71 protein-coding genes, 1 tRNA gene and 5 pseudogenes are annotated in these 84,957 nt (G+C 62.4%); 39 read left to right on the top strand and 38 right to left on the bottom strand.

What is annotated here, in order from left to right:
• Window positions 1-33 precede the first annotated feature (33 nt).
• The 8 genes from recX to AC1DWA_RS23110 all read right to left on the bottom strand — a co-directional run bounded on the left by recX (window position 34) and on the right by AC1DWA_RS23110 (window position 6,571).
• A complete protein-coding gene (gene recX, locus AC1DWA_RS23145; protein WP_020907522.1) occupies window positions 34-612 on the bottom strand; it encodes a recombination regulator RecX in 579 nt (192 codons plus the stop codon).
• Window positions 613-620: 8 nt separating this feature from the next.
• Entirely contained in the window at window positions 621-1,658 is a 1,038-nt protein-coding gene (recA, locus tag AC1DWA_RS23140) for a recombinase RecA (RefSeq protein ID WP_007735170.1), read from the bottom strand.
• Between the two features lie 305 nt (window positions 1,659-1,963).
• The gene (locus AC1DWA_RS23135) at window positions 1,964-2,158 is read right to left on the bottom strand and encodes a DUF3046 domain-containing protein (protein ID WP_003942185.1); all 195 of its coding nucleotides are present in this window, start codon (window positions 2,156-2,158) and stop codon (window positions 1,964-1,966) included.
• A gap of 52 nt (window positions 2,159-2,210) precedes the next feature.
• Window positions 2,211-3,374: a glycosyltransferase gene (locus tag AC1DWA_RS23130; protein WP_020969470.1), complete on the bottom strand. Its 1,164-nt coding sequence runs from the start codon at window positions 3,372-3,374 to the stop codon at window positions 2,211-2,213.
• Between the two features lie 12 nt (window positions 3,375-3,386).
• On the bottom strand, window positions 3,387-4,937 hold the full coding sequence (locus AC1DWA_RS23125) for a glycerol-3-phosphate dehydrogenase/oxidase (RefSeq protein ID WP_020969469.1): 1,551 nt from the start codon (window positions 4,935-4,937) through the stop codon (window positions 3,387-3,389).
• Between the two features lie 2 nt (window positions 4,938-4,939).
• Window positions 4,940-5,578, bottom strand: coding sequence for a TetR/AcrR family transcriptional regulator (locus AC1DWA_RS23120; protein ID WP_019748192.1), 639 nt, complete (start codon window positions 5,576-5,578; stop codon window positions 4,940-4,942).
• A gap of 73 nt (window positions 5,579-5,651) precedes the next feature.
• Window positions 5,652-6,365, bottom strand: a complete 714-nt coding sequence (locus tag AC1DWA_RS23115; protein WP_019748191.1) for a PIG-L deacetylase family protein — start codon at window positions 6,363-6,365, stop codon at window positions 5,652-5,654.
• Window positions 6,366-6,382: 17 nt separating this feature from the next.
• Window positions 6,383-6,571 carry a hypothetical protein gene (locus AC1DWA_RS23110; protein WP_019748190.1) on the bottom strand — a complete coding sequence of 63 codons (189 nt, stop codon included), beginning with the start codon at window positions 6,569-6,571 and terminating at the stop codon, window positions 6,383-6,385.
• A gap of 225 nt (window positions 6,572-6,796) precedes the next feature.
• Here AC1DWA_RS23110 and AC1DWA_RS23105 point away from each other — a divergent pair, with 225 nt between their 5' ends.
• From AC1DWA_RS23105 to AC1DWA_RS23095, 3 genes are read left to right on the top strand one after another with little or no spacing between them, the layout of a single operon-like run.
• Window positions 6,797-7,393, top strand: a complete 597-nt coding sequence (locus AC1DWA_RS23105; protein ID WP_019748189.1) for a biotin transporter BioY — start codon at window positions 6,797-6,799, stop codon at window positions 7,391-7,393.
• A gap of 6 nt (window positions 7,394-7,399) precedes the next feature.
• Window positions 7,400-8,080 carry an energy-coupling factor ABC transporter ATP-binding protein gene (locus AC1DWA_RS23100; RefSeq protein WP_070797201.1) on the top strand — a complete coding sequence of 227 codons (681 nt, stop codon included), beginning with the start codon at window positions 7,400-7,402 and terminating at the stop codon, window positions 8,078-8,080.
• Window positions 8,077-8,682 carry an energy-coupling factor transporter transmembrane component T family protein gene (locus AC1DWA_RS23095; protein WP_019748187.1) on the top strand — a complete coding sequence of 202 codons (606 nt, stop codon included), beginning with the start codon at window positions 8,077-8,079 and terminating at the stop codon, window positions 8,680-8,682. The genes AC1DWA_RS23100 and AC1DWA_RS23095 overlap by 4 nt, the downstream gene beginning before the upstream one ends.
• 39 nt (window positions 8,683-8,721) lie before the next feature.
• On the opposite strand, the gene pspM is transcribed toward AC1DWA_RS23095, so the two are convergent.
• The 5 genes from pspM to pgsA form a co-directional block, all read right to left on the bottom strand.
• A complete protein-coding gene (gene pspM, locus AC1DWA_RS23090) occupies window positions 8,722-9,567 on the bottom strand; it encodes a phage shock envelope stress response protein PspM (protein ID WP_020907518.1) in 846 nt (281 codons plus the stop codon).
• 31 nt (window positions 9,568-9,598) lie between these two features.
• On the bottom strand, window positions 9,599-10,411 hold the full coding sequence (gene pspA / locus AC1DWA_RS23085; RefSeq protein ID WP_003942098.1) for a phage shock protein PspA: 813 nt from the start codon (window positions 10,409-10,411) through the stop codon (window positions 9,599-9,601).
• A 156-nt stretch (window positions 10,412-10,567) separates the two neighbouring features.
• A complete protein-coding gene (locus AC1DWA_RS23080; protein WP_003942191.1) occupies window positions 10,568-10,948 on the bottom strand; it encodes a helix-turn-helix domain-containing protein in 381 nt (126 codons plus the stop codon).
• A 90-nt stretch (window positions 10,949-11,038) separates the two neighbouring features.
• Window positions 11,039-11,536 carry a CinA family protein gene (locus AC1DWA_RS23075; RefSeq protein ID WP_019748185.1) on the bottom strand — a complete coding sequence of 166 codons (498 nt, stop codon included), beginning with the start codon at window positions 11,534-11,536 and terminating at the stop codon, window positions 11,039-11,041.
• Window positions 11,533-12,174, bottom strand: a complete 642-nt coding sequence (gene pgsA, locus AC1DWA_RS23070; RefSeq protein ID WP_477917083.1) for a CDP-diacylglycerol--glycerol-3-phosphate 3-phosphatidyltransferase — start codon at window positions 12,172-12,174, stop codon at window positions 11,533-11,535. Before pgsA ends, AC1DWA_RS23075 begins: the two co-directional genes overlap by 4 nt.
• Window positions 12,175-12,294: 120 nt before the next feature.
• On the opposite strand from pgsA, the gene AC1DWA_RS23065 reads away from it, so the two are divergent.
• Both AC1DWA_RS23065 and AC1DWA_RS23060 read left to right on the top strand, forming a co-directional pair.
• Entirely contained in the window at window positions 12,295-12,819 is a 525-nt protein-coding gene (locus tag AC1DWA_RS23065; RefSeq protein WP_019748183.1) for an amino-acid N-acetyltransferase, read from the top strand.
• A gap of 59 nt (window positions 12,820-12,878) precedes the next feature.
• Window positions 12,879-13,163 carry a YciI family protein gene (locus tag AC1DWA_RS23060; protein WP_019748182.1) on the top strand — a complete coding sequence of 95 codons (285 nt, stop codon included), beginning with the start codon at window positions 12,879-12,881 and terminating at the stop codon, window positions 13,161-13,163.
• 10 nt (window positions 13,164-13,173) lie between these two features.
• Here AC1DWA_RS23060 and AC1DWA_RS23055 read toward each other — a convergent pair whose 3' ends face one another.
• From AC1DWA_RS23055 to thyX, 6 genes are all read right to left on the bottom strand, one after another.
• The gene (locus AC1DWA_RS23055) at window positions 13,174-14,154 is read right to left on the bottom strand and encodes a TerC family protein (protein ID WP_020907516.1); all 981 of its coding nucleotides are present in this window, start codon (window positions 14,152-14,154) and stop codon (window positions 13,174-13,176) included.
• A 45-nt stretch (window positions 14,155-14,199) separates the two neighbouring features.
• Window positions 14,200-16,971, bottom strand: coding sequence for a DNA translocase FtsK (locus AC1DWA_RS23050; protein ID WP_477917081.1), 2,772 nt, complete (start codon window positions 16,969-16,971; stop codon window positions 14,200-14,202).
• 124 nt (window positions 16,972-17,095) lie between these two features.
• Window positions 17,096-17,719 (bottom strand): TIGR03085 family metal-binding protein, encoded by a 624-nt coding sequence (locus AC1DWA_RS23045; protein WP_003942175.1) that lies wholly within the window; start codon window positions 17,717-17,719, stop codon window positions 17,096-17,098.
• A 59-nt stretch (window positions 17,720-17,778) separates the two neighbouring features.
• A complete protein-coding gene (locus AC1DWA_RS23040; RefSeq protein WP_019748179.1) occupies window positions 17,779-19,788 on the bottom strand; it encodes a ribonuclease J in 2,010 nt (669 codons plus the stop codon).
• Complete coding sequence (gene dapA, locus AC1DWA_RS23035; RefSeq protein WP_003942142.1) at window positions 19,789-20,694, bottom strand: 4-hydroxy-tetrahydrodipicolinate synthase; 906 nt, start codon at window positions 20,692-20,694, stop codon at window positions 19,789-19,791. It lies immediately after the preceding gene.
• A gap of 43 nt (window positions 20,695-20,737) precedes the next feature.
• Window positions 20,738-21,490: an FAD-dependent thymidylate synthase gene (thyX, locus tag AC1DWA_RS23030; RefSeq protein WP_477845973.1), complete on the bottom strand. Its 753-nt coding sequence runs from the start codon at window positions 21,488-21,490 to the stop codon at window positions 20,738-20,740.
• Window positions 21,491-21,644: 154 nt separating this feature from the next.
• On the opposite strand from thyX, the gene AC1DWA_RS23025 reads away from it, so the two are divergent.
• The 25 genes from AC1DWA_RS23025 (at window position 21,645) to AC1DWA_RS22905 (ending at window position 46,933) form a co-directional block, all read left to right on the top strand.
• Complete coding sequence (locus AC1DWA_RS23025) at window positions 21,645-22,124, top strand: toxin-antitoxin system HicB family antitoxin (RefSeq protein ID WP_477845972.1); 480 nt, start codon at window positions 21,645-21,647, stop codon at window positions 22,122-22,124.
• Between the two features lie 86 nt (window positions 22,125-22,210).
• Window positions 22,211-22,645, top strand: a complete 435-nt coding sequence (locus AC1DWA_RS23020) for an SRPBCC family protein (RefSeq protein ID WP_046378469.1) — start codon at window positions 22,211-22,213, stop codon at window positions 22,643-22,645.
• Between the two features lie 180 nt (window positions 22,646-22,825).
• Entirely contained in the window at window positions 22,826-23,218 is a 393-nt protein-coding gene (locus AC1DWA_RS23015) for an Rv3143 family two-component system response regulator (protein WP_044480360.1), read from the top strand.
• 228 nt (window positions 23,219-23,446) lie between these two features.
• Window positions 23,447-23,806 carry an NADH-quinone oxidoreductase subunit A gene (locus tag AC1DWA_RS23010; RefSeq protein WP_003942165.1) on the top strand — a complete coding sequence of 120 codons (360 nt, stop codon included), beginning with the start codon at window positions 23,447-23,449 and terminating at the stop codon, window positions 23,804-23,806.
• 80 nt (window positions 23,807-23,886) lie between these two features.
• Entirely contained in the window at window positions 23,887-24,441 is a 555-nt protein-coding gene (locus tag AC1DWA_RS23005; RefSeq protein ID WP_003942234.1) for a NuoB/complex I 20 kDa subunit family protein, read from the top strand.
• A complete protein-coding gene (locus AC1DWA_RS23000; protein ID WP_020907509.1) occupies window positions 24,438-25,100 on the top strand; it encodes an NADH-quinone oxidoreductase subunit C in 663 nt (220 codons plus the stop codon). Before AC1DWA_RS23005 ends, AC1DWA_RS23000 begins: the two co-directional genes overlap by 4 nt.
• Window positions 25,100-26,431 (top strand): NADH dehydrogenase (quinone) subunit D, encoded by a 1,332-nt coding sequence (nuoD, locus tag AC1DWA_RS22995; RefSeq protein WP_019748173.1) that lies wholly within the window; start codon window positions 25,100-25,102, stop codon window positions 26,429-26,431. Before AC1DWA_RS23000 ends, nuoD begins: the two co-directional genes overlap by 1 nt.
• Window positions 26,428-27,252: an NADH-quinone oxidoreductase subunit NuoE gene (nuoE, locus tag AC1DWA_RS22990; protein ID WP_477845971.1), complete on the top strand. Its 825-nt coding sequence runs from the start codon at window positions 26,428-26,430 to the stop codon at window positions 27,250-27,252. The genes nuoD and nuoE overlap by 4 nt, the downstream gene beginning before the upstream one ends.
• Before the next feature lies 1 nt (window position 27,253).
• Window positions 27,254-28,573, top strand: coding sequence for an NADH-quinone oxidoreductase subunit NuoF (gene nuoF, locus AC1DWA_RS22985; RefSeq protein WP_019748171.1), 1,320 nt, complete (start codon window positions 27,254-27,256; stop codon window positions 28,571-28,573).
• Window positions 28,570-30,987 carry an NADH-quinone oxidoreductase subunit G gene (locus AC1DWA_RS22980; protein WP_477917079.1) on the top strand — a complete coding sequence of 806 codons (2,418 nt, stop codon included), beginning with the start codon at window positions 28,570-28,572 and terminating at the stop codon, window positions 30,985-30,987. Before nuoF ends, AC1DWA_RS22980 begins: the two co-directional genes overlap by 4 nt.
• Window positions 30,984-32,324, top strand: a complete 1,341-nt coding sequence (gene nuoH, locus AC1DWA_RS22975) for an NADH-quinone oxidoreductase subunit NuoH (RefSeq protein ID WP_477845969.1) — start codon at window positions 30,984-30,986, stop codon at window positions 32,322-32,324. Before AC1DWA_RS22980 ends, nuoH begins: the two co-directional genes overlap by 4 nt.
• Entirely contained in the window at window positions 32,317-32,919 is a 603-nt protein-coding gene (gene nuoI, locus AC1DWA_RS22970) for an NADH-quinone oxidoreductase subunit NuoI (protein ID WP_477845968.1), read from the top strand. The genes nuoH and nuoI overlap by 8 nt, the downstream gene beginning before the upstream one ends.
• Complete coding sequence (locus AC1DWA_RS22965; protein ID WP_019748167.1) at window positions 32,916-33,713, top strand: NADH-quinone oxidoreductase subunit J; 798 nt, start codon at window positions 32,916-32,918, stop codon at window positions 33,711-33,713. The genes nuoI and AC1DWA_RS22965 overlap by 4 nt, the downstream gene beginning before the upstream one ends.
• Entirely contained in the window at window positions 33,710-34,009 is a 300-nt protein-coding gene (gene nuoK, locus AC1DWA_RS22960) for an NADH-quinone oxidoreductase subunit NuoK (protein WP_003942238.1), read from the top strand. Before AC1DWA_RS22965 ends, nuoK begins: the two co-directional genes overlap by 4 nt.
• A gap of 1 nt (window position 34,010) precedes the next feature.
• Window positions 34,011-35,903, top strand: coding sequence for an NADH-quinone oxidoreductase subunit L (gene nuoL / locus AC1DWA_RS22955; protein ID WP_477845967.1), 1,893 nt, complete (start codon window positions 34,011-34,013; stop codon window positions 35,901-35,903).
• Window positions 35,897-37,501: an NADH-quinone oxidoreductase subunit M gene (locus AC1DWA_RS22950; RefSeq protein WP_477917077.1), complete on the top strand. Its 1,605-nt coding sequence runs from the start codon at window positions 35,897-35,899 to the stop codon at window positions 37,499-37,501. Before nuoL ends, AC1DWA_RS22950 begins: the two co-directional genes overlap by 7 nt.
• Window positions 37,498-39,093 carry an NADH-quinone oxidoreductase subunit NuoN gene (gene nuoN / locus AC1DWA_RS22945; protein WP_020969452.1) on the top strand — a complete coding sequence of 532 codons (1,596 nt, stop codon included), beginning with the start codon at window positions 37,498-37,500 and terminating at the stop codon, window positions 39,091-39,093. The genes AC1DWA_RS22950 and nuoN overlap by 4 nt, the downstream gene beginning before the upstream one ends.
• 4 nt (window positions 39,094-39,097) lie before the next feature.
• A complete protein-coding gene (locus AC1DWA_RS22940; protein ID WP_020969451.1) occupies window positions 39,098-39,781 on the top strand; it encodes a lysoplasmalogenase family protein in 684 nt (227 codons plus the stop codon).
• A gap of 30 nt (window positions 39,782-39,811) precedes the next feature.
• A complete protein-coding gene (locus AC1DWA_RS22935) occupies window positions 39,812-40,396 on the top strand; it encodes an RNA polymerase sigma factor (RefSeq protein WP_020969450.1) in 585 nt (194 codons plus the stop codon).
• Window positions 40,393-41,112 carry a hypothetical protein gene (locus tag AC1DWA_RS22930; protein ID WP_099697714.1) on the top strand — a complete coding sequence of 240 codons (720 nt, stop codon included), beginning with the start codon at window positions 40,393-40,395 and terminating at the stop codon, window positions 41,110-41,112. The genes AC1DWA_RS22935 and AC1DWA_RS22930 overlap by 4 nt, the downstream gene beginning before the upstream one ends.
• A 20-nt stretch (window positions 41,113-41,132) precedes the next feature.
• The gene (locus AC1DWA_RS22925) at window positions 41,133-41,759 is read left to right on the top strand and encodes a class I SAM-dependent methyltransferase (protein WP_020969448.1); all 627 of its coding nucleotides are present in this window, start codon (window positions 41,133-41,135) and stop codon (window positions 41,757-41,759) included.
• A 103-nt stretch (window positions 41,760-41,862) separates the two neighbouring features.
• Window positions 41,863-41,933, top strand: a tRNA-Cys gene (locus tag AC1DWA_RS22920).
• A gap of 121 nt (window positions 41,934-42,054) precedes the next feature.
• Window positions 42,055-42,846, top strand: a complete 792-nt coding sequence (locus tag AC1DWA_RS22915; RefSeq protein ID WP_019748159.1) for an ABC transporter ATP-binding protein — start codon at window positions 42,055-42,057, stop codon at window positions 42,844-42,846.
• Complete coding sequence (locus AC1DWA_RS22910; RefSeq protein WP_477845965.1) at window positions 42,843-44,465, top strand: ABC transporter permease; 1,623 nt, start codon at window positions 42,843-42,845, stop codon at window positions 44,463-44,465. Before AC1DWA_RS22915 ends, AC1DWA_RS22910 begins: the two co-directional genes overlap by 4 nt.
• A gap of 1,022 nt (window positions 44,466-45,487) precedes the next feature.
• Complete coding sequence (locus AC1DWA_RS22905) at window positions 45,488-46,933, top strand: MFS transporter (RefSeq protein WP_477845964.1); 1,446 nt, start codon at window positions 45,488-45,490, stop codon at window positions 46,931-46,933.
• Here AC1DWA_RS22905 and AC1DWA_RS22900 read toward each other — a convergent pair.
• From AC1DWA_RS22900 to AC1DWA_RS22880, 5 genes are read right to left on the bottom strand one after another with little or no spacing between them, the layout of a single operon-like run.
• Window positions 46,885-47,727: a siderophore-interacting protein gene (locus AC1DWA_RS22900; protein ID WP_477845963.1), complete on the bottom strand. Its 843-nt coding sequence runs from the start codon at window positions 47,725-47,727 to the stop codon at window positions 46,885-46,887. The genes AC1DWA_RS22905 and AC1DWA_RS22900 overlap by 49 nt on opposite strands.
• Window positions 47,724-49,025 carry an enterobactin transporter EntS gene (gene entS, locus AC1DWA_RS22895; RefSeq protein WP_477917075.1) on the bottom strand — a complete coding sequence of 434 codons (1,302 nt, stop codon included), beginning with the start codon at window positions 49,023-49,025 and terminating at the stop codon, window positions 47,724-47,726. Before entS ends, AC1DWA_RS22900 begins: the two co-directional genes overlap by 4 nt.
• The gene (locus tag AC1DWA_RS22890) at window positions 49,022-50,035 is read right to left on the bottom strand and encodes a Fe2+-enterobactin ABC transporter substrate-binding protein (RefSeq protein ID WP_029538034.1); all 1,014 of its coding nucleotides are present in this window, start codon (window positions 50,033-50,035) and stop codon (window positions 49,022-49,024) included. The genes entS and AC1DWA_RS22890 overlap by 4 nt, the downstream gene beginning before the upstream one ends.
• Before the next feature lie 40 nt (window positions 50,036-50,075).
• A complete protein-coding gene (locus AC1DWA_RS22885) occupies window positions 50,076-60,197 on the bottom strand; it encodes an amino acid adenylation domain-containing protein (protein WP_477917073.1) in 10,122 nt (3,373 codons plus the stop codon).
• Window positions 60,088-62,322, bottom strand: coding sequence for an AMP-binding protein (locus AC1DWA_RS22880; protein ID WP_477917071.1), 2,235 nt, complete (start codon window positions 62,320-62,322; stop codon window positions 60,088-60,090). The genes AC1DWA_RS22885 and AC1DWA_RS22880 overlap by 110 nt, the downstream gene beginning before the upstream one ends.
• Window positions 62,323-62,485: 163 nt before the next feature.
• Here AC1DWA_RS22880 and AC1DWA_RS22875 point away from each other — a divergent pair, with 163 nt between their 5' ends.
• Entirely contained in the window at window positions 62,486-63,097 is a 612-nt protein-coding gene (locus tag AC1DWA_RS22875; protein ID WP_477845960.1) for a DUF6642 family protein, read from the top strand.
• Between the two features lie 221 nt (window positions 63,098-63,318).
• Here AC1DWA_RS22875 and AC1DWA_RS22870 read toward each other — a convergent pair whose 3' ends face one another.
• The 5 genes from AC1DWA_RS22870 to AC1DWA_RS22850 are packed head-to-tail and all read right to left on the bottom strand — an operon-like array spanning window position 63,319 to window position 67,226.
• Window positions 63,319-63,771: a flavodoxin family protein gene (locus tag AC1DWA_RS22870; RefSeq protein WP_019748153.1), complete on the bottom strand. Its 453-nt coding sequence runs from the start codon at window positions 63,769-63,771 to the stop codon at window positions 63,319-63,321.
• A 47-nt stretch (window positions 63,772-63,818) separates the two neighbouring features.
• Window positions 63,819-64,466 (bottom strand): isochorismatase family protein, encoded by a 648-nt coding sequence (locus AC1DWA_RS22865; RefSeq protein WP_029255214.1) that lies wholly within the window; start codon window positions 64,464-64,466, stop codon window positions 63,819-63,821.
• A gap of 35 nt (window positions 64,467-64,501) precedes the next feature.
• Window positions 64,502-66,166 (bottom strand): (2,3-dihydroxybenzoyl)adenylate synthase, encoded by a 1,665-nt coding sequence (locus AC1DWA_RS22860; protein WP_477845959.1) that lies wholly within the window; start codon window positions 66,164-66,166, stop codon window positions 64,502-64,504.
• A 41-nt stretch (window positions 66,167-66,207) separates the two neighbouring features.
• Window positions 66,208-67,008 (bottom strand): 2,3-dihydro-2,3-dihydroxybenzoate dehydrogenase, encoded by an 801-nt coding sequence (locus AC1DWA_RS22855; protein WP_378666341.1) that lies wholly within the window; start codon window positions 67,006-67,008, stop codon window positions 66,208-66,210.
• The gene (locus AC1DWA_RS22850) at window positions 66,996-67,226 is read right to left on the bottom strand and encodes a phosphopantetheine-binding protein (RefSeq protein WP_003942230.1); all 231 of its coding nucleotides are present in this window, start codon (window positions 67,224-67,226) and stop codon (window positions 66,996-66,998) included. The genes AC1DWA_RS22855 and AC1DWA_RS22850 overlap by 13 nt, the downstream gene beginning before the upstream one ends.
• A gap of 200 nt (window positions 67,227-67,426) precedes the next feature.
• Here AC1DWA_RS22850 and AC1DWA_RS22845 point away from each other — a divergent pair, with 200 nt between their 5' ends.
• Window positions 67,427-68,584 (top strand): isochorismate synthase, encoded by a 1,158-nt coding sequence (locus tag AC1DWA_RS22845; protein WP_477845958.1) that lies wholly within the window; start codon window positions 67,427-67,429, stop codon window positions 68,582-68,584.
• A gap of 10 nt (window positions 68,585-68,594) precedes the next feature.
• On the opposite strand, the gene AC1DWA_RS22840 is transcribed toward AC1DWA_RS22845, so the two are convergent.
• Both AC1DWA_RS22840 and AC1DWA_RS22835 read right to left on the bottom strand, forming a co-directional pair.
• On the bottom strand, window positions 68,595-68,990 hold the full coding sequence (locus tag AC1DWA_RS22840; protein WP_211916861.1) for a DUF1801 domain-containing protein: 396 nt from the start codon (window positions 68,988-68,990) through the stop codon (window positions 68,595-68,597).
• Between the two features lie 636 nt (window positions 68,991-69,626).
• Window positions 69,627-69,974: pseudogene (locus tag AC1DWA_RS22835) on the bottom strand (integrase core domain-containing protein); the annotation flags it as partial.
• A gap of 312 nt (window positions 69,975-70,286) precedes the next feature.
• Between AC1DWA_RS22835 and AC1DWA_RS22830 the strand changes: the two are divergent.
• The 4 genes and pseudogenes from AC1DWA_RS22830 (at window position 70,287) to AC1DWA_RS22815 (ending at window position 73,520) form a co-directional block, all read left to right on the top strand.
• On the top strand, window positions 70,287-70,919 hold the full coding sequence (locus AC1DWA_RS22830; RefSeq protein WP_477845957.1) for a TerD family protein: 633 nt from the start codon (window positions 70,287-70,289) through the stop codon (window positions 70,917-70,919).
• A gap of 9 nt (window positions 70,920-70,928) precedes the next feature.
• A complete protein-coding gene (locus tag AC1DWA_RS22825; RefSeq protein WP_477917069.1) occupies window positions 70,929-71,990 on the top strand; it encodes a DUF4236 domain-containing protein in 1,062 nt (353 codons plus the stop codon).
• A gap of 69 nt (window positions 71,991-72,059) precedes the next feature.
• Window positions 72,060-72,203: a hypothetical protein gene (locus tag AC1DWA_RS22820; RefSeq protein WP_477845955.1), complete on the top strand. Its 144-nt coding sequence runs from the start codon at window positions 72,060-72,062 to the stop codon at window positions 72,201-72,203.
• A 53-nt stretch (window positions 72,204-72,256) separates the two neighbouring features.
• Window positions 72,257-73,520: pseudogene (locus AC1DWA_RS22815) on the top strand (IS256 family transposase).
• A 103-nt stretch (window positions 73,521-73,623) separates the two neighbouring features.
• Here the strand turns inward: AC1DWA_RS22815 and AC1DWA_RS22810 are convergent.
• The gene (locus tag AC1DWA_RS22810) at window positions 73,624-74,613 is read right to left on the bottom strand and encodes a hypothetical protein (RefSeq protein WP_477917067.1); all 990 of its coding nucleotides are present in this window, start codon (window positions 74,611-74,613) and stop codon (window positions 73,624-73,626) included.
• 357 nt (window positions 74,614-74,970) lie between these two features.
• Between AC1DWA_RS22810 and AC1DWA_RS22805 the strand changes: the two are divergent.
• Window positions 74,971-75,668 (top strand): annotated as a pseudogene (locus AC1DWA_RS22805) (IS6 family transposase).
• A 67-nt stretch (window positions 75,669-75,735) separates the two neighbouring features.
• Here the strand turns inward: AC1DWA_RS22805 and AC1DWA_RS22800 are convergent.
• Complete coding sequence (locus AC1DWA_RS22800) at window positions 75,736-76,179, bottom strand: CocE/NonD family hydrolase C-terminal non-catalytic domain-containing protein (RefSeq protein WP_477917065.1); 444 nt, start codon at window positions 76,177-76,179, stop codon at window positions 75,736-75,738.
• 566 nt (window positions 76,180-76,745) lie between these two features.
• Between AC1DWA_RS22800 and AC1DWA_RS22795 the strand changes: the two genes are divergently transcribed.
• On the top strand, window positions 76,746-79,046 hold the full coding sequence (locus AC1DWA_RS22795) for a pentapeptide repeat-containing protein (RefSeq protein ID WP_477845952.1): 2,301 nt from the start codon (window positions 76,746-76,748) through the stop codon (window positions 79,044-79,046).
• A 117-nt stretch (window positions 79,047-79,163) separates the two neighbouring features.
• Here AC1DWA_RS22795 and AC1DWA_RS22790 read toward each other — a convergent pair.
• Window positions 79,164-79,296, bottom strand: a pseudogene (locus tag AC1DWA_RS22790) (transposase); the annotation flags it as partial.
• A gap of 214 nt (window positions 79,297-79,510) precedes the next feature.
• Window positions 79,511-80,377 (bottom strand): annotated as a pseudogene (locus AC1DWA_RS22785) (IS256 family transposase); the annotation flags it as partial.
• On the opposite strand from AC1DWA_RS22785, the gene AC1DWA_RS22780 reads away from it, so the two are divergent.
• Window positions 80,355-80,528 carry a helix-turn-helix domain-containing protein gene (locus AC1DWA_RS22780; protein ID WP_477845988.1) on the top strand — a complete coding sequence of 58 codons (174 nt, stop codon included), beginning with the start codon at window positions 80,355-80,357 and terminating at the stop codon, window positions 80,526-80,528. The pseudogene AC1DWA_RS22785 and the gene AC1DWA_RS22780 overlap by 23 nt on opposite strands.
• A gap of 70 nt (window positions 80,529-80,598) precedes the next feature.
• Here AC1DWA_RS22780 and AC1DWA_RS22775 read toward each other — a convergent pair whose 3' ends face one another.
• The 3 genes from AC1DWA_RS22775 to AC1DWA_RS22765 form a co-directional block, all read right to left on the bottom strand.
• Window positions 80,599-81,564 carry an FUSC family protein gene (locus AC1DWA_RS22775; RefSeq protein ID WP_477845951.1) on the bottom strand — a complete coding sequence of 322 codons (966 nt, stop codon included), beginning with the start codon at window positions 81,562-81,564 and terminating at the stop codon, window positions 80,599-80,601.
• 239 nt (window positions 81,565-81,803) lie between these two features.
• Window positions 81,804-82,793: a linear amide C-N hydrolase gene (locus AC1DWA_RS22770; protein WP_477845950.1), complete on the bottom strand. Its 990-nt coding sequence runs from the start codon at window positions 82,791-82,793 to the stop codon at window positions 81,804-81,806.
• 159 nt (window positions 82,794-82,952) lie between these two features.
• On the bottom strand, window positions 82,953-84,719 hold the full coding sequence (locus AC1DWA_RS22765) for an oleate hydratase (RefSeq protein WP_477845949.1): 1,767 nt from the start codon (window positions 84,717-84,719) through the stop codon (window positions 82,953-82,955).
• Window positions 84,720-84,957 lie beyond the last annotated feature (238 nt).

Raw genomic sequence — 84,957 nt, 5'->3', positions numbered from 1 at the left:
CCCCCGCCCTGTTGTTCTGAATGCTGCACTTCGCTACGAGTCGGTGACCGCCGCCATCTCGGCTTTGACCACCTCGTACGACATCCCAGCTGAATATCCCTTGCGTGCCAGCATCGAGACCAGTCGACGCGTGACCTTGTCACGATCATCGACGGGCTTGTTCTTCAGCTTCCGCCGAACCAGCTCCGCTGCTCGCTCGCGCTCATCTTCCGGATCGATCTGCGACAACGCTTCGGAAGCGACGTCCTGGTCGATTCCTTTGAGCCGCAACTCGACTGCAAGCGCACGCTTTCCCTTGCCCGAGTACGTATGCCGCGAATGAACCCATTGGTTCGCGAAGTCCGCGTCGTCGATCAACCCGATTTCCTGGAGTCGATCGAGGACCTTGGTAATGATCTCGGGTTCGAAGCCGCGTCCGCTCAGCTTGGTTTCCAGTTCGGAGCGGCTGCGCGCCCGGTCGGTCAGGAGGCGCAGGCAAGCATCTTTGGCCTGCGCCTCTGTCCCACCTTCTGCGCGTTGCGACGGCTTCTCGGATCGTTGACGGGATCGACGCCGAGGAGCGCCGTACTCTTCACGAGCATTCTCGCCGTTGTCACCGTCGTCGAAGCTCATGACTGAACTCAGAAGTCGGCGGGAGCTTCGTCGGTTGCAGTGACGTCAGCACCGATACCGAGCTTTTCCTTGATCTTCTTCTCGATCTCGTCACGGATATCGGTGTTCTCCAGCAAGAACTTACGAGCATTTTCCTTGCCCTGACCCAACTGGTCACCTTCGTAGGTGTACCAGGAGCCGGATTTGCGGATGAACCCGTGCTCGACACCCATATCGATGAGCGAGCCTTCCTTGCTGATGCCCTGGCCGTAGAGAATATCGAACTCGGCCTGCTTGAACGGCGGCGCGACCTTGTTCTTGACGACCTTGACTCGGGTTCGGTTACCGACTGCGTCGGTACCGTCCTTGAGAGTTTCGATACGACGGATGTCGAGGCGGACCGAAGCGTAGAACTTCAGTGCCTTACCACCGGTGGTGGTTTCGGGAGAACCGAACATCACGCCGATCTTCTCGCGAAGCTGGTTGATGAAGATGACGGTGGTGCCCGAGTTGTTCATGGCACCGGTGATCTTGCGCAGTGCCTGGCTCATCAGTCGAGCCTGCAAACCGACGTGGCTGTCACCCATCTCGCCTTCGATCTCGGCGCGAGGAACAAGAGCGGCCACGGAGTCGATCACGACGATGTCGAGGGCGCCCGAACGGATCAGCATGTCGGTGATTTCGAGGGCCTGCTCACCCGTATCGGGCTGCGAGACCAGGAGTGCATCGGTGTCGACGCCCAGCTTGGCTGCATAGTCGGGATCGAGTGCGTGCTCCGCGTCGATGAACGCCGCGATGCCGCCGTTGGCCTGAGCATTGGCAACTGCGTGCAGTGCCACGGTGGTCTTACCCGAAGATTCCGGGCCGTAGATCTCGATGACGCGGCCACGCGGCAGTCCGCCGATACCCAGCGCGACGTCGAGCGCGATGGAACCGGTGGGAATGACGGCGATGGGCTGGCGAACACCCTCACCCAGGCGCATCACCGAACCCTTGCCGAAGTTCTTGTCGATCTGCGCCAACGCGAGGTCGAGTGCCTTGTCCCGATCAGGTGCCTGTGGTGCCATCGTGATCCCCATCCTTGTTTCAGTCTTCAGTGCCTGCCTGAGCAGACTCCGTCTCTTCAGCGCCTGCCTGAGCCGACCCTGTTGGTGTGTTGCGATCAGAGTAGATCCGGCCACCGACAGACTTTTCGATCTTGCTTTCGCGCTTGTCGATCACTGTGCTTGTCGATAACCGTGCTTGTCGATAACCGTGCTTGTCGATAACCGAAAGTTCGCAGTTACGAAAGGAGCGTCACCACCGAACAGCTTCAGCATAGACGAACACGTGTTCGAACAGAAGATGGGAGACGTTCGACACGCCGAAAAAATCAGCGGCGGGCGGGTGGTACGTCGAACTCCACACAGAGCGCACGCCACACTTCGCGAGGCTCCCAACCTGCTTCGACGGCCTCCGCAGCAGTCATTCCGTCGAGACTCTGGAGTACATGGTCGATCAGCATCGAGTCGCCTCGTACCTGCCCGAACTCTTCGCGCACCATTTCATGAAATTCGGTCAACCGCACAGCCGCCACCGTAGTCCACAGAACGGTGCACCTGCATTCAGGCGCAACATGCTCACGCCGTCACACCGCCGTTGACCACCTGTCGGCACACCGCCACCGGATCGGTGACCTGCGACGCAGTCGCGGCAGCGGACATCGCAGCTTCCGCGAATCGTTTGTCGGAGAGCACCTGCAGTACGGCATCGCGAATCGAGCGGGCATCTGCGGGCCGCACGATCACCGACGTCCCTGCCCGCGCAGCGCGATTGGCCAACTCCCACTGGTCCCCACCCCCGGGAACGACGACCGTCGGCACGCCGGCCAGCAAGGCCTTCGCCAACATGCCGTGCCCGCCGCCGCACACCAACACCGACGCGTCACGCAGCATCGCGTCCTGGCGTCCGAGACCTGCACGAACCCAATCGGGATGCTCGCCTTCGGCTCCGTCGAGCATCGACGCGATCAGTCGCACACCGGCGCCGCCGAGTCCTTCGACCGTGCCCTCGAACATTCCCACTGCGCCGGTGTGCGCCGTGGACGGCGCCACCATGACCAGCGGTTCGTCACCTGGCGGTGGGTCCAGAATCACCTCGGTCGGCTCCCAGAGAAGCGGGCCGACGACGTGAGCGTGCTCCGGCCAGTCGGGACGTGGCACTTCCAGTGCCGGAAGTGTTGCGATCAGGCGAGCATGCGGGCCTGGATCCAGGGCGGGTAGCCCGATGCCGACACGGGCCTGCGAGCGCTGCGCCAACCCTTGCTTGATCGAACGTCCTGTTGCGGCGCGCATCAGGGTGTCGCGAAGTCGACCACGAATTCCGATGCCGGGCGCGAGCCCACTACCGATCGGCGGTAACCCCCGCGACGGTGAGTACAGCGGGTGAGGCGAAAGTTCCACCCAGGGGATGCCGAGTCGTTCGGCGGCCAATCCGCCTCCGGCAGTGAGGATGTCGGAGACGACGAGATCCGGGGAGACGGATTTCAGGTCGGGAAGCAGTTCGGTGGAAATATAGGCGGCGCGCGAATGAATCCGAGCGCCTGCATCAAGATCGTCGTCTCCCGGCCGCGGGGCCAAGCCCTTGAGAGGCTCGGCTTCCACGCCGGCCGCTCGCGCTGCCTCGACCCACCGGGTCCCCGTGTACAGAATCGGGTCGTCGCCGGCCTGGATCAACGCCAGCGACAACGCTATTGCGGGAAAAGCATGACCCGGGTCCGGCCCGGCAACAACGGCTACACGCACCGGATCAGAGTGTCACACCGAGTGAAAGGCCTGTTCCGCCGCACCCAGTGCGCGTTCGCGATCCGAAGCCACCAATCCGATTCTCGTCCTGCGATCAAGGACGTCGTCGACGTCGAGTGCGCCTTCATGCGATACCGCGAAATCGAACTCGGCGCCGCAGATCTCCAAGTCCGCAACCGATCGGAGTCGATCGCTGCTCGCCGCGGCCACGACCTCGGCCTCTGTGCCGTATCGCGCCACCAACGACGCCGGTGCCTTGATCTTTTTCAATTCCACCGGCGATGCAGCGCCTACCAGCGGCAACGCGCGTGTCCGACACGCCCCGGCGCTCAGCGATCCGACCTCGACCGCGGCGTCGACGGCGTCTTCGGCCATCTTGCGGTACGTCGTGAGTTTTCCGCCCACCACCGTGACCAAGCCCGAGTCCGAACGGACTACAGCGTGATTGCGCGAGAGGTCGGCCGTCGAGCCTTCACCGGTGTCCAGCAGCGGACGCAGACCCGCGAAGGTCCCCAAGACGTCCTCACGGGTCAGCGGAACTTCCAACGCCGTGTTCACGGTGTCGAGCAGGAAGTCGATCTCGTCCTCGGACGCCGTCGGTACGTCGGGCACCGGTCCCGGCGCTGCTTCGTCGGTCAACCCGAGGTAGATCCGGCCGAGCTGCGCGGGCAGCGCGAAGACGAAACGGTTGGTCTCGCCGGGAATCGGCACGGTCAGTGCTGCCGTGGGGTTCCCCAATCGCGCTGCATCGAGCACCAGGTGCGTCCCGCGGCTGGGGCGCAGGGTGATGCTGGAGTCGACCTGATCAGCCCAGACACCGGTCGCATTGACCACGACGCGGGCACGCATCAAGAACTCGGACCCGGTCAACTCGTCGCGCAAGGTGGCCGACGTTCCGGATACGTCGTATGCACCGACGCGGGTCAGGATTCGCGCGCCGTAGGACGCTGCGGTTCGGGCGATGCCGACGACGAGGCGGGCGTCGTCGATGAGCTGCCCGTCGAACGCGGTCAAGGCGCCTCGTAGGTTCTCCTGCTTGACCGCGGGAGCCAATTCGCGCGCCCGCGCAGCGCTGACCGTCCGTGATCTGGGTAAAACCGAAGCCGGGGTTCGCGCCGACATGCGCAGAGCGTCACCGGCCAGGAAACCGGTACGCACCAGGGCCTTCCCGAAGAACGACGTTTCGGGCAACAGCGGTACGAGTTGAGGCATGGCGCGAACGAGGTGCGGCGCGGTGCGCGTCATGAGAATGCCGCGCTCGACCGCACTTTCACGCGCTATACCGACATTGCCGGAAGCCAGGTACCGAAGGCCGCCGTGTGCCAGTTTCGAACTCCAGCGGCTGGTGCCGAACGCGAGGTCGTGCTTTTCGACCAGCGCAACACTGAGCCCACGAGTCACGGCGTCGAGAGCGACACCGACACCGGTGATTCCGCCGCCGATGACCAGGACGTCAACCGAATCGCCGTTCGCCAACTGCTCGAGCTCACGAGTACGCCGGTGTGCATTGAGAGCTGAATCGCCGCCTGCTGAATCACTGCCTGCTGAATCTCGAGGGTCCACAGCTATTCTCCCGAATTCTTTGCAGGTGCCAGATACGCAGCGACCGCATGTCTGAGTTGCTCGACCGACGCGTCGGCGGAAAGTTCCGGCTCGAGAGTCGGTGCGGAGATGACGACGGACTGAGCCATCAGTAGAACCATCGCCGCAATCTCGTTGACGCTTCCCTCGCGAATCGAACCGTCTTGTTGACCGGCAGCGACGACGGAAGTGATCAGTTCGAGAATCGACTTCTGGCTCGCGCCGAGTCGGTCCACGATGTAGGTGGTGAGCAACTCTTGATCAGCGTGCCGAATCTTCACGAAGAGCGGATGGTCGCGAATCTGGCCGACGACGTCCCCGATCGCTTCCACGAGCAATGTGGCCGCAGACCCGGTGAAGGTCACCTCGGGCAGCACCGATCGAATCTCCCGAGTGAGCAGATCCGCGACGACGGCTCGCGTGTCCGGCCATCGCCGGTAGACGGTCGGCCGGCTCACGCCGGCGCGACGCGAGATCTCCGCCAGTGTGGTTCGCTGCATTCCGAAATCGAGGACACACGACCTTGCTGCGTCGAGAATCACGTCGTCGATCTCGCGGCTGGGGATGCGCTGACCGTCTGCCTTGCGAGGGACAATTGGGCCATCTGCGTTACGGATTACCATCGTGTGTAACACAATACCGGACAAGTCACCGGTAATCCCGTCGGGACTTGCGAGTTCTCTCGCTCAGAGATCATCAGAAATAGTACAACTCGAAACCAACTGCGCGCTCGGCGTCGAATCCAGGCTTCGGTCCGCTGACCATGTCGATCTGTGCGCGCGCCTGTTCCCGGATCGGCGTGGAACTCAACGCCGCCAGATATCGCGCATGTTCCGCGAGTGAATCCACGGCGCGATCGACCGTCGACGTCACGTCGACGCAGTGGGTAGGAGTCATCGTGTTGACCGCAACCCACCGAACGCCGGACCACGGCGCCAGTCCCTGCGCCGTCAATGACGGAAAGATCCATTCGTTCGCCGCATCAGCGGTCGCGTCCAGGACGCTGATCCCGAGCGCTCGGTGATCCGCGCTGTTGAGGTAGCCAGGTCCCCAGGTATGGGAGAAGTTCATCGTCACCACCAATTCCGGGCGGTGACGACGAATTGCTGCGGCGAGAGTCGAGCGCAACTCCAAGCCTTCCACGAGACGACCGTCGGGCAGGCCGAGGAACTCCACCTCACTGACACCGACGATCGCGGCCGAGCGACGCTCTTCTTCCTCGCGGACCGGGCCGGACTCCTCGGGCGACAGACCGGCGATTCCGGCCTCGCCGCGCGTGGCCAGGACATATCGCACGTCTTTGCCGCGATCGGTCCACTGCGCCACTGCTGCGGCTGCGCCGTATTCGATGTCATCGGGATGCGCCACGATGACAATCGCGCGCTGCCAGTCCTCGGGGAAGTTTTCCATAGGGCAGATCTTGCCCGTCAGAACCGCGAAGCGGGCGAATTGTCGTCACTTCCCGACATCGCCTTCACCAGGAAATAGATTCCGAAGCCGACAGCGCCGACCACCAGAACCCAGAAAAGCCCCTTGATCAGCGCACCGACCACCGCGAGTGCGACCCACACCAGTACGACGGCCAAAACGATCTTCCAAAACATGCTTGCCTCCAACGTGCCGTTGAATATTCAGTCGAATCGGACAGGTGCTGCGTCGTCCGTAGAACCAGCCTGACAGGTCTGGCGTGACAAAGCAGCAGCTCAGCGGCAAGTTCAGGTAAAGATCAGGGTTCACCCCGAGACCGGCCCTCACGCAGGTCAGGTGTCCAACCCATCGGAGCTTGCTCCTGGCGTAAACTCGCGAAGTTCGATCCCGTATGCCGAAGGAGCACGTCCGCAGTGTCTACGACCCGTTTCCCCGCTCGCGATCTCGCGCATGTAGCCGTCTTCGCCGCACTCATCATCGCGCTGGGCCTCCCCGGGTCGATCAACATCGGCATCTCCGGTGTACCGATCACACTTCAGTCCATGGGCGTCATGATGGCCGGCGCTCTACTCGGACCGCGCAAGGGTGTTCTCGCCGTCCTGACGGTCATTGCCCTGGGATTGGTCGGGCTACCGGTCCTTGCCGGCGGTCGCACCGCACTCGTGTCCCTCTCCAGCCCGACGGCCGGATTCCTCATCGGTTGGATCCCGACGGCGTTTGTCATCGGATGGCTGACTGCCAAGATGCTGCCCAAGTACCGGATCATCGCGGGCATCGGCATCAACCTTCTCGGCGGCGTCGTCATTCTCTACGCGTTCGGCATCGTCGGAATGATGGTCCGCGGACACATGAGCTTCGTTGCCGCATGGTCGGCCAACGCCGCCTTCATTCCTCTCGACGCCGCAAAAGCGGTCGTCACCGCGTTGGTCGCGTCCCAGGTCCATCGGGCATACCCGGCACTACTGCGCGACTCGGTGATCTCGTCGAACAAGACCGTGGTGGCGAATTAATCTCCGATGAGTGAGATCGTCTTCGAGAACGTCGGACACAGCTTCGGTGAACGAACGGTCCTGCAGCAGATAAATCTGCGACTGAGCGAGCAGCGAATCGGAATCGTGGGTGCGAACGGAAGCGGCAAGTCGACCCTCGCTCGCATGATCAACGGACTGGTCGTTCCAACGGAAGGACGCGTCCACGTCAACGGCTTGGACACGGCGAAGAAGGGCCGCGACGTACGCAAGCAGGTCGGATTCGTCTTCACCGATCCCAACCACCAGATCGTGATGCCGACGGTTGCCGAGGACATCGAATTCTCGCTCCGCCGTAGCGGATTGGGCAAAGCCGAGCGCGCCGCAAAGGTGGCCTCGGTGCTCGAACGCTACGGCCTCGCCGGGCACGCCGACCATCCCACACACCAGCTTTCCGGCGGGCAGAAACAGCTCCTCGCGCTCGCGGCCATCATGGTGACGGAACCGAACGTACTCGTCGCCGACGAACCCACCACGCTCCTCGACCTTCGCAACTCTCGGCTGATCAGTTCGGTATTCGAGTCACTCGATCAGCAACTTATCGTCGTGACCCACCAACTCGATCTCCTCGAATCCTTCGAACGGGTGTTGGTCGTCGACCAAGGCCGCGTCGTCGCTGACGGCTCCCCCGCCGACTCCATCGATCACTACCGGTCGTTGGTCTCGTGACCACTCTCGGCGTCTACAGACCGGGCTGCTCACTCCTGCACCGGATGCCGACGGGGATCAAGCTCTTCGCCTTGGTCGTGGCCATCCTCGCCGTCTCGATCTTCGTGCGTGAGCCGTGGCAACTGGCAGCTCCCACGATCGTCGTTGTGGCCCTGTACGCGATTGCGCGCATTCCTCCGATGACTGCAATCCGGCAGCTGCGTCCAGCGCTGTGGATGTTGCTCTTCATCGGGGCGTTCCAGCTGGTAGTCGCGGGATGGCAGCGAGCGGCCGTCGTTTGCGGGGTTCTGATCATTTCGATCGCCTTCGCGGCGATCATGGGTCTGACCACACGGATCTCCGAGATGCTCGACGCGATCACCAGATTCCTGACACCCTTGCGACGCTTCGGCGTCAATCCCGAACGGATCGCCTTGCTCCTCGCAATGACGATCCGGTGTATCCCGCTGATGTTCGAGGTCATCACACAGGTGTCCGAGGCACGCAAGGCGCGAGGGCTCGGATTCTCGCTGCGATCCTTCGCAGTGCCGGTCATCGTCGGCACCCTGATGACCGCGGACGCAATGGGTGAAGCATTGGCGGCCCGCGGCGCCGACGACTGAGACGTCGAACAGGGAGCATTGACCCGGCGCGAGGGCCGATCAGTTGTACTTGCGGGTGATGTCGTCCACCTCGCCGATGGCGTCGGCAAGCGCCGAGAGCCGCTCGGCGGCCGCGTGCAGCGCCGAAAGCTCGCGGTTGAATCCCACGAGCGCCGACGGGCTGTGAGGCGCTGTCAGAGCAGCTGCCGAAGTCACCAGATCCTCGTACTGATCCAACCCCGACTGCAACTCACGGACTGCGCCGTCGATGGTGGGATCAAGAGGTTCGGTTACCTTCGGCGTCGCGGCCACGGCGCGTTCCATCGCGACGACATCCGAAGACACCGCGAACATCGCTCTCAGTGCCGAATCGGCGGTAACAGTGATTTCGTCCAACTCACCGGGGTCGATGGTGTCGGCGCGTCTGAGCACACTCAAGATCTCGAACAGCGAAGTCTCGGCGCCGATGAGGCGCGACATCGGGATGAACGCGCGAGACGACGACGGTGGCAATCGCCGGCGAATCGGCGCGGACGGCGGTGGGCCGGAACTCATCGAACGGTAGCGGCCGACCGCGATCACGGCGGGAACCGCGAACAGTGCCGCTCCCCCGCCTGCCACGACCACCGACCACTCGGGAGCCGACGCGACGGCGAGGCCGGCCGTGCCGACCACGGATCCCCCGGACATGAAACCCCAACGCTGAGCGCGTCGGCGCGCGCGGGCACGCTTGCGCTCGAACTTGGCCCGCGGGTCCTGCCACCGCCGAGCGGCATCCGCCGCCGAAAGCCCGACCTCGCGCAATGTATCCGCGGTGCGTCCCAAGGCTCCGAAAGCGCCGGATACGGAAACGGGAACGGCCGACCGGGGCTCACGCCCAGATCGACCGTCTCGTGAAGAAAACATCAGAGCATCACTGCCGACATCGAGGATTCGGCTACTGCCCGGTCTGACCGGCAGCCGGGGGCTGCTTCTCGACGGACGGAGTCGCGGGAGTGGCTGCTGCGCCGCCGGACGGCAGCGCCTCGCCCTTCATGGATGCCCGAATCTGCTCGAGGCGACTGTGCCCTGCCATCTGGACCGAGGCCTGCTGGACCTCCATCATGCGGCCCTGAACGGAGTTCTGGGCGAGCTCGGCAGAGCCGAGTGCGTCAGCGTAGCGACGTTCGATCTTGTCGCGCACAGCATCGAGGCTGGGTGTGTTGCCTGGAGCCGACAGCGTGCTGTCCATGGAACGAAGGGACTCGCTCACGCGCTCCTGCATCTTGGCCTGCTCGAGCTGGCTGAGCAGCTTGGTGCGCTCGGCAACCTTTGCCTGCAGAGTCATCGCGTTCTGCTCGACGGCCTTCTTGGCCTGAGCAGCTGCCTGCAAGGACTGGTCGTGCAGTGCCTTCAGATCCTCGACGCCCTGCTCGGCCGTCACCAACTGGGCCGCAAAAGCTTCTGCAGCGTTGGTGTACTGAATCGCCTTGTCGTTGTCGCCGGCAGCAGCGGCCTGATCGGCGAGGTTGACTGCCTGGCGCGCGTTGGCGTTGAGCTTTTCGACCTCGTCGAGTTGACGGCTGAGCTTCATCTCGAGTTGACGCTGATTACCGATCACCGACGCAGCCTGCTGGGACAACGCCTGATGCTGGCGCTGTGCGTCCTCGATCGCCTGCTGAATCTGAACCTTTGGATCTGCCTTCTCATCGATCTTCGAATTGAAGAGCGCCATCAGGTACTTCCAGCCCTTGACGAAAGGATTAGCCATTGGTTTGATCCTGCCTCCATCTGATGCGCCGCGCCGAACGCGACCCGGAGCGCGACCGTCGCGCACCGAAACAAGGGCTGCGCCCTATCTGCTCTGACCCCACCTGCTGGAAACCGGCGGTTACGTACAAAATCTATCGGTTACGGCCGGTAGTGGCTACGCCGCCGCCAACCTTCGAGCGTTCGGTGCCGGAATCACGACGCGGGTATCGCGTGCGATAGTCGGCGAACCGGAAGCCGAGACAGAGCCGGAAGCCGACACGGCAGGTTCGGCAACCTGCCGACCAGCTACCGGAGCGCTCTTCTTCGTGGCCAGGGTCTCGCTCACGTCGACCAGCACGTCGGACAGTGGGACTGCGAGCGCATCACAGATCGCCGCCAACAATTCGCTCGATGCTTCCTTACGTCCACGTTCCACTTCGGACAGATAGCCCAAGCTCACACGCGCGCTGTTCGACACCTCACGTAGCGTGCGGCTCTGCGAAACGCGCGTACGCCGGAGACTGTCACCGATTGCCTCACGCAATAGCAGCGCCATCTCGCTCCTCCTTCATCCGTGACCTCATCGTGCATGGTCGTACGTCTTCACAATCGTCAACGTCCGAACACATCCGATTGGTTCCCGAGCCTATCGTGCCGCACGCTCTACGACACGATCACGCAACCGCGACACGGCAGTCGCGACCGCGGTTGTCCGAATCTCCCACCGTTCGCCGCCGAGCGCGAGCGGTTCGCATTCGGTTCCGTCAGGGCCGGCGATACCGAGAAACACTGTTCCGACCGGGTGTCCGTCCTGCTCACTCGGACCGGCGACTCCGGTCAGACCGATACCCCAGTCCGCACCGCACTTCGTCCGGGCACCGAGCGCCAATGCCACCGCCGTGCTCTCGGACACGGGGCCGTCCGTTGCCAGGCGGCCTGGATCCACACCAGCCAGTGTTGCTTTCAGGTCGGTCGCGTACACGACCAGGCCCCCGCGCAACACCGCGCTCGACCCCGGCACCGACGCGACTGCAGCCGTGAACAACCCTGCTGTCAGAGATTCGGCGGCGGCGACAGTCTGCTTCGCGGCGCCGAGGGCCTCGACAAGTTCGACAACTCCGAGTCCGAGCAGCGGATCGGTCATGACTCGACTGCGCGAACTCCGGCGCGAAGCCTGATCGCCTGCACGATGTATTCGATTCCCGTCGCCACCGTCAGCACGACGGCAGCAGCCATCAGCAGCCCGCTGACGATGTCCCAACTGCTCGGCAGCGGGCAGAGGTAGAACCCGATCGCAACGGCCTGCACGAGGGTCTTGAGCTTGCCGCCCTTGCCCGCCGGGATGACCGCGTGCCGCAGAACCGCGAACCGCAGCAGCGTGATTCCGAGTTCCCTGGCGATGATCRCTCCGGTCACCCACCACGACAGATCGCCGAGAACCGAGAGCCCGATCAGCGCGGCTCCGATCAGCGCCTTGTCCGCGATCGGGTCCATGAGTTTGCCGAAATCGGTGACCAGACCGTACTTCCGAGCCAATTGGCCGTCGATCCGATCCGTGATCGCGGCGACGATGAACACGCCCATCGCCCCGAGACGCCACCACGTCGAGTGTCCGCCGTCGACGAACAGAACAACGATAAACACCGGAACGAGAACCATCCGGACCATCGTGAGAATGTTCGCGATGTTCAGCAACGGAACCGGGTTGTCCGCGACAGGTGTGCCGTCGGACGGGCCGACGGCGGCGCGATGGGCGTCGGTCTGATCGCGCGGGGTACTCATCGGATCACCGCACAGGCGGTGAGCCGAACCCGGGATACAGCCGAGCGGCGCGGGAATTGCGTGGGGCGGACAGGCACGCGACTTAGAATATCGGTAGGGCCATTGACTAATGTGCACCACATGACTTCGACCGCGCCGACCTATACCGAGAGCCAGTTGATCGTGCGTCGCGCGCGAACGTCGGACATCCCCGAAATCAAGCGTCTGATCGACATCTACGCCGGCAAGATCCTCCTCGAGAAGAATCTCGTGACGCTGTACGAGGCAGTCCAGGAGTTCTGGGTCGCCGAGCGGGGCGACCAGGTAATCGCTTGCGGCGCACTGCATGTGCTGTGGGCGGACCTGGGTGAGATCCGCACCGTCGCAGTCGATCCGACTGCGAAAGGGCAGGGCGCAGGTTTCCACGTGGTCGACAAACTCATCGAGGTCGCCAAGGAATTGGAGTTGGAACGGTTGTTCGTTTTGACGTTCGAGACCGAGTTCTTCCACCGTCACGGATTCGCGGAGATCGACGGCACTCCCGTCACCGCCGAGGTCTATGCGGAAATGTGTCGGTCCTACGACGCCGGCGTCGCCGAGTTCCTCGATCTGAGCTATGTGAAACCCAACACACTCGGCAATACTCGCATGCTCCTGACTCTCTGAACCGTTCAGACTCTTCAAAGACACCTGTCTCGATCACCAGCCTCCGAAAGCGGTTCACGATGTCGTTGTTCCTCGTCGAATACACCTACGCACCCGAGAAGACCCCTCAGCGCGACGAAGTCCGCAGCGATCACCGCGCCTGGCTCGCGGATCTGGTTTCCCGCTCGATCGTTCTGTCATCTGGCCCGTTTGCAGATGGAAACGGCGCGCTGATCATCGTCGACGCCGCTGACGCCGACACCGTTTCACTCCTCTTCACCCACGATCCGTTCGCGATCGCCGATTTGATCGAGAAGGTCCGGATCACCGAGTGGGTTCCGGTGTTGGGTCAGTTCAGCGCCTGAGAGCGTCGGCCTACTCCCCGGCCCGGTCGCGAGTCTTCAACAGGCTCGCGACCGTCGTCACCGCCAATACTCCGATGATCACTCCGAGTGAGAGTGCCGTGGAGATCTCCGGCACGGAGACGTGTTCACCTCCGTTGACGAACGAGAGGGTGTTCTCGTGCAACGCGTGAAGTACCAGTTTCACACCGATGAACGCCAAGATTATCGAGAGCCCGTACGAGAGATAGACCAGCCGTTCGAGCAACCCGCCGATCAGGAAGTACAGCTGCCGTAGGCCCATCAGCGCGAAGGCGTTGGCGGTGAACACCAGATACGGTTCCTGAGTCAGACCGTAGATCGCCGGAATCGAATCGAGCGCGAAGAGCACGTCGGCAAAGCCGATTGCGATGAGCGCCAACAACAACGGAGTCACGACGCGCCTGCCGTCGATCCGGGTGATCAACTTGTCGCCGTCGTATTCCTCGGTAGTCGGCAGCACCCGTTTCACGAGCGAGATGATGCGACTGTCGCGCTTCTCCTCGGCTTCCTTCTCATGCCCGTGATCGCGGATCAGGGTGTACGCGGTGTAGATCAAGAACGCACCGAAGAGGTAGAACACCCAGCTGTATGCGTTGATGGCGGCGGCACCGACACCGATGAAGATTCCGCGCATCACCAACGCGAGGACGATGCCGATCAGCAAAACCTTCTGCTGGAACTCTCGTGGCACCGCGAAGGTCGACATGATGATCACGAAGACGAACAGATTGTCGACCGAGAGCGCCTTTTCCGTGACATAGCCGGCGAAGTACTCACCGCCGTACGTGGTGCCCCAGATCCACATCACGACGAGGCCGAAGACGATGGCGATCGAAATGTAGACCGTCGACCAGAATGCGGACTCCCGGAAGGTCGGCGCATGCGGAGTGCGGACGTGGGCGAAGAAGTCGAAGACGAACAGGCCGAGGATCACCACGATCGTGATTCCCCAAGCCAACGGCGTCACATGCACGGGTTCCTCCGGTCGTCTGTCGACGGCTTGTCCGCCGAGGTGTCCCTACTCGTCTGCGGGTGCCTCATCCGGGTCCCCGCCGCGAATCGACCACAGCAGACCGTCGAGTTCCTCAGGCTTCATGAGTACCTCGCGGGCCTTCGAGCCCTCGCTGGGTCCGACGACGCCACGATTTTCCATGAGGTCCATCAGTCGGCCGGCCTTGGCGAACCCGACTCGCAGCTTGCGCTGAAGCATCGACGTCGAACCGAACTGGCTGGTGATCACCAATTCCACGGCCTGCAAGAGGACATCCATGTCGTCGCCGATGTCGGGGTCGACGTCTTTCTTCTCCCCGGCCTTCTGCGCGGTGACACCTTCGGTGTACTCGGGCTCCGCCTGGTTCTTTGCGAAGTCGACGACCGCCGAGATTTCTTCGTCGGTGATGAACGCGCCCTGCATACGGGTCGGCTTACCCGCACCCATGGGCAGGAAGAGGCCGTCACCCATACCGATGAGCTTCTCGGCGCCTGGCTGATCGAGGATGACTCGCGAGTCCGTCAGTGAAGACGTCGCGAACGCCAGACGAGACGGCACGTTGGTCTTGATCAGGCCGGTGACGACGTCGACGGACGGGCGCTGCGTTGCCAGCACCAGGTGGATACCGGCAGCACGGGCTTTCTGCGTGATGCGGACGATCGCTTCTTCGACGTCGCGGGGAGCGGTCATCATGAGGTCGGCCAGCTCGTCCACGATTGCCAGGATGTACGGGTACGGACGGTAGACGCGCTCGCTGCCCAGCGGGGCGGTGATTTCGCCGGACTTGACCTTGGAGTTGAAGTCGTCGATATGACGCACCCGGTTGGCCTGCATGTCCTGGTAACGCTGTTCCATCTCCTCGACCAACCAGGCCAGCGCTGCCGCGGCCTTCTTCGGCTGAGTGATGATCGGCGTGATCAGGTGCGGGATACCTTCGTACGGCGTGAGCTCGACCATCTTCGGGTCGATGAGGATCATCCGTACTTCTTCCGGCGTTGCTCGGGTGAGCAACGAGACGAGCATCGAGTTCACGAAGCTCGACTTACCCGAGCCGGTCGAACCTGCCACCAGAAGGTGGGGCATCTTCGCGAGGTTGGCACTGACGAAGTCACCTTCGATGTCCTTGCCCAGACCGATCACCAGTGGATGGTGATCGCGTCGGGTGCTCGGCGCGTTCAGCACGTCGGCGAGGCGAACCATTTCGCGGTCGGAGTTCGGTACCTCGATGCCCACGGCGGACTTACCCGGAATGGGGGCCAGGAGACGGACGTTGTCGGTAGCCACTGCATAGGCGATGTTGCGGGCGAGCGCGGTGATCTTCTCGACCTTGACGCCCGGGCCGAGTTCGACCTCGTACCGCGTCACTGTCGGGCCTCGGGTGAATCCGGTAACGGCGGCGTCGATCTTGAACTGTTCGAGGACCTCGCTGATCGCTTCGATCATCGCGTCGTTCGCAGAACTGCGGAGCTTGGGCGGGTCCCCTTCGATCAGCAACGTCGTCGGAGGGAGGTTGTAGTCGCCGTCGGTGACCCGATCGGTGACGAAGTGTTCCTTCTCCTCCGGCTCCGGTTCGGGTTTCGGCACAGGCTTGGCGATAGGGACGGAACGGGCCGGCACCTTGGGGCGCGGCGCCGGAGTCTCCACGACGGGCGCGGCAGCAGCCACGACGGGCTCGTCGGGTACTGCGGTGTCGTCGGCGTTCCACAGACCGAGTACTTCGGTCTTCTTGTCGCCGGATTCGAACTCGTCCGTCGGGTAGTTGTCGATCGGTGCGCGTCGGCTGGTCCGCTTGGCGGGCTTGAGCGGTGGCTCGGCGTAGGTGTCGACCGGGTAGCCGTCGGCGTCGAACAGTGAAGGATCGTAAGCAGATTCGCCGTAGTGGTGCTCGCCGTCCTCGTCGAATTCGGATCCGTAGTCGCCGTATTCGTCCGAGCGATACGAGGCACCGAAGAAGGACTGGAACTTGCTCGGCACCTCACGCAATGTGGTTCCGGTCAGAAGGAGGATTCCGAATCCGGCGGCGATGACCAGCAGCGGCGCAGACAGCCAGACGGTGAGCCCGTTGGTGAGCGGGCCGCCCACGACGTACCCGACGAACCCTGCTCCGTTGRAGCGACCGGTGGAGTCTGTCGGTGAACCCGAGATGATGTGCCAGAGGCCGAGCGCCGGCAGACCGACCAGCAACGATCCCATGATCAGTCGGGGGCGGATCTCAGGTTTCGGTTCTGTGCGCATCAACAGGATCGCGAGGCCGACGCCGACGATGGGGAGCACGGCCGAGGCCGCGCCGAAGATAGCGCGCACAAGGGTGTCGATGCCGCCGCCGATCGGACCACCGGCCTTGAACCAGACGCCGCCGGCGATGACGACGCTGAATGCGATCAGGCCGAGCGCTATTCCGTCGCGGCGGTGGCCGGCTTCGATCTCGCCGACCTTACTGACGGTGCGTGTGGTGGCGCCGACGCCGCGGGCAGCCAGGGACCACCCGGCTCCGATTCCCTTGCCGACGGCCGCCAACGGACTGGCCCGCTGAGACGTTTTCGATACCGGGCGGCGCGCGGATGACGACGTACCGGAGGCCTTCTTGGGCGCTGGCTTGGAGCCTTTGCCCGAGGCCGGGCGCCCACCAGCCCTGGCCGAAGTCGTGACGTTCCGAGGAGTCGACACGGTCCGTGTGGTGCGGGAGGTGCGAGGTTTTGCGGTCGTGCGCGCACTCGGAGTGGAGGCTGACGACCTGGTCGATGCCCTGGACGTGGACGTGCTTGTACTGGATCCCCGGGCGCTCGACTTACCTGCCATGGAGTTCAGGCTAGTCTGTGCGACCCCATCTGGACCATCCGCAACACCAGCAACACTGGTCGCGAGTGCGAAACGTGATCTTCGCAACCCGTCGGTCGAGCGCCACTCAGGTTGAAAAAGGCAATCAGAAACTGCGATCGAGCGCCATCACGGATTGGACGTCGGCCAGTTCACCTTTGGCTTCGATCTTCACTTCGTTGCGACCGAAAGCGTGCAGCAGCAACTCGGCGGGTTCGCCCTGCAAGACAACACTGCGAGAGCCGGATTTATGGACGACCGCACTCTCGCCGGAGGGAAGTTCGAAAATTACCTCGACAGCGGCCTTGCGGTAGCCCATCTTGCCGATCTGGCGTGCGTACTTCCACAGCTGAGCCTGCCGACCCTCCGACAACGGACGCGGCGCCCAGTTCAGATGTGCGCGGCGTACGTCTTCGTGGTGAACGAACATCTCGGTGGTGTTGACCTGCGCGTCGAGCCAGTACATCGGCGACCATCGCGGCGGCCCGCTCCGAACGTCGTCGAGGATCTCCTCCCACGGACGCGCCGCTGCGGCCTTTCGCACGCTCTCGGTGTGACCGGCAAGAGGGCTCAACATGATTCCGGGAGCGGCGTCGAGACGCCGCTCCCGGACAATCAGATGTGCTGCCAGGTCACGATTGGTCCACTCCCCACACAGTGTCGGAGCATCGGGGCCGAACTCGACCATGCTGTCCACCAGGGCGAGTCGTTCGTCATGAGCGAAGGTCACCTTCGCCAAAGTACTCGAACCGGACCGGGTTCGAGCGGAAGCGACCTGCTGTGCCGAATCTACGGAACCGCGATGACCGTCGGAATGATCATCGGACGGCGGCGGTACTTGTCCGCGACCCAGCGTCCGACGACGCGGCGCACGGACTGCGCGATGCGATGAGCGTCGATGACGCCTTCGCTCGCCAACCGGGCCAGGTCCGATTCCACGAGATCCGCGGCGGCCTTGAGTGCCGTCGGATCGTCGGAGAAGCCGCGACCGGACACCTCGGGAGTGCTGACTGCGCGTCCTGTCGACTCGTTGATGACGATGGTGATGGCGATGAAGCCACCTTCGCCGAGTACGAGGCGATCGGAGAGCGTCGGCTCGCCGACGTCGCCGACGGACAGACCGTCGACGTAGACGTGTCCGACCGGTACGCGTCCCACGATCTCGGCGAGGCCGTCGACCATGTCGACCACGACGCCGTCCTCGGCCAGCACGATGCGCTCTTCCGGAACGCCGGTGGCCTTGGCCAGGGCGGCGTTGGCACGCAAGTGGCGCCATTCACCGTGGACGGGCATGGCGTTGGTGGGCCGAACCGCGTTGTACAGGTAGAGCAGCTCACCGGCGGACGCGTGGCCCGAGACGTGAACCTTGGCGCTCTGCTGGGTCACGACGGTGGCACCGCGCTTGGCCAAGCCGTTGACCACGGCAAAAACGGAGTTCTCGTTACCCGGAATCAGCGAGGATGCGAGAACGACCAGGTCGTTGGCACGGATGTTGATCTGGCGGTGTTCGCCGCGCGCCATCCTCGAGAGCGCTGCCAACGGCTCACCCTGCGAACCCGTGGAGATGAGAACGAGGCGATCGTCGGGAAGGGTGGCGGCGGTGTCGATGTCGACGACCAGGCCGTCTGGCACCGTGAGGTAGCCGAGATCCTGGGCGATCTGCATGTTGCGGACCATCGAGCGGCCGACGAAGACGATGCGACGGTTGTACCGAGCGGCAACGTCGACGACCTGCTGGATGCGGTGCACGTGGCTGGCGAACGATGCCACGATGACGCGCTGCTTCGCCTTGCCGATGACGTTGTCGAGCACTCCCCCGATTTCACGCTCGGGCGTGACGAATCCCGGGACCTCGGCGTTGGTCGAGTCCACGAGGAACAGGTCGACACCCTCGTCGCCCAGGCGGGAGAAACCGGCGAGGTCGGTCAGGCGGCCGTCGAGAGGCAGCTGATCGAGCTTGATGTCACCGGTGTGCAGTACAACTCCGGCGTCGGTGCGAATCGCGATTGCGAGCGCGTCGGGAATCGAGTGGTTGACGGCGAAGTACTCGCAGTCGAACGGGCCGTGAGTGGTGGTGTTTCCTTCGACGACCTCGACGAGGTTCGGTCGCAGGCGATGCTCGCGGCACTTGGCGGCAACGAGGGCGAGAGTGAACTTCGCGCCGATGACCGGTATGTCCGCGCGCAAGCGCAGCAAGAACGGCAGAGCACCGATGTGGTCCTCGTGGCCGTGAGTCAAGATGACGGCTTCGACGTCGTCCATACGGTCTTCGATGTAGCGGAAGTCCGGGAGGATCAGGTCGACGCCGGGCTGCTGGTCCTCGGGGAACAGCACACCGCAGTCGACGATCAGCAACTTGCCGCGGTGCTCGAACACCGTCATGTTGCGACCGATTTCGCCGATGCCACCGAGAGCGACGATGCGCAGACCTGATGCCGGCGCCTTCGGGGGTGTTCCGAGGCGACCGGTGGGATCGACGGCCGGACGGTTCTCGGGGCGCTTGTTTCCGCGCCCGTTGCCCGCCTTCGACGCTGCCGGACGGTTGCCGCCGGCAGATTTGCGCGGCGACCTGTCTTCGGTCGATTTCTTGGGTGCAGCAGATTTGGTGGCGGCGGACTTGGTCGCTGCAGATTTGGCTGCTGCGGCCTTCTTGGGCGGGGCGGCAGCGGCGGGGGCCGCTTCTGCCGCCGGCGCAGCTGGTGCCTCTACCGGTGCGGCCTTCGCGGCCGTCTCGGGAGCCGGAGGCGAAGGCGGACCGGCTTGACGACTGGCACTACGACGTCGGGGGGGACGGGTCATTTACAAAACTCCTGCCGCATGCAGATCGGCGGCAAGACCGTCGATCTGCTCTTTAGTGGGTGCAACCTGCGGAAGGCGTGGTTCTCCGACATCGATTCCGATGAGTCGCAGACCCGCCTTCGAAGCGCTGACACCGCCGAGGCGGGCAACGGAACGAATCACAGGGATCAAACTGAGGTTTATTTCGCGTGCGCGGGCGATGTCGCCGGACACGAACGCGGTGTGGAGGTCGCGGAGGCGACCCGGAACGAGATGGCCGATGACGCTGACGAAGCCGGTAGCACCGACAGCGAGCCACGGCAGGTTCAGCGGGTCGTCACCGGAGAAGAACTGAAGCTCGGTGGTGCCGATCAACTCTGCGCCGGCGTTGAGGTCACCCTTGGCATCCTTGACGGCCTTGATCCGCGGGTGCTCGGCGAGTCGGCGGATCGTTTCGGTCTCGATGGGGACGACGGAGCGGGGCGGAATGTCGTACAACATGACGGGCAGGTCGGTCGCGTTGGCGACGGCGGTGAAGTGTGCAAAGAGTCCGGCCTGGGGCGGACGCGAGTAGTACGGGGTGACGACGAGCAGACCGTGCGCTCCGGCGCGAGCCGCGTCACGGGCGAGTTCGACACTGTGGGCGGTGTCGTTGCTCCCGGCGCCTGCAACGATCTTCGCGCGGTTGCCGACGGCGTCGATCACTGCGCGGAGCAGGTCGAGCTTCTCGGACTCGGTGGTGGTGGGAGACTCACCGGTCGTGCCGGCAAGAACGAGGCCGTCGCAGCCGTTGTCGACGAGATGGGCTGCGAGGCGCACTCCCGCGTCGACGTCCAACTTCCCGTCGGCAGTGAACGGGGTCACCATCGCAACGGAAATGGTGCCGAACGGACGCTCGACAAGAGAAGCGGAATCACCGTAGGTCATGGTCAGAAGGTTACCCGGTTCAGCTCTTACTTCTGCACACGAGTCACGACTCGGCCGCAAATGCACTGACGGCGATTTCCGATCCGTCGCTTCCGCGGAGAATCTCGTAGTCCCCGAACACATTTGGCGCGACGTCGCGAAGCTGACGTAGGCACTCGATCGCGACTCGCCGGATCTCGACGTCGGCATGTTCGGTGGCGCGCATCTCGACGAAGTGCCGCCAGGCCCGATAGTTCCCGGTCACGACCAAGCGCGTCTCGGTTGCGTTGGGCAGCACGGAGCGCGCAGCTTGCCTGGCTTGCTTCCCACGCATCGGGGCACCGGGCACTGATTGCAATTTCCCCTCGAGGGCGGTCAGCAGTTCGCCGTAAGCGCGACGGCTCTCGTCGGTGGCAGACAGAAACAGTGCTTCGAGCTCGGGATCACCTTCGACCGCGGGAGGCACGACAACGTTCGCATCATTCTCGCGAACGAATCGCTGCGAGAGTTGCGAGTACGAGAAGTGCCGGTGACGAATCAATTCGTGAGTGCACGAGCGCGAGATACCAGTGATGTAGAAGCTCACCGTCGCGTGCTCTAGCACCGAAACGTGTCCGACCTCGAGCAGATGCCTCAGATAGCCGGCGTTGGTTGCGGTTCGCGGATTCGGCTTGGACCAACTCTGGTAGCAGGCTCGGCCGGAGAACTCGACGAGCGCTTCGCCGCCGTCCGCGTCCGTCTCCCACGAAATGTCCTCGGGCGGGAAGAACTCGGACTTCGCCACCAACTGCACTTTCAGCGACACCGTGTTCGGCACAACCCACTCCTCGACAAGCACGAAACGACCAGCACGAAACCCGGGCGCCGTTCGCCTCAGGTGCTGGGCAACTCTATAGCGGCTGCGCTCCCCCGAGATCGAGTGACGTCACCACACCCTTGACTGACGTCACTTTTGACGCCACTCTGGTGTCATGGACATTTCGGAGTACACCGCGAAGCTGCAGAATGACCTCGTCACCGCAGCCGAACTCGGCGACGATCACACGCGCCGGATTGCGGCGTCGTTGTCCGCCGCCATCGAACCCTCGGTCCGCCTGGTCTTGTTGGCCGCGGCGACGGAGTTGGCCAAGGAGATCGGGACCAAACTCGACGGCCGCGAGGTCAGGGTCAATCTCGACGGCAACGAGATCGTGACCGACGTCGTCCGCCCGACGAATTCGACCGGCGGCGAGGGCGGAAACGAGAAGGCAGACGACGAGAAGAAGGACTCCACTTACTCGTTCGACGACGTCAGCGGCGATATCAGCCGAGTGACGTTGAGGATGATGGAGCAGATCAAAGCCCGCGCCGAGGAGGCAGCCAATCAGAACGGAGTCTCCCTCAACTCGTGGGTTTCACAAGCCGTTCAGGGCGCATTGCGGGACCATATGCGCAAGAACGGCATGGACTAGTTCGACGCCACCCTGATCGCCGATGATCTAATTGCGCAACTGCAGTAATCACGAACCGTTGCCGCAAGGCGAGAAGGAGCACGTTCATGGCCGTTTCGGGCGTCAAGGAATTCGAGATCAAGGCTGATCCGGCGACGGTGATGAAGGCCGTAGCTGCAGTCGATCGGCTGCCGGAGTGGTCGTCTGCGCACAAGAAGATCACCATCGAGAGCACCCACGACGACGGTCGCCCCCATCGCGTTCGCATGGCCGTGTCCATTCTGGGAATCAACGACGAGCAGGTAGTCGACTACACCTTCGAGGGCGACGAGAAGGTGACCTGGACCCTCGTCGAGAGCGGCCAGCAGAACCAGCAGGACGGCTCGTACGTCTTGACTCCCACCGACGGTGGAACCAAAGTCACCTTCGAACTGACCATCGATCCCAAGATCCCGCTGCCGGGCTTCCTGGTGAAGAAGGCGCAGAAGACGGCCCTGGAAACAGCGAGCAAGGGCCTGACGAAGTTCGTCGAAAACTTCTGAGCGCACACGCAATTCAGGCGGCCCTTACTTCGGCGTTCATCGCCGGGTAGGGGCCGTTTGCCGTGAAGCCCAGCTGCGATTTCTCGGAAGTTCTTGCCGATGTTGAACATTCGCCGGTAGCCGTGGACCGCCCGGAGTAACGTCGGCCGCGTGTCCGCCGAGACCGCAGAGCCCAACTCCATGGCACCCGTGCGCATCCTCGTCTACAGCGACGACGCACACACCCGCGAGCAAGTTCGGCTCGCTCTCGGAGAGCGCCCACATCCTTCGATGCCCACCATCGACTACGTCGAGGTCGCGACGGCGCCGATCGTCGTCGACAAGCTCGATGCCGGCGGAATCGATCTCGCCATCCTCGACGGCGAGGCGAGTCCGGCGGGCGGCATGGGCGTCGCGAAACAACTCAAGGACGAGATCGTCGACTGTCCGCCGATCCTCGTACTGACCGGTCGACCCGACGATGCGTGGCTGGCGTCGTGGTCGCGAGCGGAAGCCTCAGTGCCGCAGCCGATAGATCCGATGGAACTCTCTTCCACCGTCATCGCGCTTCTGCGTCGGCAACTGAGCCGGTGAGCACCCGTTGCAGCGGTGATTCGTTGCGGCGCCGACTACTTCGGACTTTCGAGAGCGAAACTCGGCACCTCGAAAATCAACCCAATGTCGGAGGCCTCCCCTAGTGTGGGTGTCGCAGGTCACATAAGTGTCGAATTGCTGGCAGTATCGAAATCGAACGGCACCTTCGGGTTAACGGCACCTTCGGGCTAGGCGGACATCCGCACAGCGGAGAGGAGTTCGGGTGAGATGAACGCTTACATCCCCATTCTCGTTCTCGGGGTCATCGCGATGGCCTTCGCTGTGGTGTCGGTTGTTCTCGCGTCCGTGGTCGGCCCGAAGCGGTACAACAGGGCGAAACTCGAAGCCTACGAATGCGGAATCGAACCGGCACCCCGTACCGCTGGTGGCGGACGGTTTCCCGTCAAGTTCTATCTGACGGCAATGCTGTTCATCATCTTCGACATCGAGATCGTTTTCCTCTATCCGTGGGCGGTGCATTTCGATTCGCTCGGCTTGTTCGGCCTCGCGGCGATGGGCCTTTTCATAGTCAACGTCTCGGTGGCATACGCATACGAATGGCGACGAGGCGGTCTCGGTTGGGACTAGCTCAGCGAACACAGGAACAGCACACACGAGTCAGACAAAACCGGTCACACCGCAGCTGTTACGACTGAAAAGAGTCGGATATGGGTCTCGAAGAAAAGCTCCCCAGCGGATTTCTACTGACCACGGTCGAGGGCCTGGCAGGTTATGCCCGCAAAGGATCACTGTGGCCTGCCACCTTCGGGCTCGCGTGCTGCGCCATCGAGATGATGGCAACCACGTCGGGTCGCTTCGACCTGGCGCGGTTCGGCATGGAGGCATTCCGCGCGTCGCCGCGACAGGCAGACCTTCTGATCGTGGCCGGGCGGGTCAGTCAAAAGATGGGCCCGGTACTTCGTCAGGTCTACGACCAGATGGCCGAGCCGAAATGGGTTCTGGCCATGGGTGTATGCGCGTCGTCCGGCGGAATGTTCAACAACTACGCAGTGGTTCAGGGCGTCGACCACATCGTGCCGGTCGACATCTACTTGCCCGGCTGTCCACCGCGGCCGGAGATGCTCCTGAACGCGATCATCGAACTGCACCGAAAGATCCAGGAAATGCCCCTCGGCGTGAACCGCGAAGAGGCACGCGCGGCAGCCGAGCGCGCCGCACTGGCATCCACCCCCACCATCGACATGAAGGGGCTGCTGCGATGACCTCGGGTAACACCGGCGCGAGAGGGATGTTCGGGGTCCGCGGCACTGGCGACACCTCGGGCTACAGCAGGCTTGCCCCTCCGATCTCTCTAGAGGACAAGGCTTCTCGACCCTTCGGCGGTTATTTCGATGCAGTCGCGGATTCGTTGGACGCGGCATTGAGCAGCGCGGGTGGCACTTTCGCCGCTGCAGTCGAGCGTGTGGTGATCTTTCGAGACGAGATGACGCTGCACGTCGAACGCTCCCACTTGCCGCAGGTTGCGCGAAGACTGCGCGACGAACCGGACCTTCGCTTCGAGCTCTGCCTGGGTGTCGACGGAGTGCACTACCCGCAGGACACCGGTCGTGAACTGCACGCCGTGTATCCACTTGCCTCGATTACGCACAACCGCCGAATCAGGCTGGAAGTATCTGTGCCGGATTCCGATCCGCATATTCCGTCGATCGTCGGGATCTACCCGACCAATGACTGGCATGAACGCGAGACGTACGACTTCTTCGGGATCGTCTTCGACGGTCATCCGGCCCTGACCCGCATCGAGATGCCCGACGACTGGAAAGGCCACCCCCAGCGGAAGGACTATCCGCTCGGCGGTATCCCGGTCGAGTACAAGGGCGCCCAGACTCCGCCTCCCGACGAGCGTAGGTCGTACAACTGATGAACGAGACGACAGGAAGCAACTCCGGTGCCACGACGGAAACCGTCGTCACGGCATCGGGTCAGGACTGGGACGACATCGTCACCGCGGCCGCCCGCCAGCGAACCGGCGAGGCGGAACGGATCGTGGTCAACATGGGCCCACAGCATCCGTCCACTCACGGGGTCTTGCGCCTCATTCTCGAGATCGAGGGTGAGACGGTCGTGGAAGCTCGATGTGGAATCGGGTACCTGCACACCGGAATCGAGAAGAATCTCGAATTCCGGAACTGGACGCAGGGTGTCACTTTCGTTACTCGAATGGACTACCTGTCACCGTTCTTCAACGAAACCGCGTACTGCCTCGGAGTCGAGAAACTTCTCGACATCACCGACGACATTCCCGAGCGAGCCACCGTCATTCGCGTGATGATGATGGAACTCAATCGGATCTCCTCACATCTCGTGGCCCTGGCGACCGGCGGAATGGAACTCGGCGCCGTAACGGCGATGCTGTTCGGATTCCGCGAACGCGAATTGATTCTGGACGTGTTCGAGACGATCACCGGACTGCGGATGAATCACGCCTACATCAGGCCTGGTGGTCTCGCTCAGGATCTACCCGACGGGTCGGTCGCGAAGGTTCGGGAATTGTTGAAGGTCCTACCGAAACGGTTACGTGACGTCGAACTGATGCTCAGCGACAACTCCATCTGGAAAGCACGTACCCAGGGAATCGGATATCTCGATCTCACCGGCTGTATGGCGCTCGGGGTGACGGGGCCGGTCCTTCGCGCCACAGGTCTCCCCCACGATCAGCGTCGAGCGCAGCCGTACTGCGGCTACGAGAACTACGAGTTCGACGTAGTGACACACGACGGATCCGATTGCTACGGAAGGTACGTCATCCGCGTCGAGGAGATGAAGGAGTCCCTCAAGATCGTGGAGCAGTGCCTCGACAAGCTGCAACCGGGCCCGGTCATGGTGGACGACAAGAAGATCGCCTGGCCTGCCGATCTCGCTGTGGGACCGGATGGCCTCGGCAACTCGCAGAAGCACATCGCCAAGATCATGGAGTCCTCCATGGAAGGTCTGATTCACCATTTCAAACTGGTCACCGAGGGTATCCGCGTGCCGCCAGGTCAGGTGTACGTCGCCGTCGAGTCTCCGCGTGGCGAACTGGGGGTGCACATGGTCAGCGACGGGGGAACCCGGCCGTACCGCGTCCATTTCCGGGACCCGTCGTTCACCAACCTTCAAGCGGTCGCCGCGATGTGTGAGGGAGGCATGGTGTCCGACGTGATCGCTTCGGTTGCCAGTATCGATCCCGTCATGGGCGGAGTGGACCGATGACCGGCCCGAACGGCTCGTCACGCGTGTTCATCGAACTCGGGCCGCGCCCGGAGGAGCCCACGCAATTGGTACGCCCTGGCGCACGATCGAGCTATCCACCCGACGTACTCGCCCGACTCGACGCCGACGCCGAAACCGTCATCGCTCGCTACCGTGAGCCTGACGCCGCCGCGACCACCAGTCGATCCGCCCTCTTGCCGCTCCTTCATCTCGTGCAATCCGAGGACGGGTACATCACCCCGGCCGGGATCGATTTCTGCAGTGCCAAGCTGGGTTTGACGGGCGCCGAGGTCGCCGCAGTTTCCACCTTCTATTCCATGTATCGCCGGGGGCCGACGGGTGAGTATCTGGTCGGAGTCTGCACCAACACGCTGTGCGCGATCATGGGCGGCGACGACATCCTCGCGGCACTCGAAGAGCATCTGGGCTCGACAGGCTCCAGAGATGAAGGTGGACACTCCATCTCGACGTCCGACGGTAAGATCACCCTCGAACACATCGAGTGCAATGCGGCGTGCGACTACGCCCCCGTCATGATGATCAACTGGGAGTTCTTCGACAATCAGACCCCGGAATCGGCGCGCTCACTCGTCGATGCGCTCCGCGCCGGAGAGCGCGTGACACCCGATCGCGGTGCCACGCTGTGCTCGTTCCGGCAGACTGCGCGCACTCTGGCTGGTTTTCCGGATACGCGAATCGAGGCAGCCGAAGCGCAGACCGTCGGCGATGCAACTCTTGCCGGACTACGTATCAGCCGATCTCTCGACGACAACCCATCCGGCTCGGCTTCCGCGGCCGACGCTCCCGGCGAAGGGAAGTGACATGACACTCGCCCCCGTCCTGAGTCGATACTGGGATCAACCGAATTCATGGACCCTCGACAGCTACCTTCGCCGCGACGGCTACCAGGCGCTGCGCAAAGCGCTGGCCACGCCCCCCGACGCCGTGATCGAAACCGTCAAGGACGCGGGCCTGCGCGGACGTGGCGGCGCGGGCTTCCCGACAGGCCTCAAGTGGAGCTTCATCCCCCAGGTCTCCGAAGACAAGCCAGGAGACGGCAAGCCTCACTACCTCGTCGTCAATGCCGACGAGTCCGAACCGGGCACATGCAAGGACATGCCGTTGATGATGGCGACCCCACACACGTTGGTGGAGGGAGTGATCATCGCGGCGTACGCAATTCGAGCAGCGAAGGCGTTCATCTACGTCAGAGGTGAGGTTGTCCCGGTTCTGCGACGCCTGCAGACCGCTGTCGCCGAGGCTTACGCGGCCGGATATCTGGGCCGCAACGTCCTCGGTTCGGGTTTCGATCTGGATCTCGTCGTCCATGCCGGAGCCGGCGCCTATATCTGTGGGGAAGAGACGGCCCTCCTCGATTCGTTGGAGGGACGACGCGGTCAGCCTCGACTGCGGCCGCCGTTCCCCGCTGTCGCCGGTCTCTATGCCTGCCCGACCGTCGTCAACAACGTCGAGTCCATCGCGAGTGTTCCGTCGATCGTCCTGGGCGGCCCGGAGTGGTTCCGATCGATGGGAAGTGAGAAGTCACCGGGATTCACGCTGTATTCGCTCTCGGGTCATGTCACCACCCCCGGCCAGTACGAGGCTGAACTCGGGATCACCTTGCGCGAGCTGCTCGAATACGCAGGTGGGGTCCGCGCTGGACACACCCTCAAATTCTGGACTCCCGGCGGATCCTCGACACCGATCTTCACCGACGAACATCTCGATGTCCCACTCGACTACGAGGGCGTCGGCGCCGCGGGATCCATGCTCGGTACCAAGGCCTTGCAGATATTCGACGAGACAACCTGCATCGTGCGTGCGGTGTTGCGATGGACCGAGTTCTACGCTCACGAATCCTGCGGTAAATGCACGCCGTGCCGCGAGGGCACGTACTGGCTGGTGCAGATCCTGCGTCGGCTCGAAGGCGGAACAGGAACCGAGGCCGATCTCACCAAACTTCTCGATATCTCGGACACGATCCTCGGAAAGTCCTTCTGCGCGTTGGGTGATGGAGCGACCAGCCCGATCATGTCTTCCTTGAAGTACTTCCGCGAGGAATACGTAGCGCATTTCGACGGGAACGGATGCCCGTTCGATCCTCACCGGTCCGTTCTCGCGACAGGAGCGTTCGTCTCATGACTGCAGCCGACGCCACCACTGGAACCGATGCGGCACCGCCGACCGAACTCGTCACCCTCACCATCGACGGCCGGGAACTCCAGGTCCCCCAGGGCACGTTGATCATTCGCGCTGCGGAGATGATCGGCACCCAGATTCCGCGGTTCTGCGATCATCCTCTTCTGGACCCGGTCGGTGCTTGCCGCCAGTGCATCGTGGAAGTCGAAGGTCAACGCAAGCCGGTGGCGTCCTGCACGACACCGGTTGCGGACGGAATGGTCGTCACCACACAGCTCACGTCGCCTGTGGCCGAGAAGGCGCAACGCGGGGTGATGGAACTCCTGCTCATCAACCACCCTCTGGACTGCCCCGTGTGCGACAAGGGCGGCGAGTGTCCGCTCCAGAACCAGGCGATGTCGACCGGTCGCACCGAATCCCGGTTCGGTGAGGAGAAAAGGACCTACCCCAAGCCCATCCCCCTCTCGTCCGAGATCCTCCTCGACCGCGAGCGTTGTGTCCTCTGCGCCAGGTGCACGCGATTCTCGAGTCAGATCGCCGGCGACCCGTTCATCGATCTCCTCGAGCGCGGCGCGCTTCAACAGGTCGGGATCTACGCCAACGAGCCCTTCGAGTCCTACTTCTCGGGCAACACCATCCAGGTTTGCCCGGTCGGCGCGCTCACCAGTACGGCATACCGATTCCGGGCGCGACCGTTCGATCTGGTGTCCAGCCCCAGCGTGTGTGAACACTGCGCCGACGGATGTGCTCAGCGCACCGACCACCGTCGCGGAAAGGTTCTCCGTCGTCTCGCCGGGGACGACCCCGACGTCAACGAGGAATGGAACTGCGACAAGGGGCGCTTCGCTTTCACGTACACGACCCAAGGTGATCGGATCACCACTCCCCTGATCCGCAACGCTGACGGCGAATTGATTCCGGCGTCGTGGCCCATGGCACTCGACCTCGTTGCGCGATCCTTCGCGCAGACCCGCGGTGACGCAGGCGTACTCGTCGGCGGACGCTCTACCTTGGAGGACGCCTACGCCTACGGTAAGTTCGCGCGAGTTGCTCTCGCTACCAACAACATCGATTTCCGAATCCGCGCTCACTCAGCCGAAGAGGAAGATTTCCTCTCAGCTCACGTCGCGGGCCGCACACTTGAAGGGTCGGTGACGTACCAGGACCTCGAATCTGCCCCGACCGCGTTGCTGGTAGCTCTCGAGCCCGAGGAGGAGTCACCGATCATCTTCCTGCGACTGCGCAAGGCCGCACGTTTCGGCAAGACGACGGTGCTCTCCAGCGCGCCATTCGCTACGCGCGGCCTGCAGAAGATGGGCGGTGGTCTACTTCGGACCGTACCCGGAAGTGAAGCAGCTCTGATGAATTCGTTGTCCCACCCCAGCAGTGAGGAGGGTCAGCTCCTCCGGCAGCCCGGTGCTGTGATCCTGCTGGGTGAGCGACTGAGTGCGGTAGCAGGCGGCTTCGCCGCGGCGCTGCGACTCGCCGAATCGACGGGAGCTTCTTTGGCTTGGGTACCACGCCGCGCTGGTGATCGCGGCGCCGTCGAGGCCGGCGCGCTACCGGGATTGCTTCCCGGCGGACGCCCCGTTGCGGACCCGGCAGCACGTCAGGAGGTGGAATCGGTGTGGGGGGCCTCCATCCCGGCATCCGACGGTCGCGACGCCGCGAGTCTGCTGGATCCGGGGCAGACGACTGCTGCGCTTCTTGTCGGCGGCGTCGAGTTGAGTGATCTCCCGAACCCGGCGAAGGCAAGGGCCGCGRTCGAAGCCGCAGGGTTCGTTGTGAGTTTGGAGATCCGTCACAGCGGAGTCACCGAACTCGCCGACGTCGTCTTCCCGGTGGCACCGGTCGCCGAGAAGCCCGGAACCTTCCTCGACTGGGAAGGCCGCGAGCGCGTGTTCGACACCGCGTTGAGAACGACAGGAGTAATGCCGGATCAGCGCGTTCTCCACGCGATCGCAGCCGAGATGGGCATCGATCTGGGCCTACCCGACGCAGATTCCGCACGCTCGGAGATACACCGCCTCGGCGCGTGGTCCGGATCGCGCCCCAACTCGCCTCAGGTCCCGTCAGGCACCATGCCCACACCGGCACTGGGCGAGGCAGTGTTGTCGAGTTGGCGAATGTTGCTCGACAACGGGCGATTGCAAGACGGCGAGCCCAACCTGGCGGGTACGGCACGGCCGTCGCTCGTGCGTTTGTCGGCCGAGACCGCTGCCGAGATCGGCGCCGACAACGGCGATCACGTTGCGGTGTCGACTGAATCCGGTTCCATCACATTACCGTTGGAGATCACCGACCTCCCGCCTCGAACAGTCTGGCTCCCGCTCAATTCACCGGGTAGCACGATCTACGAAACGCTCTGCGTCACCGCGGGGTCCGTGGTGAAGATTGCGAAGGCGGGAGCGCAATGAACACCCACGAGTACGGGACGGTCGCAGCTCCGGTCGACCTGTCGGCGTTCGGGCACGACCCGTGGTGGTTGGTGATCGGCAAGGCTCTCGCAATCTTCGTGTTCCTCGTACTCACCCCGCTGGTGGCGATCTACGCGGAACGAAAGGTCATGGCACGCATGCAGATGCGTGTCGGACCGAACCGCGTCGGCCCCCGTGGAATGCTCCAGAGCCTCGCTGACGGAATCAAGCTCGCCCTCAAGGAGGGCATCACACCGACCGGCGCCGACAAACCGATTTACCTCCTCGCGCCCGTCATCGCGGTCGTGCCCGCCTTCATGGCGTTTGCTGTCATCCCGTTCGGTCCACAGGTGTCGATTTTCGGAACCCGGTCACCCCTGCAACTGACCGATCTACCGGTCGGCGTTCTGTACATCCTGGCCGTCACTTCTATCGGTGTGTACGGGATCGTCCTTGCCGGCTGGTCTTCGGGATCGACGTATCCCCTACTGGGCGCACTTCGATCGACCGCTCAGGTCATCTCGTACGAGGTAGCGATGGGCCTGTCTTTCGCTGCCGTTTTCCTCTACGCCGGCACGATGTCCACGTCCGGCATCGTCGACGCCCAACAGGGAGCCTGGTACGTCTTTCTCCTCCTGCCGTCCTTCCTGATCTACGTGACAGCCATGGTCGGCGAAACCAACAGGGCTCCCTTCGACCTTCCCGAGGCCGAGGGTGAGCTGGTAGGTGGGTTCCACACCGAGTACTCCTCCCTCAAGTTCGCGATGTTCATGCTGGCCGAGTACGTGAACATGGTGACGGTGTCCGCTCTGGCCACCACGCTGTTTCTGGGCGGGTGGCACGCACCGTTCCCGTTCAATCTTTGGGACGGCGCCAATTCCGGTTGGTGGCCGGTGCTGTGGTTTGTCGCGAAAGTGTGGGGCTTCCTCTTCGTCTTCATCTGGTTGCGCAGCACGCTTCCTCGATTGCGCTACGACCAGTTCATGAATCTCGGCTGGAAGGTATTGATCCCAGCAGCTTTGGTATGGGTGATGGTGATCGCGACCGTTCGTGCGTTCCGCAACGAGGGCTACAACACCTGGGTCGTACTTCTCTGCGTCGCACTGGTTCTCGGAGCTGCGCTCCTGATCGTGTTGGCCGGGACTTACCGCGGCCGACGCCGAACTGCCGCGTTGGTCACCGCTTCGGGGACCTTGCCTTTCGATCCAATGTCGGGCGGCTTCCCGGTTCCACCGCTGCCTGGTCAAAAACTGCCTGGTCAAAAACTGCCTGGTCAGAACGTGCCACCGCCGCGACGCACAGATGTTTCCGACACATCGGAGGACTCCCATGCCTGAATTCCTCGGACCTATCGCGGGTTTCGGAGTGACGCTCTCGACCATGTTCAAGAAACCCGAGACCGAGTTCTATCCGGAGGAGAAGCGCCCCACCGCGCCCGGATACCACGGTCGCCATCAACTCAACCGGTATGCGGACGGACTCGAGAAGTGCATCGGTTGCGAACTGTGTGCCTGGGCCTGCCCCGCCGACGCGATCTATGTCGAGGGTGCTGACAACACCGAAGAAGAACGGTTCTCCCCCGGTGAGCGCTACGGGCAGGTGTATCAGATCAACTACCTGCGGTGCATCGGCTGCGGCCTCTGCGTCGAGGCCTGCCCCACTCGGGCCCTCACGATGACCAACGAGTACGAGATGGTCGACGACAATCGAGCTGGATTGATCTACGAGAAGGACCGACTGCTCGCGCCCCTGAAACCCGACATGACAGCGCCACCACACGCGCTGCGTCCCGGCACAACTCAGGACGACTACTACCGCGGCGACATCACAGCAGTACCCGAACAAGCAGCACCCGAACAAGCAGCACCCGAACAAGCAGCACCCGAACAAGCAGTATCCGAGCGAGAGCCGAACCCGGAGACCGAGAAATGATCGCGGCGGTCACGACCACGATCCTGGCGGAGGGAACGATGACATCGACCTCCACCGGCGAGGCGGTGCAGTTCTGGATCCTCGGAACCCTTGCGGTGATCAGCGCTTTGGGTGTCGTCGCCGCGCCCAAGGCCGTCTACTCTGCACTCTTCCTTGCGATGACGATGATCATCCTGGCCGTGTTCTACATCGTCCAGGGCGCGCTGTTCCTGGGTGTCGTCCAGATCGTCGTCTATACCGGCGCGGTGATGATGTTGTTCTTGTTCGTCCTGATGCTGGTGGGCGTGGATTCTTCGGACTCCCTGGTCGAAACGCTACGCGGACAACGAGTCAGCGCGATCGTGATCGGCGTCGGATTCGGGCTACTCCTTATCGGCGGCCTCGGAAATGCGTCGATCTCGGGCTTCACCGGATTCACCGGACTCGACCAGGGCAACATCGACGCACTCGCCGATCTCATCTTCATCCGCTACGTCTGGGCCTTCGAACTGACCGGCGCGCTGCTGATCACGGCGACACTCGGCGCAATGATGCTCGCACACCGGGAGAAGATCGGAGCCACACTCAGCCAACGCGAACTCTCCAAGCAACGATTCGCGTACCTGGGCAGCGATGAAGACAATCCCGAAAAGGGCTCGGCCACTCCACTCCCCAGTCCCGGCGTGTACGCACGTCACAACGCAGTGGACATGCCGGCCTTGTTGCCGGACGGAACGTTCTCGACGCTCTCGGTCAGCAGCGCGCTCACTCCACGTTCCCCGGATCCGAGCACCGGTGAGGAGACTCAGCGATGAATCCCGAGAACTATCTGTATCTGTCCGTCCTGTTGTTCACGATCGGAGCTGCAGGAGTCCTCCTGCGCCGCAACGCCATCGTGGTGTTCATGTGTATCGAATTGATGCTCAACGCCGCCAACTTGGCGTTCGTAACCTTCGCGCGCATGCACGGCAATCTGGACGGCCAGATCTTCGCCTTCTTCACGATGGTGGTCGCTGCGGCCGAAGTAGTCGTCGGCCTGGCAATCATCATGATCATCTTCCGATCTCGGCGTTCTGTATCCGTCGACGACGCAGACCTGCTGAAGTACTGATATGTCAGGAGGAATCACGTCCGCCATCTGGTTGCTCCCCGCCCTGCCGCTGTGCGGCGCGGCTGTTCTTATGCTGGCCGGTCGTCGCACGAACGCGTGGGGTCACCTGCTTGCCTGCGTCATGGCTATCGCGTCGTTTGTCGTCGCAGTGGTGTTTTTCATCGCCATGCTCGGCCGCGACACCGCCGACCGCACCGTCACCGAGCACCTGTTCAGTTGGGTCCCGGTCGACAGTCTTCAGGTCGAGTTCGGACTGCAACTGGACCAACTGTCGATGTGTTTCGTTCTGCTCATCACCGGTGTAGGTTCGCTGATTCACATCTACTCGGTCGGATACATGGCGCACGACCCCGAGCGTCGTAAGTTCTTCGCGTACCTCAATCTTTTCCTCGCTGCAATGCTGCTTCTGGTGCTCGCCGACAACTTCCTCGGACTCTACGTCGGCTGGGAAGGTGTCGGTTTGGCGTCATACCTGCTGATCGGCTTCTGGCAGCACAAGCCGTCGGCGGCGACTGCTGCCAAGAAGGCTTTTGTCGTCAATCGGGTGGGCGACATCGGGTTGATGATCGCAATGATGTTGATGTTCAGCACATTCGGCTCGCTCTCGTTCAGCAATGTCTTCGGCGACGCGTCCGGCGCAAGCGAAGGTGTCCTGACGGCGATCGGTCTGATGCTCCTCCTCGCTGCGTGCGCGAAGTCGGCGCAAGTGCCGCTGCAGTCGTGGCTCGGCGACGCGATGGAGGGCCCTACCCCCGTTTCGGCTCTGATTCACGCGGCCACGATGGTCACCGCCGGCGTCTACCTGATCGTGCGCTCCAATCCGATCTTCGATCTCGCGCCCGACGCTCAACTCGTGGTTGTCATCGTCGGTGCCGTGACGCTCCTGTTCGGTGCGATCATCGGCTGCGCGAAGGACGACATCAAGAAAGCGCTCGCCGCATCGACCATGAGTCAGATCGGATACATGGTCCTGGCCGCGGGTCTCGGACCAGCCGGATACGCCTTCGCAATCCTTCATCTGATCACCCACGGATTCTTCAAGGCGGGCCTGTTCCTCGGCGCCGGCTCCGTGATGCACGCGATGAACGACGAAACCGACATGCGGCGCTACGGCGGACTCCGGGCGTTCATGCCACTGACTTTTGTCACGTTCGGGCTCGGATATCTTGCCATCATCGGTGTTCCGCCATTTGCCGGGTTCTTCTCCAAGGACAAGATCATCGAGGTTGCAATCGGCGAGGGCGGCGTCAAGGGTGTTGTGCTTGGCATCGTCACGCTCTTGGGTGCGGCGCTCACTGCCTTCTACATGAGCCGCGTGATGCTGATGACCTTCTTCGGGAAGGCCCGCTGGGAGAACCAGAAACCTCACGAATCTCCGGCGGTGATGACGTCTCCGATGATCATTCTGGCGGTGGGATCCGTCGGGGCCGGCATGCTCCTGACCATCGGGTCCAGCTTGCAGAACTGGCTGGAACCGGTTGTCGGCGCCCATCACGTCGAACCGCCGATACCCGCATGGTCGATCACCGCGCTGGCGCTGCTCGCAGTTGCCGCCGGCGTCGCGATTGCTTATCGCGAGTACGCCACACGGGAGATTCCCGTGGTGGCACCGACTCCGGTTTCTCCGTTGACCGTTGCGGCTCGCCGTGATCTGTACGGTGACGCCTTCAACGAGGCGGTGTTCATGAAGCCGGGACAACAACTTACCAAGTCGCTGGAAGTGGTCGACACCAAGGGAATAGGCGGCGTCGTGGGTAGCTTTGCGGTGGTCGTCACCGGGTTGTCCACGCTCACGCGGAAGCTGCAGACCGGGTTCGTTCGTTCGTACGCGCTGGTGATGTTTGTCGGAGCAACACTCGTGGTCGCGACAATGATGGCGGTGACACTGTGGTGATCGAAGCGGCGGTGAGCGACTCTGTGACCAATGCCGGCTTCCCTGCGCTGACGGCGCTCTGGCTGCTTCCGCTCATCGGAGCGGGTGTTGTCCTCGCTCTGCCTGCACGGTCGTACCAATTTGCCAAATCTCTCGCGCTGGCAGTGTCCGTGGCAGTCCTGGTGATCGCCGCCGGTCTCGGAGTTGCGTTCGACCGCGGCGGCGAGCAGTTTCAGTTCGTCGAAAGCCACAGCTGGATACCGGCTTTCGGTACCAGCTACACACTCGGACTTGACGGCATCGCACTCGTTCTGGTTCTTCTCACCGCAGTGCTGGTGCCATTGCTACTGATCGCGGGCTGGAACGACGTCCCCGCGGACCCGGCATCACCCAAGCGGATGCCGCACACCTATTTCGCGCTGATCCTTGTTGTCGAGTCCATGGTGATGATTTCGTTCAGCGCCTTGGATATTCTCCTGTTCTATATTTTCTTCGAGGCAATGCTGATACCGATGTATTTCCTCATCGGCGGGTTCGGTGGAGTTGGCCGATCGCGGGCCGCCGTGAAGTTTCTGCTCTACAACCTCCTCGGCGGCCTGGTTATGCTCGCTGCGGTCATCGGCCTGTACGTGGTCACCACGCGCGACGAGAGTCCCTTCACCAGCGGCACTTTCGACTTCCGAGCGATCGCGTCCGCGGCGAGCAGCGGTGAACTCGGCGTCGGACCCGGGGTGCTCAACGCCTTGTTCCTCGGATTCATGTTCGCGTTCGCGGTCAAGGCACCGCTCTGGCCGCTGCACAGTTGGTTGCCGGACTCCGCGGTGGAATCGACTCCGTCGACAGCAGTGTTGATGATGGCGGTCGTGGACAAGGTAGGCACCTTCGCGATGATTCGCTACTGCCTGCAACTGTTCCCGGAGTCGTCGTCGACTTTTGCACCGTGGATCATCACGCTCGCCGTGATCGGGATCGTCTACGGCGCAATACTGGCGATCGCGCAGACAGACGTCATGCGACTGATCGCCTACACGTCGATTTCACACTTCGGCTTCATCATTCTCGGAATCTTCGCGATGACCAGCCAGAGCCAGGCAGGTTCCGCGCTGTACATGGTCAATCACGGAATCTCCACCGCCGCGCTGTTCTTGATTGCGGGCTTCCTGGTCTCGCAGCGAGGTACACGATCTATCTCGGCGTACGGCGGCGTCCAGAAAGTCGCACCCGTCCTGGCCGGCACATTCCTCGTTGCAGGGTTGGCAACACTGTYGCTGCCGGGTCTCGCGCCGTTCGTCAGTGAGTTCCTGGTGCTGATCGGAACGTACTCGCGCTACCACGTGGCCGCTATCGCGGCGACTGTCGCGCTTGTACTGTCCGCGATCTACATACTCTGGCTCTATCAGCGCATGATGGGCGGACCGGTGAAGGAAGGGCAGGGAACGATCCGCGACCTCGCGCGACGCGAACTCGTGGTGGTCGCCCCTCTGATCGCACTCCTCCTGCTCCTCGGCATCTACCCCAAGCCTGCCTTGGACGTCATCACTCCCGCAGTGAGCCACACGGTCGTCTACGAGGCACCGACGCCGCTCGTCGCCGACCACGAAGGAGGTGTCCACAAATGAGTTCCTTCAACGACGTGACCATCCTCGGCTCGGCCGACGCGGCATCACCCAGTATCGAATACAGCCTGCTCGCGCCGATGTTGATCGTGTTCGGTGTTGCGGTGGTCGGGGTACTCATCGAAGCCTTTGCACCCCGGCGTATTCGGTACCCAGTGCAACTCGTTCTCGGTGTCGGAGGTTTGGCGGCTGCGTTCGTGGCAGTGCTTCTGCTCGCCGGCACGCGGTCGACGGCGATGATGGGTTCTGTTGCGGTCGACGGACCGACGCTGTTCTTGCAGGCCACGATCCTTCTTGTGTCGATCCCCGCGGTACTGCTGATTGCCGAGCGAGGCTCGGGCAACACTGCCGAAGTGATTGCGCAACATGACGCGCTCGGCAGTTTCACCCCTCAAGCGTCGAGCGTCCCGGGAAGTGTTGCGGAGCAAGAAGCAGTGAAGGTCGGTATCGCCCAGACCGAAGTCTTTCCGCTCACGCTCTTTGCGGTCGGCGGTATGTTGTTGTTTCCGGCTTCGAACGATCTACTGACGATGTTCGTTGCGCTCGAAGTGTTCTCACTGCCTCTGTATCTCCTGTGCGGTCTGGCACGCAGACGTCGCCTGCTCTCCCAGGAAGCTGCGCTCAAGTACTTTCTGCTCGGGGCATTTTCGTCGGCGTTCTTCGTTTTCGGAATTGCGTTGCTGTACGGCTATGCCGGGACGGTCACGCTCTCCGGTATCGCCGACGCAGCACGCATCGGGTCGGGCACCGACGCCTTCCTCTGGCTCGGAACGGCCCTGGTGGCAGTGGGGTTGCTGTTCAAAGTCGGTGCAGTGCCGTTTCATTCGTGGATTCCCGACGTCTATCAAGGGGCGCCGACGCCGATCACCAGTTTCATGGCGACTGCGACCAAGATTGCCGCGTTCGGCGCCATCCTTCGCGTCTTCTACGTGGCCCTGCCCAATGAATACGTGAACTGGCGCCCTCTGATGTGGGCGGTCGCGATTCTCACGATGGTTGTCGGATCGATCGTTGCCGTGACGCAGACGGATATGAAGCGAATGCTGGCCTATTCGGCTATCGCGCACACCGGATTCATTCTGACCGCCGTGGTGGCCGACTCGGATGCCGGCCTCGCCTCGTCGATGTTCTATCTTCTGGCTTACGGATTCAGCACCGTGGGTGCGTTCGCCGTCGTCAGTGTGGTCCGGGACGCTGACGGTGAGGTCGCCGCACTGTCGCGCTGGGCCGGATTGGGCAGACGCTCACCATTGGTCGGCGTTGTGTTTGCACTGTTCCTGTTGGCTTTCGCCGGGATTCCGTTGACCAGTGGGTTCATCGGAAAGTTCGCGGTGTTCAGCGCGGCCGCCGAGGGTGGGGCCGCGCCTCTCGTGATCGTCGGCGTCCTGTGCAGCGCGATCGCCGCCTACTTCTACGTGCGAGTGATCGTGTTGATGTTCTTCACCGAATCGGCGGAAGACGCACCGACCGTCGTGGTGCCAAGTGCACTGACCAGCAGTGTGATCGGCCTCGGCGCCGGTGTAACGCTCATCCTCGGCATACTCCCCCAGCCGGCGCTCGATCTCGCCGAGCGTGCAGCGGACTTCGTGCACTGAGCCGATGCGTGAATCTGTTGGCGACGCCGGACTGCCGAGTACCTTCCGGTCGCCATGGTTTGTCGGGTTTTCCGCGGTAGCGATTCTTCATCTGATCCTGAATGCCGCTGATGCTGCGCCCTGGGACGGGATCACCAAGGTCATGCTCGCGCCGATTCTGGCTGCCTGGGTTGTCGACCAAGGCGGACCGAGGATTGTTGCTGCTGCGCTGATTGCCTGCGCTTTCGGAGACCTGTTCCTGATCTGGGACTCCACGTTTGTCATCGGGATGGCCGCCTTCGCGATCGGTCACGTCTGTTTCATCCGATTCTTTCTCTCGCACGGCGCTCTTCGGGAGATACGAAGGCGGCCATGGTTTTTGTGCGCGTACGCCGTTGCCGGAATTGCCCTTGTGTCGTACGCCTGGACCGGTCTCGAACCGGCACTTCGGATTGCCGTCCCTGTGTACGCCGCAATCCTGGTGGGAACCGCGTCCACCGCACTGGCCTACAACACGACCACCGGTATCGGCGGCGCACTGTTCCTCACCTCTGACGCCCTGATCCTGCTCGGTCAGGCGAACAAGTGGCAGCCTGCCGCTGCCGGCATCTGGATCATGACGCTGTACATCCTTGCGTTGTTGCTCCTGACCGTCGGAATCCTCGGCCGGAGTAACACGGCATACCGTCCATTGGCGCCCACGCTGTAAGGATCAGCAACCAGCCGGACATCTCTTCTTATGACGCCGAAATCCGAGGACGGGCCACCACCGAGCGACGAAGAGCGTTTCACCGTCCTGTGGGACGCCTACGCCGGTCGGGTGTTCGCGTACACCTGCCGCCACGTTGATCATCACAGCGCACAGGAAGTTGTCTCCGAGACGTTCCTCGTTGCCTGGCGACGCTTGGACGAAGTGCCCGAACAGGCACTTCCGTGGCTGTTGGTGGTGGCTCGAAACACCGTGAGCAACAACCGTCGGAGCGTTCGGCGCCATGATGCGTTGACCGAGAAGATGCGACGCATCGAACAGATTGCGGCATCGACGCCGGGCGCCGACGTTACTGTCACCGACCGCACAGAACTGCTCGAAGCACTGACAACACTCACCGTCACCGAGCGTGAAGCCCTACTCCTGACTGCCTGGGACGGATTGACCGCCACCGAAGCAGCGCGGGTCGCCGGGTGTTCGGTTCCAGCCATGCATGTTCGACTCTTTCGCGCTCGGCGTCGATTGAGCACCGGGCTGGCTTCAGAACCTGACACCGCGATCCCGATGAACACCGCCCGACCTTGCGCTGCCGCCGAACACGGGAGTACTCCATGAGCAAAGATTTGCTGACCACCCTCGAGAAGCTGCGGCCGACCGATTCTCTTTCCGCCGAACTCTGGCCCGAGAACGTCCAGGTTGCCGCTCGCATCCGAATCATCGCTGACGAAAACAACATTGGAACACCCAGAGTTCCACGCCGCCGGGTAGGCGCCGTAGCTCTCGTCGCGATGCTCTGTGCAGCGGGAATGGTGGGCTGCGCCGCTGCCACGGCGATGATGCCTAAACCGTTTACGGATATGTACACGGGTTGGCAGACCATGCCGGGAACCAACGGCGGAATAGATCCGTCCACCGCCGAGCGGGTCGGGTCCATCCCCGGACCTGACGGAACCGTGTTCAGCGTCTTCGTTGCCCACGGCGCTGATGGCTGGAGGTGCGTCGCCCCGGTTTTCGAGACGTCATCCGAGACCGACAAGGTTGGTCCGTCGAAATTCATCAGCCTCGGACACGGCTGCAGATCGAACGACGACTTGTACGGCGCAGATTCATTCGGGGGCGGCGCCGGGTACGAGGCCGGTTCGCACGAGGCGACCTACGACGCAGGGGCGGGAGGTGCCGTTCGGGCCGAACTTCACACCGCAGACGGCCAAATCTATCCGACAATTCTTGCCGAAGACCGCTTCTACGGATGGATTCCCCTCTCGCTCACCTTCCCGCGTCCAACTCTCGTCGGATATGCCGCAGACGGGACGGTCGTCGGCACCCGGTGAGCTGTCGGTACCCTCGAAAGATGACTGCACAGGCCCCGAACGAGCGCATCCCCAGCCAGTGGGAAGAGATCACTGCAGCCGACTCGACGCATTCCACACGATATGTCGAGCGTTTCCGTTCCATGAGAGCGGACGGCAAGGACATTGTCGGGGAAGCACGTTTGATCGACGCGATGCTCGGACGCGGTGGCCGGGTTCTCGATGCAGGGTGCGGGCCGGGCCGACTCGGCGGTTATCTGCACGACGTCGGGCATGTGGTTGTCGGAGTCGACGTTGACCCGGTTCTCATCGCTGCCGCGGAGGAGGACCACCCCGGCCCGACGTGGCTTGTCGGCGATCTCGCCGAGCTCGATCTACCGGCCCGCGGTGTCGAGGCGAATTTCGACGTCATCGTGTCGGCAGGCAACGTGATGGCGTTTCTCGCTCCGCCAACCAGGCACGCAGTATTGTCAGGATTTGCTCGTCATCTCGCTCCGAGCGGCCGAGTGGTCATCGGATTCGGTGCCGGCCGCGGCTACGAGTTCCCCGAGTTTCTCGCCGACGCGGCCGCGAGTGGCCTCGAGGCTGATCTGCTGCTGTCTACGTGGGACCTGCGCCCGTTCAAGGACAATTCCGAATTCCTGGTCGCGGTGTTCTCCCGCGCCTAGCCCGCCAGTTCACCGCCTTCCCCACAACCCGTCACATGGCGATCAATTCACCCTGATCACAATCCTGGCGACTGTTGTTCACTACGAACATAATTGGATCAATGCGGGTGTGGCCGAGCGGCAAGGCAGCGGTCTGCAAAACCGTCCACGCAGGTTCGACTCCTGCCATCCGCTCAGCTTGCGAACCAGCGACTCATGCCGCGACCAACCACCTACCAATGACATTCGGTGCACGCAGCCTGCATCGCTCCGATCCGTCTCCGCGCACAGGGCTCCGGACAGTTACCCTCGATCGATGCACCCTCTCCCCGAGACAGGCCAGTTGCCTCCCGGACCAATGGCCTTACAGGTGGAACACCTCTGCATGGCGTTCGGCGCGAAAGTTGCTGTGAACGACCTTTCCCTCGCGGTGCCCTCAGGTTCGTTGTTCGGCCTGGTGGGCCCTAACGGTGCGGGAAAAACGACCACACTGTCGATGGCTGTCGGATTGCTTCGCCCGCACTACGGTCGCAGCCTGGTGTACGGCTACGACGTGTGGAACGACCCTGTCGCAGCGAAGAGTCTGCTCGGCGTTCTACCCGACGGTCTGGCGCTACCCGCCCAGTTCACCGGCCATGAACTACTCACCTATTTCGGACGCCTGCGCGGCATGCCAGAGGACGTCATCGCGTCACGACGCGACGAACTGTTGGCCGCGCTCGATCTCGCCGATGCAGGTGGAACGGTCATCGCCGATTATTCAGCGGGCATGACGAAGAAAATCGGGTTGGCCTCGGCCTTGTTGCACGGCCCTCGCTTACTGGTACTGGATGAGCCGTTCGAAGCTGTCGACCCCATTTCTTCGGCCGGAATTCGGAGCATTCTGCTCTCGTTCGTCCACTCAGGTGGCTCGGTCATTCTTTCCAGTCACGTGATGGCCCTTGTCGAACAACTGTGTACTCACATCGGAGTCATCGCAGACGGTCGCGTCGTGGCTTCAGGAACGGTCGACGAGGTGCGCGCAGGGAACACACTCGACGAGGCATTCGTTCGCCTTGTCGGCAGCCGCAGTCCCAATCCCGACGGACTGTCATGGATGCGCGCATGAGCATTACGAGCTTGCCGACGACGCGCAGCGCCCCAACCTCACTGTGGCGCACTGTTCTCCGCATGCGCGTGACCCTCTACAAACGTCAATTCACCGGCGGCAGAGCCGTCATCAAAGTCGTGGCAGCACTCTTCGGCGTTCTGGGGGCAGCTCTGCTGTGCCTGCAAGCCTCGGGGACGAGCGCGAGCTCTTCCGAACTCGTCAGCGGCACAACCAGTCTCGCACTGTCGGCTATCGGCGTGATGTGGATCTTGATGCCGATCATGTCTGGTCTGTCAGATGACAATCTTCACCCCAGACAGTTCCAACCACTCCCCCTGGAACCCGTCCGACTCGCCAGAGCACTGTTCTCGACGTCGCTGGTCGGTATGACCGTGCCGATTACCGCGTTGGCTGCAGCAGCGATTCCAATTTATGCCGCTACACACCACCCTGCCGCACTGCCATTGGCCATTATCGCTTGGCCCGCAACGGTCCTGCTCATTGTAGGCACCTCACGGGTCGCGATGCTGGCGATGTCGCAGCTCCTGCGGAGTCGTCGCAGCCGCGAACTGGGACTGTTGGTATTCGGCACGTTCTTCGGCGGACTGTATCTGCTGCAATTTCCGCTGCAGAGTCGCCTCGGCACGGTCGTGGACGGCGACGTCACGTGGCCGCTCACGGTCGCGCATTCGATACCGTTCGCGTGGGGAATCACCAGTGTCGACGCAGCAGCAGGAGGCGCCTGGCTCCTCGCCGCCGGAGCAGTCCTCGCCCTGGTGCTGGTCGATCTCGCACTGCTGTGGTCATGGCAACGCCTGGTCGTTCGCTACTTCAACGGGAAGGTCGCAGAATCAGCGGGCGCCACTTCCGTGCAATTGAAGAACCAGGGCCGCGACATTCGAACCGGTTGGCGCGCATCCCGACTGGGCACCGTCATCTCTCGCGAGCTTTCGCTCTGGCACGGAGACATGCGCCGACGAACACAACTGCTCTCCGTTGCCATCATGACCTTGGTCTCCGGCTTCGGACCGCTGATCTCGTCATCGATCCCCTTCTCCGCCGCATGGGGTGCCTGGTTCCTGATCTACCTGGCAATGGCAGCCGGATCGAATCTGTACGGATTCGACGGCGCATCGATCTGGCATCTGGTGATGATCCCCGAAGCCGCTGCCGCTGACGTCCGGGGCCGACAAATCGCGTGGGCAATCGTGATGACACCCTTCGTGGTCGTCGCAACAGCTGCTGTACGGATCTTCGGGGACCTCGGGACCGACCGACTGGCCGTGCCGATCGCCGTCGGCATTTCGATGATGGGAGTCGGTGCAGGATTGGTAGTGGCGATATCCGCCAAAGCGCCCTACCCGGTTCCGGAGATGAAGAAGACGTTCTCCTTCAACACCCGCGGGTCCTTCAACGGCTCGTCCTTCGGACTGATCATCCTCGCCATCGTCATCTTCGCCGCGACAACGGCGCCCGGCGTTCTACTCGGGGCGCTGCTACCAAACCCGGTGAACTATTTCGCCATCCCTGTCGCTGTTGCGATTGGTGCACTTGGTGCTTGGATCGGGGGCCGCGTCGCGATCACCCGTATGCAACGCGAGCCGGATCGGATTCTGTTCGCGGTTACAACCACATGATCGTTGCCCAGATAGTCCGAGAATTTCTGGGCGTCAGCGCAGTAGCCGCAGCTTGCACCAAAAAACTCAGTCTGGACAATCGGATCTATCAGGTAGCTAGGTAGGGCAGCCTCATCGGGTTCGGTCCTCGCATATCGCCGTCGCGCTTTCGTGACATAGCTTCCGCTCGAGCCGAACCATTGCCCTGGAAACATCGCACCACCAAGATGTTTGGCATGCCCCCGGAGCACCACGGTTCCGTACGTGTCGCCGAACGTCCCGGCCGATGCGGGAACTGCGCGCACCCGGCCCCTTCGCTCGAGCGCGGCTGGATCGAGCGCTGCCTCAGGTTCGCACCGCAGCCCGCTCGGTGCGCAGAAATCCTGGTGATGGACCACTACACCGGAGCGATGGAATTCTGCCGGTGCCGACATCCGTTCCACGGGTCCTGATCGCGCCGGATCCTCGAGATCCGCTGCCGAGCCGAGTCCCTCGGCGCCCCGGCTCGACAGCGAAATCACACCTGAATCAGCTCAGCGAACTCAGCAGCGGCTCGAGCAGCTTGTAGAGCTCGAAGATGCCGATGATCGTTGAAATAGAACCCATGATGATCCTCCGTGATTCGTGAACTTTCCGTGACGTCGCGTCACAGGCAGAAAGCTAACAAACCCGGCATGCAAACGGGGACCTTGGATGTGTCCGGCAGATGAACTCCCCGCTGGCAGAGCCCTTTTGGTGACCAGCGTCATGTTCGACGAGAAATACGCCTCATCGTCACATCACCTGACCCTGACCGACCACAACAGCGAAAGTCTGCCGGTTGTGGTCTCGCGATACTTCGCGCCAATTCCGCCCCATCCGGCTCTTGCTTTGTGCGCTGAATCCGATTACATTTCTCCACAATAACGGTACGCGTAACGAAATAACAAGACGCTCTACCGCACTGACCTATATACCCAGTGCCACAACCCTTCCGGACTCTTGCTGGGGCGGCGCTTCGTCGTGTCCAGAAGCCCCTCACTCCCCGATCGAAAGAGAGCACGATGACCACAGAGAGCATCTCCGGAAATCAGCCGCGACCGGTAGCAACTATCGCAAGCCTGACCCTGCTGATCGCTGCCGTCGCCGCGCTCGAAAGCATCATCGTCCCCGCACTCCCCCTGATACAGAGAGACTTCGGAGTGACGGCCGACGTCGGAGCGCTCGCATCCGTCGCTCTGACGTTGAGCACTGTTCTCGTCACGCCGATGGCCGGGCGAATAGCCGACGTGTACGGCGCCCGCCCCACCTTGCTCGCGATCACGACAATCGTCGTCCTGGGCGGCAGCGTGTCCGCTCTTGCAACGATCTTCCCGCTGTTCGTCCTCGGCCAGTTTCTCCAGGGATTCGGGCTCGGGTTGTTGCCCGTGAGCTTCGTGGTCCTACGACGCACTTTGTCCTCGGACCGACTCAAGACGGCCACGGGTTTGCTCGGGGCTGTCGTCGTGGCCGGCGGCGCTCTGGGAGTCGTGCTGGCGGGACCCGTCGCGGAAAACGTCTCACGCACCGCGATGTATGCAGTTCCGACCGCGTTCGTTTTGCTCGGCGCAATTGCTTTTGCCGTGAGCACACCACGAGATCATATGTCGAACGTCGGCGGCCGACTCGATTGGCCGGGAGCTGCCGGATTGGCTCTGGGCTTGTTGACGCTGACGGCGTGGCTGGCGAGCGCATCGAGCAACGGGTGGGGCGCACCGACGTCGATGCTGCTGCTTCTCGCTTCCGCTGCCGTGTTCACGATCTGGGCCAGGTATCAGAGCCGGACAACCGAGCCGATGGTCGACCTGACGATGATGCGGCATCGTTCGATGTGGAGCGCCGTGGTCGTCGGCGTGGTTTTCGGGTTCACCTACGGCGCTGTTGTCTATCTACTTCCGCAGCAACTCGCCGTGCCGGCAGAGAGCGGATTCGGCCGCGGTGCGTCGACCAGCGCCATCGGCTTCCTGCTGTGCGTCGGCTACGGCGCAGCGGTCATCGCGTCGGTGATCTCCGGAAAGCTCGCGCAACGGGTCGGCACGAAAGCCATTGCGGTAGCGGGAGTTGCCTCTCTCGGCCTCAGCGGCGCCGCCGGGGTCTTTGCAACCACGATGTGGCAGATCGTTGTGGTGCTGATCCTTGCGGGTACCGGCGTTGCCGCCGCGTCGACGGCAGTGTTCGTCATCTCCGCCGACAGCGCACCGGCAGACCGCGTAGGTGTCACGACGGCAATAGTCACGATCGCCAGATCGCTGGGTTCTGCTGTGGGAACCCAAATTGCCGCCGGGATCATCGCGAGCGCGACTTCATCCGGCGGCCTTCCCCAGCACTCGGCATTCGCCACGGCTTTCGGAGTGGCGGCAATCGTTGCGATTGTCGGACTCGTTGTCGCGGTGACGATGCCGAAACCGGCGTCAACCGATGTTCAGTGGTCGTCGTCCTCGTCGAAGTCTGCGACTCCGCGCTTCCAGTAGCCCGTGATCAGGTGGTCGCCCGAACTCAGGCCGAGTTCGTCGCGCACGAATCTGCGAATCGGCTTGAGACTGGTGGCCTCACCGGAGATCCAGGCGTAGAGGCGCTCACCTTCGGGCACGGTGACCGTCCGGACTGCCTGCTCGAGCAGATCCGAGTGACCGGCTGGGACGTCACCGCGGTGCAGCCATCGCACCTCGACTCCTTCCGGAACAGTGAGTTCGATTTCCTGTGAAGGGTCGGTGATCTCGACGAACACCCACCCGGCGGCAGCAGCGGGCATCATCTCGAGCCAACGAGCAATGGCAGGAAGGGCGGTGATGTCACCGGCCAGCAGATAGCGGTCGTACGTCCATGGAACTACGACGCCGCCGGGCGGACCTGCCACGTGCACCCGAGTGCCGACGGTGGCCGCCTGAGCCCAATCAGAGGCGTACCCACCTTCGTGGAGCGCGAAGTCGAGGTCCAGCTCCCCCGCCTCGGCGTCGTATCGACGGACGGTGTACTCACGCGAGATCGGCAATGGACGAGGCCACTTCAGGCTGAATCCGTCGCGTTCGGGTAGACGCAAAGTTCCGTCTGCATCCGGGTACACCAGGCGGACATGCTCGTCGGGAGCGTGCGATTCGAAGCCCTCCAACTCCGGTCCACCCAAGGTCAGACGCAACAGTCCGGTCCCGACCATTTCGCTGCGAACAACTTCGAGTTCGCGAATGCCGATGGGGTACGGCACTTTTGCGCCGGTGGTTCCCGCCAGAACTTCGGCGATGGTCGCGAGGTGGTCTCCTCGGTTCATGAACTACCTTCCTTTTCCGGCGGAGCATTCCCCACCGGCACAGTGTTTTCGGAGAGATCGACTTCGTTGATCTCCGAAGTTACCCGGCGCACCGAACCCAATGCTGCCAGGAGCACCAGGCCCAGTGTCACACCGGCGAGCCCCAAGACCAGTAGCGCGGCGCCAGGCTCGAGCCACTGCCCGAGGAACCCGGCTGCCATCGAACCGATCGCCGTACCCGTGACGGCTTGCACCATCCACAGACTGGACACGCGTCCGCGCAATTCGTCCGGCGTGTTCTGTTGAAGGACTGCAAATCTCAGAATGTCGTTGAGTGCGCGGCCGAGGCCGAATCCGGCCAGGCCCAGGAACGCGACAATCGCTGCTCCCGACGCACCCAGTACCACCAGGCCGAGAGGCATCAGCGCAACAGAGATCAACATCGCGGCGCCGTTGCGGTGGACTCGTCCCGTCCACCCGCTGGTGAGGGAACCGACCACAGCGCCGACAGCGGGGGCGCCGTAGAGCAGACCGAGCATGGTGGGTCCGCCGCCGAGAACCTGGTCGACGAAGGCAGGCAGCAACACCATAGGCCCGCTGACGAACATGACCAACAGTCCGCTGATCAGGATGCCGCGAATGACTGTGTGCGTGCCGGCGAATTTCACGCCGGTCACAAGCGCGCGCATCGGGCTTTCGTGATTCGTGCCCGGTGCAGGGGAAGGGCCGATGGCTTGGAACAACGTGACAGTTGCTGCGGTGGCCACCGCAGCAACAAAGTATGTCGCGGGGATGCCGCCGGAGGCGATGATCACGCCGGCGATTGCCGGCGAGATCATCGTCCCGATGTCGGTGGTCAGCGCTACCAAAGCGCCGGCCGCAGCCATCTTGTTGCGCGGCAACAACGTCGGCATCAAAGCCATCAAGGCCGAGCTGCTGACACCGCCGGCCAAGCCGTCGACGGCTGCCGCGACGTAGATGACCCACATCGACGGGTGTGGCAAGAGCGCATTGCACCCGAGAATGACAAAGCCGAGACCCGCAGCACTGCGGGCCAACTGGATGGTGCGTCGCCGGTCGTAACGATCAGCGAGCACACCGCCGAACAGGCTGCCGAAGAACATGGCGATGGCCATCGCCGTGGACACTCCGGCAACCTGCAAGGTCGAGCCGGTGAGCTGGTACGTCTGTGCGGGAACGGCTACGACGAGCAGTCCGATCCCGAGCAGCGAGATCAATCGCGCGGAAAACGCGTACCTGAATGGACGGCAGGTCCGCAACGGTGAAACATCGATCACCAGCCCACCGAATCGAGTCATGCGAAGGTCTGGCCGATCAGGTCGAGCGTAGCCATTGCGCCGTCGTAGTCAGGACGGTAGCTGGTGGCGGGGAGCTCGAACGTCGTGCCTGCCTTGAAGGACGGCAGCTGCGAGTAGAGCGGATCGGTGGCAAGTTCGGCCATCGGGCGACCGGACACCGGAATCACAAAGGCGACAGGAGCATCGGCGACCTGCGAGAGCAGTTCCGGGCTGACCTCGAACGAGTCACCCGAGCCGAAGAGCTGCGGGTTGCCGGCCTTGGCCATGACGTCGTCGGCCTTGAAACCGAGCTCGGCGAGCATTGCGGGGAGCGCTGCCGTCGGCGGCACGAGGTACGGCTTGTTGTTGGCGAGCGAGAGAATGTAGACGACGTTGCCCTCGGGAACCTTGATCTTGCCCTTGACCTCTTTGACCTTGTCGTCGTACGCGCTGATCAGTGCCGGAACCTTGTCCGAACGACCTGCGGCATCGGCGACGATCTCGAGCTGCTTGTCCCAGTTGGCAACCGTCTTGGGGACCAACACGGTGGGTGCGATAGCAGTCAGCTGGTCGTAGAGTTCCTCGGCCTGAACCGAGGTGATGCCCTGTCCACCGCCGATGATCAGGTCGGGTTCAGCCGCTGCGACGGCTTCGATGTTGAGCTGCTCGCCGGCCGGCAATTCCTTGGTGCCCTGCGCCTTTGCGGCATCCGACCATGCCGGCGGGAATCCACCGTCGAGGTTCGTGACACCGAGGACGCGGGTATCGGTGGCAACCACCGGTGCGTCCAGGGCGTACAGGTATCCGGCGAGACCGCCGCTCAGAACCACGATGCGCTCCGCCGACGCGGGCACGGTGACCGAGCCCTTTTCGGTTTCGATCACGCGCGTCGTGGGCTCTGCAGCCTTGGTCGGTTCGTCGTTCGAATCGCTACTGCAACCGATCATCGCCACGAGTGCGACGATCAGCAACCCTGCGATGGCGACGAATCGTCGCCAACTCCGTATCGCGAGGGGCGGTGTGGACTTCATCATTGAGCTCCCATTGTGTTTCAACTGTGTGGTTTTCAAACTATGTGGCCGTGCGTTTCGACAAATGGCTGTCGAGCAGCGGGGCAATTGCCGCCCACCCGGCTGGGGTCACCAATCCGGCGTGGTCGTACGGCAGATGGTGTACTGCCATGTCCCGGTCCCCGCGGACTCTGCGCCAGCGATCGGCCAGCAGCTGTCCGGACGCCTCGGCGTCGGCGGTGATCAGAGTAACCGGTCCGTCGTAGGTTGTGTCAGTCGAGCGGGCCACGAGCAAACGAGTGGCATCAAAACCCGCCCGAACATCCTCGACCAGTCCCGGTGCCTGAGTGAGGATCTCGGGTGGCAGGGCGGCGGCCAGATCTCGGTCGTCGGCATCGTCGCGACCGCGATCGTCACGATCTCCCAGTGGATGAGTATCGATCAGACCGGCGAACTCCACCGTCTCGCCGATACCGACCAGCTGAACCGCCATCGCGGCAACGACGTTGCCACCGAACGAGTAGCCGAGCAGGTGGTACGGCCCGCTCGGCTGAACGCCCCGAATCGTGTCGACGTACATCGCTGCCAGTTGGTCCACGTTCGTCGGTTCGAGTGGCTCACCGGCAACTGTGGGAAGTTGCAGGCCGAACAGTGGACGGTCAGCCTCGAGGACACCGATCAAAGGTGCAAAGGGCCAAGCGAATCCACCGGCCGGATGCACGCAGAACAGTGGTTCTTCGCTGCCTTCGGCTCGGAGTGTCAGAAGGCGATCGCGACTTAAATCGATTTCGGACGCCGACTCGCCAAGGTGTGCTGCAAGTTCTGCAACTGTCGGACGGGCCATCAGCGTTCCCACACCGACGCTCACCGACAGGTCATGCTCCATCTCCCCCACCAGTCGCATGGCTCGAAGCGAGTCGCCGCCGAGATCGAAGAAGCTCTCGTCGGGATCGACGGCCTCGACGCCGAGTACCCGCGCAAAGACCTGGCACAGTTGCCTTTCCATCTCGGTTCGCGGTGCTCGGGCCGCTGCTCGGGCGGGGGGTGCCGGCAACGCACCGCGGTCCAGTTTTCCGTTGGGCGTCAGCGGAATCGAATCCACGACGACGATGTCCGACGGAACCAGGTGTGCCGGTACGCGTTCCCGCAACGCAGCTCGCAGATCGGTTGAATCAGCGCCGGGTTCTTCGATGACGTACCCGACCAGTCGCGGCGGCCCACCGCCTTCGCTACGGACTGACGCTGCCGCTCTCAACACTCCCGGCAACGACGCCAGCGCGGATTCCACTTCACCCAATTCGATCCGAATGCCTCGGATCTTGACCTGATGGTCTGCGCGACCCAGATATTCGAGTTCGCCGTCGCGGCGACGCAGAACGACGTCACCCGTGCGGTACATGCGGTGACCGACCGAGTAGGGATCAGCGACGAATACGGAAGATGTCAGCGCGGTCCGGTGAAGGTAACCCATCGCCGTTCCGTCACCGGACATGTACAGCTCGCCCGCCGCTCCGATCGGAACCTCCCGCAGCCCCGAATCGAGTACCCGCGCGGACGCGTTCAGAATCGGACGACCCAAGCACGGTGTCTCGCTCCCCTGAACCGGGGATCCCATCGCGTTGATCGTGAACTCCGTCGGCCCGTAAAGGTCGTACCCGTCGACACCGTCCTGATCGCGCAATCGCGACCACAGTTCGGCAGGTACAGCTTCTCCTCCGAGCATCACCAACACAGGCGTCCGCTCCCCGTCGAGGAGACCGGCGGCCATCAGTTCCCGTGCATACGAGGGGGTTACATTCACGACGTCGATACCGACTTCGCGGTAATGCTTCACCAGAGACGCGGGGTCCAGTCGCGCCTGCTCGTCGATCACGTGAACTTCATGCCCCGCGAGCAACCAGAACAGTTCCTCCCACGACATGTCGAACGAGAACGAGACTGTGTGCGCGATGCGCAAACGTCGGCCACCCACACTGTTTTCGGTCGGAGTGAAGATCTCGGCCTTGTGATTGTGATACATCGTCGTCAACCCGCGGTGACCCACCACGACGCCCTTGGGTTTTCCGGTACTGCCCGAGGTGTAGATGACGTAGGCAGGCTGGTCCGGTGAGGTCGGCCCGCACACCGCGGCCTCGTCGACTACAGGTGCCGGGGACTGCCCGTCGAGTACCCCGGTTACGTCCGGGTCGTCGAGGACCAGACATACCTGTCCGTCCGGAACAACAAGGTCACGCGTCTGAGTCGTGGTGATCACCAGCGCCGCATCGCTGTCGAGGATCAGTTCGCGCAGGCGTGCCGGCGGGTGAGCCAGATCCAAGGGAAGGTATGCCGCTCCGGTTCTCATGACCGCGAAGATCGCTACGACGTGATCGGCGGTACGCGGAAGTGCGAGCGCCACAACACGGGTCGATCCCGCGCCTGGCACCGACTGCCCCAGCGCCGAAGCGAGTATCCGTGCCAGCCTGTCCACTCGAGTGTTCATCTCGGCTGCGCTCAGTGTGACGTCTCCGAAGACCAGCGCCGTCTCGTCCGGAGTTGCCGCTGCCCTTTCGCGGAGCAAGGCGTCCACGCTACCGCCGGCCTGGTCCGGCCGCGGCATCACAATGTGCTCCGAAGCGAATTCCGCGGGGGTGCGCGAAAGCGGAACCGCCGTGTCCGCCACCGTGGCGGTATCGGAATTCGCCATCACTTCGAGGATCGTGATGGTGCGTGAAAGAACGTCCCGAGCCACGTCGTGGGGAATCAGGTCGGGACGATTTTCGAGAGTGAGCGCCATCGGCGCATCCCCGACCCCCGGATCCACGTCGAGCGTGAGCGCATAGTGGGTGCCGTCCACTGCGTCGAACCCGACGATTCCACTGCGCCCGAACGTGTCTCGACGTGCCTGTTCGTCACGAGGCGTGTTGCGGAAGACGTAGAGCGTGTCGAACAGTGTTGCGAACCCAGCGCTTCGCTGCACGTCGCCGAGCCCGAGATGGTGCTGCCCCAGCAGCGATCCCTGTGCACGGAACAGGCGTCCGAGCAACGCCGAGATCTCCTCGCCTGGCCGGACCCGGACACGCACGGGAATGGTGTTGAGCGCCAAGCCCACCATGCGGTCGGCGCCCTCGACCTCGGGTGAACGTCCCGAAACCGTCGATCCGAAGACCACGTCGTCACGCCCCGTCACGGCGCGCAATGCCAGGCCCCACGCCGCAGAGACGACGGTGGACAGCGTCACTCCGCTACGTCTGGCCAGCTCGCGAACGTGCTCGGTGATGCTCTGTTCGAGCTGAACGCGGGTGAACACCGGCAACGGAGCGCGTCCGCCTGATCCCGTACCACCCACGAGTGTGGGTTGCTCGAGATCCGCGAGGTAGTCCTTCCAGGACGAGAGGGCGTCCGTGCGATCCGCTTCGGCGATCCATCGCAGGTGATCACGGAAGTCCGCAGGCTTGTCGAGCGCGCCGTCGAGTCCAACCGGGTCCGTGCCGTGAGTGCGAGCAAACTCGTAGAGCGCAAACAACTCCGCGTACATCAAGGTCTGCGACCAACCGTCGGTCAGCAGGTGGTGCTGAGTGAAGACGAGATGCGCTCCCCCACCCGGTAACCAGACCAGCACCATTCGAATGAGTGGTGGTGCACTCAAGTCGAAGAGCGTGCCGAATTCGGCCTCGTCGACGGCGCGAACCTCGCGATCGATGTCCTCGGTCGCAACTGCGCTCAGATCGATCTCGCGGAAAGGCATTTCGGCTGCCCTGGGCACGAACTGCACCGGAGCGTCGAAACCGGCGTGTGTGAAGCCGGCCCGCAGGTTCGGATAGCGCCGCAAGAGCGCATCCCCCGCTGCTCGGAGTGAGCGAACGTCGACGGCAGCATCGGCGGAGAACTCGAATCGCGGCTGCATGTGATAGACATCCGTACCGCCGGCGCCGTCGAGAACCGACTGGAAGTACATGCCTTCCTGCAAGGGACCGAGTGGCAGCACGTCCTGCCAGCCCGGGCTCAGCGACTCGAGCCGTGCCCGACGATCCGCATCGACGGCTACGAGTGGGCTCGGCACACGATCCGGCGCGGTGTCGGGCAATGCCTTTCGGTCCACCTTGCCGTTGAGGGTGAGCGGGAGTGCTTCGAGCACCGTGATGCTCTGCGGCACCATGTGCTCGGGGAGCAGCCGCGCAATCTCCTTGCGCACCAGAACCGAATCGAGCGTGGTTCCACCTTCGGGAACCACATATCCGTGCAGACTTCCGGTGCCCGCCGCATCGACACGGACGGTGGCTGCCGCGCGGAACACACCGGCCACCGATCCGAGCGCGCCTTCGACCTCGCCGAGCTCGATGCGGAAACCGCGAACCTTCACCTGATCGTCCGCACGACGAAGGAACTGCAAAACCCCTCGCCTGCGTCGGACCAGATCACCGGTGCGGTAGAGGCGTGCCCCCGGCAGAGAAGGATCGGCAACGAACCGAGCTACGGTCAGATCGGGGCGATTCAGGTATCCGCGGACCACCTGCGCACCGCCCAGATACAGCTCGCCCGCAACGCCTTCCGGAACCTCACGCAGGTCGTCGTCGAGGATTCGCACGTGCACGTCGGTCCAGGGCTGACCGATCGTGACTCGGTCGCCGGTCGTGATGACCGAAGATGTCGCCCACACCGTGGCCTCGGTGGGTCCGTAGACATTCCGGACCGAAGCAGCGTTGGCCACCAGATCGTCAGCCAGATCCTGCGGGAGGGCTTCCCCTCCCACCAGGGCTCGCACCATGGCGAGCCCGACTGCGTTCTCGTGTTCGGTGACCACTCGCCACAGAGCCGGCGTTGCCTGCATCACTGTCGCATCGCTTGCGATGATCAACGCCGACAACGCATCCGGATCGCGAACCGTCCTGCGGTCTGCGATCACGACAGTCGCGCCCGCTGCGAGCGGGCACAGCAACTCGAGTGCGGCGATGTCGAACGACACCGTTGTCACCGCGACGATGCGATCGCCGGGCCTGATCCAGCAATCCTCGAGTACCGTGTCCGCGAAGGCCGCGAGGTTGCCCGTCGAGACCATCACGCCCTTGGGGCGACCCGTCGAACCGGAGGTGTGGATCATGTAGGCGAGGTGATCACCCGCCGCGGGCGGTGAAGGAAGCACAACGCCCGAGTTGGTGAACTCACCGTCCACGAAGACACTCGTGGCGACCGTCGACGGAAGTTGCCCGGCGCTGTCGATACTGGTCAGGACACACACCGGGGCCGCGTCCTCGATCATGAACTCGAGCCGCTCACTCGGGTAGTCGACGTCGAGTGGCAGGTACGCCGCACCAATACGCAGTACCGCGAGCAGTCCGGCCWCCAGATCCGCATCTCGATCGAGCGCGACGGCGACTACCTTCTCGGGTCCGGCGCCGGCCGCGAGAAGTTCGCGGGCCAGCTCGTCGACGCGCGCCGACAGTTCCCCATAGGTAATTCCGACCTCGCCGGAGATCACCGCGACGTCGTCGGGGTGACGGCTGACGTGTCGAGCGAACAACTGCGAGATCCCCGACGGCGGCGTCGCGCGTCGGCCCGGATCGCGATCCCACTTGCTTTCCGACAATCGCAGATCCGCGACGACAGTGCTGTTTTCGTGACCGAGGACCGCGATCACACCGTCGAGCAATGCGTCCGCAGTCGCGGCGTCGAACAGCCCGGCATCAACCGTCAATCGAAGTTCTGTTGCGGTTCGGACGAATTCGAGGTCGACGCTATTTCCGGGCGAGTGACCGACACGGGCAGCGAACAGACTGCTGGTGGGACGCCCGAGTAGATCGGCGATTCGGTCCGGGCTGACATCGGAATGCGCAAGTGCCTCAGAGACAGCGTTTTCGACTCGTCGAACGACATCGGCAATTCTCGGCCGACCGGACAGATCGACCCGAATCAGGCTGTCAGTCCCTTCCGAGAACAGTCCGACCGCAAGGTCCCGACCGCCACCGAAGCCGTTCAGCGTCGCCGCCACTGCGGCCAACAGCACCGCGTCGAATCCTGATCCGTCACCGAACCGAGCATCGCGTAGCTGACGAACGTAGGTGTGCGGGCGGTACTCTTCGCCGCGCGGGCGATCGTAGGGAAGGTCCGTTTCGAGGGGCAAGCCCGCGAGCGTGCGAACCCAATACCGCTCGTGATCAGGATTTCCCGCCACTGCCGGGGCGCGGAACGTCGCCACGGTCACGGCGGGTCGATCGACGACAGCAACCGAATCCGGCGAGAACTTCTTCTGATCGACGCGTGCGGCCATTGCAAGACCGTGGGGGGTCGGGGTGTCGAAGACATCGGAGACGACGACGCGTATTCCCAGCTTCCGCAGACTTCCCACCAACCGCATCGCTGTGAGCGAGTGACCGCCGAGAGTGAAGAAATTGTCGCCCGGATCGACGTCGGGAATCTCCAACACCGTTGCGACACAGGCGCACACTGCATCGACGACCGCTGGATCGACATCGATCGCTTGATCAGACGCGGCCGCCTTTTTCRTGACAGCCACCATTTTTGTGACAGCCACCGCATCGGCAACGCGGCGGGTCTGTCGGACAACCGAGAGCACCGCGGATGCGGGAGCTGTCGGCTCGGTCAGCAACCCACGCAGGATCTCCGCGAGCCGTGTGACCATTCGCTGCGCCGTGGCTTCGGAGACAACTGCCGGATCGTGGTACAGGACCAGATCCAGACCGGTGCTCGGCGGCGCCATCAACGTCATCGGATAGTGCGTGACTCCGCGGTTGGTGAATCCCTCGACTCGAAGTGTGTGCGATGCAGGCTGTCCCGCACCGGAGTTCGGGAAGTTCTCGAACACCAGGAGCGTGTCGAACAGTTGACCGATCCCGGCGATGCGTTCGATCTCGGCCAAACTGGTGTGCTCGACGTCCACGATGTCGAACTGCGCGTTCTGCAGACCGACGAACTGATCCAGCAAGGGCTGATCCGCGACGATGTCGAGGCGGGCCGGAATCGTGTTGCTGAACAACCCGACCATTCCCTCCACCCCGGAGAGTTCGGCAGGTCGGCCGGACACCGTGGCCCCGAACACGACGTCCCACTGTCCCGTCGCTTCGGCGAGCGCCGCTGCCCACGCACCCTGAACCAGGGTGTTGACCGTCAGCGCTCGCGCACGACCGAGTTCGATCAGCGCTTCGGCGTCCGATGTCGCGAGAGGAACCTCGAGCGCGACGGGCACACTTCGCGGCGCCCCTGCGTCGGCAACGAGAGTCGGCGCGGTGAGCCCACGCAGACGCTCACTCCACACTGCGCGGGCAGAGTCCTGATCACGGCCGGCGATCCATGCCAAGTAGTCGCGATACGGCGTCGGCGCAGGAAGGTGCGCATCGCCGTCGTGGTAGACGTTCATCAGCTCGCGCAGGACGATCGGAGTCGACCACCCGTCGGTGAGCAGGTGATGCGCATTGAGGACCAAACGGTGCACCCCGCCGGGCAGCCGAATCAGCAGCGCACGCAGCAGAGGCGGTGTACTGACATCGAAGACGTAATCGGCGGCCTCGTCCTCGAGCTGATCTGCAGAGCGGAATGCAGTGTCAGCTGGAACGGAGGTCAGGTCGACCGAACGCCACTCGACTTTTGCACCGCGCGGAATGATCTGAACGGGCCGTTCGAACTGCTCGTAGTGGAAAGCTGCGCGTAGGTTCGGGTGCCTGTCGATCACGGTCTCGAACGCGTCGGCCAACTTCACCTCGTCCAACGGGCCGGAGAGGTCGAAGCGTGCAGTTAGGGTGTAGACGTCTGCTTCGCCGTCACGGACCGCGTGGAACAGGAGGCCTTCTTGTAGCGGCGACAGCGGAAGTACATCGGCAAGCGGTCCGTGGACGGCTTCGAGTTCGTTGATCCCGGCTTGATCGACCACCGCGCCCTGGCCGAAGATCGTCGCCGAGCAATCGGAAGGCGTCAAACCACCCTCGAAGAGCGCGGCATGCGCGGTCAGGGCAGCGAGCGCACGTTCCCAATGCTCTTGCAGCTCGACGATCGTCGCGGCGTCGAGCACTGAACCCGCCGCAGTCCATTCGACTGCCAGCGTCGTCGAGTCGTCCTCTCGGACAAATGCGTTGAGCGCCAGCACTTCCGACATTGCCTTGCTCGCCGGTTCGATGACCGCGAATGGATCCTGCTCCGGCAATCGCCATCCGGTTCCGGGTAGGGACGGGAAGCGGCCGAGATAGTTGAGCAACAGTTCAGGTGTAGCGCACGCGGAAAGGTCAGGTGCGGTGTCGCGATCCAGATGCCGCAGAACTCCGTAGCCGACTCCACCTCCGGGTACGGCGCGTTTTGCTTCCTTCACCGCACGAAGCAGATGCCCGGCTGCTGCTCCGCCGCTCAGTGCGTCGGCAAGATCGTCTGCGGTGAGCAGTGCATCGGTGGGAACCCGGACGGGGAACTCACTGGTGAACCACCCGATGGTTCCGGCGAAGTCGGTGTCGCTGGTGAGCGCGTCGCGGCCATGGCCTTCGACGGTGACTGTCTGCGCGGGCATCCCGATGAGGCCGCGGCCGTGCTGCCATGAGCGCAAGGCAAGCATCAAACCCGCGAGAAGCACTTCGTCGGCCTTGGCTCGATACGCCGCCGGAAGCGTGGTCAACAGCGCGTCGGTGACAGCCGGGGGTGCAACAGTTGTCGTGCGAGAGGCGGTTGCGGTGACGTCGACTTTCGGGTCGAGACGACGACTGCCGATCGGCTCGTCGTCCGCCTGTACCGACGCGGATTTCCAGTACTCGAGCTCTGACGCCCTGCTGCCCGAGGCCCCGAATTCTGCGAGCAACCCCGCGTATCGGCGCCACGAACTTCCGCCAGCACCCAGCCGGGCCGACCTACGCTCGCGCGCTGCATCGGTAGCTTCGTGGAGGTCTGGAAGCAGAATTCGCCAGGACACACCGTCGACGATCAAATGGTGAGCCACGACGATCAAGTGGTCGGGTCGACCGGCCGCGGTATTGACCAGTACGACTCGCAGGAGTTCACCGGCGCGCGGGTCGAGACTCGCCGCCGACGCCTCCGCGAGCTCTCTGATCCGGGGCAGCTCCGAGGTGTCGGACACCTCGCGAACGAGTCCCTCGCTGCGCACCGCGCCGGCGTCCCGGACGATCAATTCGGTAGTGCCGCTGTCGTTGTCACGGCGCAGGAGCAGACGTAGAGCGTCATGGTGATCAAGGATCGTCTGCACGCCGGACTGCAGGTCGCCCAGCGAGAGGCCGTCGTCGATGCGCACTGCGGTCCACTGCGCGTAGCCCGCAATTGCCTCGTCTGTCGGATTCTTGTCGATCAGTGCCCGAACGATCGGCGGAGCGATCACGGTGCCGGTCGCCACGTCCGCAACCGAGGCTACGGCGTCGGCGTCATCGGCAATCTCACGCGCCGCAGCGGCGATGGTTCCCAGATCTCGCTGTGCAAGTAGCTCTTTCGGAGCAACGACCAGTCCGCGCACCCGCAGGCGACTGCTGACACTGATTGCCGTGATGCTGTCACCACCGAGACCGAAGAAATCCTCGTCCACGCCGACGCGCTCGCGGCCTAGCACCTCGGCCACCACGTCACAGAGGATTTCCTCGTGCGGTGTCGATGCAGCGCGACCTTCCGATTCGGTAGCCGGCGCAGGTAGTGCCGCACGATCGAGCTTTCCGTTCACCGTGACGGGCAGTTCGTCCAGAACGACGATCGCGGCCGGAACCAAATGATCCGGTACGCGACCGGCGAGGTCTCGGCGCAATTCTTCCTGCGGCGGAAGCGTTGTGCCGGCGGCGGCTACGACGTAGCCGACCAGGCTGGGCCGTCCACCATCCGTACGGATCAGCGCGGCGGCCGCGCCGATTCCGGGCACCGATCCGAGAACAGCCTCGACCTCGCTCAACTCGACGCGATGTCCGCGGATCTTCACCTGCTTGTCGCTACGACCGATGAAGTCGTATCCCCGCCCGGGTACCCAGCGCGCGACGTCCCCGGCGCGGTACATCAGATCCCCCGGAGCCCCGAAAGGATCTGCGACAAAACGCTCGGAGGTCGCTCCGGCGCGACCGAGGTATCCCCTGGCCAATTGCGGTCCGGCCAGATAGAGCTCACCTCGTTCACCGTCGGCGACCGGTTCGAGCGCGCTGTCGAGCAGGTACGCACGGGTCCCCGCGAGCGGGTACGACCACGTCGACGCAATCTCGCTCGAACGCCGCGACCAGGGCAACGGCATCCTTCTGCAGTTCTTCGTCGTATACGTGCACCCGATGACCACAAAGCAGCCACAACAGCTGATCGAGAGACGCGTCGAAGGCGAACGACGCCGTATGCGCGGTGTGCAGTTGCCGATTTCCGACGCGTTCGGCCGTGTCCCGGTAGATGGTGGCGCGGTGATGGTGAAGCAGGTGCGCCAATCCACCACTTCTGACCAGCACTCCCTTGGGCTTGCCTGTCGATCCCGAGGTGTAGATGACATACGCCAGGTGATCACCATGCCGCGCCGTCGCCAGTTCACCGAGTTCGAGTGGAAACTCGGAATGGGCACGGAGGTCTTCGCGCACTGCGGCGGAATCGAGTACGAGCGGGTCGGGTCGAGAATCTCCGACGAGTTGCTCGGCCAGCGCGGAAGTGGTGAGCACCACTTTCGGTTGCGCGTCGTCGATCAGATCCCGCAACCGCTCGGCCGGGTGCTGCGGATCCAGGGCCACGTACGCTGCGCCCGCGTTCAGTGTCGCGAGCAGAGCCACCACCATCTCGGAGGTACGCGGAAGTGCAAGTCCGACAATGTCGTCCGGGCCGACATTGCGAGCCCGAAGCAACCGGGCGAGTTTGTGGACGCGGCCACCGAGTTCTGCGCCTGTCAGACGTTCCTCACCGCACACCAGGACCGTGTCATCCGCATGATCGGCGACGATGCGGTCGAAGACGTCCGGGACGAGGGCGACGGAGCCAGGCACAGGTTCAATTTCACGGCCGGCAAGGATCCGCGCAGCTTCGGGTGCCGGCATCATCTGCACCTGTCCGACGGCAGGGTCTCCCTCCCCCACCATCGCGTTGACGATGCTCACGAAACCAGCGAGGCGACGCTGAACCGAATCCCGAGTGTTGGTGCGCGCGTCCACTTCGAACCCGAGGAGAACTTCGCCGTCCGCGATGGGGGTGACCGTCAAACCCAGGTCCTCGGGCGGACCTCCGGCGACGTTACGTAGTACACCCACAGCGCCGGCGAAATCGAGGGCGAAGTCGAAAGCCTTGAGATTGATTCCGATCCCGTGAAGCAGTGCGCCCGTGCCGGCGACGCCCAGGTCCCGAGCAAGATTCTCACCGCGGTAGCGCTGGTGTGCGCGCAGGCTTTTCATCGTGGCGGCCACCTGCTTGCTCAGGTCACCGAGTCGATCGTGGCTGCGAATCGTCAACCGGAGAGGCAGAACGTTGACTGCCATGGCCGGGGTCTTGAGTGCCGTGCGCCCCACGCGCGCCATGAGTGGCATCGCGACGACAACATCCGTCTCACCGAGCAACCGGTGGAGAAACGCGCCGTAGCAGGCGATCAGCGCCTCGGCCCACGTTGTTCCCGTCGCGTCTGCCACCTCTTTGAGGCGGCCGAGGGCGTCGGCACTGATGACCTCGCGAACCTGGATCGTTCGTTCCGCCGGACCGGTGACCTGCTGGCCGCGTCCGTCCAACGCGGGCAAAGGCGTCAGGACATCACGCCAATAGTCACGATCTTCGACGAACTGGTTGCCCGCCCGGTACGCCTCGTCCTCGCTGACCAGATCTGTCATAGAACCGAATCGCGTTGGCGCGACCTCGGTTCCCTTCTTCGCGGCCGTGTAGTGCGCGGCGACTCGACGCGAAATCATTGCTGCGCTGTATCCGTCGACGATCAGGTGGTGATAGAGCTGGATGCACCAGATCTCGCGATCGGACAGCCTGATCAGCGAGTACGTGTACAGAGGGCGCTCCACCATCAGGCGGCAGTACTCGGACGCCCGGCTGCGCTCGGCGTCGACCAGTGCGTGCGCCACGGCTACGGGATCGCGCTCGTCACGGACGTCGGTGATCGGGATGATGCCAACCGGCTCGTCGGAGATGTACTGACGCGGGCCGTCCGCCGTCTCGATCATCCGCAGCCGCATGGTTTCGGCTTCGCCGATCGTCGCCCTGATGGCGGCCGTCAGAAGTTCGGTGTCGATCGGTTCGTCGCCCGAGATTTCGAGCACCTCACCGACGAGATAGCTCCGAGATTCGGGATCAAGCCTTTGTGCGTTCCAAATCCCGAGTTGAGCTCCTGTGAGAGCAAACGTAGCTTCGTTTGCCGCTCCGGAGTTCGAACCTGGAAGAACGCTCACACTGATCCCCTCGTCTGTGGACACACGTCACCCAAGGGTGACCTAACGTCGTTTTGGGTAGCCTAAACTAAATGTCGATGAATCGGGGAATCCGCCTCGCCGGTCCCTCCGGCCGACGACACAACTGATGTAACGCAGTCACATTTCAACGGATAACTACGCCATGACTACAAAAAGACCACCGGGAGTGTTTTGCTTGGAGGGCGAATGGGAGGAAAGCATCGAAAGTAGACTGAGCATTGAGCCTGCATTACGTCTGCTCGAGGCTCGCGACGATATTCGGCTGGTTCACCGTGACATTGCTACTCTCGCAGAACTCGAGTACTACTTGGATCGGTGGCTCAACACGCGACTCCGGGGATATGACTTCGGATACTTGGGATTTCATGGGAGTGCCGAGCGACTCGATGTCGGTCACGAACAAATGTCACTCGACGACCTCGCAGAATTGATCGACGGGCGATGTCAGGGCAAAGTCGTCTACTTCGGTTCGTGCAGCGTGCTCTCAGCGCCAGACGAGGTATTGACGAACTTCTGTCGCAGAACGGGTGCCCGCGCGGTTGCCGGATACACGAAGAATGTCGATTGGATCGAAACTGCCGCATTTGAACTACTGCTGGTGACTAAGCTCGTCCATTCGACAAACATGAAGCCGGCTTACACCTCGCTCTGCAAGACCTATCCCGACATGACACGCCGACTTGGCTTCCGCATGGCCCACTCGGCATGGGCGTCCGATCGCAATATCGCCGTTCAGGCGTCTCACTCAACGTGACTTACCGCGCCGCGAACCGCGACTGCGCACCTCGACCTGCCTGAGCGCTACAACAGATCCGAATCGCTTTGCGCTACAGCAGCATTTCCCTTGGGTCTCTGGATCGGTGAGCGAGCTTCGGCAGCGTGAGAAAACCGCGCTGCCGTCGCCTGCCGGCCGCTTCTGTTCGACTCGTGTCCACGTCGCACTCCCTCGAAGTCGGGTCGGCACCAGTGAATGAGCTAGTCCATCAAGGTCGCGGCGACGGTTCCGCCCAGTTCATAACATCCATCGCGGACAGATTTGTCCACGCTCACAGTCACTTCGAGCGGATCCGCCACCGCGACCAACCCGAGCCCTGTCGCGAGTTTGCGCACCGACGACACGGCACCAGCAGTGTCGTTGTTGCCGTGAACCCACAGGCCGTACGGCCGATCCGACACCGCACCGAGACATTGGTAGTACGTGGTGTCGAAGAAGTACTTGAGCGCACCCGACATGTATCCGAAATTGGCAGTGGTACCGAAAAGATAGCCGTCAGCAGCGAGTACGTCGGGCACCGTCGCCGCCAACGCCGGCACCACCTTCACCTCGACGCCCTCGATCTCCGGATCGCGAGCACCGGCAAGGACTGCATCCAACAATTCGTGGGTTGTCGGCGAGGGCGAGTGGTGAACCACCAACAAAGTCTTCACACACCTGACAATACGGCGACGGGTGGCGCACCCGTCGCCGTTCACGCCTACGCCGAAACCGTTTCCGCGCTCATCGCCTTGACCAGGTCATCGGTTCGGGTGACCGAGGCGCAGCGCCCGGCCGCGTACTCGAGGGCGCCGACATGCTCGCCTAGGGAGAAGTCGGCCACCGCGTCGCCCACGAAGAAGATCTGCACGTCTTGCATGAACCCGTCCAAAGCGGTAGTCAGGCAACCGATGTGGGCATAAATTCCGGTGATGATCAGCTGGTCACGCCCACTCTCGTGCAGCCGCTCACGCAGATCCGTTTTGATGAAGGCGCTGTAGCGCCATTTTGTGAGCATCACGTCGTCCGGATGCGGAGCCAACTCGGCGATCACGTCGGTGTGAGCGGGATCTGCCTTCAGACCCGGTCCCCAGAAATCCGACAGCAACGCACGCTCCTCGGGATCCTGATCTCCGGGTTGCGCGGTGTAGACGATCGGGATTCCGGCAGCTCGCGCCGACGAACGAAGCCGGTCTATGTTCGGAACCACGGTTTGGAGCGGGTCGACGCTTCGGTCGTACGCGTTCACGAAATATTCCTGCATGTCGTGCAGAAGCAGCACCGCTCGGGAAGGATCGAGAGTCCAGTCGACCCGATTCTGCGGAAACTCGGTGGGCATCTCGTATCGGACTGCGGTGGGTAGCGCCATGAAAATCTCCTCGAGAGAGTGGGAGTGAGAACCGATCAACTCGACAGCGTCTGCGCCGCAATCGATTCACTGAGAACACGGCGCAAGGCCGCCTTACTGGTCTTTCCGACGCCGGTGACGGGGAACTCGGTCACGAATTCCACTCGATCCGGAACCTTGTACGCCGCAACGCCTCGGCCTCGTATGTATCGCTTGATCTCGCCGACAGTCGGCGATTCTCCCGAAATCACCAGGACTGCACACGTTCGCTCGCCCAGGTACTCGTCGGGAACAGCCACGACGGCCGCGTCGTGGACCGCAGGATGCGAGAGCAGGTGGTTTTCGATCTCCTCCGCTGCAACCTTCTCACCGCCGCGGTTGATCTGGTCCTTTGCACGCCCCTCGACTATCAGGTGACCCGTGGCGGTGACGCTGACCAGATCGCCGGTGCGGTAGAAACCTTCGGCATCGAAGACCTCGGCGTTGTGCGCATCCGCGCGGTAGTAGCCGCGGATCGTGTACGGCCCCCGCGTCAGCAGGTGGCCCGTGGTTCCGGGCTCGACGAGCGCGCCCTCGTCGTCGACCACACGAACCTCGTCGTCGGGTGAAATGGGCCGACCCTGCGTGCTGACGATCAATTCTTGCGTGTCGTCGAGGCGGGTGTAGTTGACCAGCCCCTCGGCCATCCCGAACACCTGCTGGAGGGTGCAGCCCAACTCCGTGGGTACCCGTGCAGCCGCTTCGGCGCTGAATTTCGCTCCGCCGACGCCGAGAACCCGCAAGCTCGACAGATCGTGATCTACCTTACTGGGGGCGGCCATCCACGCCAAAGCGATCGGTGGAACCAACGAAGCGTGCGTGACTCGCTCTGATTCGATCAGACCGAAAGCTGTGGAGGGCATGGTGTCCGGCGCCAGAACCACGGAGCCGCCCGCGTGGAAAACACCGAGGATGCCTGGCGAACTCATCGGAAAATTATGCGCTGCAGGAAGAACCACCAACATGCGCGTCGAGTCGTCCACGCCGCAGATCGGGTTGGATGCTCGCACCGAGTAGAGGTAGTCGGCGTGCGTCCGCGGAATCAGCTTCGGAACACCGGTCGTGCCACCGGAAAGCTGAAGAAAGGCGACCGACAACGGATCGACGTCGGCAAGAACGGGAACCTCGTATCCGCGCAGCGAATCGAAACCGACAAACTCTTCGGGGTCACCCGCCACGATCACAACAGGCGGAATTTCGAGGCCTTCGTTCACCTCGCGCGCCAATGCGCGGTAGTCGAACCCGCCATGACGGTCGGCCACGATATAGGCAGCGACATCAGCGAACTGGCAGAAGTATCCGATTTCGGTTCGGCGATGCGCCGGCAACCCGAAAACCGGCAGTGCGCCGAGCTTCAGCACGCCGAACAATGCTTCGACGTATTCCACGATGTTCGGTAGCTGCAGGAGCACACGGTCACCGGCACGAACACCCAACGCGAACAGGCCTCCGGCCACTGCCGAACTACGACGATCGAGCTCGGAATACGTCAACCGTGTTTTTGCTCCAGCGGCATCGCTACCGAACACAGCTTCGTTGTCGGGATGTCGTGCGGCCGCATCCGTGATGAAACCGGCCAGCGTCTCGTCCGTCCAGTAGCCTCGTTCCCGATAGTGTGTCACCAATTCTGGTGGATACTGTGCGACGGGCGCCAAGGGCTCGCGAGCGATCCTCGAGGTCATGCAAGTGACTCCTCTTCGAAAGTACTGTCAGCAAATACGTCTCACGCTTTGAGCGTCGCACCACCGTCGACGTACAGCGCCTGCATGGTGATGTGGGCCGCCCGGTCGGACAGCAGGAAGTGCACCGAGTCCGCGATATCGTCTGCGGTGGCCAATTTTCCGAGCGGAATGCCCAGGCGATAGTTCGCCAGATTGCCTTCGATGACCGCGTCGGCACCCGAATCGTCGGTAGGGTCCGACCACAACGAACGCTGCATTGCGGTGTCGGTGGACCCAGGAGCGACCACGTTCACACGAATCCCGTCGGCGGCCAACTCCAGTCCAGTGGTTCGAACCAACATCGTCGCAGCAGCTTTGGACGAGCCGTAAGCACCCATCCCGATACGTGGCACTCCGGCTGCGTTGGACGAGACCACCACGATCGACCCGGTCCGCTGACGACGCATTTCCAGTCCCACACTTTGCAGCACGTTCAGCAAACCGAAGACATTGACGCCGAAGATCTTCCGCCACTGATCGGGATCAGAGTCCAGCACCGATCCGGTGTCGAGAATTCCTGCGACGTGCGCGAGCGCGTCGATCCGGCCGAACGTGTCCATCGTGGAGGCCACTGCTGCATCGACTGCTTGCCGGTCGGTCACGTCCACGACGTGGGACTCGATCGAGGCGCCATCGGCGATGGTTTCTGCCAATTCCGCAGCTACCCACTTCAATTCGACGTCGTCGCGATCAAGAAGCGCCAGCGAATACCCGTCGCGCGCAAGAGTCCGGGCAACTGCAGCGCCGATACCTGCCGCCGCACCGGTGACCACGGCGATTCGGTGCGCGCTCACTGCGGGCACAGGACCTGGACCCAGGCATTGATCGTGGGTTCTTCTGCCAACTCGGCGAAGTCGGCATCCGCGCCCGCTCCTCGCCACCGTTCGACGAGCGTCATCAAACGAACCGAGTCCAGGCCCTCGTCACCCAGGTCCGCGTCGTCGCCGAGTTGTTCTGCCCTCATCGACAGAACCTCGGCGACGTCGCGCACGATCTGGTCACGGTCCACGGTGTTGCTCATCGGTCTCCTCGAGTAGTGGTCGACGCGCTCAGATCGAGCCAACCCACCCTCGTGTCGACCCCGTCCGCACGCCTTGACTTTAGGCCAGCCTAACCATAACGGTACGGAAGTACATAACCCGGACGCTCACGACACACATTCGCCCAAACTAAGGGTAGCCTCAACATAGCAAGTAATCCTGTCGAACTGGAAGGGTGTCCATGCCAGCACTCGCCGAAGTCTCCGAATTCCCGTTGCGCAACAACCGGACTGACAATGGAACGAACTCCGTTTTCCTGCTCTCACGTAGGGAAACGTCGATCCGCACTTCGGGAGTAGTCGAAGAATTCGACTCGGCCTTCGACGCGGCTGAAGCCCTCAAGACGGGGCGTATCGACTCGGTCGTCGGTGCCCTGCCCTTCTCCCCGGAGACACCGTCCGCCCTCACTGCGCCACTGAGTTTCACGCGAGTCCGCGGTGATCTATATCACTCGAACACTCCGAAACTTCCCTCTTCGCGGGTAGCAGGATTCGGACCGAGCCCGCAGATCCACACCGACAGGGTCCGCAGCGCCATCGTCCGTCTTCAAGCAGGCGAACTCGACAAAGTTGTCCTCGCACGCTCACTGACCATCGAAGCCGAGTCCGCGATCTCCCCCTCCGCTCTGGCCGAGAATCTGATTGCACTCGACCACGCGCACAACGGCTTCTGCGTCGACCTGTCCCCCGCCGGTGGCGGGTACCGCGGACGTTCGCTGGTCGGCTCGACACCAGAGGTTCTCATCGAGCGGCGAGGCGACGTCGTCACCTGCCACCCGTTGGCGGGCTCGATTGCACGGCATCCGAATTCGGATCAGGACGAGGCGAATGCCGAGCAACTCCGCGCTTCGACCAAAGATCTCACAGAACACGCTTTTGTCGTCGATTCCATCAGCGCGATCCTCGGACCGCTGTGCACGTCGTTCACTGCACCCAGAGCTCCGGAACTGCTTCGGACACCGCAACTGTGGCACCTCGGGACCAAGATCGAAGGAGTCCTGACCGATCCGAGCCTGACCTCGCTCGAACTGGCAATGGCGCTGCACCCGACTCCCGCTGTCTGCGGAACACCAACGGACGCTGCACGCGAGCACATCACCGCAACCGAGGGCGATCGCGGATTCTATGCCGGTGCGATCGGCTGGTGCGACCGCACCGGAGACGGTGAGTGGATGGTAGCCATTCGTTGCGCCGAGATCGCCGCAGACGGTCTGTCCGCGCGGGCGTACGCCGGCGGCGGCATCGTCGCTTCTTCCGATCCTGAAACCGAGCTGCGAGAGACCAGTACAAAATTCCGCACGCTACTCAGCGCGTTCGACCTCGCTGAACATCAGCTCTGACAGGGAGTCACTATTTCGAGGTGTTCAAGGCGATCGCGGCGTGAACGAGTGCCTTGAACGCCTTTTCGTTGACGGTTTCACCCTCGTGAAAGTCGATCGCCCGCCTGGTATTGCCCTCGAGGCTGGAGTTGAAGAGGCCTGAGGCGTCCTCGAGCGATGCGCCTTTGGCAAAAGTCACCTTGACTGCGCTCTTGTAAGTCTCACCGGTACAGATCATTCCGGCGTGGTACCACACCGGGACTCCTCGCCACTTCCATTCCTCCACTACATTCGGGTCCACCTCTTTGATCAGGGTGCGTATCCGCGAGAGCGTCTCGCCCCGCCAGTCTCCGAGTTCCTCGATTCGCTTGTCGATCAACTGAGACGGGGAGTCTGCGCCTTGCTTTTCGGAATCACTCTTCGCCATCGCTTCGTCACTTCCTGCTCGTTGTCGCCGATCTCCGGTGAGTCGAGTATCCCCTCCGGCACCCACATTCATTCGGCGAACCATAGATCTCCGCGGCTTCGACGCTCTGTGCACACCCACCGATGCGGGCCTTTCCGAGCTGTCCGGACTCACCACCACAACAACCGGGATGTACGCAATCGGCGACAGCGGCTCTGACGATCGCGTCGCCGAACTCGATTCGAACTGCCAAGTTCAGCGATGGATCAATGTGGGCGCTCCTCGCGTCGATGTCGAGGACCTCCGACGACGAATGGGCACACGCCGTACAATAAGCCACCGAAAACGTCACCCGCATCGAAGACCTCAACCGCGCAAGCAACCAACGCGGAAACTCCTGGTCGCTCCCCATCCCCGGCGGCACCTACGCCCACACCCCCACCTGGACCAGCCGCACACACTGGCAACACCAAGTCCGCACCCTCCTCAACGGCTCTGTCACGTTGTTGAACGCGGCAAACTGGGAGAATGTGGCGTGAGCACTTGATTCCTCAACGTGATTTCGCCGGATGCGGCAATCCAGCACATATCCAGTTGGGAACCAATCACAACAACCGCAGTGAGTACGCGCTTCGGCGACGCAATATCGCCAGCCCACTAGCTGTATGAGGCATGGACGTTGGTAACTCGGTGCCGGCGGTAAGCTGCGGGCGGTCGTCCTCCGCGTGCTGAATGCGGTCGGTGATAATTGTAGTGAACCTCCAGATCTCGATGGTGGTCCGTCGTTGCGTCTCGCTAGTGTATTCGCGGGAGTACAGCAGTTCTTCGGCGAGGATGCGGTTGTACCGTTCCACTTTTCCGTTGTTTTCGGCGTGTACGGCCGGATTCGGTAGTGCCGGGCCTCGCGGAATGAAGCGGTGAAATATGCTGCCCGGTAACATGATTCGTGCCGGTGATCACGCGTTCGATCTGGGCGATGCCGTGAGCTAGGAGCCTGTGAACGAACTCGCCGACCTCACCACGCCGAAGCGATCCTCACGATGATGTACCGCAAGGTGCTCCGTTCGGCCGTCTCGCAGCTACACCCAACAACTAAACGGAAAGGGGGCCGCTGCGCAGTGCTGCATGTGCTGCAGCAGTTTCCATCCGGACTGTGACATGTTTCTAACCACCGGTTAACGATGTCTCCACTGCTTCGCATCGAGTCGGCCACCGGTCGAGGATGTCCGCCGCGCCGTCTGAACTACCCGGCGGTCGAGCAGGCTGGAGGTACTTCCTGATTTGATGTAGCTCAGCCGGCACAAGGGAGTACATCACGTGCAGTTAAGCAAGGGACAGAATGCTCCACTCGATCAGGCCGAGATCACTGTGCACTGCACATGGCACCAACGCCCCGAGATCGACGCCGACATATCAGCGCTCCTGCTCACCCCCGACGGGAAGGTCCGCGGCGACTTCGATTTCGTGTTCTACAACCAGGCCGAATCCAGAGACGATTCCACCCACCACGGAGGCAAACGAAGTGCCGGAACATCGATGGAAGACCGCATCACAGTGGACCTGTACCGCCTCGATCAGGAGATCGAGCGCATCGCAATCGTCCTCAGTCTCGATGCGCCTACCCCGGCAACTCTCGCGGACCTGGGACAAGCAGACATCGCCGTTCGCGACGCAAACGGCAGCGCACTCGCCACATTCACCATCGACGACTGGAGCAGCGAAACCGCGGCCGTCACCGTCGAAATCTACCGCCGCGACCACCACTGGAAGATCCGTGCCGTCGGCCAGGGCTACCACGACGGACTCGCAGGTCTGGCCCGCGATTTCGGTGTCACCGTCGACGACGACACCGACGCCCCGACCTCCGAATCCCCTGCACCACCAGTAGTCCACGGCCCACCGCCCATCGACTGGTCCAACCCGCCCGTCCCCGCCGGATACGAACTGTAGGAGCCGATCATGGGTTTCAGATTCCGCAAAAGCATCCAGATCGTCCCCGGGGTTCGCGTCAACGTCAGCCGCAGCGGCATCGGGTACTCCGCAGGCGTCAAGGGCGCCCGAATCACCAAACACGCCAACGGCCGCGTCAGCCGCACCCTTTCCGTGCCAGGTACCGGGCTCTCGCATCAAACGACGATCGGGGGCAACCGATCCCGACCGACCAGCACATCCGCTCCCCGCCGCCGAAYTCCCACTGCCGCAGCGACGCCGGTCTCCCAACTCCCACCTCAACCGCCGGCGCCGGTGATGCCGCCTCCCCATGCGCCGGCATGGGAGCGTGAACTGTTCCAGATCCTGCACTCACGGACACCAGCCGACTACGTCGGCGTCGCGCAACGACACGGGCATATCGCCCCGAACATACGGATCCTCGCCGCAGCATTGGAAGGCTTGCTGCACTTCGAATTCGCCGACACCAACCCCGCCGCCGCCCACCGAGCACGTTCACTCCTCGGATGGGTCGTCGCCCAACACGTCAACCTGTCCGCAGACCCCTTCGTGCAGAGATACATCCCCGAACGCAGGTGGCCGGTAGAAATCGTCCACGGCGTCACAGCTGCCCTGCGCATCAGCGACGACGTCCTCATCCTCGCCGCCGCCGAACTGCACCAAAGCGCCGACAACCTCCCCGCCGCGATCTGGACAGTCGAATACGCGACCCCCACAGCCCACGCAGCACTCTCGCTGGCGGACCTCTACAGCTCCGCCGACCGACACCAAGACGTTGTCGATCTGACCAACGGCATCACCAACGAGGACGACGCCACCGCGCTACTGCTCGCTCTACGCGGGCGAGCATTCGCTCAGCTCGGATACAACGACGCTGCACGCGAAAGCTTCAAAGAAGCACTGCGAGTCCGCTCCCGCGCCTCCGAAGTGCGCCACCGCACTCTCCTCGAACGCGCCCAGGTCGATCTCGCCCAGAACCGAAAAGCAGCCGCACGCAAGAGCATCGAAAAAATCCTCGCCGAAGACCCCACCTACCCAGGACTTCACGAAGCACTCGCAGCACTACCCTGACCACGTCCATCGCAACAAATCCGGTCTTGACCACGACCAAGGACGTCATGGACAGAAGCACCGTAACCGGTGCAGCGGTTCTACGACGCAATTCGCAAAGCCACCGCGTACATCGCCGACCCGGCCAACATGGACACTGTCGTCACCGCCCTCTCGAAACTCGTCGGACTTCCGGAGGGTCGGTCCACCCCGATCTACGGGGACTGTCTCTAAATCGGTGTTTCGGCCCGACTAGCTGAGTGAATGCTCAGTGAGGAGGTGCCGAGATGACGACACTGGAAGATGTGACGAAGAAGAGGGCCGAGCCCTCTGCGGAAGCTGCGGCGGCTGCGGAGTTGGTCAGGTAGGCGAAGGAGCAGGGTCTGTCGCTGACCGGGCCGGACGGTTTGCTCAAGCAGTTCACCAAAACCGTTCTGGAAACCGCGTTGAACGAGGAGAATGACCGAGCACCTCGGGCACGACAAGAACCAAGCCCCGCCGGAACGTGGCTCGACGAATATTCGCAACGGGACTCGGTCGAAAACGGTGTTGACCGAGGCCAGCGGCCACGTTCCGATCGAGGTCCCTCGTGATCGGGAAGGAACGATCGAGCCGCAGATCGTCAAGAAACGCCAGCGTCGATTGAACGGGGTCGATGAGATCGTGTTGTCGTTGCATGCCAAAGGGTTAACGACTGGTGAGATCAGTTCGCATTTCGCTGAAATCTACGGCGCCTCGGTCTCGAAAGAGACCATCTCGCGGATCACCGACAAGGTCCTCAAGGAGATGCAGGACTGGTCTGCCCGACCGCTCGACGAAGTCTACGCTGCGATTTTCGTCGATGCGATCGTCGTCAAAGTCAGGGACGGGCACCGCGACGTGCTCGGTTTGTGGGCGGGAACCGGCGGTGAGGGCGCGAAATTCTGGATGTCCGTGCTGACGGATATCCGAAATCGGGGCACCCGGGACGTGTTCTTCCTGGTCTGCGACGGATTGAAAGGTCTACCGGAGGTCGTCGAGAATGTGTGGCCGGCGACCACGGTGCAAACGTGTGTAATCCATTTGATCCGCAATACGTTTCGGTTGTCGTCACGGCAGCATTAAGATGCGCTCAAACATGATCTCAAGCCGATCTACACTGCCCCGACCGAGGCCGCCGCGAGTGCAGCGTTCGAGGATCTCGCTGACCGTTGGGGCAAGCAGTATCCGGCGATCATCCGATTGTGGAACAACGCCTGACAGGAGTTCATCCCGTTCCTGGACTACGACACCGAGATACGGCGAGTGCTGTGCTCTACCAATGCGATTGAGTCTTTTAGTGCCCGATACCGGCAGGCTGTCAAGGCTCGTAGGCATTTTCCCACCGAAGCTGCCGCACTGAAATGCCTCTACCTGGTGACGCGTTCACTGGACCCGACAGGCAAGGGCCAGGCACGATGAATAACGAGGTGGAAGCCTGCGCTGAACGCGTTTGCGATCACGTTCGCCGATCGTTGGCCCGGATCGGAAACTTACTGTTGGAAAACCGCCGAAACACCGTTACCGAGATAGACCCCGACTGTTCGCAGTTGATCGAGTATGGATCCTTAACGACGTTACTTTCCAACGTGTTACGTGGGCCGAAGGGCAAAGTTGTTTCGGATGTCGCTGTTTGCTATGTGCCGGCGTGTTGGCGGTGGTGTGATGCGCTCCAGGCGGCGCCGAGGGAGAAGTGGCTGACGACGCCGTAGTGGTTCATCGCGTCGGCGACTCGGCGGCGCCCGGTTCGGGTGGTCATTCCGAGTGCGGTTGATGCTGATTCCATCGTCATGCCGGAGTTCATCAGGTGCAAAATGGGGTCCCAGGGGTTTTCCCATGGCTGGTCGTGCGCGGTGACGGGTATTGCTTCCTCCCAGATGCGGTGATAGATCCAGGTCATCGTCTGCGCGAGGGTGGGGGAATCGATGGCCATGATGCTGCTTGRCCATGCTTGTCCCCAAGTGAGGGGGATTCCGATGCGGGTGTGGTCGAGTATCCAGAAGAAGCTCGGTGGGTTCGGATGCATCCGAACGTGTGAGCCTGCGTTGATTTCGTGGGCAATTTGGTTGCGTCCGAGATCGGAGTTCGCGTCGGCGGTACTGACGATCAGGCGGATGTCGTGATCGGGTACGGCGTTTTTCTCCCAGTAGGATCCGGGTTCCTGTTCGAGAAGCGCTGTGTACAGGGGTGTGGTGTCGGGCATGCATGCGTAGGAGGTGCGGGGTTTCGCTCGTGAGGCTTGCAGTTTGTACATGTCTGCGGCGGCGAATGGGCCGTGCATGACGTCGATGGGCAGACCGTGGGCATCGGTGTCGCCGTATTGCCAGGCTTGCAACAGTTTCGGCAGTGTGGCGAGAATTCCTTGGGTTGTGGTGATCGTATCGGCGAGATTGTGGGACAAGCTGGTGAGGATGTGGTGGGTGACGTCGGCGACTGCGTTGTCGGGGCGTCGGTAGGTGATGATTTCGTTTGAGAGTGAGAGGAATCCGAGTTCTTCGAGTCGTTGAACCTGTTGTTCGGTTGTTTCGGGTGACGCACCCACTGCGGCGGCGAGTTCGGCGACAGACTCGATCCGGCCGCGTAATGCCGTATTGAGAAACTCTGCGAGTTCGGCGGTCCGGTTCATGCGGGTCCCTTCGTCCGGTGTTCGTCAGGTATCTCGTGCGAGTAGTGCGGATTTCGGATTCCGCACTGTCGTTCAGCGTGCAGTTCGGCTTACTTCGTGTCGTGAACTCACATCCCTCGATGTGGCTGACGATGATCGTACGGGGCCAATCGCCCGACAGGCGCAGGGTCGGTACCGGATGTGCAGCTTGACGGGAGATCGACGTAACCGGCTCAGGTGCTCGATTCGTGCACAATTCGCGCAGGACGTTTGATCCTTGTTCTCCGCCAGGCGGAGGCGCACTGACATCGCATCGCCGATGGCACCGTCACGTTGTTGAATGGGGCAAAACTGGGAGAATATGGCGTGACCAGTCCGATGCCGTCGTACAAAGGCCACCGTTACCCGGTCGAGATCATCAACCACTGCGTGTGGTTGTACTCTCGGTTCCCACTCAGTTTCCGTGAGGCCGAGGAACTTATGCTCGAACGCGGTGTCGTGGTCAGTTACGAGACGGTCCGGCGGTGATGCGCCAAATTCGGGCCGGCCTACACCAACGAGCTTCGCCGGCGGCGCCTACAACCCGGTGACAAGTGGCACCTCGACGAGGGCTTCATTCGGATCAATGGTCGGCAACATTATTGTGGCGTGCTGTCGATCAGGACTGCGACGTGCTCGATGTGCTAGTTCAGTCACACCGAAACGCGTTGGCGGCCAAACGGTTCTTCCGTAGGCTGCTCAAAGGTGTGGAGTATGCGCTGCGGGTGATCGTCACCGACAAGATCGGCAGCTACCAGGTGGCGCACCGCGAGATGCAGGGAACGGTCGAGCATTGCCAGTCGAAGTATTTGAACAAGCGAGCCGAGAACTCGCACCAACCGACCCGACAACGCGAACGTGCGATGAAACGCTTCAACTCACTTGGGCACGCGCAACGGTTGCTGTCCGCGTTCAGCAGCATCTCGCCACATTTCCGGCGGCGCCGACACCTGCTAACCGCCGCCGAATGGCGTTCCGAGATGGCCGACCGATTCGCAGCCTGGCGGGAGACCACCGCGACATATTCCGCCGCCTGAAGGTGAACGGCCCGGCGGTGTCCGGTATCAATCTGCCCCAAACTAGATGTGCCGCTATATTTTTGGATCAAAGCGACAGCGCCACCGTACGGGAGTGCGGGTGGTGCGGATTGCCCTCGGTGGTTCGCTCGTCCAACTCGCGGCGCGAGGCCTTCAGATAACCGGAGGTGATCAGCTGACGCTTACCGTCCTGGGCGTAATCACATAGGTGCAGAATGAAATTCAAATCACTCTGGTCGATCTCCGCGAAGGGGTCCGCGGCTCCGGCGCCGATCATCTCCGTGGACTCCTCTAAAACCGTTGTGCCCCAAGCCAGGATTTCGACGTTGCCAGTCACGGCGAGGGCGGCCTGGTAGAAGCCGTCAGAGTCGGCGCACTCGACGCCCATGGGCTCCGGTTCGGTAGCGAGTTTGTGACGCGGGCGCAGGTACAGCGATTTGTAATCGATAGCCATTGGTGACCAATGGTTTCCGGCGGCCAGTTCGTGTGAGCCTTTGACGAAGACGCTCACGGCCGATCGTCTATGACAAGTTGCCCGGCGCGATAGACCGAATAGGCGCGGGCCCAGTTGGTTCCGGACGAGCGGGTACTCCAACTTCGCGGGCGGCTGCACGGATGCTCCATTCACGGCCTCCAATTCCATGAAGCGGCGGCGCTTGGCGGAGTGTAGGCGCCGGCCCTGCCCCCCTTAACACGACAAGACGAGACGAGACGATGACAACATAACCCCAGAATCTCAGGCCTGTTGCAACGATCGATTAAGACCACCGGGTCGGGACTGGACTAGCTTTCGACCCTCGCTCACACTCAGGCATAGATCGAGATTCGATTCGGCCGTCCACCTCTACCTGACCATCAGCCGCCTATGAACCGCAACCGATCCCCGCAACGATCGGTGCATCGGGGCGAGCGGCCAGATTCGGCCACTTACGGCCCCAGTAAAGGAATGTCCTATAGTGGCCACCCGAAAATCCCACTTCTCTGACGAATCGCCCTATACCTTCCGGTAGTGGTCGCCTTTCGCGACTGCTCTTCGTATCCCGACACGGGGCGTAGACAATTGGAAGGCAAGTACCTGTGACTGTTCTCGAGCGATTGCACCCACCCCCACGTCGGTACAGATCCGCCGCAGCATTCAGCGTCGGCACGCTTGCGGTTGTCATGACCTTCAGTGGTGCGGTCGGGACCGCATCCGCGGATACCGTTACCGCTGTCTGTCCCGATCAAGTCCACTGCACGGAAACCTTCACCTTCACGGGCTCACTCCAGAATTGGGTGGCGCCCGCCAATGTGACTGTGGCGACGGTGAGTGTGTTCGGCGCCGAAGGCGGATGGACGCCGGACGGCGTACCAGGCGGCCACGGCGCCCATGTGTCCGCCACCGCGCCCGTGGTCGCCGGCCAGACATACCCGGTACAGGTCGGCGGCACTCCGACGGACATATACCAGGGGGGCTATGGTGGCGGCGGCCGCCCCGGCGGGTGCCGTCACGCCGACGCTTCTGTCGGCGGCGGCGGCGCGTCACAGTTCGGCACCGTACAGCCGAACGGTGTTGCGCTGATCGCCGGCGGCGGGGGCGGTGGTGGCGGCCATGGATACGGGTCCCACGCTGGAGACGGTGGCAGTGGCGGTGCGAGCGGCGCCGCCGGCGGCCACGGAGAGAATATCAGCGGCATGTTCAAGGACTCGAAGGGCGGCACCGGCGGCGGCGCCGGCGCTACAGCGGCCGACGGAACCGGCCACGCCGGCGGCCCCGGCCACGGCGGCGACGGCGAAGACCCTGGCTACCCCGGCTCGTCGGGAACACTGGGAGCGGGAGGCAACGGAGCTGCGGCAAATTACAACAACTGCGAGGGCGGCGGCGGCGGCGGCGGTGGCGGCGGCTACTACGGTGGCGGCGGTGGCGGCGGCGGCGGCGCCAGCTACAACGGAACCCACGCCAAGACACTGGGCTCTGGCGGTGGGGGCGGTGGCGGCGGGTCCAACTACGTCTCACCTTCTGCAACGAGCATCGAAGTCACCGACGGAGTGGCCGCAGGAAACGGCCAGGTTGTCATCACCTACATCAAGCCAGCCGAGCAGACCATCACGTTCACCTCCACCCCACCGACAGACGCATCTTTTCAAGGCGAGCACTATTCACCACGAGCAACCACCACTTCCACTCTGACGGTCGGCTTCTCAGCGTCCGGGGCATGCACAGCCAGCAGCGATCCGCACTACCTCCCCTATGTGGAGTTCACCAGTGCCGGCACCTGCACAATCACTGCGACCCAACCCGGCGACGAGTTCACCCTGCCCGCTCCACCACAAGTCCAGAGCTTCCCCGTCGAACGTGCCGAACAGCGCATCATAATTACCTCCCGCCCGGACAGTCCGTCAAGGGTGGGATACACCTACGGCCTCGCTGCGATCGGCGGAGACAACATCGCTTTCGGTGCAACCGGACCGTGTAGCATCGTCGGCCGATTCGTCACGTCCACAGGCATCGGCACCTGCACCGTGACCGCCGATCTGGCGGGCACTGCGACCTACAAACCCGCGCCGCAGGTCACCCAGACCATCACCATCGAACAGGGCAACCAGACCATCATGTTCACCTCCACTCCGCCGACCAACCCACTTCTCGGGGACACCTACACCCCTACCGCGTGGGGAGCGCCGTCCAATGTGCCAGTCACGTTCGGCGCCACCGGGAGCTGCGCGATCAGCACAGCCGGGGTTGTCACCTTCACAAGTACAGGTGAATGCATCGTCGCCGCGAATCAGGCCGCTGCACTCGGTTGGAACGCGGCCCCGCAGGAAACCCAAACCATCAATGTCACAGAGACGCCTGCCCACATCATCACCAGGGTGTGCGGAAATTACGTCTCCAACCCCACCCCCGAGAGCTATACCAATTGCTCCGGTAAGGAATTGACCGGTACGAACCTCGAAGGTGTGAACCTGACCGGCGCCAATCTAACCGGCACAAGTCTCGAGAACGCGAACCTGACCGGCGCCAATCTAACCGGCACAAATCTTGAGAACGCGAACCTGACCGGCACAAATCTAACCGGCACAAATCTCGAGGGCGCGAACCTGACCGGCACCTCAGCGCTTCCGAACAACATCACCGTGATCGCCGAATCCGCAGACGGCGCTCGTGCCACCTGGACCGACCCCGCCATGCCCCTAGGTTTGATCTTCGGCACCTGCACACCCACCTCCGGGACAGTCTTTCCTGTCGGCACAACCATCGTGACATGCGCCGTCACCAGCGTGACTGGGGACACCCCGACAACAGGCATCGGTACCTTCACCGTCACCACCGAACCGGCCATCGCCCCACCTATCATCGGATCCCTCGGATCGCTGGGACCAATCTTCGGCAGCTGACCATCCGCACATCCCGTCCCTGAACAGCCGGCCGTGCTCCCATCATGATTGGAGGCACGGCCAATTTTCCTGTTCGACCACTCTCGATGGACATCGACACCGAGGGGGTTGCCCTGCACCCCGCCATTTCCTCGAGCACCTTGTCGGTAATCCGAGAAATGGTCTCTAGGAATAGCCTTTTGGACACCGACACGCCATAGATATTGGCGAAGCGAGCACTGCTCTCACCGGTCGTCAATCCTTTCGCATACCAGCGGAACTCGAATCGCTCTGCTCAACTCGGTACATAGCAGGATTCGACCGCGAACTCGTCGAACGTATCGAACAACTCGACGAGACCGATCAACGCGTGTTCGCGCACTGGTGCGTGCATCGCGCCTTCGACCGCCCCTGAATCTCCCACATCGCCTGGATCGCCAAGGGATTGGGGTCTATCTCTTTAACGGTGTTTCGGTCGGTCTCCATCAGTAAGTTTCCGATCCCGGCCAACGATCGGCGAACGTGATCGCAAACGCGTTCAGAGCAGGCTTCCACCGCATGATCCATCGTGCCTGACCCTTGCCTGTCGGGTGAAGCGAACGCGTCACCAAAAAGAGGCACTTGAGCGCAGCAGCCTCGATAGGAAAATGACCACGCGCCTTCACCGCCCTACGGTACCGCGCATTGAGGGGCTCGATTGCGTTGGTAGAGCCGAGAACTCGCCGTATCTCAATGTCGTGATCGAGGAACGGGATGAATTCCTGCCGGGCATTGGTCCACAGTCGGATGATCGCCGGATATCTCTCGCCCCAATGCTCGGCGAGATCGTCCAGCGCCGCATGAGCGGCCGCCTCGGTCGGGGCGGTGTAGATCGGCTTGAGATCGTGTTTGAGCGCACACCAGTGCTGGCGACCCGAGAGCCGAAAAGTGTTTCAGATCAAGTGCACGATGCAGGTTTGGACCGTGGCGGCCGGCCACACGTTCTCTACGCCCTCCGGCAGGCCTTTCAATCCGTCGCAGACCAGGAAGAACACGTCCCGGGTGCCCCGATTTCGAATGTCTGTGAGCACGGACATTCAGAATTTGGCGCCCTCGCCGCCCGTTCCGGCCCACAATCCGAGCACGTCGCGGTGTCCGTCGAGATTGACGCCGATCGCGGCGTAGATCGGCCGGTTCGCGACCTGCACGTCTCGAACTTTGACGACGATTGCGTCGATGAAGATCGCTGCGTACACCTCGTCGAGCGGTCGGGCGGACCAGTCCTGCATCTCGTCGATCACTTTGTCGGTGATCCGCGAGATGGTTTCTTTCGAGACCGAGGCGCCGTAGATTTCAGCGAGGTGGGCGGAGATCGCCAAGTCACTCGGAAGATCCCCGTCCACGATTGCACGCGAGATCGCCCGCAACGGCGGACGGATCGCTAACGGGGCAAGCAAGAGTCGGAAACCGCCTCCTTGCGGAATCGTAAATGCCGATGCCGGATCAACCAGTGCATCAAAGTGAGTACAGTTCCCGACTCGATTCGCCTTGGGCCGAAATCCCTTGCAGAACTGCATGTTTAAGTCGACCTCGTTCACGCTTCTGTGTGGGTGTGATCCCGGTTCAGCCACTTGTGATAGTTGCGGAGCACGAAATACAGCACGACAGCGACCGCACCGGCGACAAGGACGGCGACAACGCGTTGTGCTCCGAGATCGACCACTCTCGACGATCCGGTTAACGAAGCCATGAGAATCACCGTCGGTGTGAGCAACGAGATGTAGAGCAGCCGTTTGTCATCCTCGAGGTAGGCGAGCGTCAGTATCGCGCAGACGAGAAGCAGTACCACCACGAGCGGCGTCGGGAGAAACGACGCCAATGCCGTGACGGCGATAGCGCCGATCGCAGTCCCGAGGATGCGTTCACTGATCTGTCCGGGGTGCTCGTGTGGATCTGGAACGAAGATCAGGCAGAATGCAAGCAATGCCCAGGTCACTCTGGGTAGGTCGAGCAGATCCATCAGACCGACAATCAAAACGCAGCCGAGTGCGAGCAGAATGCCGTATTCGAATGCTTGCCGTGCAGGCAACGCGTGCCGGGTAGGGGTCAGACGGGCAATGTATGCCGCCGCAACGACGAGCAGGGAACCGAGCAAGGTCCCCGCCGCGGCTTGCCACGGCGAGGAGCCCGGCTCGAACCCACTGAACACTACGAAGTTCACCGGTGACCCCGAGATCGCGGCCACGCTGCCACTCGCGAACGCGCCCTGCACGAGGCACACGCCGATCAGCACGACCAGGATCAACCACCTGTCGCTGCCGGCCATCTGGACGCCCAGGAAACTCACCGCGCTGGCCCATAGTGCGGCGAGCAGTTGCTGGCGTCGGGACAGCCGACGAATCGCTGGAACCAGAAACATCATCCCGAGGTAGGCAGCATTTGCGAAATGGGGTCCGCCGACGAACGCAATGCTGCCTATCACGATCACCGCTGTCAGGACGAGACCGGCAGCCGTCATCACCGATTTGCGTGAAACACCGAACGCTTGAACGTCAACCATCTCACTCCTGTGCCGCCGGGTACGGCCCGGTTCGAGAAGTTGCTTACTGCAATAGAAATACACTGGTTAGTGACGATCAATCGTTGCAACACTGGTCTATTGATAGACCAATGGCGTGCGACTGTGCTGCCTGCCGCCCGGCCAGCTCGCCAATATGACAGTGCCTCGGTCACGAACAGTGCCAGCGAGGGTGGCCACCTGCGTGGGCGGCCATCCTCCCTGCGAACGGCTGACTTCGATCAGGCCGCCAGGGTCAGGAATTGCATCGCTGCTGTCTTCTCGAATCGGCGGGAGACRTTGCCGGCGAGCCCTCCTTCGAGGGATGTATCTCCCATCAGGTCGAGTTTGCCCGCAGGCGCACCCTCATTGAAGTTCAACTTGTCCAGGTCCACCCAGACGACATTGGGTCGCGTGGTCGAGTCGAAGACGTACCGCTTGTTGGTCAAGTCTGCCACCGTCTGCCAGATCGTTTGCGATGCATAGGGTTTGTCCGGGTCAGGGATGCGGAAAGGTTGCGCCGCATTGCGGATGACACTGAAGATCCCTGCGACGGCCTCGATTTCACTCTTGGGTTGGGGCAGTCGGCCTACGTAGTATGCGGCGCGGGCGAACCGGTCGGCTGCGAGTGTGGTGCCAGGCAGAGGCGTAGTGCCCCCGAAGCCGTCGACCTCTTTGAGAAGTTCGATCTGCTTGTCGTAGGCCGGGGAATTTGTCATCACGAGGTGTTCGCGGCTGTGCCAGACGGTGGCCTTGCCATCCAAGTATTCGATGATCGCCGAATCACCGGTCGCATCGTCCAATGCAAGATGAACTGCAGGCACTTCGCCGGTCGCGGGATCGCCCAGTGGGACAACCTGAACGTCGACCTCGCTGATCCACGCGGCGGCATCGGCAACGGTGGAGAAGTTGTCCAGGAAGTACTGCAGCCAGACCGCCATGCTCAGAGCCGGTCTCGACGTATCGTGAGTACCGTAATCCGATTCCGCTAGCCACAGAACATGACCTGCTAATCCCGCTTCGTTCATACCGTCAACCGACATCATGTCGAAAGCGCCGGCCACGACACTGCCGTATTCGGCAGTCCAACTCAGAGAACCGCCTACGCCGTCGTCGCGTTTGATCCCACGCGGAAGCGACCACAGGTTCGTACCGGTGTCCCGATGGTAATCCATATTTCGTCCGACAAGAACAGATCCGGCCGCATCAGGCCACATCACCCTGGTACACATTGATTTTGCCTTCCGTAGTTTTTCGAGAACTTCATAGTTGCCCGATGTTCAGCCCCGAGGTCCAGACCGAGATTCAGCTCCGAGACGCCCCTTCGACCACACCCGAACGAGCATTTCCTCTCAGAAGCCCTCATTGACAAAGACATTCAGAAACCCGCGTCATTCTCGGGGGAGAATGTGGTATTCGTGCAGCAGCTGTCCGATCTCGTTCTCGTCGAGCTTCTTGTCCAGTCTGCGGCGAAGTAGCTTCGGCAACGGCACGCTCTCCTCCTTCTTGTCATTGAGGAAGTAGGTTGCTTGGAGAAGTTTGCGGATGTCGTAGGTGGAGCCGAAAACTTCCGGGACTCCGCGTTCGATCCCGAGCAGGGTGTACGCGGCCTCCATCCCGGTGCGGACCGAGTACTCCGTCGTGAAGATGCAGTCGCGTGTTGTTTCCGCGAACTGGCCGAGGAAGGCGAAGTTGACAGCACCATCCGGTACAACCGCAGGCCGGTCACCGGCCTGACGGGGCATGAAAAAGGAAGTGACATAGGGCATCATCACTGGAACGGTCTTCGCCGCATTGGCCGCGAGTTCCGGGATGTCCTCGACTGGAACGCCCATGTGATAGAGCCACTCTTGGGTGATTTCCTCGCCGGTGCATTCCTGCATCGGCTTGTCGACGTAGTCACCGGGGACGTCGACGAATAGTGAGTAGACCCAGACGACGACCTGATCCTTGGGTTGTTGTTTGAAGTGCGGTTGCCGGTTTACGGTCCAGCTCATCAACCACTTCGAATCTCGTGCTGTCACGATGCCGCCGGTGACTACGCGTCCACTGAATGGGTCACGCTTGCATATCTTTTCGATGTATTCTGGGATTCGGGCATCCAACGTGGTCACTGTCGCTGATTCCCACTTGGTTTCTGCGACGTGCCCACCGAAGACGTCTGGTCGTCCGAATGCGGGGTCTTTTGTTGCTATACGACGCCACAAATCCCACGCTGGAGCGGGGCCCTCGTCGAGTTTCGCCGGCGTGTGATGGTCTCCGTTGTTCGAGTTCTCGGTGAGCGAGCCGATGGTAGTCAACACCAGGTCGCCGTCATCGAGGTCGACCCCACCCAAAACACCCTCGGATTTCCAGTGAATGCGTTTGGCCCGCTTGACTTCACCCGTGATATCGAAGTCAATGTCGGTAACTTCGGTATCGAACCGAAAATTCACTCCCCGATCGAGCAGCCACGTGTACAGCGGCAGCACGAGAGACTCGTACTGGTTGTATTTCGTGAACTTGAGGGTACTCAGGTCCGGCAGGCCTTTGATGTGATGGATGAATCGATGCAGGTACAGCTTGATTTCGAGAGCACTGTGCCATTCCTCGAACGCGAACATCGTGCGCCAGTACAGCCAGAAATTGCTTGCGAGGAAATCCTTGCCGAACACCTCGTTGATGCGCTTGTTCTCGAGTTCGCTACGCGGAGTAAGAAAGACCTTCATGATGTCCTTCTGCGCCTTCGAGTTCAGATTGAACTTGAAGTCTGTGTGCGCGTCCTCACCCTGACGTTCGGTGACGCGCTGCAGCGAATAGTTCGGGTCGTCTTTGTTGAGCCAGTAGAATTCGTCGAGCACGCTGGCGTCCTCGACCTCGATCGAGGGGACAGAGCGGAACAGATCCCAGAGACATTCGAAGTGATCTTCCATCTCGCGGCCACCGCGAATGACGAAGCCCTTCTCCGGTTCCTTGATTCCGTCGAGTGCACCGCCGGGCAATTTCAACCGCTCCAGGACGGTGATGTTGTTTCCCGCCATCCGGCCGTCGCGGATCATGAATGCTGCACCGGCAAGCGATGCAAGCCCCGATCCGACGAACCATGCAGTCTTGCCGTCCACCCCGTCAGGCTTGCGTGGCCGCGCGAACGCTTCGTAGTTTCCACTGCTGTAATACATTGTTCCCCATCTCATTTAGAGGTTTGGCGACAGGACCCTTCACCGGAGTAGATGCCAAGTTCCCCCTTGGTTTCCCCTTGTCGAGGCAGTTTTCCTTCAGTAACGCCGCAAGTGCGTGCGATTCAGCGACGCCGTGAGCCAAGACGTTGTGCGGGGCAGAAGCTGATGGTGTCGTAGATCTGGAAACGGGCGCAGCGGGGCATCGGTGGCGATCTTTCACATTGGTCCACGTCAACGG

This window comes from Rhodococcus sp. P4_F3_2, from assembly GCF_056401335.1.
Note: the sequence above shows the minus strand (reverse complement) of the source record. Positions and strands in the feature narration are given on the sequence as shown.

Excerpts from the sequence above, each read along its gene's own strand:
- recX (WP_020907522.1), bottom strand. The coding sequence starts at position 612 with ATGAGCTTCGACGACGGTGACAACGGCGAGAATGCTCGTGAAGAGTAC.
- recA (WP_007735170.1), bottom strand. The coding sequence starts at position 1,658 with ATGGCACCACAGGCACCTGATCGGGACAAGGCACTCGACCTCGCGTTG.
- AC1DWA_RS23120 (WP_019748192.1), bottom strand. The coding sequence starts at position 5,578 with ATGGTAATCCGTAACGCAGATGGCCCAATTGTCCCTCGCAAGGCAGAC.
- AC1DWA_RS23115 (WP_019748191.1), bottom strand. The coding sequence starts at position 6,365 with ATGGAAAACTTCCCCGAGGACTGGCAGCGCGCGATTGTCATCGTGGCG.
- AC1DWA_RS23100 (WP_070797201.1), top strand. The coding sequence starts at position 7,400 with ATGAGTGAGATCGTCTTCGAGAACGTCGGACACAGCTTCGGTGAACGA.
- pspM (WP_020907518.1), bottom strand. The coding sequence starts at position 9,567 with ATGTTTTCTTCACGAGACGGTCGATCTGGGCGTGAGCCCCGGTCGGCC.
- pspA (WP_003942098.1), bottom strand. The coding sequence starts at position 10,411 with ATGGCTAATCCTTTCGTCAAGGGCTGGAAGTACCTGATGGCGCTCTTC.
- AC1DWA_RS23080 (WP_003942191.1), bottom strand. The coding sequence starts at position 10,948 with ATGGCGCTGCTATTGCGTGAGGCAATCGGTGACAGTCTCCGGCGTACG.
- AC1DWA_RS23075 (WP_019748185.1), bottom strand. The coding sequence starts at position 11,536 with ATGACCGATCCGCTGCTCGGACTCGGAGTTGTCGAACTTGTCGAGGCC.
- AC1DWA_RS23065 (WP_019748183.1), top strand. The coding sequence starts at position 12,295 with ATGACTTCGACCGCGCCGACCTATACCGAGAGCCAGTTGATCGTGCGT.
- AC1DWA_RS23060 (WP_019748182.1), top strand. The coding sequence starts at position 12,879 with ATGTCGTTGTTCCTCGTCGAATACACCTACGCACCCGAGAAGACCCCT.
- AC1DWA_RS23040 (WP_019748179.1), bottom strand. The coding sequence starts at position 19,788 with ATGACCCGTCCCCCCCGACGTCGTAGTGCCAGTCGTCAAGCCGGTCCG.
- dapA (WP_003942142.1), bottom strand. The coding sequence starts at position 20,694 with ATGACCTACGGTGATTCCGCTTCTCTTGTCGAGCGTCCGTTCGGCACC.
- AC1DWA_RS23025 (WP_477845972.1), top strand. The coding sequence starts at position 21,645 with ATGGACATTTCGGAGTACACCGCGAAGCTGCAGAATGACCTCGTCACC.
- AC1DWA_RS23020 (WP_046378469.1), top strand. The coding sequence starts at position 22,211 with ATGGCCGTTTCGGGCGTCAAGGAATTCGAGATCAAGGCTGATCCGGCG.
- AC1DWA_RS23015 (WP_044480360.1), top strand. The coding sequence starts at position 22,826 with ATGGCACCCGTGCGCATCCTCGTCTACAGCGACGACGCACACACCCGC.
- AC1DWA_RS23010 (WP_003942165.1), top strand. The coding sequence starts at position 23,447 with ATGAACGCTTACATCCCCATTCTCGTTCTCGGGGTCATCGCGATGGCC.
- AC1DWA_RS23005 (WP_003942234.1), top strand. The coding sequence starts at position 23,887 with ATGGGTCTCGAAGAAAAGCTCCCCAGCGGATTTCTACTGACCACGGTC.
- AC1DWA_RS23000 (WP_020907509.1), top strand. The coding sequence starts at position 24,438 with ATGACCTCGGGTAACACCGGCGCGAGAGGGATGTTCGGGGTCCGCGGC.
- nuoD (WP_019748173.1), top strand. The coding sequence starts at position 25,100 with ATGAACGAGACGACAGGAAGCAACTCCGGTGCCACGACGGAAACCGTC.
- nuoE (WP_477845971.1), top strand. The coding sequence starts at position 26,428 with ATGACCGGCCCGAACGGCTCGTCACGCGTGTTCATCGAACTCGGGCCG.
- nuoF (WP_019748171.1), top strand. The coding sequence starts at position 27,254 with ATGACACTCGCCCCCGTCCTGAGTCGATACTGGGATCAACCGAATTCA.
- nuoH (WP_477845969.1), top strand. The coding sequence starts at position 30,984 with ATGAACACCCACGAGTACGGGACGGTCGCAGCTCCGGTCGACCTGTCG.
- nuoI (WP_477845968.1), top strand. The coding sequence starts at position 32,317 with ATGCCTGAATTCCTCGGACCTATCGCGGGTTTCGGAGTGACGCTCTCG.
- AC1DWA_RS22965 (WP_019748167.1), top strand. The coding sequence starts at position 32,916 with ATGATCGCGGCGGTCACGACCACGATCCTGGCGGAGGGAACGATGACA.
- nuoK (WP_003942238.1), top strand. The coding sequence starts at position 33,710 with ATGAATCCCGAGAACTATCTGTATCTGTCCGTCCTGTTGTTCACGATC.
- nuoL (WP_477845967.1), top strand. The coding sequence starts at position 34,011 with ATGTCAGGAGGAATCACGTCCGCCATCTGGTTGCTCCCCGCCCTGCCG.
- nuoN (WP_020969452.1), top strand. The coding sequence starts at position 37,498 with ATGAGTTCCTTCAACGACGTGACCATCCTCGGCTCGGCCGACGCGGCA.
- AC1DWA_RS22940 (WP_020969451.1), top strand. The coding sequence starts at position 39,098 with ATGCGTGAATCTGTTGGCGACGCCGGACTGCCGAGTACCTTCCGGTCG.
- AC1DWA_RS22935 (WP_020969450.1), top strand. The coding sequence starts at position 39,812 with ATGACGCCGAAATCCGAGGACGGGCCACCACCGAGCGACGAAGAGCGT.
- AC1DWA_RS22930 (WP_099697714.1), top strand. The coding sequence starts at position 40,393 with ATGAGCAAAGATTTGCTGACCACCCTCGAGAAGCTGCGGCCGACCGAT.
- AC1DWA_RS22925 (WP_020969448.1), top strand. The coding sequence starts at position 41,133 with ATGACTGCACAGGCCCCGAACGAGCGCATCCCCAGCCAGTGGGAAGAG.
- AC1DWA_RS22915 (WP_019748159.1), top strand. The coding sequence starts at position 42,055 with ATGCACCCTCTCCCCGAGACAGGCCAGTTGCCTCCCGGACCAATGGCC.
- AC1DWA_RS22910 (WP_477845965.1), top strand. The coding sequence starts at position 42,843 with ATGAGCATTACGAGCTTGCCGACGACGCGCAGCGCCCCAACCTCACTG.
- AC1DWA_RS22905 (WP_477845964.1), top strand. The coding sequence starts at position 45,488 with ATGACCACAGAGAGCATCTCCGGAAATCAGCCGCGACCGGTAGCAACT.
- AC1DWA_RS22900 (WP_477845963.1), bottom strand. The coding sequence starts at position 47,727 with ATGAACCGAGGAGACCACCTCGCGACCATCGCCGAAGTTCTGGCGGGA.
- entS (WP_477917075.1), bottom strand. The coding sequence starts at position 49,025 with ATGACTCGATTCGGTGGGCTGGTGATCGATGTTTCACCGTTGCGGACC.
- AC1DWA_RS22890 (WP_029538034.1), bottom strand. The coding sequence starts at position 50,035 with ATGAAGTCCACACCGCCCCTCGCGATACGGAGTTGGCGACGATTCGTC.
- AC1DWA_RS22875 (WP_477845960.1), top strand. The coding sequence starts at position 62,486 with ATGACTACAAAAAGACCACCGGGAGTGTTTTGCTTGGAGGGCGAATGG.
- AC1DWA_RS22865 (WP_029255214.1), bottom strand. The coding sequence starts at position 64,466 with ATGGCGCTACCCACCGCAGTCCGATACGAGATGCCCACCGAGTTTCCG.
- AC1DWA_RS22860 (WP_477845959.1), bottom strand. The coding sequence starts at position 66,166 with ATGACCTCGAGGATCGCTCGCGAGCCCTTGGCGCCCGTCGCACAGTAT.
- AC1DWA_RS22850 (WP_003942230.1), bottom strand. The coding sequence starts at position 67,226 with ATGAGCAACACCGTGGACCGTGACCAGATCGTGCGCGACGTCGCCGAG.
- AC1DWA_RS22845 (WP_477845958.1), top strand. The coding sequence starts at position 67,427 with ATGCCAGCACTCGCCGAAGTCTCCGAATTCCCGTTGCGCAACAACCGG.
- AC1DWA_RS22840 (WP_211916861.1), bottom strand. The coding sequence starts at position 68,990 with ATGGCGAAGAGTGATTCCGAAAAGCAAGGCGCAGACTCCCCGTCTCAG.
- AC1DWA_RS22775 (WP_477845951.1), bottom strand. The coding sequence starts at position 81,564 with ATGGTTGACGTTCAAGCGTTCGGTGTTTCACGCAAATCGGTGATGACG.
- AC1DWA_RS22765 (WP_477845949.1), bottom strand. The coding sequence starts at position 84,719 with ATGTATTACAGCAGTGGAAACTACGAAGCGTTCGCGCGGCCACGCAAG.